This window comes from Citrobacter sp. RHBSTW-00524 (genome assembly GCF_013747755.1).
Lineage (GTDB): Bacteria > Pseudomonadota > Gammaproteobacteria > Enterobacterales > Enterobacteriaceae > Citrobacter > Citrobacter braakii.
Genome location: NZ_CP056421.1, coordinates 2359674 through 2475016, shown reverse-complemented (window position 1 = coordinate 2475016; position 115343 = coordinate 2359674). Strand labels below are relative to the sequence as shown.

Genomic DNA, 115343 nt, shown 5'->3' with positions numbered 1-115343 from the left:
GTACTGCATCAGTAGCCGATCCTGCTGGATTTCCGCCAGCAGGATACCGTCCGTCATCAGCTTAACCATGGTGTTGTCGCTGACATGATCGCTAAAACGGACTTTATAACCGATACAACCGCCCGGCTCGGTTTGCAGCTCTTCTGCAATACGGTTCGCCACGGTACGCGCCGCCAGACGACGCGGCTGGGTATGGCCGATCAGCCCTTTTACCCCGCGCCCGAGCTCCATACAGATTTTGGGTAACTGAGTGGTTTTCCCTGACCCCGTTTCCCCGGCGACAATAACCACCTGGTTATCGCGGATCGCTTCCAGAATATCCTGTTTTTTCTGACTGACGGGCAGGTTTTCCGGGTAGCTGATGACCGGACGCGCGGCTTCACGCAGCACAACTTTACCTGCAGCCTGATCAATCTCTTTTGCCATCTCCTGGTAAATGGTCTGTTGTGCATCAGGATTTTTAACCTTCTTCACGCCCTGCAGGCGGCGGGCAAAACGCTGTCTGTCACGCAGCATCAGTGAATCCAGCTGTTGCTGCAACATGTTGAAGGTTAATTTATGTTGTTCTGTCATAGCGTTAAAAGGCAGTGCTCTGCCGGGTTAAATCTCTTTTAGATGATAGGTATAGAGTACCACATCAGCGCTTTTCATGTGTTGTTCAATAATTTCGAACATAGGATTCGATATATTGCGCTATCACTGCGACAGGATTGTGAATAAAGTGTCAACAAGCAACGGGGCACACCCCCTTCAAACACATAAAAGGAAACACCCATGAGCAAGGTATTAGTTCTTAAATCCAGTATTCTGGCAGGGTACTCTCAGTCTGGTCAGTTGTCTGATTATTTTGTTGAACAGTGGCGTGAAAAGCACTCCGCTGATGAAATCACCGTCCGTGACCTGGCTGCAAATCCTGTTCCGGTACTGGATGGCGAACTGGTGGGTGCGCTGCGCCCGAGCGATGCACCGCTGACACCGCGTCAGCAGGAAGCGCTGGCGTTGTCCGATGAGCTGATTGCTGAGCTGAAAGCGCATGATGTGATTGTTATCGCCGCGCCGATGTATAACTTCAACATCCCAACCCAGCTGAAAAACTATTTCGATCTGATTGCCCGTGCAGGTGTGACTTTCCGTTATACCGAGAAAGGTCCGGAAGGTCTGGTGACGGGTAAACGCGCAGTCGTGTTGACCAGCCGTGGTGGTATCCATAAAGATACGCCGACCGACCTGATCACGCCGTATCTGAACGTATTCCTGGGCTTTATCGGCATCACCGACGTGAACGTCGTCTTTGCTGAAGGCATTGCGTACGGCCCGGAAGTGGCGTCCAAAGCGCAGTCCGATGCGAAAGCCGCTATCGACAGCGTCGTCGCTGCCTGATAATTCACCCTCTCACCATCCGGTGGGAGGGTTTCTCCAGCATTTACTTCTTTACCTGCACCTGTTTGCCGTGAATGCGGTTAATATCACGCCAGATGGTTGCATAATCTCTGCACTTCGCCAGATTCTCTTCCCAGCAATGCAGCAAAAATTGTTCTGGCTCGGCAACATCCCGGCTTAACAGCTTGAATATCCAACGATTCCAGACATACCACTTGAAAAGCCACATGATTTCACTCCGCAACGCGACCGGTGTTGAACTATATCAGCCTCAGTTTGATGCCGTGTGGCAACTATTGCGATGTCGATGAATAAGTCAGCGTCGTGCCTCTCTGGTTGTGTGCAGAGAAAATTTATTATTTTCTCAACCACTTACCATTGATGCCCTGGACGTACTCCCCTGGTTTAGCCCGAGCGACCAGCTTTTGTCCGGCCATTTTCGCCACTTCATCTGGAGGAATGTTATTGCTCTCAGCCAGTTGTTGATAGCTGGCGCTGCGTGCTTTATTAATCTCACTCACTAGCGCCTGCGTTTCGGCGTCGGTTTGCAATGCCACCAGATAACCATTAAGCGTTTCGCCCACCCGCCCCTGGGTTCTGGCTTCATTCAAGGTCAATGCCCACCCATTGCCACTGAATAAACTCAATGCCACCAGGATCACTGCAAGCTGTTTTTTCATCGTGACCTCAGAACAAATCGCTGCGCGATTTTAATAAGCTCTCAACGTCTTTATCGACTTTGATATGGATCTCATGCTCGATTTTGACGTTCATATTAATAGTGATCGGCTCTTTAGGCGCAGCCACTTCGATTCTGGGTGTGCAGCCGATCAGCAGAGATGAAGCCAGCAGACCCAGCATGGCAGCTATCGTTTTCATTGTTGTTCCTCACATTCCTTGCCTTCCAGGCAATGGGATTCCGGCAGCGCTGCATTTTGTTCAAGCCATGCCTGTAAATTGTCGCCAAAACGCAAACTACGCCATAGCGTAAAGACGTTTTCCTCATGGGTGTAATTCAAATTAACCGTCCCCACTTTGCCATCCACCCGGCTATTGCCAGTTACGGTTGCCTGCATGGTTAAGACACCGAGATTATCCAAATTTATTTTCGTCCAGGAATGGCTTATTTCCATATAACGCAGCCAGTTAATGGCCGCACCAGCTGCCATATTATCTTTGACGACGGCATCCGCCGTGTCTTTATCAATACGCAGCGTCATAGGCCCCGGGTTGGTCAGCCAACCGTCTTTAATGATCCACTTTTCGTTATCCAGCCATAACGGCAACGCACCGCTGACCGGGCCAGACATGGCGAATTGCTTGGGATTAACCGCGCTGATAAGCTCGCTGGAAGAGATATTTTGCACCCGTAATAATGCCGGATCGTGCTGCGGCATCCGCAGTTGTTGCATGATGACTTTGCCCCCCAGCAGTTCGGCGCTGACATCGCTTAACAGTAACGGATTGTCTTCACTCCAGGGATACGCCCCCTGTAGATCGGCGGCGATATTTTTCACCGTCACCTGATTCACCACTTCCGCAATACGCAGTGAAATAGGTCCACGCGTACCCAGTTGCCATGCGCCTTCACTAAACCGGAAAGGCAACACAAAATCGACGCCATTAATTTGGTTATCGGGCATCCAGGCGCTACCGCCTTTTAATACCCCATGGCCGCCCGCTTCAAAGCCCTGTTCCGGGGCAGCCGAAAACGCAACCTGCGCATACAGTTCACCTTCACGTAGCTTCATTTTCCAGTCTGGTGGGATGAGCGGTTGGAATACGGTGAGCGATTGTTTTGGCCACCAGGCCTGTCCGCGCAGGCGGATCCCGTCCCAACGGCCATTTACCTGTACTGGACCTATCGCGCCCGCGTGAAGCTGGCCTTTAAACTGGAAAATCGTCGGGTCGGTGCCTTCCACGCTGAACTTCAGGGTTGACGGCGGTAACACGCTCCCCCCGGTAAAAGTGGTGTTCCCTGCGTCCAGCGACAGCGCGCCGCTAAAAGTCGGTTTGTTGGCATCCCGTACCCAGATGATCGGCTCGTCCATCACCAGGCGTGGGGTTTCTACCTTCATGGTGCCGTATTGCAGGTGGTCAAATCCGGTGGAGAGATCAAAAAGCTTCAGGGTGTTGTCATGCCATTCGCCCTTACCCGCCACGTCCCAACGCGCATGCATTGGCGTAAAGCTGCCTTTGCCCCAGTACCGCCACTGCCAGCGACCCGCGTCAGGGAGAAAATCATTTGCCAGACCATCCAGATGCAATTCAAAACCGCCCATCTGGTTTTCATGCGCGCGCAATATAGCCTGCAGACGGCCATCTACGCCGCGCTGCGTTACTTTTACGCCCGCCAGCGGCCAGCGAATTTCGTCAATATCCAGCGAGTCAATCACCCGTCCACGCGAACGCAGCAGCGCTCCTGGCTCGAAAGCCAGCTGCGGGTCGTTCAGGCTTCCGGTGAGTCTGGCGGGTAATTTGGCGTAAAAGATCAGGTCACCCTGTTTCGCCTCGCCTATCAACTGTAACGGCATGTCGCTACTATCCACACCCAGCTTACCCGGCCCCAGCGTTAATACGGCGTTTCCTTTACCTGCATCGCCTTGGGTCAGTATGTTCAGACGCCCGCTCACCACCGCATTTTCCAGCCCAGCCTGCCAGTTTTCAACTTTCATGCCCAACCGCCCGCTGAGCGGGAATCCCTGATAAGGCCAGTTCCAGCGACCGTCGCTGATGGTTAATTGCTGACGGGTTATTTCCCACGGAAGATCGAGCAACGGATCGGCATTATCCCGCGCCATGACGATCAGTTGTCCGCTGTTTTCTTGCCACTCCAGTTCGGCGTCCACCAGTGAGGGCTCCTGCGGCAAGCTCAGAGTAGCAACCGCATGACCGCTCACCGGTAGTCCATCAGGAACCAGCGGCATAGTAAATTCACCAACCAGTTTTACCGGCGGTTGCCCTTCAAACGCGGCTATATCCAGCTCATTTACCGTGAGATTTTGCCCGTGCAGACGCCCCTGGAATTTCACTTTTTCACCCTGGTAGCGCAGTTGCTGGGTCGATGGCGTTAGCGAAAGAGACAGTTTTCCCTGCCACTCCTGCCAGGGGGAGAGAATAACTTTGTCGATGTTAATCCAAGTATTGGGCAGCATCGATTGCCATTCAGCCAGCGTTTTGGGCGCTGCCGGAGACGCTTCTGTCTGCGGTAATTTAGCCAGGCAAGCGGAATCCAGCTCAATAGTCCCGACATTGAGCAACCAGCGGCTGGGATGGGAAAGATCGGCCTGAGTAATGCGCGCTAGCGGGCAATCATCGACCAGATAACGGAGTTCCGGAATATGCAGCCCATGCCGTGTCAGCCGTGGGCTCTCATCCAGCGCGATGCGCGTGCCAACAGGTAACCAAACGCCCACCAGCGTAGGAACCCACAGGCCAAGCGTCATGACCAACGTCAGCGGCACGAGAATCAATAATAAGAGAAGTGCCAGAGCGGCTTTATATTTACCCTTCATGGGTAGTTAATATCCTGATTTAGCGAAAATTTAAGCCGGTTTAGGCCAGTATTGTGGCATGTTTAACAGGATATGCCCACATTAAGAATAAATTCCCATGAAGTATATGCACTATTTATTAATCAACGGGAATCAATAAAATAATAATTATTTCAATAAGATAATGCATAATTTTATATGGCACGCTGTTACACGTGCCGTCGGGAATATAAAGAACTCAGACTCAATGAGGCCTCAGTTCTCCATCGCTATGTTTAGGTCCTAAACGACCAGCTTCTATCAGAATTTCCTCAATGAGCTCTTCGAGGCACTCCCTACCATGATGATCGCAGACCAGATGTACCTGCCGGGAAATCTCCTCAGGTTTCATACCATCACATAATGCCGCCTTAAGCATTAAGGTGGCCCATCGCTTTGCTTCAGAGTGAGTTAACATGACCCCTCCCGATATTTGCTACCTGTATAAGCGTAGCTGTCTGGATGTGATTCGGCTGGCTTTTTACCTGCATCGATTACGGGTATTGAGTTGGACGGAAAAATATCCAGTTGTTGAAATTGAGTAACCTGCCCACACTAACAACAGATGCGCTGAAATTATTCATTACGCCTATGACTATCAATAACTTTTTAGATTTTGTAAAATAATTTGAATTGGATTAATGTGACGTCAAAATCACTGGAGAAAGTCTTATGAAACTCGCCATCTATAGTACAAAACAGTACGACAAGAAGTATCTGCAGCAGGTTAACGAGGCTTTTGGTTTTGAACTTGAATTCTTTGACTTTCTGCTGACGGAGAAAACAGCCAAAACAGCCCATGGCTGTGAAGCCGTCTGTATCTTCGTCAACGACGATGGCAGCCGCCCGGTTCTGGAAGAGCTGAAAAAACATGGCGTGAAATATATTGCGCTGCGTTGCGCCGGCTTCAATAACGTCGATCTCGACGCGGCAAAAGAGCTCGGCCTGCAGGTCGTCCGTGTGCCAGCCTATTCACCGGAAGCCGTCGCTGAACATGCGATTGGCATGATGATGACGTTGAATCGCCGTATTCACCGCGCCTATCAGCGTACTCGTGATGCCAACTTCTCTCTTGAGGGGCTGACCGGCTTTACCATGTATGGCAAAACAGCTGGGGTGATCGGTACCGGTAAGATTGGGATTGCGGCACTGCGGATCCTGAAAGGTTTTGGGATGCGCCTGCTGGCGTTTGATCCTTACCCAAGCGCTGCCGCACTGGAGTTAGGCGTTGAATATGTCGATCTTAAAACGCTGTTCGCGGAGTCCGATGTCATCTCCCTGCACTGTCCGTTAACGCCGGAGAATTATCACCTGCTCAATCACGAAGCCTTTGAGCAAATGAAAAATGGCGTGATGGTTATTAACACCAGCCGCGGGGCATTGATCGATTCACAAGCCGCTATCGATGCGCTGAAAAACCAGAAAATTGGTTCTCTGGGTATGGACGTGTATGAAAACGAACGCGACCTATTCTTTGAAGATAAATCCAATGACGTGATTCAGGATGATGTGTTCCGCCGCCTGTCGGCCTGTCATAACGTGCTGTTCACCGGTCACCAGGCGTTCCTGACTGCCGAAGCATTGACCAGCATTTCTGAGACCACGCTGCAAAATCTGGCACAGATCTCTCAAGGCGAAACCTGTCCAAACGCCCTCTTCTAATCCCTGTGCTCCCCTGGATTCAGGGGGGCATTTTCAGATAATCACCGATGCTAAAATCTTCAGTATCATTATTATATTGAATGTATTCCCGTCACAAACGTAGAGAAATTGAATGAAAAAAGTTGTCACGTTGGTTGCGCTCAGCATGCTGATGGCTGGCTGTGTGAGCAATGGAAAAGTTTCCGTCAATCGCGAACAGTTGCAGCATCACCGCTTCGTTTTGCAGAGCGTGAATGGTAAAGCCGTCACCGTCGCTAATAACCCACCCGAATTGAGTTTTGGCGAAAACATGACGGTATCGGGAAAGATGTGTAATCAATTCCACGGTCAGGGCAAACTGTCCGACGGCGAGTTGAAGGTTAAAGATATGGCGATGACCCGCATGATGTGCGCCGATCCACAGCTTAACGCGCTCGACGGGATCGTCAGCGACATGTTTAAGCAAGGCGCACAGGTCGATCTGACTGCTAACCAGTTAACACTGGCGACAGCAGAACAAACGCTGACGTATAAACTCGCGGATTTAATGTAGGAAACGCGGTGGCTTAATAGTTGCCACAGCTTCCGGCGGCAAGCGACTGCTCACTACAGCGTTTGCCGTTGGGTAACGCACACATTCCGATAGCTGAACCATCAAGCTGACGGGCAACGGAGAGCGAACCACCAATCATGGCGCAATTAGCTTCTCCAGAACTGGACATTGCGGCCTTCATCCCCGGTGCGACATGCGCGGCGGTTGCCTGCTGAACAGGTTCACTACTACAAGCCGATAATAATAACGCGGCACACCCTACCCAAAACGCTGCGCGCATCTTACTCCCCTCTGAATATTAACCAAACGACACAGCCATAAATAATAGGCAGCGGAAACACCGCCGTCGAGAGGCAATATGCGCATTTATGCGCACTGTTTACATTTTCTGGCAATTTTTTGGCTGCTCCTTTGATCAAACCATTCATTCTGTTTATTCGAGGGACACAAAAGCGAAAATCTGTCTTTAGCGCTTTTGCTAAACTAAAAGGATAACTACAGGATTCGCCGCTGTTACGCGTGTCCCTTTTTTTGCGCAATGTAAGGGTGTCAGTATGATCACAATTGACGGTAATGGTGCGGTTGCTTCGGTCGCATTTCGTACCAGCGAGGTTATCGCCATCTACCCGATTACGCCCAGTTCGACGATGGCTGAACAGGCGGATGCCTGGGCCGGGAACGGGCTTAAAAACGTGTGGGGGGATACCCCTCGTGTCGTAGAAATGCAGTCGGAAGGCGGTGCGATAGCGACCGTTCACGGCGCGTTGCAGACCGGTGCGCTCTCTACGTCGTTTACTTCATCGCAGGGCCTGTTGCTGATGATCCCGACGCTGTACAAACTGGCCGGTCAGTTGACTCCGTTTGTGCTGCACGTTGCGGCGCGTACGATTGCCACTCACGCATTATCCATCTTTGGCGATCATTCCGACGTGATGGCGGTGCGCCAGACGGGATGCGCACTGCTATGCGCCAGCAGCGTTCAGGAAGCACAAGACTTTGCGCTAATTTCGCAAATGGCCACCCTGAAAAGCCGGGTCCCGTTTATTCATTTCTTTGATGGTTTTCGCACATCGCATGAAATTAATAAAATAGTGCCGCTGGCCGATGACACAATCCTCGGGCTGATGCCGCAGGCGGAAATCGATGCTCATCGCGCGCGCGCGCTCAACCCGGAGCATCCGGTTATTCGCGGTACGTCTGCGAACCCGGACACCTACTTCCAGTCACGCGAAGCAACAAACCCGTGGTACAACGCGGTTTACGATCACGTAGAACAGGCGATGAACGATTTCGCTGCTGCGACGGGCCGTCAGTACCAGCCATTTGAATACTACGGTCATCCGCAGGCAGAACGCGTCATTATTTTGATGGGCTCGGCGATTGGAACCAGTGAAGAAGTCGTCGAAGAGCTGCTGGCACGCGGCGAGAAAGTTGGCGTTCTGAAAGTGCGCCTGTTCCGCCCATTCTCTGCCAAACATTTACTGCGCGCCCTGCCGGAAACGGTACGGAGCATCGCCGTCCTGGATCGCACCAAAGAGCCCGGCGCGCAAGCTGAACCGTTGTATCTGGATGTAATGACCGCGCTGGCGGAAGCCTTTAACTGCGGCGAACGAGAAACGCTGCCGCGCGTGATTGGCGGGCGTTATGGACTTTGTTCTAAAGAGTTTGGCCCGGACTGCGTCATGGCGGTCTTTAATGAGCTGAGTAGCGCGAAGCCGAAATCTCGCTTTACGGTCGGTATCTATGATGATGTCACCAACCTGTCGCTACCGTTACCGGAAAACACCCTGCCCGGTACCGCGAAGCTCGAGGCACTGTTTTACGGGCTGGGCAGTGACGGTAGCGTGTCGGCCACCAAAAACAACATCAAGATTATCGGTAACTCTACGCCGTGGTATGCGCAGGGTTATTTCGTCTATGACTCGAAAAAAGCAGGCGGTCTGACGGTTTCTCACCTGCGCGTTAGTGAACAACCTATTCGCTCAGCGTATCTGGTGTCGCAAGCCGATTTTGTTGGTTGTCACCAGTTGCAATTTATCGATAAGTATCAGATGGCTGAGCGCCTGAAACCTGGCGGTATATTCCTGCTTAATACCCCGTACAGTGTGGATGAAGTCTGGACACGTCTGCCGCAGGAAGTTCAGGCTGTTCTGAATCAGAAGAAAGCGCGTTTCTACGTGATTAATGCGGCCAAAATCGCCCGCGAGTGCGGTCTGGCTGCACGTATTAACACCGTTATGCAGATGGCGTTCTTCCATCTGACGCAAATCTTACCAGGCGACAGCGCTCTGGCTGAATTGCAGGGTGCGATTGCGAAAAGCTATAGCAGTAAAGGACAGGATCTGGTTGAACGTAACTGGCAGGCGCTGGCCCTGGCGCGTGAATCCGTCGCCGAAGTGGCGCTTCAGCCGGTTGACTCACATAGCGCTAATCGCCCACCGGTGGTTTCTGATGCCGCACCTGATTTCGTGAAAACCGTCACCGCGGCAATGCTCGCCGGTCTGGGCGATGCTCTCCCCGTTTCAGCGCTGCCGCCAGACGGCACCTGGCCGATGGGCACCACGCGTTGGGAAAAACGCAATATCGCTGAAGAGATCCCCATCTGGAAAGAAGAGCTGTGTACCCAGTGTAACCACTGCGTAGCTGCCTGCCCGCACTCGGCTATCCGCGCCAAAGTGGTTTCACCAGAAGCGATGGAAAATGCCCCTGCCAGTCTGCATTCTCTGGATGTGAAATCACGCGATATGCGCGGTCAGAAATATGTCCTGCAGGTTGCGCCAGAGGATTGCACCGGGTGTAATCTGTGCGTCGAAGTATGCCCGGCGAAAGATCGCCAGAACCCGGAGATCAAGGCCATCAATATGATGTCGCGCCTTGAGCACGTGGAAGAAGAAAAAGTTAACTATGACTACTTCCTCAATCTGCCGGAAATCGATCGCACTAAACTGGAACGCATTGATATTCGTACCTCGCAGTTGATAACACCGCTGTTTGAGTACTCTGGGGCCTGCTCTGGCTGTGGTGAAACGCCGTATATCAAATTGCTTACGCAGTTGTACGGCGACCGCATGCTGATCGCCAATGCGACCGGCTGTTCATCAATTTATGGCGGTAACCTGCCCTCAACGCCTTATACCACCGACGCCAATGGTCGCGGGCCTGCGTGGGCAAACTCCCTGTTTGAGGATAACGCCGAGTTTGGGCTGGGCTTCCGCCTGACGGTGGATCAGCACCGTGTACGCGTCATGCGTTTAGTGGAACAGTTTGCTGATAACATTCCGGCTGAACTGAATGACGCCCTGCACGCTGAAGCTACGCCAGAGGTGCGCCGTGAGCAAGTTGCAGCACTGCGCCAGCACCTGAAAGATGTCGACGGCGCACAGCAGTTGTTAACCGATGCCGATGCGCTGGTCGAGAAATCTATCTGGCTGATTGGCGGTGATGGCTGGGCTTACGATATTGGTTTTGGGGGACTGGATCACGTCCTGAGCCTGACCGAGAACGTCAATATTCTGGTACTGGATACCCAGTGTTACTCCAATACAGGCGGACAAGCGTCGAAAGCTACGCCGCTCGGGGCCGTCACTAAATTTGGTGAGCATGGCAAACGCAAAGCTCGCAAAGATCTTGGCGTCAGTATGATGATGTACGGGCACGTATATGTTGCACAAATCTCTCTGGGCGCGCAGTTGAACCAGACGGTGAAAGCTATCCAGGAAGCGGAGGCCTATCCAGGTCCGTCGCTGATTATCGCGTATAGCCCATGTGAAGAGCATGGTTACGATCTCGCACTAAGCCATGATCAGATGCGTCAGCTCACGGCAACCGGGTTCTGGCCGCTGTACCGCTTTGATCCACGTCGAGCAGATGAAGGTAAGCTGCCGCTGGCGCTGGACTCTCGCCCACCGTCTGACGCCCTGGCCGAAACATTGCTTAACGAGCAGCGCTTCCGTCGCCTGAACGCCCAACAGCCGGAAGTCGCAGAACAGCTCTGGAAAGACGCCGCAGCCGATCTGCAAAAACGCTACGACTTCCTTGCGCAGTTAGCTGGAAAAGCGGAAAAGAGCGGTACCGAGTAATGCGTTTATCTCAGTATTAACCTGGAACCCAAAAAAAAGCCCGAACAGTTGTTCGGGCTTGTCAATTTATTCGCTGGCTAATTAATAATAGCTATCAATGTGTCAACGAAAAAATAAAACGTGACAATAAAGGCATATAACACGCGCAGAATAGCCCAACACAATTCACTTGTATAATTTTTATTTTATATATTTACCACCAATACATTCACCATAATTATCATCATTTCCGTAGAATTATTTCTTTAAGGTTTTACTTAAGGCGTAACAATTCATATTTATCCCTTTACGGAACTTCTCCTTTAGCATGCTTTTACTCCCTACATGGGTAGTCACAGGTTAATAAAAAAACTAAAGGATTATTTCAATGAAAAGAAAAGTACTGGCTCTCGTAATTCCTGCCCTGCTGGCTGCAGGCGCTGCTCACGCGGCTGAAGTTTATAATAAAGACGGCAACAAATTAGATCTCTATGGCAAAGTAGACGGCCTGCATTATTTCTCTGATGACGCTAACAGTGATGGCGATCAGACTTATATGCGTATGGGCTTCAAAGGCGAAACTCAGGTTAACGATATGATCACCGGTTATGGCCAGTGGGAATATCAGGTTCAGGCTAACGGCACCGAAGGTGATAAAGGCGACTCCTGGACTCGTCTGGCATTCGCAGGTATTAAAGTCGGCGACTACGGCTCATTCGACTACGGCCGTAACTACGGCGTAATGTACGACGTTGAAGGCTGGACCGATATGCTGCCGGAATTCGGTGGCGACTCTTACACCAAAGCAGACAACTTCATGACCGGTCGTGCGAACGGCGTGGCGACCTACCGTAATACCGACTTCTTTGGTCTGGTTGACGGTCTGAACGTGGCGTTGCAGTATCAGGGCGCGAACGAAAATCAGTCACCAGAGCAGGAAGGCACCAATAACGGTGGCGACGATCGTAACATGAAGAACTCCAACGGTGACGGCTTCGGTATCTCCTCGACCTACGATTTGGGTATGGGTGTAAGCTTCGGTGCAGCATATACCTCTTCTGACCGTACTAACGAGCAGGTTAACGATTCTACCGCGGGCGGTGATAAAGCTGACGCGTGGACAGTCGGTCTGAAATACGACGCGAACAACATCTACCTGGCAACCATGTACTCCGAAACCCGCAACATGACCCCTTATGGTGGCTCAAACGGTAGTGATAATACGATTGCCAACAAAACTCAGAACTTTGAAGTGACTGCACAATACCAGTTCGACTTCGGTCTGCGTCCGGAAGTTTCTTTCCTGATGTCTAAAGGCAAGGATCTGGGTGTAAACGGATCTGATGGCGACCAGGATCTGGTGAAATACGCATCCGTTGGCGCTACTTACTACTTCAACAAAAACTTCTCCACCTACGTTGATTACAAAATCAACCTGCTGGATGAAGATAAAAACTTCTACAGCCAAAACGACATCTCTACCGATGACGTAGTAGCACTGGGTATGGTTTACCAGTTCTAATCCGTCAGCCCGCTGGCAACAGCGGGCTCTCTTTATGTTCTAACAATTCTGTTTTATCCAGATCAAAACATTATATCTGTTGCGCTAAAACACATCTCTGATAGATGATATCTTGCATTAAGACCTGTAGTAGAGGATACCTGCAATGAATCATCATCCTGTAAAATCATCCCGTATTGCATCCGTCGGCTATGACGAATCCTCCCGCACGCTAGAAATTCGCTTTCACCAGTTGGCTACTCTGCAATATCAGCATGTCCCTGCTCGTATTTTTCGTGATTTCCTGAGCGTCGTTTCTAAAGGTCGATTTTACGATGGAGTAATAAAAGGGAAGTTTCCTGAAATAAAAATAAAGTGATGCCAAAATGTGATCTTTGTCATTGTACATAAAGTGCCATTACGCGGTAAGCTTTGGGTGGATACTTAAACAGGAGGTTTTATGAACAGAACGATTCTTGTACCCATCGATATTTCAGACTCAGAATTAACTCAACGTGTTATAGCCCATGTTGAAGCAGAGGCAAAAATTGACGATGCACAGGTTCATTTTTTGACCGTAATTCCGTCACTGCCCTATTATGCTTCCCTGGGATTGGCCTACTCGGCAGAGTTACCGGCCATGGAAGATCTGAAAGCCGAAGCAAAATCTCAACTGGAAGAGATTATCAAGAAGTTCAATATCCCAACGGACAGAGTGCACGTTCATGTCACAGAAGGTGCGCCAAAAGATAAGATTCTGGAGATGGCCAAAAAATTACCGGCTGATATGGTCATTATTGCCTCACATCGACCTGACATCACCACCTACCTGCTGGGGTCTAACGCCGCAGCCGTGGTGCGTCATGCGGAGTGTTCGGTACTGGTCGTCCGCTAAGCTGTCTGGCCCGCACATCGCTGCGGGCTTTTTGTTTCTACCTCTTATACCCCACGATTCCTGTCCTAAATGTGCTGACATTTTTCCCGCTTATCCGTACCATACACGCCACAGTTTTTATATCAGACTTCTTTTGCCGGACTATCCGGCGTGATGCATACTCTTCTGATGCCACACTATGAATTGAGCCTCTATTAAATGTCGCAAAATCAAGATATTAGTTGGGATAAACCGCCACTCATTAATACTCTCGTTTAGACTGCAGCCACCAGCAAAATGTTTAAACCACTCACCCAGCTAGTCCAGCCAATATGACGCAGCATTACATGCCTAATCTTAAGTATTCTTTTCCATCAACTAACCTCACCATTCTGTATGATTCTTAGCCCCCTCCTTTGCTTTTGCCGTCTGTTTTCAAAAGGACTTAAAAATACTCATCTACACATTTTTATTGCCGATAACTTTAGTATCAAACTCACGTCATAAAATACTGATGGCCGGCAGGCAAGGAATAACATGAAACTGATCAATTACGATAAAAATGCACTTCAGCAAATCCACGACTGGAAAAACCCACAACGCGGTTTTCTGGCTAAATCATTTGATTTAATCAGTAAACCTCTTAACAGCGCCGGAGAGTTGATGCTTTCTACACCCGTCGTCGGCGAAGCCATTCAATCTTCTGTGCAGGGTCTGGTGGGAGTCTGTAACGATGCCGCACTGTGGTCAGTGCGACCAGAGGCGATTTTCGAAGAGTTCCGTAATGACGGGCATGTCCACATCAATCGACATGAAGATATTGAAACGTTGCGTCTTGAGGACATCGATAAAACCGTTGGCTGGCTGGCAGCTAAGTATAAGGGCATCGCACTGGCGGAAGGTGCAGGCACGGGCATGATGGGGATTGCAGGGATGGCTATCGATATACCTACTCTCATTACATTGAATCTACGAGCCATTGGCGAATATGCGACGTATTACGGTTTTGATATCACCCGTCAAGAAGAACGACTTTTTGCCTTTAATATTTTGGGGCTATCTTCTGCTTCATCGACTATGGCGAAAAATGTCGCCATGGCACAACTGGTAAAAATATCGCAACAGGTCGCCAAGAAAGTGGTCTGGGAAGAGTTGGAAAAACAAGTGTTTGTGAAGATTATTAAGCAGATTGCCAACAGTCTTGGGATTCGACTCACCAAAGCAAAACTAGCTCAAACGATTCCCGTCGCAGGCGCGGCCGTTGGTGGAGGTTATAACGCCCATTTCACCAGTAACGTCTGCGAAGCGTCCTACCATCTATATCGTGAGCGCTTCCTGGCGATGAAATACGATCCGTCTGTGATTGATCTCACGGTAAAGCCTGCGGATGATTTTTTCCCCGGCGACGGCGATCCGGTTTTCGAATGAGCAGAATATCCTCCGGCATAGCCGGAGGTTTTTCTGATACGCCTATCAGGCTCTCTTACCAGCCGCGTCCTAACAGGCGCATACGATCTGACATTTGCATCAAACTTAGTTAATTACGGCCCGTAAACGGGCTATCCGGATACGAGAATTATAACTGCTCATACAACATCAGACTGCTTTCCCCTTTCAGATCTCCCATAAAGCCGGATACGCTCATCTTCGGTAGGATTTCCAGAAGTATATGGATGTGATCCGCACACATTCTGCTTCTAGAACATTCACACTTCTCTATTCGCACAGCTTTCTTAAGATGCTGCCAATCGCTTTACGGAACCTCCAGCCTAGCTGGAGGTTTTCTGTGCACAATGAAAAAGGCCGCCATGTGGCAGCCATTATTTATCTATTTTCAACTATCAGACAAAAATCACATCAGATGATTGCCTGGAAGTGTGATGCTTAAGCAAAACTACAGTGCGATTAAACAAAAAAAAACCGCTGCTATCACGGTACACAGCGGTAAATAAACTAATTTATTATGGTAATTATAACTACAAGTTAACTATTGCATATATGAATAACCACTTCAAACATAGGAATTAATCACTTTTGGACATTGTGTTGTTCTCTCACTCTTATGCCCCGTAGTGAGGATTGGTTGCGGTGGCCCTGCGTATAGACTAAGGGGGATAAAATATGTACTATTGCCTTCCTTCAGAAAAATAGAATACTCACCCGTTGTTATTATGAAAATCATCCTCGTTACGATGTTATCATCACTAATTCTCATAGCTGGGTGTGATGAAAAAAAAGAAGTTAAAGTAGATGCTGAATGCTACTTTTCATCCACGAAATCAAGTGCTCGCCATTTCACGGATGGTAGCGCTACTGAGCTTGAGCTGGATTACGAGGGTAATAAAATGAGTGGTTGGGCCTGGGTGAAGAGAGTGACTGATTCCATATCAGATGCTACATGCCATGAAGTAAATCCAGATTAAAACTAAGTTAAACATGCCGCATTAAGCGGCATGTTTAACTGTTCAGGGCACGACTGGTTTCGACGGCATAATCCGGGTTGATTGGCACTCACTAATGCCTCAACGAACGGCGCTAGTGCCGAGTTAACTCTCGCTATCTCTTTTATGCAACAGAGGAGCTTTATTCATAACATCAGGAACACACCCTGTTTTAACAATAATTCCTGGGTTACCAACGACAACTGAATAGGGAGGGATATTGCCTGTCACAAATGATCCCGCAGCAATTTTACTCCCGCGACCTATAATAACCCCACCTACAATGACAGCATTTGGACCAATCCAGACATCATCCTCAATAACTGGGTAGCCTGTTACGCGGCTTCCATTTTCTAAAACTTTATCGCGTTGGCCGATAGTTACACCGTGAAACAAAGTAACGTTCTCTCCAATTTTGGCTTCCGGTGATATTACTATCCCCCACCCATGAGTAATCGCCAGCCCTGCACCAACCCGTGTTCTTGATGGAAAGTCCATTGACCCCATATGAGCAGACCATCGGTGTAATACTTTAAATGGGTATAACATTAGGCGGAATGGTGTTCTAGAAACGGCGCAAAATTGGCATAACCGCATGAATACGATGATGCGGAAGGTTCTGCGGGTTAATGTGCCAACAAAGAGTTTTCTCCATGAAAAATAACCAAATTCGCGGTGAGTATCGGCTTTAATTTTGTCGAATGCCATCATGTTATCTCGTTGTAGAACGAATCAAATCTGATTTGTGATTGTTGATATTAAAATTCCCCACACCCACTATAGCCATTAAATTCAAATAGATAAGGCACATCCACAACTAAAAGCAGTAGGTATTGAAGCGATTATTACTACTACCACCTAAGCAAAATTCACAGCGCCTACTATTAATATCTGTTTTTTGACTACACACTATTGAGCAACGCCGCTATTTTTTGTCGTTCCGCGTGACCATATCCTGATAACGCGGATCGGATGCTTTTGGCAGTGCCAGACATCGAATCAACTGTCAGCAACCCTCCCTTTAGATGATCGACATCCGACTCGGCATCGTTTAAAATTTAATATTATTCTGAAGTATGTTTATCAGCAATTGCCTTCATGAATGCGGTTGAACAAACATTCCCTAGCTGCTCTACCACAAATAGGTTACCTGTTTTTTTAGCGGCCATAGTTACCCTCGAATGTTCATAGGAGAATGAGTCATTCTTCGCTGCAACAGTACATGCGTCCCAAACATCACCAGCAGTTTTCTCGATGTTGGACATAAATTCCAAATCCGTTTCCTCGCTTACTTTTGGGCTGGATGACGCTATCATCAATACTGCCAAGTCTATAGCCTGTTGCCTGGTTGGCAGTGGGGACATGCCGGGTAGGTAGCCTCCCTCTGCGTAAGAAGTAAATGATATAAAAAATGTTAAGAGGAGTAGTCTCTTAAAGAGCAGCATTAAATTACCTCGTAAAATACACCATGAATCTTCTCGGCTACCTTAGCTAAATAATAAAGCTCAGGCTGCAACGCGAGTCTGACACAATTCCGGAAAATTTACTCTCACCAGCGCTTCCGCAAACGGCGGGGGAACAACGTTACCACATAGCGCAACCTGCTTGTCCTCCGCGTACTTCTTACCCCGATAGTCCTTGTCGGTGATGTACCACTCCGGGAAGCCCTGCCTCTTGGGCTGGAGTTTCAACAATCTGCAAGCGGTCACTAAGAAAAAGGTGTTCATTGAGCGACTTCATTCATTATAGTGGGCTGTTTTCATCCAGCTTCGTAATCTTCCAGATGTCGCCACTCGTATCATCTATACGCCAGAAAGATTTGTTACCGGCAGTCCCCCCCAAGGCATATTCAACTAACACAAGGATGTTCAACTTCTTGTTGTCCTTAGCAACAAAAGAATAATAGTTATCGATAAAGTAGCCGGTAGACTGCGTGGTTGACAACGCCCTACCTCCAGTAACTTTTAAATCAGGAGTGTAATCCTGAATGCTTTTGTCCGCATATTCTGTTTGTACCTTCTGCGCGAGTTCGTCACTAATCGTATAGGCGGCTTTTGCTGGGAAATGTTTCAATACGGAAACCAAATCAGGTTTTTTGCTATCACTCTTCAATAGTCCATTTTTTATCACTGTTGCAGAAAGCCAACAACCGAACAATGCATCTTTAGCATATCTATAATCTGGGTCAGATAGGTCGGGTAACTCCTTGACACTCTCACCAGAATTATGCAAAGCGACAAAATCTGAACAGGATGATAATTTCGCCTGGTTTCCATCACTCAAAAAAACTGTTAATGGTGAATTATCGATAATGAGTTCATTAGCAGCAGAACTGTTAAAACTAAAAAGTAACGTCGAGATGACTACAGCAATATATTTCATATAATCTCCATACGTGAGATACGACCATTTTCATCCTTCGATATCATAAAGATAATAGCGAAGAAAGAATAGTTTTTATTTTCACCCTGTACATAGATTTATCAGCACACCCAGCACTACGTTTTTTGGAGGCCACAATAAAAGTTAACTTATCAACATTAAGCTCATTCAACACTTATTTCAAAATTCTAAAAAATTGTAGCCTGATCACTTACTAAGCAATAATACACAATTCTCTTGATTGTAGGCTGCCCCCCGTTTTTAGGTATTGTAGGTTCGTTTGGGGCGTAAATATTGCCTGCGCGCTGAGTTTCAACCATAGTTATCCATTGAAGGATACTTCCGACAAGAATCCGTTTATCTGTTCAGATTCTTTCCGTCATGAAATACCACGTCATAGGGATTATACTTCCCATAAGTTTGGGTCTATATTCCTCGTTCGGAATATTATGATATATGCACCAATACTATAAGCGTATACAGTCGCTAGTTTTGAGTGCGCATCCTGATCATCGGAAATTTCGGATCACCAAAGACAGATGCCGGGATTAGAACGATAAAACTACTGGAGTCTGCACTGGATGCGAAAAGGAGAGCAAAAAACTTACTACTCTATGAGTAACATAGGTGCCAGATGGAACGCTGCTGTAAAACGTGCTGGTATTCGTCGCCGTAATCCGTACCATACGCGGCATACTTTTGCTTGCTGGCTGTTATCGGCTGGAGCGAACCCATCATTTATAGCTAATCAGATGGGGCATGAAAACGCGCAGATGGTATACGAAATTTACAGTGCATGGATTGAAGAACTGAACGGCGAACAGGTGAAAATGCTCAACGCCAAACTTGCCCTGTAAAAAAATTTTGCCCCTTATATGCCCCTTTTGGAGTCAGAGACAGTAAATAATGCAAGAAAATCAACAAGTTACAAAGAAAGAACAATACAACCTGAACAAATTGCAAAAACGTCTGCGCCGTAACGTGGGCGAAGCGATTGCCGACTTCAATATGATCGAAGACGGCGATCGCATTATGGTGTGCCTTTCCGGGGGGAAAGACAGCTATACCATGCTGGAGATCCTGCGTAATTTGCAGCAAAGCGCCCCGATCAGTTTTTCCTTAGTTGCGGTTAACCTCGATCAGAAACAACCTGGCTTCCCGGAGCACATTCTGCCGGAGTATCTGGAGCAACTGGGCGTGGAGTATAAGATTGTCGAAGAAAACACCTACGGGATCGTCAAAGATAAAATTCCTGAAGGCAAAACGACCTGCTCGCTCTGCTCTCGCCTGCGTCGCGGCATTCTGTACCGCACGGCAACTGAGTTAGGCGCCACCAAGATTGCGCTCGGTCACCATCGCGACGACATCCTGCAAACGCTGTTTTTAAACATGTTCTACGGCGGGAAGATGAAAGGTATGCCGCCGAAGCTGATGAGCGATGACGGTAAACATATCGTTATCCGTCCGCTGGCTTACTGCCGTGAGAAAGATATCGAGCGTTTCTCCGAAGCGAAAGGTTTCCCGATTATTCCATGTAATCTGTGCGGCTCACAGCCTAACCTACAGCGCCAGGTCATTGCCGATATGCTGCGCGACTGGGACAAACGCTATCCAGGGCGTATTGAAACCATGTTCAGCGCAATGCAGAACGTTGTACCTTCACATCTTAGCGATATCAATCTGTTCGATTTCAAAGGTATCAGGCACGGTTCAGAGGTTGTGGACGGCGGTGATTTAGCGTTCGATCGTGAAGAGATCCCGTTGCAGCCTGCGGGCTGGCAGCCAGAAGAAGATGATGCTCAACTGGATGAGCTGCGCCTGAACGTCGTGGAAGTGAAGTAAGTCGATAGTTCCGGATAAGCGGAGCGCCATCAGGCGCTCCGACGAGTGGTTATTTCAATAACCGAACCCGGCAAGTCTTGCCTTTTATCTTACCGTTTTGCAATTGCTTCCATGCCTTATGCGCTACAGTCTGGCGAACAGCGACATAGACATGCGCCGGATGAACGGCAATTTTGCCGATATCGGCGCCTTCCAGACCCATATCCCCGGTCAGCGCGCCGAGAACATCGCCGGGACGCATTTTAGCCTTTTTACCGCCATCAATGCATAACGTCGCCATCTCAGCTTCCAGCGGCAGGATTGGGCCGTTAGCTGGGGCTGGCAGCCAGTTCAGCTTCAGTTGCAGCATTTCAGAAAGAATATTGGCCCGCTGCGCTTCTTCCGGTGCACAGAAGCTAATCGCCAGACCACTGTTGCCGGCACGCGCGGTACGTCCGATACGATGGACGTGGACTTCCGGATCCCACGCCAGTTCGAAGTTAACCACCAGCTCAAGTGATTTAATATCCAGACCACGCGCGGCCACATCGGTAGCAACCAGAACGCGCGCGCTGCCGTTGGCAAAACGGACCAGCGTTTGATCGCGATCGCGCTGCTCAAGATCGCCATGCAGTGAGAGAGCGCTTTGCCCCGCCGCATTCAGTGCGTCACACACGGCCTGACAATCTTTTTTGGTATTACAAAAAACTACGCATGATGCAGGTTGATGCTGACTGAGCAATTTTTGCAGCAGCGGAATTTTGCCGTGGCTGGAAGTTTCGAAAAACTGCTGCTCAATCGCCGGCAGCGCGTCAACGGTATCAATTTCGATCGTTAATGGATTTTGTTGCACCCGGCCACTAATCGCGGCAATGGCTTCCGGCCAGGTCGCAGAAAACAGTAAGGTTTGACGCGAAGCTGGCGCAAAGCGAATGACATCATCAATCGCATCGCTAAAGCCCATATCCAGCATGCGATCGGCTTCATCCATCACCAGCGTATTCAGAGCATCCAGAGAAACGGTGCCTTTTTGCAGATGGTCGAGTAAACGACCCGGCGTGGCGACAATAATATGTGGCGCATGCTGCAGGGAGTCACGTTGTGCGCCAAAGGGCTGCCCACCGCACAACGTTAAGATCTTGGTGTTAGGCAGAAAGCGCGCTAAGCGACGCAGCTCACCCGCCACCTGGTCAGCAAGCTCGCGCGTTGGGCACAGCACCAGGGACTGCGTCTGAAACAGCGCGACATCAACATGCTGTAATAATCCAAGACCAAAAGCCGCCGTTTTGCCACTGCCGGTTTTAGCCTGCACGCGAACATCTTTCCCCGCCAGAATTGCCGGTAACGCAGCAGCCTGAACAGGCGTCATTTCAAGATAACCCAGCTCGTTAAGATTCTCGAGTTGGGCAGCAGGTAAAACATTCAGGGTTGAAAAAGCGGTCACAATTTAATCTCGCGGTAAAAACTCACAATCAGCAGGCGCGTATCCTCGCAGATCTGCGCCCACGATGCGACAATTTAATCGGCTCTTCATCCGGTGGCGGATCCGGCATTGGCTGCGGACGAGGTATGGGATCGGGAATGGGAACCGGGTCGGTCGGTAGCGAATCAGTGTGCGGCGTTGCAATCAGACAGTTCATATACCCCTCCAGTTATTCAGGTTGGCTCTTTTAGGGTAGACGCTGATTTCTTGCAGGCAAAAAAAAGCCGACTAATCTAAGTCGGCGTCGTACGAATCAATTGTGCTATGCAGTAATTCAAAAAAGGAAGTAAGACAATATGGAGCGCAACGCCCATCGCTTGACGTTGCATTCACCTGCGAGAGAGATATTGCCCCGAATAGGTAGATGGTTTATTGACTTCGCTCAAAAACCAGGACGTTTTCATGCGCAAAAGTCACTAAAAAATGTTGTTGTTACAACCATTTACTACGATGCAACCATAAAGTAACACCACCAATCAGGACCACTAACAGAATACAAAAAAGTGAGAAGCCAAACTGCCAGCCACCGCCAGGGATACCGCCGAGGTTAACGCCAAACAGCCCGGTTAAAAATGTGCTGGGAAGAAAAACCATTGCCATCAATGACATTGTATACGTTCGGCGAGCCAGAGACTCCTGCATAACCTGCGCAATTTCATCCGCCATAATACCGGTCCTGGCAATACAGGCATCTATTTCATCCAGCCCTCTCCCTAGCCTGTCAGCGATATCCTGCATCCGCCGCCGATGGTCGTCGGTCATCCAGGAGAAACGTTCGCTCGCCAGCCGGGAATAGACATCGCGTTGAGGCGCCATATAGCGGCGCATCACAATTAACTGCTTACGCAGCAATGCCAGGAAACCACGCGGCGGAATTTGCTGATCGAGCAGGTTATCTTCCAGATCGATAATCTTATCGTGCAGTTGTTCGATAAACTCACTGGCATGATCGGTTAGTGCATCGCAAACATCCACCAGCCAACTACCACAATCAGCCGCTCCCGTGCCTTCCTGGAGATCGCTGACCACATCATCCAGCGCCAAGACTTTACGCTGACGCGTTGAGACAATCAGACGTTCATCCATATATAAGCGCATCGCAACCAGTTGGTCAGGTCGCTCGTCGGTGCTGCCGTTAATACAGCGCAGCGTAATCAACGTACCTTCCCCTACCCGGCTTACGCGTGGGCGCGTGCTTTCACCCGCCAGCGCATCACGCACGTTATTGGGAAGTAAAGGCGTTGTCGCCAGCCATTGCGCGCTTTCAGGATGGGTATAATTAAGATGCAGCCAGCAGGGATGTTGACTGTCGATAACATCATTATCTTCCAGTGGCTTCACCCCACCACGGCCATCCAACAGCCAGGCAAACACGGCATCCGGCACATTAACATCCGTTCCCTTAATGGCTTCCACAGCGCCTCCACAAACATTCAGCTTTTTTCGTTAGTCTAGCTGTCAGAATATGTTAAGCAATATCTCATTGTCCCATTGTGCTGAAATGATTCATAAAAAGTATCTGATAATAAGAAAAGCGCCGACGAATGCGGCGCTGGTTAAGAGATGCCCCTCTCAGGCCCGCTGGCGTTTCTCTGATTCAAGCGTATGACTTAAGCGAAATTTATGCGTTCGCGATTGAAGGTCAATCACCTGATTTTTCAGGATACCTGAGGAGTCAGAAAGCTCATCAACCATAATGGCATTACTTTGGGTGACGTTCTCCAGTTCGGCCAGAGCATGGGTAATTCTGATAATTCCTTTCTCCTGCTCCTGCGTAGTGGTTAATATCTCGCCCATCAGTTGGTTTAATTGCCCGGCCCCCCCGACAATATCATGCATGTTTTTTTCAGCTTCACGCACAATAGCAGCGCCTTGCTGAACATTTTGATGGGTTTGGGCAATCAGTTGCTTAATATTCTTAGCTGCATCTGCACTGCGGTGTGCAAGCATTCTTACCTCACCGGCCACCACAGAAAAACCTTTGCCATGTTCACCGGCCCTTGCAGCTTCCACAGCAGCATTCAATGCCAGAATATTGGTCTGGAATGCAATACCATCTATCAGCGTAATAATTTCTGTCATTTGCTGTGCGCATTCGGTGATTGAACGCATATTTGTCGCAACCTGCACCATTAATTCGCCACCCTGACGGGCGCATTGCGTGGCAATTGTTGCCTGGGCGCTGGCTATTTGCGTGTTATCAGCATTATTTCGCGTATTAACCGCTATTTCATCCATATTGGCAGCCGTCTGCATTAATGCTCCGGATTGCTGTTCTGTTTTCACTGAAAGCTCGGCGCTGCGTTCCGCCAGCTGTTCAGAAAGCGTCATCGCCGTTTGCGAGGATGTTCTGATCTCATTAACGAGTGCTGAAATATTACTTGATAAGCTATTGATGCCAGGAATTAGTCTACCCGCACAGTTATTACCAAATTCGGGAATACTGATTGCCAGATTCCCAGATGTTACTTCTTCAATGCTTCTTTTAACCGTATTAATCGGCATGACCAGATATTTCGTCATGTACCACCACAAACATAATATAGAAATAATGCTTACCGCATTAGTGCCAATAATAACTTCTGGGGTAGCCGAAAAAATCATTTCAACAACATTGAGCGCAACCGCTGTAATGAGCAGAAATAAAACAATAAAGGTTCTGACGCTAATATCATTTAACATTTTAACCCTGTGCACCAAGAAATAACGTGGATGTTATTTTTATAGCATCTGCAATACAGATTTCCATTGCTCTGTGACGAAAGCTGAACTTTCAATGAGAGCCAGCAGACCTTTTACTTAAGTCAATAAATTACACTAGCCATTCATAATAGTTCAGCACTTTATCCCGCCAATGGCGGTAATGTTCCCCACCATCAGATTATTGTGATGGCGAGCACGTGGCGAGCATAAAACACACAGAAACATAATTTTTATGAATGTTTATATAAGTAATGGCTTGTCATTTTCAATATCTTGCTCTTCGCTCTAATACTCATTGTAAAAACACAAGAACATTCCTGGTTTTATCAGGTTAACTGGACAAAACCTGCTAGATTTATCATCACGGCTTTTTTTCGATAGGTAGCAAGATGTTGCACGTGTCGTGGGACCCTGTATTGATTGGGATTTCCTTTGTTGTCGCGTTTATTGCCTCCTTTATTGCCCTCGACAGTGCGGGTAAGGTAGCAATCTCCAGCAAACGTGAATCTACCTTCTGGCGGCTATCTGGCGGCGCTACGCTGGGTATGGGGATCTGGTCGATGCATTTTATCGGTATGCTGGCCATGAAAATGACTATGCCGATCAATTATCACCTATCACTCACCGCGTTTTCGTTCTTTATTGCGCTCATTTCTGCAACCCTCGCCATCAATATCGCTATTTCCGGTAATACGTTATCAACAAAACGACTGGTCATTGCCACCAGCATATTGAGTGCCGGCGTTGTCACGATGCACTACGTTGGCATGTATGCCATTATCGAACATGTGGCCATCTCATGGGATCGCTCGCTGATTTTGCTCTCTGTGATTATTGCCGTCGTTGCGTCTGGCGTAGGTTTATGGCTCGCCTTCCATTTACGCCAAAACACTCGTCGCGTACTGATTAACCGACTTATTGCTGCCCTTATTATGGCGCTGGCAATTGCTTCTATGCATTACACCGGTATGGGAGCGGCAACGTTCACCCATTTTGGACACACTGCGCACGATGGGCTCAGTACGCTGGAACTCTCTGTCTGGGTCTGTGCCGTCACGCTAATTATTTTGGGTATCATGCTGGTCGTCTCGATGGTGGATTCACAACTGCGCACTTCCCGACTGGCTGACAACCTGCATCAGTTGAACTGCCAGCTTGAACATCAGGTCCACTTCGACGCACTGACCGGACTTGCTAATCGAACGCAAATAGATACCCGCTTACAGGCCTGCCTGCGGCATTCCAAATTGCATCAACAGCATTTCGCGTTGGTATTTATCGACCTCGATCGTTTTAAAGTCGTTAACGATACCTGGGGGCATCACATCGGCGATCAACTGCTGATTGCCAGTACACAGCGTATCTACAGTTGCCTTGATGATTCAATGACGCTGGCAAGACTGGGGGGAGATGAATTTATCTTGCTGGTTCCAGACTGCAACCAGCAGGCTATCTCCGCCTTACTTGCGCGAATTTCAGATGCGATCGGTGACCCCTTTACCTTATTCGGTCATACCATTCGGGTTTCGTTAAGTGCGGGGAGCAGTATTTATCCCGAACATGGCTCGACACTGCATGAGCTAAAAGTGAAGGCCGATATGGCGATGTATCATGTCAAACAGGCGGGCAGAAACGGCTGGGCTATTTATAGTCCCCAGATGGAAGCTATCGCTGATACGCCGCCGACATTTCTACAGGAACTTTCACAAGCGCTTGAACGCAACCAGTTTGAGCTATGGTATCAGCCTAAATATACCGCCGGAGATCATTCCCTGACTGGTTTTGAAGCGTTATTACGCTGGCATCATCCGGAGCGCGGCATGCTGCTACCGGCTGAATTTCTGCCTGCGCTGGAAGAAACGGGCCTGATTATTCCCGTCGGCAAATGGGTTATCCAACAGGCATGTTTGCAGTTGCATCAGTGGACATTACAAGGGAATACAGAATGGACGCTCGCCGTTAACCTCTCCCCCGCCCAGTTTGAACAGCATGATATTATTGATGTTGTTTGCAACGCCCTGGCGCAATACCAACTTTCACCTGCCTATCTCACGCTGGAGCTCACGGAGAGCACTGCACTTAAAAATTTAAAACGCAGTATTGAAATCCTGAATGCTTTCTCTGCTTTGGGGATCACCATTTCTATTGATGATTTCGGTACTGGTTATTCAAATATATTGATGTTGAAGTCACTTCCGGCACGGGAATTAAAAATCGACAGGATATTTGTCAAAGATATTAGCGAGAACAGTAAAAATACAAAAATTGTGTCTACCATTATTGACATAGCTCACTCCATGAATATGCGCGTGGTGGCTGAAGGAATAGAAACCCAGGAGCAGGAATTACTTCTTACCCAGATGGGATGTAGCATGCTGCAAGGTTTCCTGTTTGCAAAACCGCTGCCAGCGCATAAGATTCATGAACTGATCCAATCAGAAAACAGCATCAAACAAAAGCCAGTCGTACAACCCTTGTCTCACCGACAATCAATAACTTTGTGAGACTGTAATATCTAAAATATTCGCCATTAAACGGGCAACACAGCAGATAAAGATAACGGGATTATCGATGAGCACAACCGAGCTGCATTCACTGGATTTGTTAACCTTTCCGGTGTGGATTGTTTCGCCACAAACCGAAGAACTGGTGTTCGCTAATATCGTTGCACGTGAGTTAATGCGGGATCTCTGTTTTTCCCCACTGCGCAAGGGCATATTCTCAACGCATTCTCAAAATGATTTAACCATGTATCTCAGTGACTTGAGCAATCATCATCACGTTGTTGAGATCCTCACGGTTTACCGCGATGGTGAGGAAATCGCGTTGGCCAGCCGCCTGTCCATTAAATCTCTGCCAGGCGTGGGGGATGTTATCCTTTTCGAAGGCATTGAAACGCCTACTGCGCAAGGTCTGAAAGCCAGCCGTTCAGCAACTTATCAACGAAAAAAACAGGGCTTTTATGCGCGTTTTTTCCAGACAAACTCCGCGCCAATGTTACTGATTGATCCGTCCCGCGATGGCCTGATCGTTGATGCAAACCTCAGTGCCCTGAATTTTTATGGTTACAACCTTGATGTGATGTGCCAGAAACATACCTGGGAGATCAACATGCTGGGCCGCCATATATTGCCGGTGATGCATGAAATCGCCCATCTGCCCGGCGGCCATAAGCCTTTGCACTTTGTCCATAAACTGGCAGACGGCACCTCACGTCATGTGCAAACCTACGCCGGACCGATTGAAATTTACGGTAATAAACTCATGTTGTGCATTATTCATGACATCACCGAACAAAAACGGCTGGAACAGGAGCTTGAGCATGCCGCTCTGCGTGACCCTTTAACGGGATTACTTAATCGCCGACATTTTTATCAGGTAACCGAGCCGGAGCAGACGCATGCGGTATCATTGACGCAGGACTACAGTCTGTTGTTGATCGACATCGATCGTTTTAAAAGCATTAACGATCTCTTCGGTCATTTAAAAGGCGATGAAGTGCTTTGTGCTCTGGCCCGCACACTGGAATCCTGTGCACGAAAAGACGATCTTATTTTTCGCTGGGGTGGTGAAGAATTTGTGCTGCTGCTGCCGCGAACCTCGCTGGATGTCGCCCTCAATCTTGCAGAAGTGATCCGCGCGACGGTAGCCAAGGTTACTCTTCCTGGTCTTCCCCGCTTTACCGTTAGCATTGGCGTTGCGCGGCACGAAACGAACGAAAGTATTGATGAATTATTCAAACGCGTGGACGACGCGTTGTACAAAGCCAAGCACGAAGGCAGGAACAGAGTATTGGCCGCCTGATGAATACGTTGATCAGCGGCTGCGCTTAGCGTGACGCTCCCAGTTTTCCTGTTTTGCCTGCGCGGTTTTACGTAATGCCACATAGCATGCCCCGCTGCCGCCGTGATGCGGCAAAGCGGCGCAGTAGGCCTGGACGTCATCAAATTCTGTCAGCCAGCGCGCCACATAGCTGCGAACAATATTGGCATGAGCATTATCGTCACGCCCCTTACCGTGTATCACCAGCACGTTACGTAATCCATCTTGCTGTGCCTGCAGAATAAAACTGAATAGCATCTGGCGGCATGTTTCTACGGGCTGGCGGATGAGATTAAGGCTCGCCTGCTGCGGATATTTTCCGGTTCGCAGTTTGTCAGTCACGCCGTGCTGCAAACCTTCGCGACGAAACTCCAGCGGCTCGTTCAACGGGATAATATCGAGAAACCCCGTCGTGAGAAAGTTATCCAGTTGAAGCGTATCGATACGCGCTGGAGTGCGGATATTACGCGTTGGCTGCCAGTGTACATCGGCGCAGCCCTTCAGCGGTTGGACATCCCCCATAGCATCCAGAAACAGCGAAGCATCATCAAGGTTCATGTTTCTTCCTCCAGCGAATTACGACGAGCATTATCATAACCGCGCACTATTATACCGACAACGGTTTACGATAATTTCCAATAATTCACCCGGCTCGCTCCGCTGAAAAGATCTACTCACGACATACAGATATCCGTTTTTAGGGGTATAGCTGCAACTGTTGCTGGCGTGATAATGTGTAACCTCGCCTGAACGCTGTAATGAGAGAAACGGATGCTGAACTTACTGGAAGACACCATCGACACGCCGCTGGGCCCACTGTGGGTTATTTGTGATGAGCAATTTCGCCTGCGCGCGGTGGAATGGGATCAGCACCGAGATCGCATGGAACAATTGCTGGATATTCATTACCGCACAGAAGGTTATCAGCGCATTACAGCCAAAAACCCTGGCGGATTAAGCGATAAACTGTCGGAGTATTTTGCCGGGAATCTCAGCATTATTGACACGCTGGAAACGGCAACGGCTGGCACGCCTTTCCAACGTGAAGTCTGGCAAGCATTACGCACTATCCCGTGTGGGCAGGTCATGCACTATGGTCAACTGGCCGAACAGTTAGGGCGCCCCGGTGCTGCAAGAGCCGTCGGTGCGGCCAATGGCGCCAACCCGGTAAGCATTGTGGTCCCCTGCCATCGCGTCATTGGGCGTAACGGCACCATGACTGGATATGCTGGCGGCGTGCAGCGAAAAGAGTGGTTATTGCGTCACGAAGGCTATTTGCTACTCTAGATTCCAGGCAATTAATGCCTTATTCGTCACACTTTCGCATAATGTGACCACAAATTAAATGCGGTTAATCAAGGAGATACAAACATTCATTCCGGTTATACCTGAATTATTCTCTATTGGGAGTAGCTCAGACTTACGTGCTCACCAAAAAGATGTTAAAATTGACAAATATCAATTACGGCTTGAGCAGACCTATGATCCCGGAAAAGCGAATTATACGGCGCATTCAGTCTGGCGGTTGTGCTATCCATTGCCAGGATTGCAGCATCAGCCAGCTTTGCATCCCGTTCACACTTAACGAGCATGAGCTTGACCAGCTCGATAACATCATCGAGCGCAAAAAGCCTATCCAAAAGGGGCAAACGCTCTTTAAAGCAGGTGATGAACTTAAATCACTCTACGCTATCCGCTCCGGAACGATTAAAAGCTATACCATTACCGAACAAGGCGATGAGCAAATTACCGGCTTCCATCTGGCGGGTGATCTGGTCGGTTTTGACGCGATTGGCAGCGGACATCACCCGAGCTTTGCCCAGGCGCTGGAAACCTCAATGGTTTGCGAAATTCCTTTCGAAACCCTTGATGACCTGTCCGGAAAAATGCCGAATCTGCGTCAGCAGATGATGCGTCTGATGAGTGGCGAAATCAAAGGCGACCAGGATATGATCCTGCTGTTGTCGAAGAAAAATGCAGAAGAGCGTCTGGCGGCCTTTATCTACAACTTGTCTCGCCGCTTTGCCCAGCGCGGATTCTCGCCTCGTGAGTTCCGCCTGACCATGACCCGCGGCGACATCGGTAACTACCTGGGTCTGACGGTTGAAACCATCAGCCGCCTGTTGGGTCGTTTCCAGAAAAGCGGTATGCTGGCAGTGAAAGGAAAATACATAACTATTGAGAATAGCGACGCGCTGGCAGTTCTTGCTGGCCACACGCGTAACGTTGCGTAATCTTTCCGCAAGCATTTCTGTTATCCTTCTGTCAAATCGCTAAATTTCCCGATTTATTGATCTGGCAGGAGGTTCTCCCCTGTTTCAATGAGTTACCTATAAATCTGCCCCTACGTCCCAAATGTCCCCATAATCACGCCCTAAAGTGCGCTAAAACTGCGACATAATCGCGCAGTTCAATCAGCCTATCCCATGTACATATCCCTGCAGCTCATTTCTAGCCATCGTACTACCATTAATCCGACGCAGGTCAGGCTTTCTAGTAAAATGAATGCGATTCAGGTAAGCATTCTGAACCGTTGAATACCGACCAAAATACCCCATGATATCTCCAGCATACTGTCTGAATAAAAAACCACAAAATCAACACAATATAAGCAATATGACTAATACTGACAACTGCTACTAGTAGAAGCAGGAAAGGGTAATGACTCCAACTTAATGATAGTGTTTTATGTTCAGATAATGCCCGATGACCTTGTCATGCAGCTCCACCGATTTTGAGAACGACAGTGACTTCCGTCCCAGCCTTGCCAGATGTTGTCTCAGATTCAGGTTATGTCGCTCAATGCGCTGAGTGTAACGCTTGCTGATAACGTGCAGCTTTCCCTTCAGGCGGGATTCATACAGCGGCCAGCCATCCGTCATCCATACCACGACCTCAAAGGCCGACAGCAGGCTCAGAAGACGCTCCAGTGTGGCCAGAGTGCGTTCACCGAATACGTGCGCCACAACCGTCTTCCGGAGCCTGTCATACGCGTAAAACAGCCAGCGCTGGCGCGATTTAGCCCCGACGTATCCCCACTGTTCGTCCATTTCCGCGCAGACGATGACGTCACTGCCCGGCTGTATGCGCGAGGTTACCGACTGCGGCCTGAGTTTTTTAAATGGCGGAAAATCGTGTTGAGGCCAACGCCCATAATGCGGGCGGTTGCCCGGCATCCAACGCCATTCATGGCCATATCAATGATTTTCTGGTGCGTACCGGGTTGAGAAGCGGTGTAAGTGAACTGCAGTTGCCATGTTTTACGGCAGTGAGAGCAGAGATAGCGCTGATGTCCGGCGGTGCTTTTGCCGTTACGCACCACCCCGTCAGTAGCTGAACAGGAGGGACAGCTGATAGAAACAGAAGCCACTGGAGCACCTCAAAAACACCATCATACACTAAATCAGTAAGTTGGCAGCATCACCATTTGCATCAACGGATTGGTGGCAAAATTAAAGCCTTTTTGCCAATCTATGACTTTTCCTACGAAATGACTACCCTGCTGTCGCCCGATGAGCGTACGGCAATGCGTCAGGGGGTCATCAGCCAGCGAACAGCATGGATCCGTGAACAAGCAAAATACTACATCGAAGCAGGGATCCCTCTTGAAATAAAAGTGGTATGGCACAACCGTCCCTTTGAAGCCATCATCCAGGAAGTCATTAGCGCTCAGCATGACCTGGTCCTCAAAATGGCACACCAACACGACCGCCTCGAAGCCGTAATTTTTACGCCTACCGACTGGCATTTATTGCGCAAATGTCCAAGCCCGGTATGGATGGTTAAAGACCAGCCATGGCCTGAAGAGGGTAAAGCGCTGGTTGCGGTGAACCTCGCCAGTGAAGAGCCTTATCACAACGCGCTCAATGAAAAACTGGTCAAAGAGACGCTGCAACTAGCAGAACAGGTTAACCATACTGAAGTGCATCTGGTTGGCGCCTACCCTGTTACGCCAATCAATATCGCAATTGAACTACCTGAGTTTGACCCCAGCGTTTATAACGACGCGATCCGTGGACAGCATCTGCTGGCCATGAAGGCGTTGCGCCAGAAATTCAGTATCGATGAGAAAGTGACGCACGTTGAAAAAGGATTGCCTGAAGAGGTCATTCCTGATTTAGCCGAGCACTTGCAGGCGGGTATTGTAGTACTGGGTACCGTCGGTCGTACCGGTATTTCTGCCGCGTTCCTTGGTAACACCGCTGAACAGGTTATCGATCACCTACGCTGCGACCTGCTGGTCATCAAGCCGGATGAATATCAGACGCCAGTTGAACTGGATGATGAAGAAGACGATTAACCACACAACTCAATGCCGGATGGCGATCTCATCCGGCATAACAAACGCTTAGTGTTGCTCTTCGCCGCCGAGGAAATAGATTCCCAGCGGGATAGCCAACAGAATCGTAAACACCATGCTGTAGACACAAATCATTGCCGATTGAATGGCGTACATTGAAGCGGTCCAGTCGGATAGCGGAATGTCATACTGTTCAATCACACCACCGATCGTCGCTCGCGTCACGACCGACGCTGCGATAATAAACACCCCAAGCAGGCACAACAGAAACTTCCGTCCCTTCGCTGTCTTCAGCTTAGCCATGATCATAGTACTGTCCTTTTGCAGATGAAAACCTTGTTACTTTGCGCTAACAATACCATGACATCAACTGACTGTCTGCTACATAAACCGCTTTCAGGGTGGATACCAGCGCTATTTCGCCGAAAATAGCGCTAATTGCATTATATATCTCCCCTATGGATTAATGATCTGACCGCCAGAACTGAGTAAAATATTCGAGGATTAGGATATCAGAAGATATTTCACTACCACGGAGCTGTTGGAAGAATCATGATCGCTGAACTGTTTATAAATAATGCGTTTAATTTGACGGTAATTCTCAGCTGCTGTGCCGCGCTGGTTCTGATGAGCGTCTGGTATCATCGTGGAGAGCGTCGCTGCAAAGGATTCATATTTCATGCCGCGCAATTTCTTGTCTATGCCATTATCATCGGGACGTTAGGCAGTATTGCTAATAACGTTATCGAAAATTACAGCCTGAAATTTATCTCCTCCAGCGTGGTCGACTTTATCTGCACCTCGTTGATTGCGCTGATCCTTACTATCAAACTTTTTCTGGTAATTAATCAGTTTGAAAAGACGCAGATTAATAAAGGCAGAGATATCACCAGCGCGAGGATCCTGTCGCGAATCATCAAGATTACCATCGTGGTTGCCATCATTTTGCTGTATGGCGAACATTTCGGTATGAGCTTATCCGGCCTGTTAACCTTCGGCGGCATCGGCGGTATCGCTGTAGGTATGGCAGGCAAAGACATTCTGAGCAACTTTTTCTCAGGGATTATGCTCTACTTCGACAGACCCTTTAGCATCGGCGACTGGATCCGCTCCCCGGACCGCAATATTGAAGGTACAGTTACGGAAATCGGCTGGCGAATGACCAAAATAAACACCTTCGATCATCGTCCGTTATATGTCCCGAACTCGATTTTCTCCTCTATCAGCGTAGAAAACCCAGGAAGGATGACGAATCGCCGCATCAAAACGGTGATCGGGTTACGATATGAAGATGCTGATAAAGTCAGTGCCGTTGTCGAGTCGGTCAGAGAAATGCTGCAAAACCATCCGGGAATAGACCAGAAACAAACCCTGCTGGTTTATTTTAATGAATTCGCCGATTCATCGCTGAATATCATGGTGTATTGCTTCACGAAAACCACCGTGTGGCAGGAATGGCTTGCGGTACAGCAGGACGTTTATTTAAAGATTATTTCGATAGTCAAGGCACACGACGCCGACTTTGCGTTCCCCAGCCAGACGCTGTATATGGATAATCCTGAAGTATCGCCATCGACACACTAACAAAAGAAAAGGCGCGGAAATCCGCGTCTTTTTTCTGCACTAATTTCAATGAGGCAATATCAATGACAAAGCAGTACCAGCGCCAGCGTTGGAATATACGGATTCAGGTCATGTAGATACAGGACTGTATCAATAATCAGCTCAAACTGATTCACTTCGGGCATCGGATTCTTTACCTGCAGAACGCGTGCCCCGCACAGCTCAGGGGAGCAGGTTGTACTCAGTGTCGCTTACCGGTTCAAGCCACTCGTTCGATGCGCCAGCTGCCGGGATTTCCACAGCGATATGGGCAAACCAGCTATCACGCGCAGCACCGTGCCAGTGTTTCATTCCCGCCGGGATGTGTACGACATCACCAGTTTTCAGTTCGCGCGCCGGTTGATTCCACGCCTGATACCAGCCTCTGCCGCCGGTCACCAGCAAGATTTGTCCCCCTTGATGATGGATATGCCAGAAGTTACGACAGCCCGGCTCAAATGCTACGTTACCAATGACCACGCCTTCCATGGAGAGCATGGTCAGATAGCTGTCGCCAGTGAAATATTTCGCATACGCTTCATTTTTCTCTCCGCGAGGAAAGACGCTGTTACCATCAAATTGTTGATTCATAATCTCCGCGCCGGCGCTGGAGACGGTATTCCGTTGATTTTGCATTTCGACTCTCCAAAACGGTGGCAGCACGCGCCACCGGATGCTGAAAACTATAAAAATTATAGAGACTCGACAGGCGGGTGATTAGAGGTGAAAAGAAGGACAACCTTATGAATCATGCTCATCAATAGTCGGTAACAGGTACAACATTTCTACTGGAGATGGCGTGAAGCCTTAGGCCACAATTTCAATCAAGTTGCCGTCAGGATCGCGTATCACCGCTTCGTAATAGCCATCACCGGTGGTGCGCGGGCCAGAAACTAATATCCCCTGTTCTTTTGCACGCATCGCCATGGCATCAACGTTTTCACTGCCGCCAACTGAAATGGCGAGATGCACCCAGCCTGAGGTGTTATTGTCGGGAGCATGTTTTGTCAGTCCAGGCTTAGTCATTAACTCAATCGCGATATCCTCACCAATTTTGACAAAATAGGATTCAAATCCAGGATTGGTTTTACTGCAGTATTTTTCGTTGATCTTTGCGTCAAAAAACGTGACCCAGAATTGAGCTTGTTGCTCAAGATCCCGTGTCCATAACGCCACATGCGCAACCTTCATAGCTAACCTCTTCTTGTTGTATCCAAACAATAGGTTCCCTAAAGGGATGTTGACATCGTGAACCATAATGCACAATTATGCTTGTTATTGCTCGATGTTTATTTCACTGGAGTATTGATGCTCGATTACGCAGCATTCCCTGAACAGCGCCAGGCGCTTATCTATCAGATCCTGCAGGAAAACGGCAGAGTCATCTGTTCCGAACTCGCCAGCAGGTTAGGCGTTTCGGAACATACAATCCGCCGCGACCTGCATGAACTGAGTAAAGATGGCGTGTGTAAAAAAGTCTATGGCGGCGCGGTCATTGCACTCCCTGAATCCGAAGACATCACCGTGCGCAAGAGTATTAATGTGGCGAAAAAGAGCAATATCGCGCAGAGATGCGCCCGGATGGTCAAATCCGGAAGCTGCATTTTTATCGACACAGGCAGTACTAATCTGGCGATGGCTGAAGCCCTACCCGCCGAGCTGGCGTTAACCGTGGTAACAAATTCCCCGGAGATTGCCGCCGTTTTACTAAAAAAACCACTGTTTGACGTCATTATGCTGGGCGGCGCGGTGCAACGATCTTCTGGAGGGTGCGTGGGTGCCACCGCTATCTCGCAGGTGCAGGGCATTTTATTCGATCAGGGATTTATTGGCGGCTGCGCAATGTCGCCAGAATCCGGCTTAACCGGATTTGATTACGCGGATTGTGAGTTCAAAAAAGCGGTGATCAAACAGTGTAATGAAACTATTGTCGCGCTGACGGCTGAAAAGATCCCGGCCGTCGCCCGTTATGTTGTTACCGAAAGCAGCAATATCGATGTAATTGTCGTCGAGGAAAATATCAGCAAAGAGTATGCCACGGCGTTTCAGGCGCACGACATTCGTATTTATACAGTGTAACCCATTCTATTGGGTGATACTTTTCCATTGCTTTTATGAGCCACCTTCTCCACAGCCTTGTCTGTTCGGGAAATCGCCAATGCAACGTCCCGAACATGCCAGCGATATCAGTGCTTCACAATATACATTGTGCGGCTATAAGCCACATCTTCAGGGTTAGTAATCGGATACCCTTTCAGCCACGGTTTAATTAAACGCCCGTTGGTGTACTGATAAATCGGCGCAATGGGAGCCTGTTCCATCAGAATGTTCTCCGCGGCGTTATAATCAGCATTGCGCGCTTTCTGCGTATTCTCCAGAGTTGCCTGGGTCAACACTTTATCGTACGCCGGATTATTAAAGCGGGAGATATTGCCCGTATGGGTTGATGTTAATAGCGACAGGAACGTAGATGGCTCATTGTAATCGCCCACCCACGAGGCGCGGATCACATCAAAATTACCGGTATTGCGGCTATCGATATAGGTTTTCCACTCCTGGTTTTGCAGTTTCACGTCAACGCCGAGATTTTTCTTCCACATAGACGCAACAGCAATAGCGATCTTCTGATGATTTTCAGAGGTGTTATACAGCAACGTCAGTTTAAGTGGTTTCTGTGGACCATAGCCCGCCGCACGCAGCAGCGTTTTCGCCTGCGCGTTCAGCTCTTCCTGACTCATTTGCTCAAACGGTGAAGGTTCCGGCACAAACCCTGCCGTTACATCCGGCGTAAAATGCCATGCGGGCTTTTCGCCGGTTCCCAGAACCTTCTCCGCCATCAGGCGGCGATCGATAGTCATGCTGAGCGCCAGGCGCACGCGTGAGTCGGCAGTCGGTCCCTTCTGGGTATTAAAGGCATAGTAGTAAGTGCCAAGCTGCGGCGGGGTGTAAACCTGGCCCGGGATGTCCTTCAACAGTTTCTGATACATGTTTTTCGGGAACGACTCGGTAATATCGATATCACCAGCAAGATAGCGCTTGGTCGCTGCCGATTCCTGGTTAATAGGCAGGAAGGTGACTTTTTGCAGCACCGTTTTGGCGTTGTCCCAATAATGTGTGTTCGGCACAACATCCAGTTTTTCGTTCACCACACGATCTTTGAGCACATAGGCGCCGTTACCAATTAGATTACCCGGTTTGGTCCAATCTTTACCGCTCTCAACATTAGCTTTTTGTACCGGATAGAAAGCAAAACTCGCCGTCAGATTGGCAAACCAGGGCAGCGGTTTATCCAGTTGGACCTTCAATGTACGCGCATCGATCGCGCTAACGCCGAGCTTATCTGGCGAGGCTTTTCCATCGATTATCGCCTGTGCGTTGTTAATACCCGCCAGCGCAGCAAACCAGGCAAACGGCGACAGCGTTTTCGGGTCAACCAGACGCTGCCAGCTATAGACAAAATCCTGCGCCGTTACCGGCGTACCATCTGCCCATTGCGCATTGTCGCGCAGCGTAAACGTCCAGATACGGTTATCGTTGCTTTTCCACTGAGTGGCAACACCGGGCACAATCTCGCCCTTCTCATTCTGGTTGACCAGCCCTTCAAATAAATCACGAATAACCTGAATTTCAGGAAGCCCGACGGCCTTTGCCGGATCCAATGACGCCGGTTCGTCTTTGATATGACGCACCAGTTCTTGTTTTTCTGCCAGTACCGTTCCGCTGGGAACATCAGCAGCCCAGGATAATGAAATGCTGCTTACCAATAGCGCACAACAGGTTACTGAAACAGAATGCTGCATAAAATACCCTCAATTCCGGCTACTAAGTGAATGTGTAATTATTTGTATCGCCAGCAGGAAATGCAATTAACTTTCGACAAGGAAATGATATTACATCTGAAAAGATAAGTGTGTGAAAACGATTTGATTATCCATACATTTTGCACAACACTGCGAGTAACAATCCACGCATTCAGAGATGACTATGACCGTTACCCGACCCCGTGCCGAGCGCGGCGCATTCCCACCTGGAACCGAACATTACGGACGTTCATTATTAGGCGCGCCGCTAATCTGGTTTCCCGCAATGGCGGCCGATCGTGAAAGCGGTCTGATACTGGCAGGAACGCACGGCGACGAAAACGCATCGGTTGTCACCCTTTCCTGCGCATTGCGTACGCTTAATCCTTCCTTACGTCGTCACCATGTGGTGCTGGCGGTTAACCCTGACGGTTGCCAGCTCGGGCTGCGCGCAAATGCGAACGGAGTGGATCTAAACCGTAACTTTCCCGCTGCCAACTGGAAAGCGGGTGAAACGGTGTATCGCTGGAACAGCAGCGCAGAAGAACGCGATGTGGTGTTGTTGACCGGCGAAAATCCGGGCTCAGAACCAGAAACCCAGGCGCTGTGCCAGCTTATTCACCGAATTCATCCTGCGTGGGTGGTCTCTTTTCACGATCCGCTGGCCTGTATTGAAGATCCCAGACGCAGCGAATTAGGCGCGTGGCTGGCGCAGTCGTTTGAATTACCCCTCGTCACCAGCGTAGGTTATGAAACGCCCGGCTCATTTGGAAGCTGGTGCGCAGACCTGAACTTACACTGTATAACCGCCGAATTTCCGCCCATCTCTTCAGATGAAGCGAGCGAGAAATACCTGCTGGCCATGTCCAATCTCCTGCGCTGGCACCCTAGAGATGAAGTTGTCCGGTCGTAAAATGCAGGGCCGGCTCCGCGTCGCTGGCAAGCCAGGTCGGGCCATCAAGATCGGCAAAGTTAACCTGCGGCGTAAGCGGTAACGCCGCCCCAATCGCCCGGGAAGTACATAACATGCAGCCCAGCATTAGCGCAAATCCCTGCTCGCGGGCTTCGGTTGCCAGCGCCAGCGCCTCCGTCAGGCCGCCTGTTTTATCCAGTTTGATATTGACCATTTCATAGCGCCCGTGCAGCGCTTTCAGGCTGCTGCGGGTGTGGCAGCTTTCATCTGCGCAGATCGGCAGCGGATGCACAAAATTTTCCAATGCGGCATCGTCTTGCGCTGGCAGCGGCTGCTCCAGCATCGCCACCCCTAAATCAGCCAGAAGCTGGCAGCGCGCCGCCAGACCTTCTGCCCGCCAGGATTCATTGGCGTCGACAATAATCGTGGCATCAGGGACTGCTGCACGAATAGCAACCATCCGCTCGCTAATCAAGCGCGCATCCAGCTTAACTTTTAGCAGTTTCGCGCCATTTTCCCACAGTGCAGCCGCACTCACCGCCATTTGTTCAGGCGTGCCAATTACCACGGTTTGCGCCGTCGTCACCACTTCCGCCAGTTCACTTCCCACCAACTCTGCCAGTGACAGTTGCTGTTGACGCGCACTCAGATCCCATAACGCGCAGTCCACAGCATTACGCGCGGCTCCCGCTGGCAGCAGCTTTTGCAGCTCTTCACGCGTCAGTCCATTTTCCAGTTGTGGGGCAATGCTCATAATTTGCGCCAGCACTGAGGCATCGCTTTCACCATAGCGCGGGTACGGTGTGCACTCGCCGATACCCGTGACGCCGTTTTCTGCCACTTCAACCACCACCACATGCGCTTCGGTTCTGCTCCCACGGGCAATAACAAAGGGAGTGTGCAGCGGCCAGGCTTCCTCATACACCTTAACTGTTCTCATTTGCTTTCCTTAATGCAGTCCCTGAAGCGGATATCCGCAAATAGCGTTTGCCGTGTTAACTGCTGATGGCATAAACTAGCCTCGACGTTAACTATATGTAAACAGGAAGATAACCATGTCACAAACCGTTCATTTCCAGGGCAACCCGGTTACAGTTGCCGGCTCAATTCCTCAGGCTGGAAGCAAAGCTCAGGCTTTTACCCTTGTGGCTAAAGACCTGTCTGACGTTACGCTGGGCCAGTTCGCAGGCAAGCGCAAAGTGCTGAATATTTTCCCAAGCATCGATACCGGCGTTTGTGCGGCATCGGTACGTAAGTTTAACCAACTGGCGACAGAAATCGACAATACCGTCGTACTGTGCATTTCGGCCGACCTGCCATTCGCCCATTCACGTTTTTGCGGCGCGGAAGGTCTGAGCAACGTTATCACGCTGTCCACCCTGCGCAACGCAGAATTTCTGAAAAACTACGGCGTAGAAATCGCTGAAGGCCCACTGAAAGGTCTGGCCGCACGTGCCGTGGTCGTTATTGATGAAAATGACAACGTCGTTTTCAGCCAACTGGTCAATGAAATCACCAACGAGCCAGACTACACTGCTGCGCTGGACGTACTGAAAGCTTAAGCCACGTCTGCATACAAAAATGCCTCCGCAGGGAGGCATTTTCATTTACCGCGTTACTCTTCGCTTTTTTTCTGCTGGCTCAGGCCGTATTCACGCAATTTGTTGGCAATCGCGGTGTGCGAAACGCCGAGGCGCTTGGCCAGTTTGCGTGTGCTGGGATAATTCATATAAAGCTGCGTCAGCACAGAGCGTTCAAAGCGGCTGGTAATTTCATCCAGCGATCCTTCCATCACCTCTTCTCCGACCGCAACCGTTGCCGCATCGTAATCCGGCAGTAAAATATCCTGCGGCCGCAGCTCATAGCCTTCAAGCTGGGTCAGCGCCCGGTAGATGGCATTTTTAAGCTGACGCACGTTGCCTGGCCAACCGTAGCGGGTTAACACCGTGCTGAGATCGGCAGACAACTTCGGACGCGGCACGCCCTGCTCGTCGGCGAAGCGCGCCACAAACAGTTCGGTAAGCGGCATAATATCCTGCGGGCAATCGCGTAGCGGCGGCAGATTTAGCGTCAGTACATTCAGTCGATAATAGAGATCTTCACGGAAAAGCCCTTTCTGCACCATTTCCACAAGGTTCTTTTGCGTCGCGCAAATCACGCGGACATCAACATGAACTTCGTGATCTTCTCCCACGCGGCGGAACGTGCCGTCATTGAGAAAACGCAGCAATTTGGTCTGCATACGCGGCGACATTTCACCAATTTCATCTAACAGAACCGAGCCGCCATTCGCCTGCTCAAAGAAGCCTTTTTTGCCTTCCGGGGCATGGCCAAACAGCTCACTTTCGACCGCATCTTCAGGAATTGACGCGCAGTTCAGCGCCAGATACGGCTTCGACGCACGCGGGCTTGCCAGGTGGCAGGCATGGGCAAAGAGATCTTTGCCGGTGCCGGTATTACCGGTAATCAGCAGCGGCGCACTCAGTGTCGCCAGCTTACGCGCCTGTTCCACTACGTGTTTCATTTTGGCGCTGACGGCAATAATCTGGCTAAACGCGCTCAGATCCTGCGTAGTCATATTTTGCAGCTGACGCCCCATCCGGATGGTGGAGCGCAGCATGACAACAGCACCGGTCAGCATCTGCTCCTGATTTTCACCCTGCAAATGGACAGGCGTAATCTCCATCAGGAAGTTCTGTCCGTTAATTACGACATGCTCGCTATGAGAATCCTGCGGATTGCTTTCGAGCCAGCGCTGGAAGTTAAACCCATTGATTAACTGGGCGGCGGTATGATTGCGCATCCGATCCTGAGTGTGCGCGAAAAGCTGACAGCTCGCAGGGTTCGCCATCTCGATTTTGCTTTTCATATCCAGAGAAAGGACCGGTTCTGGTAACGCCTCAAGCAGCGCACTCAGCGCAAGATGTTCTCGTTCGGAAGGCATCCAGGGCACGGTACGCACATCCGTAACCCCTGAAATACGGCGGATTTCAGCCATCAGACTACTGAAGTTGGTGAACTCCAGTTCCGCAAAATTGAGGTAAATCCGCCCGATGGGGTCAATCTCGATACCGCGTAAATCAATGCTTCTCAGCACCAGTAAATCGAGCAATTCGCGGGTCAGACCAAGTCGGTCTTCACAAAAGACTTCCAAACGCATAGGAACCTTCACCTGGACAAGGGATTATGTATTAAATGATAAGACAGTATTGGGTTTGCAGGAAGAACTCTGTCAACAAATATTGACAGCTCGCTGGAAAATCAGGCGCCGGGACGTAAAGTTAAACGACTGGCGCCCAATTTTTAGCTAACTTTCGCGCGGAGATTTGTTCTTTTGTAAGGTTTCTTTCACCTGACCAATCAGTTGACGGCGAAAATCGCCCAGTCGTGGCTTATCGTCATCGATCCACGGCAGTGGTCGGCAAAGTTCCATGGCTTTAATACCCAGACGCGCCGTTAATAATCCCGCGCCAATACCCTGCGCGGCACGCGTCGATAAGCGAGCGGCTAAATCCTGCGACATCCAGTCCATTCCCACTTCCCGCACCAGCTCACTGGCCCCGGCAAAAGCGATATTTAGCAGCACCAGGCGGAACAAACGCAGGCGGCTGTAATAACCGAGTTCAATGCCATACAGCGATGCGATGCGATTAATCAGCCGCAGGTTTCGCCAGGCAATAAACGCCATATCCACCAATGCCAGCGGACTGACGGCAATCATCAACGTGGACTCCGCCGCTGAACGGCTAATCTCACGTCGGGCCTGCGCGTCCAGCACCGGCTGCACAAGATGGGCATACAGGCTGACGACTTCGCGATCGTTCTGCGTTTCATGAATTGAGGCATACCAGCGTTGTAGCGCCGGATGGGACTGATCGATACCCGCCTGCTGCGCCAGCTTTTCACAAAATGCACGACCTTTTCCGGTTCCATGGCTGTGGAGCAGATCTCGCGCTTCATCGCGCTCGTGCGCACGCTGGCGCAAACGCCATAGCCGACGCCACTCGGTCGCAACCGATCCGATACCTGCGCCGATAATCAATGCGCCAGCGGCACATCCTCCCAGCGCGACCCAGTCCTGAGTCTGCCAGGCGTTCATAGTCCATTGTATGCCCTGAGCGACAACGCTCGCGCCAAACAGCGCCAACCCGCCCATTACCATTTTGCGCCACAAACTGCGTTTGGGGCGTAGGGCCGCATCAATGACGGCCTCAGCCTGACCTTCGTCTTGCAGAGGTTCATCCACTGTCGCCGGAGAAAAAGTCTGCGCCTCTGTTTCATTGAACATCTGCTGCGCTTTAAACGCCGCGTTTTGTTCCACGTCCAGCGGACCTGAGAAATCGATACGCGGTTTTAACGGCTCGCTCATCGCAATTTATCTCCTATTAAAAACTCCATCGCGGCATCAAGACGAATATGCGGTAAGGGTTTATCAACATCCATAACCTGCGGGCGAAACGCCTCAAACTGAAAGCCCTGGCTGTCCCAGAATGCTTGTCCAGGTAAACGCGCGGGCACTTCCCCCGGATAAACGGTTAGCGGTTCACCATCGCTCAGACGATGACCACGCAGCGCCGGGATCTTTTCGCCTTTCACATCGATCAGGCCGCTGGTGGTTGCCTGTACTGATGCCAGTCCCAGACAATCCATGCTGATACCTTCGAACGCAGCGTTTTGCCAGGCGTCCTGGATCAACTGCTGCAATAACGACACCATATTGGCGTGCTGATCGACCGTGACGTGGTCGGCTTTGGTGGCGGCAAACAGCAGTTTGTCGATAACCGGAGAAAACAGCCGACGAAACAGCGTACGCTGTCCGTAATGGAAGCTTTGCATCAGTTGGGTGAGCGCCAGACGCATGTCGTTAAACGCCTGTGGCCCGCTGTTGAGCGGTTGCAGACAATCGACCAGCACAATCTGACGGTCAAAGCGCAGGAAGTGATTCTTATAAAATCCCTTCACGACTTTTTCACAGTAATAATTAAACCTGTCGCGTAGCATGCCCGCATTGGTGTGTTTGTCTGCCTGCGTCAGCTTCGATTCCCCCCAGGCATCAACGTCCGGCCACGGGAAGAACTGCAGCGCAGGCGCGCCCGCCATATCTCCGGGCAGAACAAAACGGCCCGGCTGAATAAAATGCAGTCCCTGCTGCTTGCACTGGTGCAGATACTCCGTCCAGGCGGCAGCGATTTCCGCCAGACGGTTTTCATCAGCAGGCGCCAGCGGATCCAACCCATGGCATAACTGCCGCCATCTTGCCGACCATTCGCCCCGCTGTCCCTGTAATAATCCGGTCATTTGCCGCGACCAGCTGAGATAATCCTGGGCCAGCATCGGTAAATCGAGCAGCCACTCCCCCGGATAATCGACGATTTCCAGGTACAGCGTGGAGGTGTCTTTAAAGTGGCGCAGTAAAGAATCATTGGATTTGTAGCGCAGCGCGAGGCGTATTTCACTCACACCGCGCGTAGGTGTCGGCCAGGTCGGCGGAGAGCCATACAGCTGCGCCAGTCCCTCATCATAGGTAAAGCGCGGAATACCAAAATCGCGTTGTGGAACCCGTTTAACGCCGAGCAGACGCTCTTCGCGCACGCAACTGAGCAACGGCAGACGCGCACCGGCATGAATATTGAGTAACTGGTTTACCATCGCGGTGATAAACGCCGTCTTACCGCTACGGCTAAGTCCGGTGACAGCCAGGCGCAAATGCCGGTCTACGCCGCGATTAACCAGCGAATTGAGTTCATTTTTAAGTCGCTTCATCGCCATCCCGTTTTGCTGAAGGAACCGAATAAATTATAACAAACAGGAAGTAAAGATAGGGGTCAATTCTTACTTATCAACTACCTGAGCTGTAACAGGCGGCATTATTCTTACCGCCTGGAGCAGAAGGAATGCGGGCGGTTTATTGATTCTCTACTTTAGGAAGCGCTATCTGATTGATGCCACCTTCGTTAGTCACCTGCGTGTAGCCCATTTCCGTCAACATATCCTTCGCCTGCCCCGATTGACGCCCGGAGTTGCAGTACAGCTTCACAGTGTCGGTCTTATCAGGAACTTCAGCAGCAATACGCGCCTTCATCTCTTTTAATGGAATGTTGACCGCTCCCTGAATATGCTGCTGTTGATACTGTTCAGGAACGCGAACATCAATCCAGTGCTCGGCTGCAAAAACCGGCATGCCGATGACCAGTGCCAACGCTAATACGCCTTTTTTCAACATAATATCTTCCTGACTGATAGTTGGATTTAACCAACACACTATACGCCAGTTCTTAAGAAAATATTGCGACCGCATTATCACCCTCTGCACCCGTGGACGAGACTTCCTCTGGTTGCGCATACTGCGGTTAGTTTTTGGATTTTTCTGCCCGCATTCCGATATTGTTGTCATTCGCCAATTAACTCCATAATATGTTCGCCATTGACTCTCGGACGGAGCTTGGGATCTATGTCTCCTACCATTTATGATATTGCACGAGCCGCTGGCGTATCAAAATCCACGGTATCGCGCGTGCTTAATAAGCAAACCAATATCTCGCCGGAAGCGCTTGAAAAAGTGCTGCGTGCTATTGATGAGTTACAGTACCAGCCCAATAAACTTGCTCGCGCACTCACCTCTTCCGGGTTTGATGCAATAATGGTGATATCTACCCGTTCAGCAAAAACAACTGCCGGTAATCCGTTTTTCTCTGAAGTGCTGCATGCTATTACTGCCAAGGCTGAAGAGGTCGGTTTTGATGTCATATTACAGACGTCGCGAAGCACTGAAGATGATTTACAAAAATGTGAGAGCAAAATTAAGCAGAAATTGATCAAAGGTATCATTATGCTGAGCTCTCCCGCCGATGAATCTTTTTTTGCAAGGCTGGATAAATACAACGTACCGGTCGTGGTTATTGGAAAGGTTGAAGGCGATTACGCCAATGTCTATTCTGTAGACACAGATAATTATCGCGACAGCATTACACTAACTGATGCGCTGATTGAGAGTGGACACCGTAATATAGCCTGTTTGCACGCGCCGCTTGATGTTCATGTTTCTATCGATCGCGTTAACGGATATAAAGCCAGCCTTCAGGCGCATAATATTAAAATGCGCGATGAATGGATTGTTGACGGGGGCTATACCCATGAAACAGCCCTGCTCGCTTCACGAAAATTACTGAGTCAGCAGCCGTTACCCGACGCCGTATTTGCCACCGACAGCTTGAAATTAATGAGCTTATATCGCGTGGCGGCTGAGAAAAATATAACCATCCCACAACAACTTGCCGTTGTGGGCTACAGTAATGAGCTGTTGTCTTTTATGCTCACGCCCGTTCCTGGGGGAATTGATGTTCCTACCCAGCAGTTGGGTGAACAAAGCTGTAATTTATTATTTAACCTGATTGCGGGCGAGAAAGGATTACAAAATATCACGGTGAGCACGCAAATATCGCTGGTCGACTCACTGGTGTAAAAACTGGGGCATAAATGCCCCAGTATATTTTAGAATGCGTAGTTCACGCCTATACCAGCATAATGGAATCTGTCGCTTTCGCCTTCGTCGTGATCTTCCCACTCATAGGCATACTCCAGTGACATTGATAAACCATTCTGGAAATCATATGCATACAGTAAACCGAGACGATTGAAATTATGGCCTTCACGTTCCGGATCATCTCGCCAGTCCCAGTTTGACCAGCGATCAAGCCCCAGACGGGTATACGGCGTCAGGGTGGTATTGCCTAAAGACAACGGTAAATATGCACGAATTTCCTGGGTTGAGAACTGACCATTATTGCGCGAATCAGCCAGATTAAAGCCGCGCTCAAGGTAATAGTTGACCGTTAAGCCCACCGTTTCGTTAAACCTGTAATTCAGACCGGTCTCGCTTTCGACACGACTATCGGAGTAGCCAGTAGTATTCAAATCATTAACGAATTGATACATCGACAGCCAACCGCTAAAGCGCAGGTCGTCGGTCAGTTTAACATCCCAGTCCGGCTGAACTTTCCAGCGCTGCATATTAGCGGTGTCGTTCCCTGGTTCATTGACATAGTGATAACCGTAATTACGGAAGCCACCGGTCAAACCGAAATTAACATCCTCACTTTCCAGAAATTGATAGTGGATTTCCAGTTCCGGACGATCAAACCAGGTACCACGCTTACCTTCGCTGTAATCAACCGGTCCTTCCTGATAATAGGCCAGCGATATTTTCCACGGCCCATTAGAGGCATTGAAATAGACGGACGGCTCAGCCAGTCCATCCATATCTTCGCCCTGACCTTCAACGTTTTCTATTTCGTACATAGCACCAATATTAAAGTGCCAGTCATTATTTTCAGCAGCCTGCGCGCAGGCCATTCCTGCGCTCATAATCAGCGCAGTAGCGGACAGTAGGGTTTTCATTATTATTCCTTGTTAAAATACTCGCAAAAATGCCCCAAGGCTTGGGGGGATTTATCCCCCCGGAATTTTATTGAATAGCCACTTCAGTTTCAGCATCAAAGAAATGGCATTTCGCCATATCAAAATGAATAGTGATATTTTCTCCTGCATGATAATCATTCACTGCCCCAGCACGGACCACCAACTCATGCCCCCCAACAATGGTATAAAGCATAAATTCAGCGCCGGTTAATTCTGCAACGCTAATTTTTGCCGATATACTATTTTCATTATTAAGCTGCGGGTGTATATCTTCAGGACGAATTCCCAGAGTGACCGCCTGATGTTCATAACCCTGCGCTTTTAATTGTGCTAATTTATTTTGTGGAATCGTTAATTTCAGTGTTTCAGTAACAAACTTATCACCATCAATCGCGCCACGAATAAAGTTCATGGCCGGTGAGCCAATAAATCCGGCGACAAACATATTAGCCGGGTGGTTATAAACCGTTTTCGGCGCACCAACCTGCTGAACAATGCCATCCTTCATAATCACAATACGCGTCGCCATAGTCATGGCTTCGGTTTGATCGTGGGTAACATAGATCATGGTGGTATTGAGTTTCTGATGCAGTTTGCTAATTTCAGCCCGCATCTGAACGCGAAGTTTGGCATCGAGATTCGATAAGGGTTCATCCATCAGGAAGACCCCCGCTTCACGTACAATCGCACGCCCCAGCGCCACACGCTGACGCTGACCACCGGATAACGCGCCGGGTTTACGCTGCAGATAATCGCGCAGACCAAGGATCTGCGCCGCCCAGTTGACGCGCTCCTCAATCACAGCAGGCGCAATTTTCTGCATTTTCAGGCCAAACGCCATGTTGTCATAGACGGTCATGTGTGGGTACAACGCGTAGTTCTGAAAAACCATCGCAATGTTGCGTGATTTCGCCGGCACATCGTTCATCCGTTTACCGTCAATCAGCAAATCGCCGCCGCTGATCTCCTCCAGACCGGCGATCATGCGTAACGTAGTTGACTTCCCGCAGCCGGAAGGTCCAACAAAAACAATAAACTCTTTATCTTCAATTTCCAGATTGAAGTCTTTAACGACGTGTACCTGGTTGTCGTAAATTTTTTGAATGTGTTGCAACGAAAGCTGTGCCATGTTGAATCCTTTACTTGTCGTGTTGCCAGAAAGCCGATAAGCACGGCCACGTCAGAAATTCGGTTGCCGGAAGCAGCAAGTCTGCCCCATTCAGCCCTTTACCGATGCCGACAGAAAGCATGCCGCAGGCGTTGATTGCATCAATTCCCGCTTGTGCATCTTCTATGCCAATACATTGTTGCGGGTCAACGCCAAGACCCGCGCAGGCTGCCAGGAAAATTTCCGGATCCGGTTTCGAGCGGGTGAGCAATGCCGCATCCGCACAAAAATCAAAGCAAGAGCTAAGATTAAGCGCCTGTAAAATAGCCGGGGCATTGCGCGACACAGAGGCCAACCCCACCGGAATCCGTTCTTCCCGCAACGTCATCAACAGCTCACGTATTCCCGGTAATACCGAGTTAACCGTCAGCTGGCGCAAAGAATGGACATACAGTCTGTTTTTTCTCTCTGCCAATTGTGCGCAGGCCTCGGGAGAAAACACCCCCGCCTTCCCACCATGGTGCAAAATACGCTGTAGTGATTCGCCGCGACTAATCCCTTTCAGGCTGTCATTAAATACTTCGTCGATCACAATCCCTATTTCATCGGCTACCTGCCGCCAGGCCAGAAAATGCAGATGCGCGGTATCGGTAATCACGCCATCCAAATCAAAAATGATGGCCTGTGGTTTGAGTGTCATTCATCGCCCCTTTCTGTGGTAGCGGTCCCATAAATGAGCGAAATAATGGCGTCATTGCGGATTACGGTTTCCCCCTGCACGGAGACCTTTTCACCATTGACCCAAAGGACAATCTGCTCAGTGCTGTTAATACGGATTTCAGCCGCATTAATGATTACCTGCATATCGATGCCCTGCCAGCGCAGCGGGAAACACAGCGTTTGCCAATGAGTCGGTAAGGCAGGAGCAAGGTGTAACTCCCCGTGGCGAATATTCACGCCAGCAAATCCCTGGATTGCGCCCAGCCAGATGGCGCCCGTTGCCGCAGCATGAATGCCGTCATCGCAGCTATGTGGGTCCTCCCCGAGATCGATAAGCGATCCTTCACGCCAGAACCGATAGCCCTGTGCCGGATCACCGCAACGCGCTGCCACAATCCCGTGGATCGCTTTACTCAACGAGGAGTCATGAATTGTGCGCGGCTCGTAAAAGCGCAGGTTTGCCAGACAGGTTTGCGGGCAAAATTGCTCCGGTAACATGTAGGTCAGCATCACCACATCGGCCTGTTTGAGAATTTGCATCTCATTGACTTCTGCACGGGAGTAATCGAGCAAAATCGTCTGCTTGCCCGCTTTGGCTTTGTACTGTGACAGATCGATAGCCGGTTTGCTCAGGAAGGTATCGTCCTGAGGTAGCACGCCATCGGGCTGAACTTCTGGTCGCCAGAGATGCTGTAAAAAATACTCTGCGCGGTGAATAAACGTCTCATCACCGCAGCCCAACCGACGGGCAAAACCCAGCGCCTGTTCCACGTTGTACCAGGCCATGTAGTTGGTGAACGCGTTGTTGTTCACATGCTCAGTGTATTCATCCGGGCCAATCACATCGTGGATCTCTAAACGATCATTAACCATGACCGCCCTGCTGATCCAGAACTTCGCCGTTTCCAGCAGCAACGTCATTCCCTCACGGGACATGAAGTTTAGATCCCCTGAGGCATGCCAGTAATTGATTACCGCCCAGGCAATGTCCGCCACGAGGTGATGTTCAGCCTGCGCGGAGGCCACTTTCTGACGCAGTCCGGTACGGATGTTGATCGCCGCAAATTCAGGCGTTTCCTCATCACCGCTGCGAGCGCTTTCCCAAGGGAAAAGCGCTCCCTGCCAACCGTTACGGCGGGCTTTCTCACGCGCCCCCGACAGATTATGCCAGCGGTAACGCAACAAACTTCTCGCGGTTTTCGGCTCGGTAAAGAGATGAAACGGTAACAGAAAGACCTCGGTATCCCAGAATATGTGGCCTTTATACCCTTCCCCCGTCAGACCTTTGGCCGCAATACTGCTGCGCTCATCGTGGTCAGGAGTCATCACACGCAGATGATAGAGCGCATAGTCCAGCGCTCGCTGATCGCTGGCATCAGTGCTGGTGACCTGAACGCGACGATTTTGCCACCAGGCATGCCAGTTAGCAGCCGACTCAGCAAGCAGAACGTCATAGCCTTGCTGCGCGCATACTTCCAGGTTGCGCAGCGACTGGCGTCCCCAGGTCTCAAGCGACAGGCTGCGTTCGCTCGCCCAGTCTACCCAGCTAATTTTTGTCAGTGTGACGCGCTGTCCGGCTTTCGCCTGCACGCTGTTGTGTTGTAACAGCCGACGTTCTTTCGCCGTGAAGCAGCGCTGCGCTGCACCGTCTACATCGCAATACGTGGTGATAGCGATATCATTGCGGTTGTCCTGGGTGGTGTAAATCCCTTGCATAAGATGCTGGCCAAAGACCCGGACCTGCGTTTCATCCAAATGCTGACGACCATGATTGGTCATCGTGGCGTCAATTCCGGTCGAGATACCAATGCTGGCATCGCCATCCAGTGGCGTGACGACAACTTCCATAGCAAACAGCGGCAGTTTTTGTGCCGAGACAAATCGCCGGCTCTCAATGGCAAAACGCGCCCCGCCAGACGCACGCCAGGTAAGCGCACGGCGTAATTCCCCACTGGCAAAATCCAGTTCACGTTGCCAGCTTTCGATAACGCCGCTGGTGAGCGAGAAAATCTCACCATTGAGTGAAATCTCCACCCCCACCACATCAGGCAGATTAACCAGTTCATTAATCTCGCCTTTCCCTGCCCGGTGATACAGTCCAGCAAGGTACATGCCGCGAGTTTGTAAGGTGTAGGCTTCCTCGTGGCTGGCGCGAATCCCCATATAACCGTTACCGGTCGTCATGAGTGACGCATATTTATTCAGGTTGTGTGGGCAAAAAGCCGGTTCAGTTAGCATTACTGGCCTCGTCATAAGTCTACGTAGGTCCCTGTTTCAGCCGATTGATACAGTGCGGCAACCAGTTGTTGAATAACGACGCCTTGCTCTGCGTCGGCAATAGTGACAGGCTCGCCCTGGACATGATTCACAAAAGCTTCCATGCTGCGATAATGACGATTGTCATCGGCCATTTCGCGCTGAAGCAGTACGTCAAGCGTCCCCTCACGATCGGTATAAACCTGGGCCGGGAATAACGTCGCCCCTGCCAGATCGCCGCAGAAATTAACGTTCATAATCGATTGTTCCGGGATATTCAGCGCGAAAGAGGTTTCCAGTCGCAGGATACCGCCGTTATGAAATTCAATCGTCCCGAACAGAGAATCCTCCACGGTATACGTCTCGGGATCCCATTTCCCAAACTGGCCGCTGTTTTTACGCGTGCCAATGCGTTGATAGCTGTGTGCGTTAACGCGCTTTACTGCCGGAAACCCCAGCACATACATGGCGGCATCAAGCATATGGATGCCGAGATCAATCAGCGGCCCGCCGCCCTGCAATTCTTTGTTGGTAAATACCCCCCAGCCGGGCACGCCGCAGCGGCGCAAAGCGCGGACATTGGTGACATAGATTTCACCCAGCACGCCGGCCATCACCTGCTCACGAAGCAGCTGCGTATCCAGTGCGAAACGATGATGAAAATCATAAGCCAGAACTTTCCCCATTCGACGCGCCGTGTTACACATTTCCAGCGCCTCGGCTGGCGTCATCGCCGGAGGTTTCTCACACATCACATGGCATCCGGCGTTCAGCGCCAACATGGTGTGTTCATAATGAAAACGATTGGGTGAACAGATGCTGACGATATCTGGCTTAGCCTCGCGTAGCATCGTCTGAGGATCGTCCCAAACCTGCGGATTGCCGTATTTCTCTGCCAACGCCTGCGCCTGTGACAGGCGGCTGTCACAGACAGCCACCAGTTCCAGATCGTTGCGGGTGCAGTAGTACGAAGCATGAACTTTATCCGCCACCTGCCCGGCGCCGATAATGGCGATGCGTAGCGGAGAGCTTGTCAGTGCACTTTTCACAGAAATCCTCTTAGCAGGTACGCAGCCAGGCCAGTGACTGACGGTACGCTTCCGGCAGGTTCTCTGCCCGTACACGCCCTTCGTACACGACGTAACCCTGATAATTATCTTCACGCAACTGATCAAACAGCGCAGTGAAATCCAGCGTACCGCTCCCCGGCTGATAACGATGGTTATCCGCAATATGGACGTGTCCCAGCAGATCGCGATTGCCATGCAGCGCCTGAGCCATATCGTCTTCTTCGATATTCATATGGTAAAAATCACCAATGATTTGCACATGCTTCAGGTTGTTTTCCACGATATAGCGACGGGCATCCGCCAGGGTGTTGATCATATGATCCTGATAGCGATTAAGCGGCTCCAGATACACCACCGTCCCCGTACGCTCGGCAACTTTATCGAGATAAATCAATGAATCACTTACTGCTTTACGATCACCCGCCAGGCTGCGCGGAGAGGTCATCGGCGGTAAGCGGAAGGTAAACATGCCCCATGCAGCGGGTACAATAATGCCCTGCCCACCGACTTCGGCCAGCGCTTCGAGAATGCGGGTAATCTGCTGTAAGCCATTCAAACGACGCTCTTCGATAAAATCACCGATCCAACCGTCATATCCTCCACAGGCGGTGGTGACGGGCAGGCCTGTTTCTTTGATTGCTGCTTTCACTTCTGCCAGGTTGTTAACCAGCAGCTTGCCGTCAATTTCAAAACCGTCAAACCCCATCTCTTTGATGTAACGGAATTTCTCGAGAATATTTTCCGGAAAAAAAGCCTGGTTCTGTGTTCCAATTTTCATCTTCTGCATTCCTTAATTAAAACGTCACGCCCATTTTGATGCTCTTTTCCGGATGGCGATCGACATACTGCATATAGCTTTCCGGGCTGCTGGCAAATGTCACTACCGGGTCAATAAGTTCTTCACAGTTCAGGTAACCGTTCATCAACAGTTCCCAACAGGTCTCCTCAATACGCTTGCGGCTCCAGCGCGGATAATCCGGATTTGGCTCACTGCAGGCACGGGAGAAGACAATTTTGGCGTTGTTGAAGTGCGCTTCACGCCCCAGGTTGAAGCCTTCAGCAAAAGGTTTCGCGAAAGCGACATAGGAGATGGTTCCACCATAGGCCAGACCGCGTAACGCCGATTGCAACGCATCCGCATAGCCGCTGGTTTCGATAATCACATCCGCGCCCTGCTTGCCGGTCAGCTTCTTAATTTCCATGCCGACATCGGTGCCAATAGGATTCAGACAGAAATCCGCGCCATGACGACGCGCGATATCGCAACGATGGGCAATCGGATCCACGCCAATGACCACCGAGGCTCCCGCTTTCTTAGCCAGTTGGACGGCAATCTGGCCAATCGCCCCTAAGCCGACGATGACAACAAAGTCGCCGACACGCACATTGGCGTCGCGCACGCCACTCATGGCGAACTGTGCCGGGTCATAGCACACGGCATTTTTCCACGAACTACCTTCCGGCATTTTGCGCAGTTTGTAGTTGTTTACCGCATTAAAGAAAACCGTTTCTGCCAGTGGGCCGTAGCCGCAAACTGAATCGCCAACGGCGTATTCGGTCACATCGCTGCCACACTCAATAACATCGCCCACCACCATGTTGCCAAGCTGGAACTTGCCGAATTCAATCCCGCGCGGCGCCCCTTCCGGACGCGGCATGAACATTTGCCATTCGCCGTTGAAATCTTCGTCAATAAACGGACTGGCAGCGCGAAAATCGACCACTTCCGTGCCATGTTTTGGCGCACCAAAGCGAACGCGAACTTTCACTTCATTGGCGGATACCGCTCTGTCTTCATATTCCACCAACGCCGCAACACGCGGTTCTGTGGCAACTAACTTCTTCATTTACAACTCCTTAATTAAACTGGCCGCTTAGCCTTTCACGCCGCCTGCGGTCAAACCACTTTTAATAAAACGTTCGGAAAGCGCATACATAATGACGACCGGCAATGCGGTAACTAACGATGCCGCCATCATGCGTCCCCAGATATAGTCAGGCGTACTGAACAGCGCGTTCAGACCTACCGGTAAGGTAAAATTGCTGGCGCTGGAGAGGAAAATCGAGGCAAACAAATAGTCATTCCACGCCACCATAAAGCAGTACACAAAGACTGAAACCAGACCGGACATCGCCAACGGCACGGTAATGCGAAAGATGATCTGCAGACGGTTCAATCCATCCATCATCGCGGCTTCTTCTATTTCATCCGGAATGGTGTCGAAGTAGCTTTTCAGCATGAACACCGCGGTCGGCAGCGTCTGGGTGACCATGGTGATAATCAACGCCATTTCGGTGTCATAGATGCCAAGTGCCGTAATGATTTTGAATAGCGGCACCACCAGCAGGATCCCCGAAAACATGTACACCGTGTAAAAGCTGGCATTGATGGTCATTCGCCCCTTAAAACGCAGGCGGGAAAGCGCATACGCTCCGAGTACGCCGAGAAATACCGCCACCACCGAAGAAGTGACCGATACCACCAGGCTATTACGGAAGTAGTCAACAAACGGGAAAATCATCGGGTTGAAGATGTCGATGTAATGTTCCAGCGTCCATTGCTGCGGTAACAACGTCGGATGCAGCGAGATCGCCTCTTTGGCGCTTTTAAATGAGGTCATCAGCATCACAAAAAATGGAAATAGCGTGATGCCCAGGAAGACAATTAATCCACAGTAAAAGCCGATGCGGCCAAGTGTGCGCTTATTTGTTGCCATTGAGATTCACCCGTTTTCTGGTCAGCAGGATAACAGCGAAAATAATGACGAAGAGGACGACAGAAATAGCGGCCGCTTTGCCTAAGTCGTTAAATGCAAACGCTGTTTTATAGAGATAGACCCCGAGAATATCGACTTTAGTGGTCAGCAGATAAACATCGGCGAACATGTAAAACATCCAGATCGTGCGCAGTGTGACCACGGTTGCCAGCACCGGCATAATCGCTGGCAGCGTGACGATACGAAACCGTTGCCAGGCATTCGCGCCGTCCATTTCTGCCGCCTCATACAACGATTTATCAATCGTCTGTAAAATCGCCAGAAACGAGATAAAGGCATACGGAAAGTAGCGCCAGATGGCGAACAGCACGACCAGCGCGAAGCTGCTGCCGGGATTGTCGAACCACAGCGGCGCCTGATCGTAGAGATGCAACAGATCCACGCCGAGGTAGTTCACAATGCCGTAGCCGTTGTTGAACATGTATTTCCAGGCAAACACCAGCGAAATTGATGGCGTCACGTAAGAGAGGATGACCAGTGAGCGCGCCGTTTTCCGCAGACGAAACTCACGGTTAAAAAACATCGCCACGCCCAGCCCCAGTACCGTGCTTCCTGCCACAACCAGCGCGGTATACCAGACCGTCATCCACAGCGAATGCCAGAATCCGGGATCGGATAAGATACGGATATAGTTGCTCAACCCGACAAACGTAGACTCAATTTGCGGATTCAGCGGCAGTCGCATAAAGCTGATTTCGATGTTAGATATCATCGGCCACGCCACTAAACCGCCCAGCAACAGCAAGCTGGGCGCCAGCAGCAGCATGGCGAATGGCATATCAGATCGACCTGAAAAGAACTTATTCATCACGGCTTTCCATTTCCCCATTAGCGCTGTTCAACGAGGTCATCCAGTTTTTTCTGGCTCGCTTCAATCGTGGTGACGAGGTCGGCTTTGCCTACCGTCACGTTGTGCACCATTGAGCTCACAACACCGGAGCCTGTGACGTCGCCCATGCGGGTGAAGTTCTTATCGCCGACGGCACCAAACACCTGGATATTCGGCAGTTCGGCAATCAGCTGATCGGGTAATTCACCCAGCGCTTTGATGACAGTGTTATCTTTCCACGTCGGGGTATTCACCACTGCTTTGTTGACCGGCAGCGCCGCCCCTGGCGACATCATGACCCAGTCCGCGATGTTGTCGGCCTGCTCCATAAAGGTGACAAATTTCTCTGCCGCTTCTGTCTCTTCAGACTTTTGACCCGCGGTAATGGTTAACGACGTCAGCATGCCGTAAACAGCGGAGTTTTTTTCCGTCGGCACCATAAAGCCCACATTTTTAGGGTCACCCTCTTTAATCACCGCCGGGAGGATATAGGTGGAATAAATCGCCATCGGCGCCGTGCCGTTCATGAACGCGTCTTTGACTTCCATGATGTCGTTTGAGCCCGGCATGGTGTTCATTGCCAATTGGCGGTAATACTGCAGCGCCTGCGCCATTTCAGGTGTGTTGAGCGTTATCTTTCCTTGCGCATCAAAAACGTTGGCCTGGTTTGAGAGCGCGAACTGGGAAAATGACTGTTCGGTCAAAACGCTTTCCGCCGTGGGCAGCGCAATACCATATTTCTTACTACCAGGATTGTTTAGCTTCTGCGCCACGCTCAGCAGTTGTTGCCAGTCTTTTGGCTCTTCCAGCCCAGCTTTTGCCAGCACATCTTTGCGATACCAGATCCCGCCAATCCAGGCGCTAACCGGAACCCCGGTCCAGGCGGTACCGTCTTCAGTGCGCACAATACGCAGCACGCCATCATAAAAAGTACCTTCACCTACAGCGTTGATGACCTGCGCAACGGCTTTACGATCGATAAGTGATTCTTTATCCATAACTTTCGCGTAGTCATGGCTGGTTTCAATGACTTCAGGCAGTGAACCGCTCCGCGCCAGGGTAATGACCTTGGTGTTGTACGCATCTTCTTCTACAGGAACCTGTTTGACACTGATCCCCGGGTTCTCTTTTTCAAAACGCTCAATCAGTTTTGCAATAACCGCCTGCCGCTCCTGTTCAACAGAAGAGTGCATAAATTCAATCGCAACAGAGGACGTTTTATCATCCTTACACCCGGAAACCAGGGCGCAGGAAACCAGTGCTGAAATCAGCACAATTTTAGTTTTAAGCATGAAATGTTCCTTTTTATTACTTAACCCACATGACCTGCCAGGCGTTCAACGTTAATTCTTTACCTGAAATAGTTTTACCGCTAATCAAATCAAATCCATTTTCAACATCAATACTAATGGTTTGCGTATGACCGCTGACATTAAATAATCCGGTAATTTTTTCGCCTGTTTCCGCCGTACGTTTAATTTGCATTACAGCCGGTGTAACACTGCTAATCTGAAAATCACTATCAGGGTGAAATGCTTTATTACTACGACGTATTACAATTAATCGGGATAATTCATGATAAATAGCGTGGCGCAAACTGGTTTCATCTGCCAGCTCCGTTTCGATTTGGCTTATTTGATATTTTTTGCGGTTGATCGCGCGGTTATAACCTAGCGCCTCGACACCTTTATAATCATTGCGTGACCCAAGAATGCTTTGAATGTAAACCGCAGGTACACCCGGAAAACTCAGCAAAATGGCATGTGCGAGAATAAAGCGGGAAAAACGCTCGGCATCACTACAATTGCCTGGCGTCAGTGCGTCCATATATGTCACGTTAATTTCATACGGACTGCGACTACCATCAGGGTTATTTTTCCAGTTAACCAGCGCGCCTTCCTGTTGTAATTCCGTCACCAGGCGCACGATCTCGTCTTCAGGTAACAAACCACGTAATGGGTTGAGACCAATGCCGTCATGCGATGCGAGGAAATTAAACCAGGTGGTCTCACTGGACGGCAGTTCCAGTGATTGCGCCCACTGGCACAAGGTTGAGGTATCCTGGCGTTGTACCGCATGCAGCACCAGCGGCGGTAACGAGAACTGGTACACCATATGCGCTTCATCACGGCCATTTCCGTAGTAGGACACATTATCCTTATGCGGAACGTTTGTTTCGGTAATAATCGCCGTACCAGGCGCCGCGCAGTCAGCAATAGCGCGAAATAGTTTGATAAGCTGATGCGTTTTTTCCAGGTGAATACAGGTCGTTCCAGGCTCTTTCCACATAAAGCCAACCGCATCCAGGCGGACATAATCGGCGCCCTGCTCAAGATAACTCAATAGCACATCGACCATCGCCAGTAACACTATCGGGTTGGCATAGTTGAGATCAATCTGGTCGTCGCTGAACGTCGTCCATAAATAGCGTACGGTGTTATCTTTCAGCGTAAAAGGCGTCAGTAACGGTAATGCGCGTGGACGCGTTACGTTGCTCAGGTCCGTATCAGGATCCATCGCAATAAAGAAATCTTCATAACCGTCAAGCTGTTGCAAATAGTTATTAAACCATTCGCTTTTCGCTGACATATGGTTACAAACAAAATCAAACATCAGTCGACTGGATTTACCCAATTGCTTAATATCATTCCAGTCACCGGTTTCTTCAGCAACCTGATGGTAATTAATTACGGAAAAACCATCATCCGATGACCACGGATAAAACGGCAACAGATGCACATGAGAAAATGTCGACTTAAGCCATTCATTATAAAACTGATTAAACATCGGCAGTGGTTTTTTGCCTGCCCCGTGGAATTGATCGGCGTAGGTAATAAGAACCACATCGCCCTCGTCCCAATGCGCTTTACGGATTTTTTTAATTAATCCCTGTGATTTCTCTAAACGTGCAATCAGCGCTTCATAGTGGCATGAAGTAAACGTATCACCATAAACTTCTGCCAGGCATTTTTGGATTTTTTGGTTCACCTTCAATTCTCGTGGTAGCGGTCCCATGAATCAAGAGACTACTCTGCGGGAAATAAGCTGTCAATCGGCTGAGGTGGCCAGGAGGGGGATAATAAAAGAATTTTGGCAGCCAAAAAATCGTATTTGTGAGCTGCCGCAAATTAACAGAGGGAATGTTGATTAATTGTTGCTTGCTTTTGCTGATTCGGATATCAGGGTTGATTACCTGAATAGCGTTTCGATAATTTTGCCGCTGCCCGACTCAAAACCGGCTCCAGGACCAACGCCAGCAGCATTTTAAGCGGGCGTCGAGCGACGGACTTCACCGCCCACCCTGCTACCCCCGCCGGGCCGTAACGAAGCGCAGTTAAAAGCACCAGCTTACCTGCTATTTTAAAGCCCGGCTTAGCCCTTTGCCCGGCACGTTGCCAGCGATTGTTCATTTCTATCCTCACAATTGGCGGAAACGGCTGCGCAATGAAAAGGTATCAGAGGTGACATAACGCTCCATTTCACGCAAACGCTTTTCACTTGCCGCCAGCTCGCGATCGACGGCATCCAACAGCTCGCCGCTTGATGGCTGCTGCTCACCGGAAACCACATTGTCCGGCATCGGGTCCAACACAAACGTCAGCACGATGTAAGCGACGAAGGTGAAAAAGGCCAGACCAAAAAAGACGGACAACACCACCAGGATCCGCACCAGCTTCACAGGCACATCGAGGTAATGCGCAATACCTGCGCAAACCCCCTTCACCATGCCCTGTTGCGGAATACGCCACAGTTTTTTGTTCAGATTAACGCCTCCCATTAGCGGTCCCTCCAGTTTGGATGTTCAGCATCAAGGATGTCTTCCAGCGCCTGAATGCGCTCGCGCATCCGCTGTGCGTCATCGTTGAGTTCTACCAGACGTTGCTGTTCACTTTGCGCCAGTTCGCCACGACTGGAACGGTTGCTGTAATGCAGCCAGAGCCAAATCGGTAAAACGAACAGCACAAAGATGGTTAATGGGATAGCCAGAAATAGCGCGCTCATGAGTACTCCTTACAGGTGATGAGCGGCGGCGCGTTCGGGCGCCGCCAGATGTTATTATTGCTTATCTTGCTGCATTTTGGCTTTAAGTTGCGCCAGCTGCTCGCTGATTTCATCATCTGCTTTCAGGTCAGCAAATTGCTGATCCAGAGACTGCTGTTTACCGAAGTTATGGCTTTCGGCCTCAGCTTCCATCTGATCGATACGACGCTCGAAAGATTCAAAGCGTGCCATCGCTTCATCCAGCTTACCGCTGTCCAGTTGACGACGAACATCACGCGAAGAGCTCGCAGCCTGATGGCGCAGCATCAATGCCTGCTGACGAGCACGGGTTTCACTGAGTTTATTTTCCAGCTCACCGATCTCTTTTTTCATTCGCGCCAGCGTATCGTCAACCAGCGTCACCTCATGCTCCAGAGAAGCAATCAGATCAGTCAGTTTCTGTTTTTCGATTAAAGCAGAACGCGCCAAATCTTCTTTCTCTTTACGCAGCGCCAGCTCGGCTTTTTCTTGCCACTCTGCCTGTTGTGCGCTGGCCAGTTCGATACGGCGAGATAATTGTTTCTTTTCTGCCAGAGCGCGTGCGGAGTTTGAGCGCACCTCAACCAGCGTATCTTCCATTTCCTGGATCATTAACCGCACCAGCTTCTGCGGATCTTCAGCCTTTTCCAGCAACGCATTAATGTTGGCGTTCACGATGTCGGCAAAACGAGAAAAAATACCCATAATGTAATCCTCACTTACTGTTCTGATATCGGGCTATGCCCTGCTGTTTTCGTAATGCACTTGGCGTGCCAACTTTTTAACTAATTGATTTTAATGTAAATATCCAATTTTACCTGACGGGAGAATTAGGGTAAATTGGTGAATAACACTAACAAGTGGTGAATTTCATCATGGCAGGATACAAAGACAATATTCTGGGCGAAGCGAACAGCTTTATTGAAGTGCTGGAACAGGTTTCTCATCTGGCGCCGCTGGATAAACCTGTACTGGTTATCGGTGAGCGAGGTACGGGGAAAGAGCTTATTGCCAACCGCCTGCACTACCTCTCCAGCCGTTGGCAGGGCCCATTTATTTCGCTTAACTGCGCGGCCCTCAACGAGAACTTACTTGATTCCGAACTGTTTGGTCACGAAGCCGGTGCGTTTACCGGTGCACAAAAACGCCATCCAGGACGTTTCGAACGCGCCGACGGCGGCACGCTGTTTCTTGATGAACTGGCGACCGCGCCAATGTTGGTACAGGAAAAACTGCTGCGCGTAATTGAGTATGGCGAGCTGGAACGCGTCGGCGGCAGCCAGCCATTGCAGGTTAACGTGCGACTGGTCTGCGCGACCAATGCCGACCTGCCACGTATGGTCAGCGAAGGCACTTTCCGCGCAGACCTGCTGGATCGTCTGGCCTTTGACGTGGTGCAACTTCCCCCACTACGCGAGCGTCAAAGCGACATCATGTTAATGGCCGAACACTTTGCCATTCAGATGTGCCGCGAGATCGGGTTACCGCTTTTTCCGGGATTTAGCGCCGAGGCCAGAGAAACCCTCCTCCATTACCGTTGGCCGGGTAATATTCGTGAACTGAAAAACGTCGTGGAGCGCTCCGTTTACCGGCACGGTACCAGCGATTACCCGCTGGATGAGATCATCATTGACCCCTTCCGCCGCCACGTTGCGCAGCCACAGGCAGCACCACCAAAGCAGACATCTGTAGCATTACCGCTGGATCTGCGTGAATTCCAGCAGCAACAAGAGAAAGACTTTCTACAAACCAGTTTGCAGCAGGCAAAATTTAATCAGAAAAAAGCCGCTGAATTACTGGGTCTGACTTACCATCAGCTACGCGCGTTGCTTAAGAAACACCAGATCTAATACGCATTTGCAAGTGTCATACTGGCGGGTTTGACGCATAACGTCATAAGGTTTACCATGGCGTCACTACTGTATAAAAACACAGGTATAGATATGACTCTGGCATTAGTTGGCGAAAAAATTGACAGAAATCGCTTCACCGGTGAGAAAGTTGAAAATAGTACATTTTTTAACTGCGATTTTTCAGGTGCCGACCTGAGCGGCACTGAATTTATCGGCTGCCAGTTCTATGATCGCGAAAGTCAGAAAGGATGCAATTTTAGTCGCGCAATGCTGAAAGAAGCCATTTTCAAAAGCTGTGATTTATCAATGGCAGATTTCCGCAACGTCAGCGCATTGGGCATTGAAATTCGCCACTGCCGCGCACAAGGCGCAGATTTCCGCGGTGCAAGCTTTATGAATATGATCACCACGCGCACCTGGTTTTGCAGCGCATATATCACTAATACCAATCTAAGCTACGCCAATTTTTCGAAAGTCGTGTTGGAAAAGTGTGAGCTATGGGAAAACCGCTGGATGGGGACTCAGGTACTGGGTGCGACGTTCAGTGGTTCAGATCTCTCCGGCGGCGAGTTTTCGACTTTCGACTGGCGAGCAGCAAACTTCACACATTGCGATCTGACCAATTCGGAGTTAGGTGACTTAGATATTCGGGGTGTTGATTTACAAGGCGTTAAGTTAGACAACTACCAGGCATCGTTGCTCATGGAGCGGCTTGGCATCGCTGTGATTGGTTAGCTCAGCGTTTACACCGGGAGATGCGTTTGACGATTTACTTTTAACCAGTACGACTCCTGGCAAGCATTGTGAAATGTTTTCTCCAGTGGACGAATATCCTGACCTGCCGCATCAACGACATGCCATCTAACGCTGCATTCTGGACAGGAACTTGATGAATTTATAACCAATTCATTTTCGCGAGAACAACGAATAACCACTCCCGAATCATGAAGCCATGTCTTATTTATAATCTCAACTTCAGCCATGTCATCCCGTTTACTGACATCCTCAATACAAATAACATTTTTGCCTATTTTTATAGCATTGACGTAATCCGCTAAGTTGCTCATTTATTAAATATTCCCTTTGATTCGTACACTAACGCATTGTAATCGCTTATGCATTTTGTCACAGCGAGGAAACCGTAACAAATTACGCCAACTGTCCACATCCTGCACCGCGTTTATAGCAAGTCAGATGGGCCATGAAAATGCTAAGATAGTTAACAGAGTAGATTCAAAGTGGATAGCAGGTATGAATTTTGACCATGTCGCGGTGTTGAACTCGCGCTTATCGAGCCTGTTACTCCCAAACACAAACGGTAATGGCAAATGTCATTAAATATTAGTAAGATAGCCTCTTTATTTATAATCCTTTAAAATTATGCGCCTGGTTTTATCATCTCTGATCGTGATGGCTGGATTTCTGAGTGGTCAGGCTGCTGCCGCGCCTGAACAGGCTTCGCATGCTGATATTCGTGACAGCGGCTTTGTCTATTGCGTTAGCGGGCAGGTCAATACGTTCAACCCGCAAAAAGCGAGCAGCGGTCTTATCGTCGACACCCTGGCAGCCCAGCTGTATGACCGACTACTCGATGTCGATCCGTACACCTATCGACTGGTGCCTGAGCTGGCTGAAAGCTGGGAGGTGCTGGATAACGGCGCAACCTACCGCTTCCATCTGCGTCGTGACGTCCAGTTTCAGAAGACGGCCTGGTTCACCCCCACCCGCAAACTGAATGCAGACGACGTGGTGTTTACCTTCGAGCGCATCTTTGATCGCCAGCATCCGTGGCACAATGTAAACGGTAGCAGTTTCCCCTACTTCGACAGCCTACAGTTCGCCGATAACGTCCAAAGCGTACGCAAGCTGGACAACAACACCGTTGAGTTCCGCTTAACTCAGCCCGACGCCTCCTTCATGTGGCACCTCGCCACGCATTATGCCTCCGTGATGTCAGCAGAATATGCGGCTAAATTGGCAAAACAGGATCGCCAGGAACTGCTCGACAGACAACCCGTCGGCACCGGACCGTACCAGCTTTCGGAGAATCGCGCAGGGCAATATGTTCGACTGCAGCGCCATGAAAAATTCTGGCGTGGTACTCCTCTGATGCCGCAGGTGGTTGTGGACCTCGGCTCTGGTGGCACCGGACGTCTATCGAAACTCCTGACCGGTGAGTGTGATGTTCTGGCCTGGCCTGCCGCCAGTCAGCTCAGCATTTTGCGTGATGACCCGCGCCTGCGTCTGACCCTGCGCCCGGGGATGAACATCGCCTATCTGGCATTCAATACCAATAAACCACCGATGGATAATCCCGCCGTGCGGCATGCGCTGGCGCTGGCCATTAATAACCAACGGCTGATGCAGTCCATCTACTACGGGACGGCGGAAACCGCAGCATCTATTTTGCCTCGCGCCTCGTGGGCTTATGACAACGAAGCTAAAATTACAGAGTACAATCCGGCAAAATCGCGCGAGCAGTTAAAAGCACTGGGGCTGGAGAACCTGACATTACAGCTTTGGGTACCCACCAGTTCTCAGGCCTGGAACCCCAGTCCACTGAAAACCGCCGAGCTGATTCAGGCTGACATGGCTCAGGTGGGTGTGAAAGTTAAAATCATTCCGGTAGAAGGTCGTTTTCAGGAGGCGCGATTAATGGATATGAACCATGATCTAACGTTATCCGGTTGGGCGACGGACAGTAACGATCCTGACAGTTTTTTCCGACCGTTGCTAAGCTGCGCCGCCATCAACTCGCAGACTAACTTCGCCCACTGGTGTAATCCGGAATTTGACAGCGTTCTGCGCAAAGCCCTCTCTTCGCAGCAACTCTCATCGCGAATTGATGCCTATGACGAAGCGCAAAATATTCTCGCGAAAGAGTTACCGATCCTGCCGCTGGCCTCTTCACTGCGTCTACAGGCTTATCGTTACGATATCAAAGGACTGGTGCTGAGTCCGTTCGGCAATGCATCTTTTGCCGGGGTTTCCAGGGAAAAGAAAGATGAGGTGAAAAAGCCATGATTATCTTCACCCTGCGTCGTTTTTTATTGCTGCTGGTCACCCTCTTCTTCCTGACCTTTATTGGATTCAGCCTGAGCTACTTCACGCCTCATGCGCCGTTACAGGGTGCATCGCTGTGGAACGCCTGGGTATTCTGGTTCAATGGCCTCATTCACTGGGATTTTGGTGTATCCAGTATTAACGGTCAGTTGATTTCAGAACAGTTGAAGGAGGTGTTCCCGGCGACGATGGAACTGTGCATTCTGGCCTTTGGTTTTGCGCTGATGGTTGGGATCCCCGTTGGTATGCTGGCAGGGATCACGCGGAACAAATGGCAGGACCGCTGCATCAGCGCCTTAGCGTTGATGGGCTTTTCCATTCCGGTTTTTTGGCTGGCGCTGTTGCTGACGTTGCTCTTCTCACTGACTCTCGGCTGGCTTCCCGTTTCGGGACGCTTTGATCTTCTCTATGAAGTGAAGCCCGTTACTGGATTTGCCATTATTGATGCGTGGATCTCCGACTCGCCCTGGCGCGATGAAATGCTGGTCAGCGCAATCCGTCACATGGTGCTTCCGGTGTTGACGCTTTCCGTCGCCCCTACCACGGAAGTTATTCGCCTGATGCGAATCAGCACCATTGAGGTCTTTGATCAAAACTATGTTAAAGCGGCCGCCACGCGCGGTCTGTCACGCTTAACCATCCTGCGCCGTCACGTTCTGCACAACGCCCTTCCGCCGGTGATCCCGCGTCTGGGCTTACAGTTTTCCACCATGCTGACGCTGGCGATGATCACCGAGATGGTCTTTAGCTGGCCAGGTCTTGGCCGTTGGCTGATTAACGCAATTCGCCAGCAGGATTACGCGGCAATTTCGGCGGGCGTCATGGTGATTGGCTCACTGGTTATCATCGTTAACGTCATCTCTGATATTTTGGGTGCTATGGCTAACCCTCTGAAACATAAGGAATGGTATGCCTTACGATAGCGTCTACAGCGAAAAGCGCCCGCCGGGTACGCTGCGCACCGCATGGCACAATTTTTACGGCGATGCGACTGCAATGATCGGCCTGTATGGCTGCGCAGGATTGGCGATTCTGTGTATTTTTGGCGGTTGGTTTGCCCCTTATGGCATCGACCAGCAATTTCTCGGCTATCAGCTTTTACCGCCGTCATGGTCGCGCTATGGCGAAGTCTCATTTTTCCTCGGAACTGACGATCTCGGGCGTGACGTGCTAAGTCGCCTGCTCAGCGGCGCGGCCCCGACCGTTGGCGGCGCGTTTGTCGTCACCCTCGCCGCCACACTATGTGGCCTGTTACTGGGCGTGGTTGCCGGCGCAACGCACGGTTTGCGCTCCGCGGTGCTGAACCACATTCTGGACACCCTGCTCTCGATCCCTTCGCTGCTGTTGGCGATTATTGTGGTGGCCTTTGCCGGACCGCATCTGACACACGCGATGTTTGCCGTCTGGCTGGCGCTGCTGCCGCGCATGGTACGCTCCGTCTACAGCATGGTGCATGACGAGCTGGAAAAAGAGTACGTTATCGCCGCTCGCCTGGACGGCGCAACCACGCTCAATATCCTGTGGTTTGCCGTTCTGCCCAATATTACCGCCGGACTTATCACTGAAATCACCCGTGCGCTGTCGATGGCGATTCTGGACATCGCCGCGCTGGGTTTTCTCGACCTTGGCGCACAGTTGCCGTCACCAGAATGGGGAGCCATGCTTGGCGACGCGCTGGAGCTGATTTATGTCGCACCGTGGACGGTTATGCTGCCAGGTGCGGCGATTATGATAAGCGTGCTGCTGGTTAACCTGCTGGGTGATGGCGTGCGCCGGGCAATTATTGCGGGGGTGGAATAATGCCATTACTGGATATCCGCAACCTGACCATTGAATTCAGAACCGGCGACGACTGGGTGAAGGCGGTTGACCGCGTCAGTATGACCCTCAATGAAGGTGAAATCCGCGGACTGGTTGGCGAGTCTGGATCGGGCAAGAGCCTGATCGCCAAGGCCATTTGCGGCGTCGCTAAAGATAACTGGCGCGTAACCGCAGACCGCATGCGCTTTGATGATATCGATCTGTTGCGCCTTTCCGCGCGTGAACGACGCAAGCTGGTCGGCCATAACGTTTCCATGATCTTTCAGGAACCGCAATCGTGTCTCGATCCGTCTGAGCGCATTGGACGACAACTGATGCAAAATATTCCGGCATGGACTTATAAAGGCCGCTGGTGGCAGCGCATCGGCTGGCGTAAACGCCGCGCGATTGAACTCCTGCACCGCGTCGGGATAAAAGATCATAAAGATGCGATGCGCAGCTTCCCGTATGAACTGACCGACGGCGAATGCCAGAAGGTGATGATCGCAATCGCCCTGGCTAATCAGCCGCGTTTACTGATTGCCGACGAACCAACGAACGCGATGGAGCCAACCACTCAGGCGCAAATTTTCCGCCTGCTGACCCGGCTGAACCAAAACAGCAATACCACCATTTTGTTGATCAGCCATGACCTGCAAATGCTCAGCCAGTGGGCTGACAAAATTAACGTGATGTACTGTGGGCAAACGGTGGAAACTGCGCCCAGTAAAGAGTTGGTGACTATTCCGCATCATCCTTATACCCAAGCGTTGATTCGCGCCATTCCTGATTTTGGTAGCGCAATGCCGCACAAAAGCCGCCTGAATACCATGCCAGGAGCCATTCCATTGCTGGAACAATTACCTATCGGCTGTCGTCTGGGGCCGCGCTGCCCTTATGCTCAGCGCGAATGTATCGAAACCCCAAGACTGACCGGAGCAAAGAATCATCTCTACGCCTGTCATTTCCCGTTGAACATGGAGAGAGAGTGAGATGGTAGAAACCCTGCTCGAAGTTCGTAATCTGAGCAAAACCTTTCGCTACCGGACGGGCTTATTCCGCCGTCAGACAGTTGAGGCCGTTAAGCCGCTGAGCTTTACCCTGCGCGAGCGTCAGACGCTCGCCGTCATAGGTGAAAATGGTTCCGGTAAATCTACGCTGGCGAAGATGCTGGCCGGTATGATTGAGCCCACCAGCGGTGAGCTGCTGATTGACGATCACCCGTTAAAATATGGTGATTATTCATTCCGTAGTCAGCGTATCCGTATGATTTTCCAGGATCCGTCAACGTCGCTTAACCCACGGCAACGTATTTCGCAGATCCTCGATTTCCCGCTACGTCTGAACACCGACCTCGAGCCTGAACAGCGCCGCAAACAGATCATCGAGACCATGCGCATGGTCGGTCTGTTGCCTGACCATGTGAGTTATTACCCGCATATGCTGGCTCCGGGACAAAAACAGCGTCTGGGCCTTGCCCGAGCGCTCATTTTGCGACCCAAAGTCATTATCGCCGACGAAGCCCTGGCCTCTCTGGACATGTCGATGCGTTCGCAGCTCATCAATCTGATGCTGGAATTACAGGAAAAACAGGGGATTTCATATATCTATGTGACTCAGCACATCGGCATGATGAAGCACATCAGCGATCAGGTATTAGTCATGCACCAGGGTGAAGTGGTTGAACGCGGCAGTACAGCAGATGTTCTGGCCTCTCCGTTGCATGAGCTGACCCGTCGCCTGATCGCCGGTCATTTCGGCGAAGCGCTTACCGCTGACGCGTGGCGTAAAGATCGCTAGCAGATGCAGCCCTCCTCAACCGGAGGGCAATTTTGCAATCAGTGACAAACATTTGGTAAGAGCAGTGTATCAACCTCGCTAAACGCGACCGAAGGGAAAAGGGATCCCTGCATCACCCAAACACCAGCCGCGCCTACTTCGTCGATAAGCTGTTTGGTTTCCACACCCTCCACCGCAATGCGGTCGCAATATTCGCGGATGTTTTTAATTAGCACCGGGAACATCGGTTTTTCAGCCTGATCCAGGAAAAAACCACGATCCAACTTCACAACATCAAAACGACCGCAAACCAGCGGACTGGCCCCAATGCTGCCGGAGCCCAGATCGCCCAGCCATAATGCGTTTGGACCGTCGCAAAGTGAATTAATCAGCAGATTATTCAGACATACGGTATTCGTCAGAAAACGCTCTGAAAGTTCTAGTGCGACAAAAGGCATGGCATGTAGCGCCGATTTGACGCTCGGGTCGCCAATTGCCAGCAGCGCCATTTCATCAATGAGGTTCAGAGTACAGAAAAGGTTGTGGCTCTCAAACCAATTACGCTTTTCGGCAATTAATCGAATTTGCTCGAGCATGAAATTACGTTTTTGTTCGCTATTCCACGCTGAAATGATGAACTCTGGATGTATCGGCGAAACCGTATCTGAAACAAACCGGACGCTCATCTCAACACCCAGTAACGTATCAGTTGTGTCTCTCATCGGTTCCGCGATGAAATGATAGTGCATAAGACCACTCCAATTGATCATAACTTCCTGATAATGCACTTTTAATCACAATCAATCAATAATATCGATCAATGAATCAATATCGATCGATAAAAACAATATATCATAACAAACTGAATACGGTCATATTTTTTGTTTTAAGAAAGTTCCTACATTGCTATGTTTTAAAACATAAGCTAGCAGTTAATAATACCATTGAGATGCCTTTAAAGCCTTGTATTTTCTCCATCCCCCCGCGCTTCGCAGAATGAATGAGACTTAACCAGGGAAAGTGTTATAACCCTCATGTGTAATGAAAAGTGATTATCAGTAAGGGATGATAACTATTCTACAAGGCACAAAGAGTGGGATATAATTGCTGCCCCATTTCGAAACACCTTCAAATTGTGATCATAACTCATTGATTGCAAAAAAAATAAGCAATGACCATAAGGATTAAAGCTATGGGTTTTCTTTCCGGTAAGCGCATTCTGGTAACGGGTCTTGCCAGCAAACTGTCCATCGCCTGGGGTATCGCTCAGGCCATGCATCGCGAAGGGGCTGAACTGGCGTTCACCTACCAGAATGACAAACTAAAAGGCCGCGTCGAAGAATTTGCAGCTCAACTGGGTTCCAGCATCGTACTGCAGTGTGATGTGGCGGAAGACGCCAGCATTGATGCACTGTTTACCGAACTGGGCAAAGCCTGGCCGAAATTCGACGGTTTCGTGCACTCCATTGGTTTCGCGCCCGCAGACCAACTGGATGGCGACTATGTGAATGCAGTCACCCGCGAAGGCTTCAAAATTGCTCATGACATCAGTGCTTACAGCTTTGTGGCGATGGCAAAAGCCTGCCGTTCCATGCTGAACCCAGGCTCGGCGCTGCTGACGCTATCCTATCTGGGCGCAGAGCGCGCCATCCCTAACTACAACGTGATGGGCCTGGCAAAAGCCTCACTGGAAGCGAACGTCCGCTATATGGCTAATGCGATGGGTCCTGAAGGCGTGCGTGTGAACGCTATTTCCGCCGGTCCAATCCGTACACTCGCCGCTTCCGGCATTAAAGATTTCCGTAAAATGCTGGCGCATTGTGAAGCGGTTACGCCGATTCGCCGCACTGTAACCATTGAAGATGTGGGCAACTCGGCAGCATTTTTGTGCTCCGATCTCGCTGCCGGCATCTCTGGTGAAGTCGTTCACGTCGATGGTGGCTTCAGTATCGCGGCAATGAACGAACTGGAACTGAAATAATCGTAAGTCTTCTATGGGCGGTCTTGCCCCGCCCATGACTCTCCTCTGCCTGCCGCCATATATGCTTTTCTGATATTTATTATCACGGAACAATCTTTCATCCCCTCTTCTGCTTACGTCAGGATATTGCAGCGCAAACGATCCGGCGTAGTAGTAGACGACGTGTCCGGGTCGCCACTTTTTAGACCAAGGACCGCCCATGGAACAACGCCGAATTGAAGGCAAAAGCCACTGGTATCATGAGACGCAATCCAGCAAGCATCCGCAAGATATTCTGCCGCTGGTGCCGGAAGCCGCTCATGTCGACGACAGCTTTTTACTGGATCTGGCGATACCTGATGACGCCCTTTTGCCTTTTCAATCCTGGTTAACCCCTGCCCGTAACCTTGCCCAGGTTCTCTTCCCGGTTCACGTAAACCTGAATCAGATGCACACATTCAGCGCCTATGAACGGATGAGTACGGCGCTTACCGTCGCTCAGGTGTATGGCGTCCAGCGATTGTGCAATCACTATGCCGCGCGGTTAACACCGCTTCCTGGTCCTGACTCGTCACGGGAAAGTAACCATCGGCTGGCGCAAATCACCCAATATGCTCGCCAACTTGCCAGCTCTCCTGACGTGATAGGCGCACGCGATCGCCAGCATCTGGATGCGGTCGGGCTGACCACCAGCGATAGTATTTTGATGAATCAAATCATCGGCTTCGTCGGTTTTCAGGCCCGGACCGTGGCCCTGTTTCAGGCCTGGTTTGGACATCCGGTACGCCGAATACCGGGGCTGGATATACAGCAATTCGCTCACGCTTCGCCATTTAGTGCAACAAACGCTACCTGGCACGCTGCGCCATTCCCAATCGAAAAATATCCTGCTCAGGACGAGACGACGGCCAGACATTTTCCCGATGAGCTGCAAGCGTTGGTGCCATTACTGATTCATTCACCGGTCATTTTAGATTTATTCACGACACTGATTTCCAGTACCCGGCGCAGCGCTGTACCGGTGCGGGCATTTTCACTGGCGGCGCTAATGACGTCACGGATTAACGGCAGCGTGGCCTGCTTTAATGAACAGGCACATACAGCCAATGAATTAGCCAACGTTATCGCCCTGCTTCGCCAGGAGGAACGTGAATTACAGCGTTGGGAACAGCGACATCCGGTTGAGCGCATCACCCTGCAGGCGGTACAATGGCTAACCCGAGCGCCCGACCGTTTTAGCGCCGCGCTGTTAACCCCTTTGTTCGATCAGGGCATCTCTTCTGAACAAGCGATTAACCTGCTGGCCTGGAGCGGATTGTGCGGATGGTTGAATCGCTTGAAAATCGCGCTGGGCGAGACTTATTAACCGATCCACTTACTGAAAGAGCGCTTGCCGCAACTGAGAGAATCGCGTAAAACTGTCAGCCGCTCTTTTAGCCACGAAAATAGACAATTATGCTTCAGGACAACCCGCTGCTAGCGCAGCTTAAACAGCAACTGCATTCCCAGACGCCACGTGCTGAAGGGGTGGTAAAAGCCACGGAAAAAGGCTTTGGCTTCCTGGAAGTCGATGCACAAAAAAGCTATTTCATTCCACCGCCGCAGATGAAAAAAGTGATGCATGGCGACCGCATTGTTGCGGTTATCCATACAGAAAAAGATCGTGAATCTGCCGAGCCGGAAGAACTGATCGAACCCTTCCTGACGCGCTTCGTGGGTAAAGTTCAGGGCAAAAATGATCGTCTGTCCATTGTGCCGGATCATCCGTTACTGAAAGAAGCGATCCCTTGTCGTGCCGCCCGCGGCGTTGAGCACGATTTTAAAGAAGGTGACTGGGCCGTCGCTGAAATGCGCCGCCACCCGCTGAAAGGCGATCGCACCTTCTATGCCGAATTAACCCAATTTATCACTTTTGCTGATGACCACTTTGTCCCGTGGTGGGTCACGCTGGCACGTCATAATCTCGAAAAAGAAGCGCCGGACGGTGTGGCAACTGAGATGCTGGATGAAGGTCTGGTTCGTCAGGACTTAACCGCCCTCAACTTTGTCACCATCGACAGCGCCAGCACCGAAGATATGGACGATGCGCTGTATGCTGAAGAGCTGGCCGACGGCAAACTGCAATTAACTGTCGCCATTGCTGACCCTACGGCCTGGATTGCAGAAGGCAGCAAGCTGGATAAAACGGCAAAAATTCGCGCGTTTACTAACTATCTGCCGGGGTTCAATATCCCGATGCTACCACGCGAGTTGTCTGACGATCTGTGCTCTTTACGCGCGAACGAAGTGCGTCCGGTTCTGGCTTGTCGTATGACCATCACCGCGGATGGCGCGATTGAAGACAACATCACCTTCTTCGCAGCGACGATTGAGTCGAAAGCGAAGCTGGTCTACGACAACGTCTCCGACTGGCTGGAAGATGCCGGTGACTGGCAGCCTGCAAACGACGCGATTGCTGAACAAATCCGTCTGCTACACCGTATTTGCCTGAGCCGCGGTGAATGGCGTCATAATCATGCTCTGGTATTTAAAGATCGCCCGGATTACCGTTTTGTTCTTGGTGAAAAAGGTGAAGTCCTGGACATCGTCGCTGAGCCACGCCGCATCGCAAACCGTATCGTGGAAGAATCCATGATTGCGGCAAACATTTGCGCCGCCCGCGTGCTTCGCGACAAGCTCGGCTTCGGTATTTATAACGTCCATATGGGATTCGACCCGGCCAACGCCGACGCTCTGGCCGCGCTGCTAAAAACCCATGGTATGCACGTTGATGCCGAGGAAGTCCTGACGCTGGAAGGTTTCTGCAAACTGCGCCGCGAGCTGGATGCGCAGCCTTCTGGTTTCCTCGACAGCCGAATTCGCCGCTTCCAGTCTTACGCTGAAATCAGTATCGAGCCAGGGCCGCACTTTGGGCTGGGTCTGGAGGCTTATGCCACCTGGACCTCTCCTATTCGTAAATATGGCGATATGATTAACCACCGCCTGCTTAAGGCCGTCATCAAAGGTGAAACCATCGCCCGCCCTGGGGATGATACCACGGTGCAAATGGCGGAACGTCGTCGCCTGAACCGGATGGCTGAGCGTGATGTGGGCGACTGGTTATACGCCCGTTTCCTGAGTGACAAAGCCGGGACCGATACCCGCTTTGCGGCCGAGATAATTGACGTCAGCCGTGGCGGTATGCGCGTACGTTTAGTTAATAATGGCGCAGTCGCATTTATTCCTGCCCCATTCCTGCACGCCGTTCGGGACGAGCTGGTATGCAGCCAGGAAAGCGGCACGGTGCAAATTAAAGGTGAAGTGGTTTACAAAGTCACGGATGTGATTGACGTAACCATCGCCGAAGTTCGCATGGAAACCCGCAGCGTTATCGCGCGTCCAGCCGCGTAACACGTATCAATCCAGCGACCTTTCTCATTTTGTGAAAGGTCGTTTCTTTTTCCCGCCCAAATTCCCACCACCGCACTACACTTCTTTCATTCGGTCAATTTTATTTTTTTACTTTTTTCAGTTCCGCTGGCTTTGCTTTTTACGGATTCTGGATTAAACATAAATATATAAAAAAAACAATACGTTCAGCCATAATCACCCCGAATGAATCATGGCTACCCATACTTTTGAGGCTCTATGCGCTTTAAACGGGATAGTACACATGATGAAAGACGTCCGGGAGCTGGTTACGTTGTATAGCTATGTGGGCACTCATAACCCCTACTGGCGTTTGTCAGAGGATTGCAACATCCTGCATTTCTCTATCGACGAAGCGTCAGAAGCTGATCAGACCATCGAATTATTACCTGAACAAGCCGATCGCATTCGCGAAATGACGGTGATCACGTCAAGTCTGTTAATGACGTTGCCCATTGAAGATGACGACATTCCCGTGCATCTGGTCGGTCGAAAAATCAATAAGCGCGAATGGGCCGGTAGCGCATCCGCCTGGGATGACACCCCTTCCGTCGCCCGCGATCTGGCCCACGGCCTCTCTTTTGCCGAACAAGTCGTTTCCGAAGCCAATTCCGTTATTGTCATTCTTGACCGCATGGGCAACATTCAGCGGTTTAATCGCCTGTGCGAAGAGTACACCGGCCTCAAAGAACGTGAAGTCATTGGTCAAAGTGTATTCACATTATTTATGAGCCGTCGTGAAGCGGCGGCTTCACGGCGCAATATTGAGGTCTTTTTTCGCGAAGGTAACTCGTATGAGGTTGAACGCTGGGTCAAGACCTGCAAAGGCCAGCGTCTGTTTCTGTTTCGCAATAAATTTGTGCATAACGGTAGCGGCAAGAACGAAATTTTTCTGATCTGTTCCGGGACCGATATCACTGAAGAACGCCGCGCGCAGGAACGACTGCGGGTGTTGGCGAATACCGACTCCATCACTGGATTACCAAACCGCAACGCAATTCATGAACTGATCAGCAATGCGATTGAGAACGCGGGCGATACGCAGGTCGGTATTGCGTACCTCGATCTGGATAACTTCAAAAAGGTAAACGATGCCTACGGGCATATGTTTGGCGATCAGCTACTACAAAGCGTGTCGCTGGCAATCCTCAGTTGCCTCGAAGACAACCAGATCCTGGCGCGGTTTGGCGGCGATGAATTCATTGTTCTTGCCACCGAAACATCCCAGGGCACACTGGAAGCCACCGCATCACGCATTCTGACGCGCCTGCGCCAGCCCTTCCGCATCGGTCTGATTGAAGTCTATACCGGATGCTCTATTGGTATATCCCTCGCACCTCAGCATGGTCAGGACTGCGAGAGCGTCATTCGTAACGCGGATACAGCCATGTACACCGCGAAAGAAGGTGGCCGTGGGCAGTTTTGTGTTTTTTCTCCGGAAATGAATCAGCGAGTATTTGAATATCTGTGGCTGGATACTAATCTGCGTAAGGCGCTGGATAACGATCAACTGGTTATCCATTATCAGCCAAAGATAACCTGGCGCGGTGAAGTGCGCAGCCTGGAGGCGCTGGTTCGCTGGCAATCTCCGGAACGCGGCCTCATTCCACCGCTGGAGTTTATCTCCTACGCCGAAGAATCGGGGCTCATCGTCCCGCTGGGGCGTTGGGTTATTCTCGACGTTGTGCGCCAGGTCGCGAAATGGCGCGACAAGGGAATAAACCTGCGCGTGGCGGTAAACGTTTCTGCCCGCCAGCTCGCCGACCAGACGCTGTTTACCGCACTTAAGCAGGTACTTCACGAGCTCAACTTTGAGTATTGCCCCATCGATGTTGAATTAACGGAAAGCAGTTTGATAGAAAATGAGCAACTGGCGTTGTCAGTCATTCAGCAGTTTAGCCAGTTAGGAGCGCAAATCCATTTGGATGATTTTGGTACCGGTTATTCGTCGCTGTCTCAACTGGCCCGCTTCCCGCTAGATGCCATTAAACTGGATCAGACCTTTGTCAGAGAGATCCACAAACAATCCATTTCACAATCGCTGGTACGGGCCATAGTTGCGGTAGCACAGGCGCTCAACCTGCAGGTCATCGCCGAAGGCGTGGAAAGCGCGAAAGAGGATGCGTTTCTGACCAAAAATGGCGTCAATGAACGTCAGGGGTTTTTATTCGCCAAACCAATGCCAGCCGCCGCATTTGAACGTTGGTATCGCCGCCATCTGAGTAAAAAAATGCGCTAATGCAGAGAGAATGAAGGTGATAAATAGCCATAAATGGACATTACATGACGACGCTATCCGCATGTAATCACAGAATATATAATATTCTTCAATCGTTCAGGTTAATACTATTTTTCCCTTCTCTTTTGCCATGAAATTCTGCATCATGAAATTCACACTCTATTGCCATTAGGATGACGACCATGTCTGATATCGACGCTCAGCGTCTGGCCGAACGTATTGATACCGTGCTGGATATCCTCGTTGCAGGTGATTACCACTCAGCCATCCACAATCTTGAAATTTTGAAAGCTGAACTGTTAAACACGGTCAAAGAAGATGCCGAATCTTTGGCGAAAAAGCAGAAGGCGCCATGGGAGATCTGATGACAGTGATCTTTTGATGTCGCTGCTATCAGCAAACTGCAGATAATGCAGTTTCCGTTTAATTTCCGATACGATATCGCAATAAAATTAATACTATGAATTCCCGACAACAATCTATTTTGCAGATGGTGACCGATAAAGGTCAGATGAGCGTCGCCGATCTGGCAAAAGTCACCGGTGTCTCCGAAGTGACGATTCGACAGGATCTGAACACGCTGGAAAAACAGAGTTACTTACGCCGAGCCCACGGTTTTGCTGTTTCATTGAACAGCGATGATGTTGAAACGCGCATGATGACCAATTTCACTCTGAAACGTGAACTGGCTGAATTCGCTGCATCTCTGGTCAGTCCAGGCGAATCCGTATTCATTGAGAATGGCAGCAGCAATGCACTTCTGGCCAGAACGCTGGCAGAGCAAAAAGATGTCACCATCATCACCGTGAGCAGCTACATTGCTCATCTGCTCAAAGAAACGCCCTGTGAAGTGATACTTCTCGGTGGAATTTACCAGAAAAAAAGTGAGAGCATGGTCGGCCCTTTAACTCGCCAGTTTATCCAGCAGGTACACTTCAGTAAGGCCTTTATCGGCATTGACGGCTGGCAGGCTGATACCGGTTTTACCGGACGCGATATGATGCGTTCTGACGTGGTTAACGCGGTGCTGGAAAAAGGCGCAGAAGTTATTGTGTTGACCGACAGCTCAAAATTCGACGCCATTCACCCTTACACGCTGGGTCCATTAGAGCGATTCAGCCGCGTAGTAACGGACTCCAGACTCAGCGCCAGCGTACAAATGCAGCTCGAACATTCAGGATTAATCGTCAATATCATTGATGCCCACGCATAAAATCTTCAGTAGATGGTTTGTCAGCAGACAAATCATCTGCTCTCTGAGAGTTATCTGACAATCCAATTAAGACTTTTTACCTGTCGTTAACAGGATAAAGTCGTAAAATTAATGTTAGCGATATAACAGGAACGAACCTCCAACTTCAGGATAGTGTTTGTAATGACTTCGCTAAACGGTTTCACGGAAATATCTTCGATAGTCTTAATTTGACGCTATCCTTAAAGAACACTGGATTCCGTGAATCAATAATTCAGGAGAAAGTATTATGTTAGTAACGAGCAAAAAAATGACCGCTGCCATTCTGGCGATTACTCTGGCAATGTCGCTGAGTGCCTGCTCTAACTGGTCCAAACGAGATCGTAACACCGCAATCGGTGCTGGTGCAGGTGCAATAGGTGGTGCAGTCCTGACTGACGGTAGCACGCTGGGTACGCTGGGTGGTGCTGCAGTAGGTGGTATTATTGGCCACCAGGTGGGTAAATAATCTACGGTTAAACGGCTCGATATAATAATACGTTTACTTTTTCAGGTCTGTATTATTAAAAAGCCACGGAAATTTTCCGTGGCTTTTTTATTAACCGCCAGCTAGTTTAACTTTCATTCCTTTAGCTTCCAGCAGCGATTTAATCAGGTCGCGTTTATCCCCCTGAATTTCAATCACGCCATCTTTCACTGCTCCACCGCAACCACACTTTTTCTTCAGTTCTGCGGCTAATTTGGTCAGTTCGGCATCGTCTTGATCAATACCGGTAATCAGGCACACGCCCTTCCCTTTGCGACCACTGGTCTGGCGCTGGATACGAACAATGCCATCGCCTTTTGGACGCTCAGGCGCTGTTTTCGGTTCATCAATACGCCCGGAGTCGGTAGAGTAGACCAGACGAGAGTTTGAGTCGTTCATTTACGCACCTCGTTTCAGGGAAGCATTGATCATCTTCAGCGTCTGCGCGGGATCGGCCGACTGGGTGACCGGACGACCAATCACCATGTAATCCACACCTGCTGACTGCGCCTGTTCCGGTGTCATAATACGACGCTGATCGCCCGCCTCGCTGCCTTCTGGACGAATCCCCGGCGTCACCAGCTTAAATGACTGGCCCAACGCCTGCTTGAATCGCACCGCTTCCTGAGCTGAGCATACGACACCATCCAGACCACAATTCTGGGTTAAGCGCGCCAGTCTTTCAGCATAATCCGCAGGTGACAACGTCACGCCTAGATCGGCGAGGTCGCTGGCTTCCATACTGGTCAGAACCGTCACGGCAATCAGTAGCGGCGCATCCTGGCCAAAAGGCACTAAGGCTTCACGGGCTGCAGTCATCATACGCGCCCCGCCAGAAGCGTGAACGTTAACCATCCAGACGCCAAGTTCGGCAGCAGCGGCAACTGCATGCGCGGTGGTATTGGGAATATCATGAAATTTCAAATCAAGAAAGATGTCAAAACCACGCTGTTGTAGATCGCGAACCAACTGAGGCCCAAAAAGCGTGAACATCTCTTTGCCCACTTTCAAACGGCAATCACGAGGATCAATTCTGTCAACAAAAGCTAATGCTTTATCACGATTAGAATAATCGAGAGCGACAACGACAGGAGAATCGGTAACAGCACGAGAAGAAGATGAAGCAGTAAACGTCATGACCAGACCTTCTTGAGGATGGGCGCCCACGGCGGCGCGAAATGGGTAAACGGCGTGCATTCTACCTGCGGTAATAGAAAATTAACAGGCGCGATTACATTTCTGCAAGGCGAACCGGCAGCGGAGGTTGAGGATGGATCGATTACACACCAATAGTATGTTGTAACTAAAATGAGGTTTTTTTTAAAAATTACAGCCCATCAAGTCCGCGAATGGGCTTAATGGTTGACCATGAACGGCAGGATGGACAGTGCCAGTACAGCGTATACGCCGTAAAACCGCACTTCTGGCAGCGGTAACGTGGTTTACTACGTACCTGCTCTCCGACCATATCGCGCAGAACCATCAGGCTCTCTTTGGCACGCCCTTCTTCTGCTTCGTGGAGATGATAATCCATCAGCTTGTGGAACACGCGCATCGTAGGATGACGTTGCAACTGACGAGTGATATAGACCTGAGCGGTATCAGCCCCCTCACGCGCCTCAAGAATATCAGCCAGCATCAGTTCGGCGGCGGCACCAGTATTTTCCTCAACGGCCCGACGTAAAAACTCCGCCCACTCATCGTTTTTCCCCAGATGCTGGTAGCAGCTTTGCAGCATTTCCAGCGTTTCGCTGACCAGCTCTTTATCCTGGGAAATGACCCGTTGCAGGCTTTCAACCGCCTTCGCGTAATCACCTTTTTCCATGTACACGCGACCCATCATGATGGATACCCGTGCACTGTTTTTGTCTGCCGCCGCGCCTTTTTTCAACAGCGTCATGGCGCGATCCATATCGTCGCTGCCCATTTGCTGTAAGGCCAGTTCGCAGTAGAAGTGGGCTATCTCATTACGCTGTTTGTCTTTGCCGAGTTTTACCAGACGCTCTGCTACATCAATGGCTTTTTGCCATTCGCTGGTGGCCTGATAAATTTGCAACAGTTGCTGTAATGCGCCAACCCGAAAATCAGTTTCATCGGTAAGCTGATTGAACATGTCTTCCGCGCGGTCGTACAGTCCCGCGGCCATGTAGTCGCGCCCCAGCTGTTGCACGGCCAGCAAACGCTGCTCGTAGGTCAGCGAGGCACTTTCCATTAACGTTTGATGGATGCGGATTGCGCGATCGACTTCACCGCGAGAGCGGAACAGGTTTCCGAGGGTGAGATGAGCCTCAACGGTGCCTGTGTCCTCTTTTAGCATATCAAGGAACAGATCCACCGCTTTATCTTGTTGGTTGCTCAGGAGGAAGTTAACCCCGGCGACATAGTCACGAGAAAGACGGTTAGCTTCATCCTGCTTGGTTTGTTGCGCACTTCTGCGACCCATATACCACCCATAGGCAGCGGCTACAGGTAAAAGCAGAAACAACAACTCCAACATAAATAATTATTCCTTCACAACCGACGAATCGGCAGATACCGCAACGTCGGTCGCAGGCGCAAGCTGGTTTTCCAGTCGTTTGATTTTACGTTCGGCGCGCGCAAGAGACACACGAACCTTCAGCCAGAAAAGGCCGCAAATTAGCCAACCAATCGCAAACCCTGCAGCAAACAATACAGCAAGCAGCGTAGAGATACGATACTCACCCTGAGCCAGCAGGTAATTAAACGTAACCTGTTGATCGTTTTGCGCACCCAATGTCACCGAAATAACAAAAATCGCCAACACCAGTAAGAAAATGAGTAAATATTTCACATTACTTCCCGTTATGTGGTTTGAGCGAATAAATCGTGTCCAACTTACCGCGTTGAGCCCTTTAAATTACCATTTTCACAACGAGTGCGAAACGGAAAAGCGCTTTCCACTTTATGATTTAAGGGCAAAATTTGAAAAATCAATCATCGCTAGCTTTCTTGTTCTCGCTGCGCGATTTCTTTTTTCTCCTGCACTGGTGGGGTTAATGGTCCGCATACCCGCTGTGCAAGCCAGGTTGCCAGCGTCACCAGCAGCCACGAAATCAGCGTTGCCACCACCAAATCACGGGGCCAGTGCATGCCTAACAGCAAGCGGCTGCCCATCACGCCGGTCGCCCAGGTCAGCAAAAACACAATCGTCAGCGTACGTCTGCGCGGCCATAACAGCCCTACGCCCAGTAAAGCCCAACTGGCGGCAAACATCGTATGTCCGGACGGAAAGGCAAACCCCGTTTCTTTTTGCCAGTGCTTGCGTAAAAACGTTGGAATATCCTGCTGTTCAGCCAATTGTTCTTTGACTAAATGCCCACGATCTTTACGTTTTAAAGTGTAGAACTCATCAACCGGAATATGGTGCGTTTTTTCCAGCCACACGACAAAAGGTCGCGGTTCTTGCACCCTGTCTTTTACCCAGGACTTCACGCCCTGTCCCACTAAAATCGCCGCTGCCAGAATAGCAAACAACATTATCGCGGCTTTAAGACGAAAACGCAGGCACCACAGAAACCATGCACAAAGCGCAACGTGAGTGATAATTCCCCACGGCTGCGTCACTGTTTCCGTTACCCAGTACAAGGACTTTAACCACCAGACATTGTGCCCCGGCTGCCAGCTCCAGCCTGATACCCATACGGCAACCGGCATGATAAGTAGCAGTCCGGTCCCCACTGCGGTGCGCTTTGCAATAGACAGCATTGCCTCTCCTTTCGTCGATAAGTATCACAATCATAACTGAAAAATTCACACGTCGGGAAAATTGACAATTTTGTGCCATTCCAAAAGCGAATCCGTGGTCGCGATTAGGTGAACGTCGTTGCCTTATGGCAAAATAGTGTAATACAGAACAGAAGCCGACAGGCGAAGGCACGACGAGTGCCAGCATAATCTGGAGAATTACATGCAGCTTAAACGTGTGGCAGAAGCCAAACTGCCAACCCCCTGGGGTGATTTCCTGATGGTGGGATTTGAAGAACTGGCAACCGGACACGATCATGTCGCACTGGTTTTTGGTGATATAACAGGCCAAACACCTGTCCTGGCGCGCGTCCACTCCGAATGTTTGACTGGTGATGCGCTGTTTAGCCTGCGTTGCGATTGCGGTTTCCAGCTTGAAGCGGCCCTCACCCACATTGCTGAAGAAGGGCGTGGTATTCTGCTTTATCACCGTCAGGAAGGACGCAACATTGGCCTGCTCAACAAAATCCGCGCTTACGCGTTGCAGGACCAGGGTTATGATACCGTTGAAGCGAATCATCAGTTGGGATTTGCGGCAGACGAGCGCGATTTCACGCTGTGTGCCGATATGTTCAAGCTGCTGGGCGTGGATGCGGTACGTTTGCTGACCAATAACCCGAAGAAAGTAGAAATCCTGACCGAAGCGGGAATCAATATTGTTGAACGCGTGCCGCTGATCGTGGGCCGTAATCCAAAAAATGAACATTATCTGGACACCAAAGCCGCCAAGATGGGACATTTGCTGGGCAAATAATCGTTGTCACCGCCTATCAAAAAGCCTGCTCTCGCAGGCTTTTTTGCATTTTAATTCAACATATTACGAATCACGTAGTGCAGAATGCCGTCGTTTTGGTAATACGTTAGCTCCGTCGCGGTATCAATGCGACAGCGGCATAGAATCACCTCTTTACGCCCATCTGCGCATACCATACTCACCGGAACTGTCGCCCCCGGTTTAATGTTTTGTAGGTCCGTAATATCGATCGCCTCCTCACCGGTTAATCCCAGCGTTTTACGCGTGACGCCCTGCGGGAATTCCAGCGGTAAAATGCCCATGCCAATCAGGTTAGAACGGTGAATTCGCTCAAAAGACTCTGCGATAACCACGCGAACGCCCAGCAAACGTGGGCCTTTCGCCGCCCAGTCACGGCTGGAGCCGGATCCATACTCTTTCCCAGCAATCACCGCCAGAGGCACGTTCTCCTGCTGGTATTGCATGGCCGCATCATAAATAGCCACCACTTCGGTTCCCGGCAAATGACGCGTCATGCCACCTTCCACGCCAGGTACCATCTCATTGCGAATACGAATATTGGCAAAGGTACCACGCATCATCACTTCATGATTCCCGCGTCGCGAACCGTAGGAGTTAAAATCTTTACGCTCAACGCCATGGCTTTGCAGATAACGCCCCGCCGGACTGTCTGGTTTAATACTGCCGGCAGGAGAAATATGGTCGGTGGTAACAGAATCTCCGAGCATCGCCAGAATACGCGCACCGTGAATGTCCTGAACCGGATCCGGCGTAGCCTGCATACCATCGAAGAACGGTGACAAACGGATATAGGTCGAGTCAGACTGCCAGCCATAGGTATCAGCGCGATCAACCTGGATTGCTTTCCATTCTGGCGTGCCTTCAAAGACTTCAGCATACTCTTTATGGAACATGGAGGTAGAGACCTGCTCAACGGCGCGGGCAATTTCCTTGGCTGTCGGCCAAATATCTTTCAGATAAACAGGATCGCCTTTTCTGTCATGGCCTAACGGATCTTTCGTGAGGTTGATATTCATATTCCCCGCCAGCGCATAGGCCACCACCAGCGGCGGAGACGCCAGCCAGTTGGTCTTCACGAGCGGATGGATACGACCTTCAAAGTTACGGTTTCCAGAAAGCACTGCCCCAACCGTAAGATCGCCTTTTTTGATGGCTGTTTCGATAGGATCGGGTAAGGGTCCAGAGTTGCCAATACAGGTGGTACAGCCATAACCCACAAGATTAAATCCCAGCTCATCAAGGTACGGAGTGAACCCAGCCTTTGCCAGATAATCGGAAACCACCTTCGATCCTGGCGCCAACGAGGCTTTCACCCATGGCTGACGTTTCAAACCAAGCGTTACGGCTTTTTTCGCCAGCAGCCCCGCCGCCATCAGTACGCTTGGGTTTGAGGTGTTGGTACAAGAGGTGATAGCGGCTATCACCACCGCGCCGTCCGGCAGCTTATACTGCTGACCGCTCATGGTATAGTCCACTGGCTGACGGTCTTTCAGCGAGCTATTCACCTCGAGTTCATTACTCGCCGAAAAGGCTTTCGGCACATCAACCAGCGCCACCCGATCCTGCGGACGCTTCGGTCCAGCAAGGCTTGCCTCTACGCTGCCCATATCCAGCTCCAACGAACTGGTAAACACAGGTTCATCCCCTGGGTTACGCCACATTCCCTGCGCTTTAGCATAGGCATTGACCAACTCAACCTGTTCCTCACTACGCCCGCTCAGACGCATATACTCAAGGGTAATGTCATCGATCGGGAAGAAACCGCAGGTTGCGCCGTATTCCGGTGCCATGTTCGCAATGGTTGCTCGATCGGCCAGAGGTAAGGTGTCCAGCCCATCACCGTAGAATTCAACGAATTTACCGACTACACCGTGCTTACGCAGCATCTGGGTGACGGTCAGAACCAGGTCGGTGGCAGTGATACCTTCCCGCAGTTTACCCACCAGTTTAAAGCCCACAACATCTGGGATCAGCATTGAGACCGGTTGACCCAGCATTGCCGCTTCAGCTTCAATGCCTCCAACGCCCCAGCCCAGCACACCGAGACCATTAATCATCGTGGTATGGGAATCGGTACCGACCAGTGTATCGGGATAAGCCACCCACTCACCGTCCTGTAACTCGCTCCAGACAGCTTTGCCCAGATATTCAAGGTTAACCTGGTGGCAAATCCCCGTACCCGGCGGTACAACGCTGAAGCGACTAAATGCCTGCTGTCCCCATTTCAGGAACACATAACGTTCATGGTTACGTTCCATTTCCAGGCGCACGTTTTCTTCGAAAGCATCATCATCACCGAAACGATCCACCGTTACCGAGTGGTCAATGACAAGATCCACTGGCGAAAGCGGATTCACTTTTGCCGTATCCCCACCCAGACGTTTTACCGCTTCGCGCATGGCGGCGAGATCGACCACCGCCGGCACGCCGGTAAAATCCTGCATCAGAACACGAGCAGGTCGATAGGCAATTTCTCGATCGGCATGGGCGGTCTTCAGCCAATGCGCAAGCGCATGAATATCATCTTCGGTAACGGAATTACCGTCCTGCCAGCGAAGCAGATTTTCCAGCAAAACTTTTAGCGATTTCGGTAAACGGGTGATATCACCCAGTGATTTAGCGGCCAGCGGCAGACTGTAGTAACGGTAGGTTTTATCTTTAACCTGCAATGTGTCCTTACTGGCTTCTCGTAGGGTCGACGACATAGCTCCTCCTTAATGACAGGGTTGGATCCCCTGATTTTCCTCAGGGTTAGTATTAAAGATAACACAAACAAAATGTAACGCTTTGATAACAACTCAAATTGATAAAAGTGGAGGGCTACAAAAGGGGCAACTGAAGTATCTGGCGAGGAGAAAGGTTTAAGCGGTCAAGGTTAATACGGTGATAAGCATGGCTCATCACGATTGCCCGGAATAAAATATTTGCAGTACAAGACAACGAACTAATAATAATTATAAAATTCGTATCAATTATTGTTTCTGTTCATCATCATCCGCAAACAGATCGATAAACGCCCGTTGTTCAGGAGAGAGTTTCCAGGTCGCTGGAATATTCGGCTTATTCTCTGCGCTGCGTTGACTCTCTTGTTCAGGGTCATCCGGATATGGCATCACGGTGGAGCGTTGTTCCAGTGTGGACATGACCTACCCCCACACATTCCAGGCCACGAGCGCGACAATAACCCAGAACACGGCAGAGCCAAGAAACACAGCGAACCAGGCTTTACGTTTCATCACGGGATCCCGGCGTGCTGGCTGGTTTCCTGAAGGCATCGCTAACCTCATACTATCGAAATCACTTATCATTTAAGCACCAAACAATCGGTACAATTAATCATCAGATAGGAGGAATCCTAATAAAAAAGGTCAAAAAAAGCCAGATAATTTTCATACTCGACCTGATAAATAAATTAATTATTTGATCGGTTATAAATATTTGAGAGGGATTTTTGGCGACCTTACTAATTTGAAACTACTTTAGCAAGTGTTTACCATAAACAATATATGGTTAATATATAGAGGAAAAATATTGAATAGATTCAGACTCTGCCGTCGGTATCGCTTTATGTTTGAGGATACCGACGAGGTAACAGCCGTTATTATTTCTCAGGCAATTTAATATCTTTAAACATGGCTTCAATATCGTCGTTGGAACGTAGCGCCACCGCTGTATCCACCACATCACGCGTCAGATGCGGCGCGAAACGTTGAATAAAATCATACATGTAACTGCGTAAAAAAGTGCTGCGACGAAAACCAATCTTGGTGGTGCTATGGCTGAAGATATCATGGGCATCAACGCGCACCAGGTCAGGGTCGGAGACAGGATCAACCGCCATACTGGCAATTACCCCCACGCCGAGGCCCAGGCGTACATAGGTCTTAATGACATCGGCATCGGTCGCGGTAAAAACTATACGCGGCTCCAGACCCGCACGATTGAACGCGGTGTCCAGTTCCGAACGTCCGGTAAATCCGAACGTGTAGGTCACCAGTGGATACTGCGCCAGTTCTTCAATGGATACGGCGGATTTGCCCGCCAACGGATGGTCCGGCGTAACGACAATCGAACGGTTCCAGTGGTAGCAAGGCAGCATCACCAGATCGTCATACAGGTGCAGGGCTTCCGTCGCGATAGCAAAATCTGCATTCCCTTTCGAGACGGCTTCGGCGATTTGCGTCGGCGACCCCTGGTGCATATGCAATGAGACGCGAGGATAACGCTCAATAAAGCCTTTAATGACGTTCGGCAAAGCGTAACGCGCCTGAGTGTGCGTGGTGGCGATATACAGTGAGCCTTTGTCCGGCCAGGTATGTTCGCCAGCAACGGACTTAATGGCGTCCACCTTCGACAAAACTTCTCGCGCGATTCGAATGACTTCCTGCCCCGCTGGCGTAACCTGGGTCAGGTGCTTACCGCTACGGGCAAAAATCTGGATGCCAAGTTCATCTTCCAGCATACGAACTTGCTTACTGATACCTGGCTGCGAGGTATAAAGCCCTTCCGCCGTTGAGGAGACATTAAGGTTGTGGTTCACCACCTCAACAATGTAGCGAAGCTGCTGTAATTTCATGTTAAGCCATCCCGATTTGCGCCATCAAATCATCGTTTCAGAGCAGGCTTGTTGGCGCTGCTAATACGATTTAATAATAAAAAGTGTGTTAACTATAACCACTATATCATTTCTATGTGAGCTGTATAGGGATGACAAAAAATAATACGCCAGAAACAAAAAGGGCCGCTTACGCGACCCTTTGAGGAGAAATTCAGCCGGAATGCTGTTATTTCTTCCCTTCTACCCATTTACCGTCAACGAAGAACGCGGACCAGCCGGTCGCCTTACCGTCTTTCTCCGCAGCAACGTATTGCTGCTTGGTTTTACGGCTGAAACGAACCATCGACTTGTTGCCGTCCGGGTCAGTCTGCGGCGCATCTGCCAGATAGCGCAGTTTTTCCGGCAGACGATCGCGGAAGCGGTACAACTCTTCAACCAGCGGCGCACGTGTCTCACGTGATTTCGGGAACGTATTTGCCGCCAGGAAGATACCTGCAGCACCATCACGTAACACGAAATACGCATCAGATTTTTCACACGGCAGTTCTGGCAACGGAACCGGATCCTCTTTCGGTGGAGCAACTTCACCGTTACGCAGGATCTTACGGGTATTTTTGCACTCGTCGTTGGTACACGCCATGTACTTGCCGAAACGTCCCATTTTCAGGTGCATTTCAGAGCCACATTTCTCGCACTCAACGATAGGACCGTCATAACCCTTGATGCGGAATTCGCCTTCTTCGATCTCATAGCCGTCGCAGGTAGGGTTATTACCACATACGTGCAGTTTGCGCTTAGGATCGATAAGGTAGCTGTCCATCGCCGTGCCGCACTTCTGGCAGCGACGTTTGGCGCGCAGAGCGTTGGTTTCCGCATCGTCGCCTTCCAGCACGTTCAGCACTTCGTTTTCCGGCACCAGGTTAATGGTGGTTTTGCAACGCTCTTTCGGGGAAAGCGCATAGCCAGAACACCCCAGGAAAACACCGGTGCTGGCGGTACGAATACCCATCTTGCGTCCGCAGGTTGGGCAATCAATGCTGGTCAGCACCATCTGGTTCGGACGCATACCGCCCTCTTCAGGATCTTTCTCGGCTTTATCCAGTTGCTGAGTAAAATCAGTGAAGAAGTTGTCGAGTACGCCCTTCCATTCGGCTTCGTGATTTGCCACCTGGTCGAGACTGTCTTCCATCTGCGCGGTAAAGTCGTAGTTCATCAGTTCGCGGAAGTTTTCTTCCAGACGATCGGTGACGATTTCACCCATTTTTTCAGCGTAGAAGCGACGGTTCTCAACGCGAACATAACCGCGATCCTGAATGGTAGAAATGATCGACGCATACGTGGATGGACGACCAATACCACGTTTTTCAAGCTCTTTAACCAGCGAAGCTTCACTGAAGCGCGCAGGCGGTTTGGTAAAGTGCTGCGCAGGTGTTAGTTCGATGAGCGTCAACGTATCGCCTTTATCCACCGCAGGTAAAATGCGGTCTTCATCGCCCTTACGCAGCGCAGGCATCACTTTCGTCCAGCCATCGAAGCGCAGAATACGACCACGCGCCTTCAGACGGAAATCACCCGCGCCCACCGTCAGCGTGGTGGAATCATATTTAGCAGGCGTCATCTGACAGGCAACAAACTGGCGCCAGATCAGCTGATACAGTTTTTGCGCATCGGCTTCCATATCTTTCAGCGATTCCGCCTGAACGGCGACATCGGAAGGACGGATAGCTTCGTGCGCTTCCTGCGAGTTCTCTTTGCTGGCGTACTGGTTCGCGCTCTCCGGCAGATACTTTTTGCCGAAATTATCGCTGATGTAATCGCGAACCATGTTCACCGCATCCTGGCTCAGGTTGGTTGAGTCAGTACGCATATAAGTGATGTAGCCCGCTTCATACAAGCGCTGCGCCATCATCATGGTTTTCTTCACGCCGAAGCCCAGACGCGTGCTGGCGGCCTGCTGTAGCGTGGAGGTGATGAACGGCGCACCCGGCTTGCTGCTGGTCGGCTTATCTTCACGTTCCAGAACGCTGTAGCGCGCTTTTTCCAACAGGCTAACGGCGGCAAGCGTTTGTTCCCGGTTGACCGGACGGAACGGTTTATCATTCTGATGCGTCACCTCAAGCGGTAACGCGTCGCCGCCTGGCGTGGTCGTGTTAGCATCAATTTCCCAGAACTCTTCTGGAACGAATGCTTTGATTTCGCGTTCACGCTCAACCACCAGACGCACGGCAACCGACTGTACGCGGCCTGCTGACAGGCCTCGCGCAATTTTTTTCCACAGCAGCGGCGACACCATATAGCCCACAACACGGTCCATAAAGCGGCGCGCCTGTTGCGCATTGACGCGGTCGATGTTCAGTTCGCCCGGTTTTTCAAACGCCTGACGAATAGCGTTTTTGGTAATTTCGTTAAACACCACGCGACTGTAGCGGGTGTCGTCGCCGCCGATCACTTCCCGCAGGTGCCACGCAATGGCTTCCCCTTCGCGGTCAAGGTCGGTTGCGAGATAGATGTGGTCGGCTTTTTCAGCCAGTTGCTTCAGTTCAGAAACAACTTTTTCTTTACCGGGCAGCACTTCATAGCGCGCATCCCAGTTGTGCCACGGGTCAACACCCATACGATTGACGAGAGCGCCACGTTCATCCTTTTTGGGCTTTTTAGCCGTTTTGGTGGAGGTTGAGTCGGCGCTCTTTTTAGTTGCTGAGCCACTGGTCGGCAAATCACGGATATGACCGACGCTGGATTTCACCACGTAGTCATTACCCAGATACTTGTTGATCGTTTTGGCTTTTGCCGGGGACTCAACGATGACAAGAGCTTTACCCATATTCACCTTTACCTAATTTGATTCTTCCAGAATGCGTCGCACGTTGATTCACCTTCCACTGGCGACGAGACATCGATATGGTCTCTGCGTCGGCGGATATCAACCCTTAAACTGATTCGCGCTTGTAATGTAACTCTCATGTAACTGAGTTAACAGGCTTTTTCGCTCACAAACGCTATAGCACGACGGAGTATTGGTCGAATGTCAAGCAAATCTGTTGCCAGATTGACGAAAGCGTCACACTGTACCTGATAAAATGCGTTACGCAACTTTATTAGCATGCAAAAACAAATCTCGCCACTTGCAACACTGTCGTAAGACCTTCATTTAAGTCAGGGAATATTTGCCCATAAGCCGGGCTCGGCGTAGACTAATGTCCTTGTTTAAGGAGTAAATAATGCATAAAGACACTCAACCCATCGATCGCGAAACACTGCTGATTGAAGCCAACAAAATCATTCGTGAGCATGAGGACACGCTGGCGGGGATTGTCGCCACCGGCGTAACGCAGCGAAATGGCGTGCTGGTTTTCAGCGGAGATTACTTTTTAGACGAACAAGGGCTACCGACGCCCAAAAGTACGGCGGTGTTTAATATGTTTAAACATCTGGCGCACGTACTTTCTGAAAAGTATCACTTGATCGATTAACACGAGAAATGATTTGCCGGATGACGGCTGCGCCTCATCCGGCAATTACAATTTTACATCAACGGTTTTTGCCCCCGCTGCCACCAGCGCATCAGTAAACGATCGGCGCTCTCGGCGGCACTGCCGGTAAAACGGTCCATCAGTTTTTTACGCTGCAGATAACGTACGTTCAATACGTCACGACCGTCCATCAGTCCGAGGATCACCTCATCACTGGTATTGATCTCATCCACCAGCCCGTTGGCCAGCGCCTGTTGACCAAACCAGTGTTCACCCGTGGCAACCTGCTCAATGTCCAGAGCCGGACGCATGCGCTGTACAAAATCTTTAAACAGATGATGGGTTTCGTTCAGGTCTTCGCGGAATTTCTGCCGCCCTTCTTCCGTGTTTTCACCAAGTAAGGTCAGCGTACGCTTGTACTGTCCGGCGGTGTGCAGTTCGATATCAATATCTTTCCCTTTCAGGAAGCGGTGAAAGTTCGGGATCTGTGCCACAACGCCAATAGAGCCGACAATAGCAAACGGCGCCGAGACAATTTTATCCGCCACGCAAGCCATCATATATCCGCCGCTCGCAGCGACTTTATCTACCGTAACGGTCAGCGGGATCTGCTTATCGCGCAGACGTTGTAACTGGGACGCGGCCAGGCCATAGCCGTGTACTACGCCGCCCGGACTTTCCAGACGAACTACAACCTGATCCTGGGGTTTAACGACCGCCAGCACTGCCGTCACCTCTTCGCGTAATGCGCTGACCTCATGGGCATCCATACTGCCTTTAAAATCAAGTACCCATACCCGTGGTTTATCAGATGACGTACTGTCTCCCAGTTTCGCTTTTGCCTTAGCGGCCTTCGCCTCAAGCTTGTGTTTCTTTTTCTGCGCCTTATGCCAGAATTTTTGCTGATGTCCATCCAATAAGGCCAGCGACAGGTCTTCTTTCATCTCTTTATATTGATCGCTGAGATTAATAACCCGCAATTCCCCACGCTGACGTTTGCGTTGTGTCGCGTTTACGATCAGCATAACTACCACCGCAATAGCCACCACGACAGTGACAATTTTTGCCAAAAACAACCCATATTCAGACAACAATTCCACGTGACCCACCTTGGTTAAACAACGCTACTTTCGCTCAGTGTACAACAGCCTTGTTAACCCGTCTTGCTTCATCCATTCAGTAAAAAGCATGACAACGCGTTCATTTTGCGGTGTTATTGCCTTTGGCTGATTGAAAAAGAACAGGGTTTAAGGCATAAAGCCCAAAAGTTATCGCGAACGAGATGGCCAGGACGTCGCCGAGGAGTAGCCGTGCATTATCAACCGAAACAAGATCTTCTACAGGACCGCATTATTCTGGTCACCGGTGCCAGCGATGGTATCGGGCGTGAAGCCGCACAGACCTACGCGCGTTACGGCGCGACCGTTATTCTGTTAGGGCGTAACGAAGAAAAACTGCGTCAGGTTGCCCGCTCCATCGCCGAAGAAAAAGGTACGCAACCACACTGGTTCACGCTGGATCTGCTCACCTGTACGTCTGACGAATGCCACCAGCTCGCACAGCGCATTGCCGCGCATTTCCCGCGTCTGGATGGCGTACTGCATAATGCCGGATTGCTCGGTGACATTTGCCCGATGAGCGAGCAAAACCCGCAGGTATGGCAGGACGTGATGCAGGTAAACGTGAACGCCACCTTTATGCTGACTCAGGCATTGCTGCCGTTGTTGCTCAAATCAGATGCCGGATCGCTGGTCTTTACCTCCTCCAGCGTCGGTCGCCAGGGGCGCGCCAACTGGGGGGCATACGCCACCTCCAAATTTGCTACCGAAGGAATGATGCAGGTTCTGGCTGATGAATATCAGAACCGCCACCTGCGCGTAAACTGTATCAATCCTGGTGGAACGCGTACCGGCATGCGAGCCAGCGCGTTCCCGACGGAAGATCCGCAAAAATTGAAAACCCCCGCCGATATTATGCCGCTCTACCTGTGGCTGATGGGCGATGACAGCCGCCGTAAAACCGGTATGACTTTCGATGCCCAGCCGGGCCGTAAACCAGGAATCGCCCAATGAGTGAAGAACGCTATCAGCAGCGCCAGCAGCGCGTAAAAGACCGGGTTGACGCCCGTGTTGCCGCCGCCATAGACGAGCGAGGGATTATTATTGTGTTCACCGGAAATGGTAAGGGTAAAACCACCGCCGCGTTCGGTACCGCCACGCGCGCAGTAGGCCACGGTAAAAAAGTCGGCGTAGTGCAATTTATTAAGGGGACGTGGCCAAACGGTGAACGTAACTTACTCGAACCCCACGGCGTTGAGTTTCAGGTCATGGCGACAGGATTTACCTGGGAAACGCAGAACCGCGAGTCCGACACCGCAGCCTGCATGGCCGTATGGGAACACGGCAAGCGGATGCTGGCCGACGCAGAGCTGGATATGGTGATACTGGACGAGCTGACCTACATGGTTGCATACGACTATCTGCCGCTCGACGAGGTCATCAATGCCCTAAACGCGCGCCCTGCCCATCAAACGGTCATTATCACCGGTCGTGGATGTCATCGCGATATTCTGGAGTTAGCGGATACGGTCAGCGAGCTGCGACCGGTTAAGCACGCCTTTGAAGCGGGTGTGAAAGCCCAGATGGGGATCGATTACTGACAGTAGGCCGGATAAGGCGCTTACGCCGCATCCGGCTCCACGCTAACGCCTGATGGCGCGTTGCTTATCAGGCCTACTCATGATTAACCGTTGTTGCTGCGACCGCCCGGACGACGGCTGCCGCCAACCTGAGAGTGGCGCTTCACCGCACGGCGGATCTGGTTTGCCTTCATACGGCGACGATCTTTCTCGACGGCAACTTTAGAGGTGGTTTCCGGCTTCAGTTCCACCAGTTCACGCAAATAGTTGGTCTGCGCGAGGTCAAGTTCCGTCCAGCCGCCACGCGGCAGGCCCTTCGGCAGTGGGATATCACCGTAACGTACACGGATAAGACGACTTACCTGCACGCCCACGGCTTCCCACAGGCGACGGACTTCACGGTTACGCCCTTCGGTCAACGTGACGTTATACCACTGGTTGATCCCTTCACCGCCGCTGAACTTGATCGTTTTAAATGCGGCCGGACCATCTTCCAGCTGCACGCCACGACTCAGATCGCGCAGTTTTGCGTCATCAACCTGACCAAACACACGCACCGCATATTCACGTTCAACTTCGCGGCTTGGGTGCATCAGACGGTTCGCCAGTTCGCCATCGGTGGTAAACAGCAGTAAACCACAGGTATTCACGTCCAGACGTCCCACGGCAATCCAGCGCGCATCGCGCAGTTTTGGCAGACGATCAAACACGGTCGGACGACCTTCCGGGTCGTTACGGGTACACAGTTCACCTTCTGGCTTGTAATAAGCCAGAACACGGCAGATTTGCTCCGCAGATTCTTTCACCGAAATCAGATGACCGTCGATACGGATTTTCAGACCCGGCGTAACTTCAACGCGATCGCCGAGCGTGGCAATTTTGCCATCAACGCTCACGCGACCCGCGGCAATTATGGATTCAATTTCACGGCGAGAACCGTGGCCAGCGCGCGCCAGCACTTTTTGTAACTTTTCGCTCATAGAGCTTCCTTTAGATGTCGCCTTCACAGGCGTCGAACAGGAGAATCAACGGCGCCAGTCAGCGCCATTTTAAGGCCGCGTAGTATAGCGGTTCGCGCCCTTATAAGAAAGGTTTAACGTCGCCGACGCCTTCGCGCAATACCACCGGGGAATCATCGGTTAAATCAATGACCGTGGTTGGCTGCTGACCGAGATATCCACCGTGGATAATCAAATCCACCACTTTCTCCAGACGATCTTTGATTTCTTCCGGATCTGACTCGGTAAATTCGCTGCCCGGCAGCATCAGTGATGTAGAGAGCATAGGCTCGCCCAGCGCTTCCAGCAGCGCCAGCGCAATCGGATTCGAGGGTACACGCAAACCAATGGTCTTACGTTTTTCCTGCAACAGTCGACGTGGTACTTCTTTCGTCCCCTTCAGGATGAACGTGTAGTTGCCCGGCGTGTTGTTTTTAATTAAACGGAAGGCCACGTTGTCGACAAACGAATAGGTCGACAGTTCGGACAGGTCACGACACATCAGCGTAAAGTTGTGCCCGTCCGGCAGGTGACGGATGCGACAAATGCGCTCCATTGCGCCTTTATCTTCAATTTTGCAACCCAACGCATAGCCGGAATCAGTTGGATAGACGATCACCCCTCCTTTACGCACGATTTCAACGGCCTGATTGATCAGTCGCTGCTGTGGGTTTTCGGGATGAATATAAAAAAACTGGCTCATACTTTCCTCTCTGTGGTCTCGGGCTGTTCCCAAAGTTGCCAGACGCCTTCTACGCCTGCGGGCAACCAGAGTTTACGACCCAGCTCAATCCATGGGCAGGGTAGATGAAAATCAGACCCTTGCGATGCCCACAGTTGATGCTGACGCGCAAGCGTCGCCAGATGGGTGCGTTCATTGGGAGACTGCTGGCACTGTGCCACTTCCATCGCGTCGCCGTGATGTTCAGCAAAATGCGCAACCAGTCTTTTCAGCCACTTAGCGCTAAGATCGTACCGCCCAGGATGAGCCAGAACTGCCTTACCGCCAGAATGATGAATGACATCAATAGCTTGTTCTATTGTACACCACTGTGGCGGAACGTAACCGGTTTTCCCACGAGCAAGATATTTTTTAAAGACATCCGCCATGGTTGTGGCTTTTCCGCACTCCACCAGGAAACGCGCGAAATGCCCCCGAGTGATCGCCCCGCCATCAGCCAGGCGTAATGCCCCTTCCCACGCGCCGGGAATATGCGCTTTGTCGAGTCGTTCAGCAATCAGGCGCGCGCGCTGCTGACGACGTTCCGTTTGCTGCGCCAGAAATTCGCACATCATTGGATGGGCGATATCAATGTTCAGACCCACGATATGGATCTCATGGTTTTCCCAGACTGTTGATATCTCGACGCCAGGGATCAAATTTAACGCTAAACCCGCACGTGAAATTTCTTCTCTTGCCGCCGCAATACCCGCCGTGGTGTCATGATCGGTGATCGCCAGTGTACCGACTCGCATCTCTACCGCACGGTGTACTAAGGCTTCTGGCGTTAATCGCCCATCGGAGGCTGTAGTATGACTGTGCAGGTCATAAATCACTGCGTAATTCGTGTCGCTCAATGCGGCTCCCGTTTCACTAAATGTCTTAACCCGCCCATCATAGCGGTTTAGACAAATATACTGAAATCAGCTGTTGACTTTATTCCATTGAACTAGTTAACTAGTACGCAAGTTCACATGAAGAAGGTATCTGAGATGAAAGCAACATTGGTTCTGCACGGTTGGTGGCGCACTTCCTGATTTCGGGCAGTGTCTTACGTCTGCAATATGCAACCAGATACCCGGCCCGCCAAATGAGCGGGCTTTTTTTTGAACAAAATTAATGAGAATAACGATGCAAACACAAAAACCGACACTCGAACTGCTTGCCTGCGATGCCGCCTACCGTGAAAATCCGACGGCGCTGTTTCATCAGGTGTGTGGCGCACGTCCGGCAACGCTGCTGCTGGAATCTGCCGATATCGACAGCAAAGACGATCTGAAGAGCTTGCTGCTGGTCGACAGTGCATTACGCATTACCGCCATCGGTGACACTGTCACCATTCAGGCATTATCCGCTAACGGCGCATCGCTGCTGCCGCTGCTGGATGCTGCCCTGCCAGCGGGTGTTGAGAACAAACAACAGCCGAATGGTCGCCATCTGCGATTCCCTGCCGTTAGCCCGCTGCTGGATGAAGACGCCCGCTTATGTTCCCTTTCCGTATTTGATGCCTTCCGTTTATTGCAGGAGCTGGTTAATGTTCCTGCGCAAGAACGTGAAGCGATGTTCTTCGGCGGTCTGTTTTCCTACGACCTGGTTGCCGGTTTTGAAGATTTACCTCAGCTTGAAGCGGGCAACCGTTGCCCTGACTACTGCTTCTATCTGGCAGAAACGCTCATGGTCATCGACCATCAGAAGAAAAGCACCCGCATTCAGGCCAGCATATTTACCCCCAGCGATGCAGAAAAACAGCGTCTTAATGCCCGTCTGGCGCAACTGAGCCAGCAGCTTACCGAACCTGCGCCGCCGCTGCCCGTTACTGAAGTTCCGCACATGCGCTGCGAATGCAATCAGAGCGATGAAGAGTTTGCCGCCGTAGTTCGTGGTATGCAAAAGGCCATTCGCGCTGGCGAAATTTTCCAGGTGGTTCCATCCCGTCGTTTCTCGCTGCCCTGCCCGTCACCGCTGGCGGCCTACTATGTGCTGAAGAAAAGTAACCCCAGCCCGTACATGTTTTTTATGCAGGACAACGATTTCACACTGTTCGGCGCCTCTCCGGAAAGCTCGCTGAAATACGATGCCACCAGCCGGCAGATTGAAATCTATCCGATTGCCGGGACCCGCCCACGCGGTCGTCGTGTGGACGGGTCACTGGACCGCGATCTCGACAGCCGTATTGAGCTGGAGATGCGTACCGATCATAAAGAGCTTTCCGAGCACCTGATGCTGGTAGACCTTGCGCGTAACGACCTGGCGCGCATCTGTACGCCCGGCAGCCGCTACGTTGCTGACCTCACCAAAGTGGATCGTTATTCCTTCGTTATGCACCTGGTTTCCCGCGTAGTCGGCGAGCTGCGTAGCGATCTGGATGTGCTGCATGCTTACCGAGCCTGTATGAACATGGGTACGCTAAGCGGAGCGCCGAAAGTTCGCGCCATGCAGCTTATCGCCGAGGCCGAGGGCCGTCGTCGCGGCAGCTATGGCGGCGCAGTAGGTTACTTCACGGCCCATGGCGATCTGGATACCTGTATTGTGATTCGTTCCGCCCTCGTGGAAGACGGTATTGCCACCGTACAGGCTGGCGCCGGAATTGTTCTGGATTCCGTTGGGCAGTCAGAAGCCGATGAAACCCGTAATAAAGCGCGTGCGGTTCTGCGTGCTATCGCCACCGCACACCACGCACAGGAGACCTTCTAATGGCTGACATTCTGCTGCTCGATAATATCGACTCTTTTACCTATAACCTGGCAGATCAGCTGCGTACTAACGGTCATAACGTGGTGATTTACCGCAACCATATTCCGGCCCAGACATTAATAGACCGCTTAGCGACCATGAAAAATCCGGTGCTGATGCTCTCTCCAGGTCCAGGTGCGCCAAGCGAAGCGGGCTGCATGCCGGAGCTGTTAACCCGCCTGCGCGGCAAGCTGCCGATCATCGGTATTTGTCTGGGGCATCAGGCCATTGTCGAGGCCTATGGTGGATACGTGGGACAGGCGGGGGAAATCCTGCACGGCAAAGCGTCCAGCATTGAACACGACGGTCAGGCAATGTTCGCCGGTCTGGCAAATCCGCTGCCGGTGGCGCGTTATCACTCGCTGGTTGGCAGCAACGTTCCGGCCGGATTGACCATCAACGCCCACTTTAACGGCATGGTGATGGCGGTACGTCACGATACCGATCGCGTATGTGGCTTCCAGTTCCATCCAGAATCCATTCTGACCACCCAGGGCGCACGTCTGCTGGAGCAAACGCTGGCCTGGGCGCAACAGAAACTCGAACAGACTAATACGCTGCAACCTATTCTGGAGAAACTGTATCAGGCCCAGACGCTGTCTCAGCAGGAAAGCCACCAGCTTTTCTCCGCCGTGGTACGCGGTGAACTGAAGCCGGAACAACTGGCTGCGGCGCTGGTGAGCATGAAAATTCGTGGCGAGCACCCGAATGAAATTGCCGGTGCGGCAACCGCGCTGCTGGAAAACGCCGCCCCGTTCCCGCGGCCTGATTATCTGTTTGCCGATATTGTCGGTACCGGCGGTGATGGCAGCAACAGTATCAATATTTCCACCGCCAGCGCCTTTGTGGCGGCCGCTTGCGGACTGAAAGTCGCCAAACACGGCAACCGCAGCGTCTCCAGCAAGTCGGGCTCTTCGGATCTGTTAGCGGCTTTTGGCATCAATCTGGATATGAACGCCGATAAATCCCGTCAGGCACTTGACGACCTCGGTGTGTGTTTCTTGTTTGCGCCGAAATACCACACCGGTTTTCGCCATGCTATGCCAGTACGCCAACAGTTGAAAACCCGTACGCTGTTTAACGTCCTCGGCCCGTTGATTAACCCGGCACATCCGCCGCTGGCGCTGATCGGCGTTTACAGTCCGGAACTGGTGCTGCCAATTGCCGAAACGCTGCGCGTGTTGGGGTATCAGCGGGCAGCCGTGGTGCACAGCGGCGGCATGGATGAAGTTTCGCTGCATGCACCGACCATTGTGGCGGAGCTGCATGATGGCGAAATCAAGAGCTATCAACTGACGGCAGAAGACTTTGGCCTGACGCCTTACCACCAGGAACAGCTGGCTGGCGGCACGCCGGAAGAAAACCGTGACATTCTTAGTCGCTTGTTACAAGGTAAAGGTGAAGCCGCTCATGAAGCTGCTGTTGCCGCGAATGTCGCCATGTTAATGCGCCTGCACGGTGAAGAAGATTTAAAAGCCAATGCGCAAACCGTGATTAATGTACTGCGCAGCGGCGCGGCCTATGACCGTGTCACTGCACTGGCAGCAAGAGGGTAAATGATGCAAACCGTTTTAGCGAAAATTGTCGCAGACAAGGCGATTTGGGTAGAAGCCCGCAAACAGCAACAACCGCTGGCCAGCTTTCAGAATGATGTTCAACCCAGCTCTCGTGATTTCTACGATGCGCTGCAAGGTGCACGCACCGCCTTTATTCTGGAGTGCAAAAAAGCGTCTCCGTCAAAAGGCGTGATCCGTGATGACTTCGACCCGGCACAGATTGCGGGCGTATATAAACAATATGCTTCTGCGATTTCCGTACTGACCGATGAGAAATATTTTCAGGGGAGCTTTGATTTCCTGCCCATCGTCAGCCGCATCGCACCGCAGCCGATTCTGTGTAAGGACTTTATTATCGATCCTTACCAGATTTACCTGGCGCGCTTCTATCAGGCGGACGCCTGTCTGCTGATGCTGTCGGTGCTTGATGATGAGCAATATCGTCAACTCGCCGCCGTCGCCCACAGTTTGAAAATGGGCGTACTGACCGAAGTCAGTAACGATGAAGAGCTGGAGCGAGCTATCGCACTGGGCGCCAAAGTCGTCGGTATCAACAACCGTGATTTACGCGACCTGTCGATTGATCTGAATCGCACCCGCCAACTTGCGCCGCGACTGGGTCATGGCGTAACCGTCATCAGCGAGTCCGGTATCAATACCTATGGTCAAGTGCGAGAACTCAGCCACTTCGCCAACGGTTTTCTGATTGGCTCTGCGTTGATGTCGCATGATGATCTGCATGCTGCCGTGCGTCGCGTTCTGCTCGGCGAAAATAAAGTCTGCGGTTTAACCCGGCCTCAGGATGCAAACGCGGCATACGAAGCGGGTGCCATATACGGCGGGTTGATTTTTGTGTCCACATCGCCACGCGCGGTCAGCGTTGAACACGCGCGCGAGGTCATGACCGGCGCACCGCTGCAATATGTCGGGGTGTTTCGCAACGCAGAGATCACCGACGTGCGCGAAACAGCGGCGGCTCTGGGGCTAACAGCCGTGCAATTGCATGGTAGCGAAGACCAGGCCTATGTTGACGCCCTGCGCGACGCGCTCCCCGAACAGGTGCAAATCTGGAAGGCGTTAAGCGTCAGTGAAACGTTGCCAGCCCGTGATTATCAGCACGTCGATAAATACATATTCGACAATGGCCAGGGAGGCAGCGGTCAACGCTTCGACTGGTCACTTTTAGGCGGACAATCGCTGGATAACGTTTTACTGGCTGGCGGACTCGGCGCTGATAACTGCGTTGACGCGGCAAAAACCGGCTGTGCCGGTCTCGATTTCAATTCTGGCGTAGAGTCACAGCCGGGCATCAAGGATGCACGTCTTTTGGCTTCGGTCTTTCAGACGCTGCGCGCATATTAAGGAAAAGGACATGACAACATTACTCAATCCGTATTTTGGTGAATTTGGCGGTATGTATGTGCCACAGATTCTGATGCCTGCCCTGCGCCAGCTGGAAGAAGCTTTTGTCAGCGCGCAAAAGGATCCTGAATTTCAGGCGCAGTTTACAGACCTGCTGAAAAACTATGCTGGTCGTCCAACTGCCCTGACCAAATGCCAGAACATTACTCAAGGCACCAACACTACGCTGTATCTCAAACGTGAAGATTTGCTGCACGGCGGCGCGCACAAAACCAACCAGGTATTGGGCCAGGCTTTGTTGGCGAAGCGTATGGGGAAAACGGAGATCATCGCCGAAACCGGCGCGGGCCAGCACGGTGTTGCATCAGCTCTCGCCAGCGCACTGCTGGGGCTGAAATGCCGTATTTATATGGGTGCAAAAGACGTTGAACGCCAGTCGCCAAACGTTTTCCGTATGCGTCTGATGGGGGCTGAAGTTATCCCGGTTCACAGCGGTTCTGCAACGCTGAAAGATGCCTGTAACGAAGCGCTGCGCGACTGGTCTGGCAGCTACGATACCGCGCACTATATGCTCGGTACGGCGGCAGGTCCACATCCCTTCCCGACCATTGTTCGTGAATTTCAGCGCATGATCGGCGAGGAAACTAAAGCGCAGATCCTTGAAAAAGAAGGTCGCCTGCCGGACGCGGTTATCGCCTGCGTGGGCGGCGGTTCTAACGCCATCGGTATGTTCGCGGACTTTATTAATGAAACCAGCGTCGGTCTGATTGGCGTCGAGCCTGGCGGCCATGGGATTGAATCAGGGGAACATGGCGCACCGTTGAAGCATGGTCGTGTCGGGATTTACTTCGGCATGAAGTCCCCGATGATGCAGACCGAAGAAGGACAGATTGAAGAGTCTTACTCTATTTCCGCGGGGCTGGATTTCCCGTCTGTCGGGCCGCAGCATGCGTATCTGAACAGCATTGGTCGCGCCGATTATGTTTCGATCACCGACGACGAAGCGCTTGAGGCCTTCAAAACGCTGTGTCTGCACGAGGGGATTATTCCGGCGCTGGAGTCCTCCCATGCCCTGGCACACGCATTGAAAATGATGCGTGAAAACCCGGAAAAAGAGCAGTTACTGGTGGTTAATCTCTCCGGTCGCGGCGACAAAGACATTTTCACCGTACACGATATTCTGAAAGCGCGAGGGGAAATCTGATGGAACGTTACGAAAACCTGTTTGCACAGCTGAAGGACCGCAAAGAAGGTGCTTTTGTCCCCTTCGTAACCCTGGGCGATCCGTCTGTTGAGCAGTCACTGAAAATCATTGATACGCTGATTGAAGCCGGTGCCGATGCCCTTGAGCTCGGTATTCCGTTCTCCGATCCGCTGGCTGACGGTCCAACCATTCAGGAAGCCACCTTGCGTGCGTTTGCCGCCGGCGTCACGCCGTCGCAATGCTTTGAAATGCTGGCGCTGATTCGCCAGAAGCACCCTACGATTCCCATTGGCTTGCTGATGTATGCCAACCTGGTGTTTAGCAAGGGCATTGACGAGTTTTACGCCCAGTGTGAAAAAGTTGGCGTGGATTCCGTGTTAGTAGCCGATGTTCCCGTTGAAGAGTCCGCGCCATTCAGAGCTGCGGCGCTCCGCCACAACATTGCGCCAATTTTTATCTGCCCACCGAACGCTGATGAAGAACTGCTGCGCCAGATAGCCTCTCATGGCCGCGGCTATACCTATTTGCTTTCGCGTGCGGGCGTGACCGGTGCAGAAAATCGAGCGGCATTACCGCTGCATCACCTGGTCGAAAAGTTGAAAGCATATGATGCTCCGCCTTCTTTACAGGGGTTTGGTATCTCTGCACCTGAACAGGTAACCGGCGCGATTGACGCTGGCGCTGCTGGCGCTATTTCCGGCTCGGCAATAGTGAAAATCATTGAGAAAAATGTTGCGGCACCGGAACAGATGCTGGCTGAGCTGAAAGCTTTTGTCAGCGCGATGAAAGCCGCCACCCGGCAGTAAGCTAAACCAACCGCCAGAGACTTCTGGCGGTTTTACGCTTCTTTCGTGTGCTTCATTTTATACATGGCGCTATCTGCATTCTGAATAGCCACATCCAGTTCACCGTTCACCTCTGCAATCCCCCACGATACTGACAATGGCACGGTATGACCGTCCACTACAAACACATGGCTGGTCACCTGCCCGCTGATACGTTGAGCAATTGCGATGGCATCAGTTGCCTGCGAGCGAAACAGCAGGATCATAAATTCATCCCCGCCGGTACGAATCACAATATCGTGGCTGGTGCGGGTGTTTGATAACATCCTGTTGGCGATAATTTGCAGCGCACGATCGCCTGCCGCGTGACCCCAGGTATCATTGACGGCCTTGAACTTATTGCAGTCCAGTAGCACCACCGAACAGTGGGATAAATCACGGCGCTTGATGATGTCGAGTATTCGGCGATTAAAGCAACCGGTCAGGGTGTCTATATAAACCTTCAGGTCGCTTTCGTTTAGCCATGATTTTAGCGAGAAACTAATCATGATGAAAAAGAACGGCGCCAGCAGGATCACGATCCCGGCATGGGTATCGCGCGTCATAAAACGGCCTAATGAAAGCGAATAGTGCAGCGCATATTTCTCCGAAAAATTGCGCACTAAAAAACGGGATTGACCTGTACATTTACCGGATAAACAGAGACTTTCATTGTTGGTCAAATTTACCAATTCCACATTCAGCTCTGGTGGGAGCTGGTAGTCAAATGCTTGAGCCAACGCTTCCTGCAATTCGGGCTTTGAATGGTCATAAACCAGATAGGCCACGATTTGGTCTGATATCTCTTTGCCAGACAGATCGTAGATATAGCTCACCACGCTGTAAGCTTTTTCACCGGTAATTTTATCGGTATAGAAGTTCGTTGAACTAAGGGCTTTGTTTTTGACGTTTTTTTGCAACAGTCGGGTATAGAAATCGACCGGCGGATAGAAAAAGTTGGTGAGATCCCGCGCCATTTCAGAATTTGAGAAACTGAAGTTGCGCGAATCGGAAGCCATAAACCAGTAAAAATAATCTGAATTTTTGGCGATAATATAACGATGTGCATCGAAGCTGCCCGGATTTAGCTCATTAACCATACCGCGAATAAACTCCGCCGCCGTATACATACACAGCGCGTTGTGGCTGGCTTGCTGGGCAATAATTGTCCCCGTTACCGAATGCAGACGCTTTGGGTCGGCGTTAATTCCCCATTCAATCTCATTGCGGGGAACAAATTGTGAAATATCGCCACATTGCTCACCCGATTTAATATGGTGATAGCGCTCACCAATCGCATCGGCGATCAACTCATTATCGTTAAAAATGTCCATCATGCGCGCTTGCATGCGGTTAACACCGTCACTGACTGCAGCCATCCGCTGCTCATAAATTATAAACAGAAACAACGACGTAAATATCAACGTAATGAGCCCTGATACCAGCAGTGCCTGCCTGTTTCTGAGCTTGTCCTGCACAATCTTCACGAGTTCACCCTGATAGTTAACATATTGCCAAACCGGTTACCCGTTTCTGTCGTTGCATAACTGCGCTGTATGTTGATTGAGAATGTTAACCGTCCCTAAGCTGATGCCTTAGAAGCCCGCCGTTGTGTGCGCTAAAGTTACAGATTTATACAATAAAAGCACATTTTTGTTAACATGAATGCAAACTAATCATCACCCTCAATCGGATACCCCGCCCGACGAATGGCCTCACGACAATCGCTCACGCCTGCGGCATAGCCCGCTTCAATCTCACAAACAGGACTGGCGCTGCAATAAGGTAGTTTAACCGGAGTCGCAATGCGTTTCTCCAGCACTTCAATTTTATCCATAAAATTCAATAAGTCACGCGCGGCACTCACGGCGAACTCTGCCGTTTCATCTCCGGTGAATGGTTCCAAAAGTGTGATTTTTTGTTGTAGCAGGTGGCGAGTCAACATCATCGTCAATGCCCTCAAAGCCAGTTTGCTTAAAGAGTAGCATTACATCGACGGGGAGAAAGGCAGGAAGAAATAAACTGGTAATAAAAAAGCTGACCGTGGAACGATCAGCTTTTCCGTATTTTAATCACGGACTTAGAAGCGATAACCCGCGGAGAACATAAACACCCACGGATCGAGGCGTACGCTGTCATGCTGCTGCGCGCCAGCCAGTTTGTAGCTCGCGGTGGTGTCGATATCCATGTACCAGACCGACATGTTAATCAGCCAGTCGCGGTTAATCAGATAGTCCATACCCACTTGCCCTGCTGCGCCCCAGGAGTCTTTCAGGCTCAGGTCAGATAAACCGGTTTCTTTGCCGTTATTGTTAAAGCCTTCGTCAAAGAAGGTGGTGTAGTTCACACCGACACCAACGTACGGACGCAGTTTGCTGCTGGAATCGCCGAAATACCACTGTGCCATTAAGGTTGGTGGTAAATGGTGAACGGTCGCAATATCACCTGTTGTGGCAGTGCCAATTTTATGGCGGAACGGCGTGGCTGCCAGTAATTCAACACCGATATTGTCGGTTGCCATGTAGGTAAATGTCAGACCCAACTGCGTGTTATTGCTGACATCAAAGCCACCCAGGCTCCCCAGCGTACCACCCGCGCCTTCCGTCGGTCTGACGGTGGCAGAACCTGCACGAATAAAGAATTCTCCGGCTTCATGCGCAAATACGTTACCAGAGAGAAGAGTTGTTAAAGCCACTGCTGCAACTGTTAATTTTTTCATGTCCGCTCCATCGTTATGGTTATAAAAGCGGAACGAATATACCCACATTGGAGTAATAAGTGATCTAACCTGGATCACATTGACTTTGATAATTTAACATTTATTGATCCAGATTAAGTTAGAACTTGCATTCAAAATCCTGGTTAACCTAATTCAGATCAATTTTGATATATTTTCGCCACGCAAGTACCTGACCTCCGTTGCAGAATAGCGATGGTTATTTGTTCGTGATGCGCAGAGAACAACCAACGTTCTTGCATGACGCTGAAGTCATAGTCAAAAATTACCGGGGCTTTACAAAGATATGCTTTTCCATACACCGCGCGATGCTGCCACTGTAGAGTTATCCAGGGTACAATTGCCCACAAATGAACACCTGCAAAACTCAAGGAGAGTGCATGTCTATCACGGCGAAATCCGTTTACCGTGACACGGGAAACTTTTTCCGTAATCAATTCATTACCATCTTGCTGGTATCGTTGTTGTGCGCGTTTATCACAGTGGTGTTAGGGCATGCCTTTTCTCCCACCGACGCACAAATTGCACAACTTAGTGAAGGCGATCAGTTAACCAGCAGCGTGGGATTGTTCGATCTGGTGCAAAACATGACCCCGGAGCAACAGCAAATTTTGCTACGCGCTTCCGCGGCGTCGACGTTTTCCGGTCTGATTGGTAATGCCATCCTCGCCGGAGGCATTATCCTGATGATTCAGCTGATTTCAGCCGGTCATCGGGTCAGCGCATTACGCGCCATCGGTGCCAGCGCGCCGGTTTTGCCGAAGCTGTTTATTCTGATTTTTCTGACTACTCTGCTGGTGCAAATCGGTATTATGCTGGTGGTGGTACCCGGTATTCTGCTGGCTATCCTGCTGGCACTTGCACCGGTGATGTTAGTACAGGACAAAATGGGTGTCTTTGCCGCGATGCGCAACAGTATGCGTCTGGCGTGGTCGAATATGCGCCTGGTTGCACCAGCAGTGATCGGTTGGCTGCTGGCAAAAACGTTGTTGTTGCTTTTTGCGCCAAGTTTTGCGGTACTTACGCCAAATGTAGGCGCGGTATTGGCGAATACGCTGAGCAATATGATCTCCGCCGTGTTGCTGATCTATTTGTTCCGCCTGTACATGCTAATTCGCCAATAAACCCTGAACGCATTCCGGGCTTGTACCCGGTGCTTTTGATGACGGAATCGAAGAATGAAGCAGTTTCTTGATTTTTTACCGCTGGTTGTCTTTTTTGCTTTTTATAAGCTCTATGACATCTACGCGGCGACCTCGGCGCTGATTGTTGCGACGGCTGTGGTTTTGATTTACAGCTGGGTCCGCTATCGCAAGGTCGAGAAGATGGCATTGATCACTTTTGTTCTGGTAGCCGTGTTCGGTGGCCTGACCATCTTCTTCCACAATGATGAATTCATTAAGTGGAAAGTAACGGTGATTTACGGGCTGTTTGCCGGTGCGCTGCTGGTTAGCCAATGGGTAATGAAAAAGCCGCTGATTCAGCGCATGTTAGGTAAAGAGCTGAGCTTGCCACAGCCGGTTTGGACAAAACTTAACTTCGCCTGGGCCGTCTTCTTTATCCTGTGCGGTCTGGCGAATATCTATATCGCGTTTTGGCTACCGCAGAATATTTGGGTCAACTTTAAAGTATTCGGCCTGACCGCCCTGACTTTACTATTTACGTTACTGAGCGGAGTCTATATTTACCGCCACCTTCCGCAGGAAGATAAATCGTAATAAATGCTCGCCAGATCTCCGGATCTGGCGAATTTTTATCCCTTCGCGTTCCTTGTTGCCATCAACCTGGCGTACTTCCGCCCCGCAGGCCGCATCCCCTCTGTTCTCAGCGCGTAAATTCTAGTAGCATCGCGCCTGTAATCTTTCTCTATAGTCGGTTCTACAATGACAACAACGAATAACACTCCCCAGGGCGAACTGGTTTTACGCACTCTGGCTATGCCTGCCGATACCAACGCAAACGGTGATATTTTTGGCGGCTGGCTGATGTCACAAATGGATATAGGTGGCGCTATTCAGGCCAAAGAGATCGCACATGGTCGCGTGGTAACGGTGCGGGTTGAAGGAATGAGCTTTTTGCGCCCGGTTGCCGTGGGCGATGTGGTTTGTTGCTATGCACGCTGCGTGAAACGCGGGACGACCTCGATCAGCATTAATATTGAAGTCTGGGTGAAGAAAGTCGCTTCAGAACCTATCGGCCAGCGCTATAAAGCTACCGAAGCCCTGTTTATCTACGTTGCCGTTGATAAAGACGGTAAACCGCGGCCGATTCCCTCCCTGGCCTGATAGCACGCGCAAGCATCGCCATCCGGCAATCATTCTGCCGGATTTGGCGGCGTAACGCCAAATCCGGCCTGATGCTTACTCGATCTGTGTTGTGCCGTTCAGGCGGAAAACAATATTCACCACCAGCCCGGAACCAGGCTTACCGGCTTCATAACGCCATCTGCGCATCGCATTTTTCACTTCACGCTCAAACATATTCGCAGGCTGTGCGGACAGAACTTCCACATTTTCAACCCGGCCATCCGAGGTCACGTCAAATTTGACCTTCACACGGCCTTCAATGCGCAGCGCCTGTGCACGTGCCGGATATTGAGGCTGATTACGACTTAAGGCTCGCGGACCCGATGGTACGCTCACCGCCGGTTTAGTGGTTGCCGGAGCGGTACTGGTTGTTGGACGCGCAGGCGCCGTATTTTCAAACGGGGATGCCGGACGAGGCTCTGCTGGTTTAACATCACGCTTCGGCTGCTCTTCCACCTTTTTCACCGGTTTTGGCTTCGGTTTAGGCTTGGGCTTCGGTTTCTCAATCACTACCGGCGCTTCTTTTGGCGGTTCGGGGATCGGTTCTGGCTCCGGTTCAGGCTCGACGACAGGTTCCGGCGGCGGCTGAACGGCCTGAGGCGGTTCAAGATCGGCAGGCGCAACCATCGTAACGGAGATCGGCTGCGCTGGCGCAGGCAGTTCAATAACCTGATGTACCGAGGTATACAGCAAACCTGCCACTACAGCACCATGAATGCCGACAGAAAGTAACGTAGGCCAGGGAAAGCGACGAGGTAAATCAAGGGTCATTGAAGTCATAATCGTTTCAGTAAAAAAACCAGGCCCTGATTTTAAATGCAAATAGCAATCATATTCAATAAGACCGTGAAGCTAACTGGCATTTAAAACGCGATTTTATGATAAAAAACCATTTTCAAAGTATGGCCTTAACATATTAGTTATCTTTCCGTTGCAGTTACCAGGCCTTTCCAATAACGTAAATATGACCTTTTACCGTTCAAGGAGCTCTACCCGTGCTGTACGTTATTTACGCTCAAGATATCGCAGACTCTCTCGAAAAACGTCTTTCCGTACGCCCTGCTCATCTGGCTCGTCTGCAACTCCTTCATGACGAAGGCCGTTTGCTCACGGCGGGTCCTATGCCAGCGGTTGACAGTAACGATCCGGGCGCCGCAGGCTTTACCGGCTCAACGGTGATTGCAGAATTTGAATCTTTAGAAGCCGCGCAGGCGTGGGCGGAAGCCGATCCCTACGTGGCGGCAGGTGTTTACGCGCAGGTTTCAGTAAAACCGTACAAAAAAGTATTTTAAAAACAAAACGAAAAGCAGACATTGGGCACCGCCAGCGGTGCCCTTTTGAGATCAGATGTTGTGGATCGCAAACAGCAACGAGTTACGTTGATGGTTAAGAATACACTTTCTGATGGTATGGATACGCATATTACGGCGCGATTGTCCTTCAAGCCAACGTGCTTTACGGCGGCTAGCCTGACGCAGCATCCGCCAGCGTCCCACTTCCGTTCTACTACGCTTCATGTTTACTACTCTTTCAGTCACTGAGCGGCCATTATAACGCCACACCGAATGCAGACCAGTGGTTTTCCCGTGTTTTTATTTGCCAGATTAATCCTGATGCGTAAACTCTTAACAATACGCTTTCAAAAGGATTTTTAAATTTATGACAACCTTCTACACCGTGGTGAGTTGGCTGGTCATTCTGGGTTACTGGGTACTCATTGCTGGCGTAACATTACGCATTCTAATGAAACGACGCGCAGTGCCCTCCGCAATGGCCTGGCTTTTGATCATCTATATTCTGCCATTGGTAGGGATCATTGCTTATCTGTCCTTCGGTGAGCTCCACCTGGGTAAACGTCGCGCCGAACGCGCCCGGGCAATGTGGCCGTCAACGGCCAAGTGGCTGAACGATCTTAAAGCCTGTAAGCATATTTTTGCGCAGGAAAACAGCAGCGTCGCGTCATCCTTATTTAAGCTGTGCGAGCGTCGTCAGGGAATCGCTGGCGTTAAAGGGAATCAATTGCAGTTGCTCACCAGTTCAGAGGACGTGATGCAGGCATTGATCCGTGATATTCAACTGGCGCGTCACAACATCGAGATGGTGTTCTACATCTGGCAACCAGGCGGTATGGCCGATCAGGTCGCCGAGTCATTAATGGCTGCCGCAAGGCGTGGAATTCACTGCCGCCTGATGCTGGACTCCGCGGGTAGCGTGGCGTTCTTTCGCAGCCCATGGGCCGCGATGATGCGTAACGCGGGTATCGAGGTTGTTGAAGCGCTGAAAGTAAACCTGATGCGTGTATTTTTACGCCGTATGGACCTGCGTCAGCACCGCAAAATGATCATGATCGATAACTATATTGCTTATACCGGCAGCATGAACATGGTCGATCCGCGTTTCTTCAAACAAGATGCAGGCGTCGGGCAATGGGTGGATTTGATGGCGAGAATGGAAGGCCCGGTAGCCACCGCTATGGGCATCGTCTATTCCTGCGACTGGGAAATTGAGACCGGCAAGCGCATTCTGCCCCCGCCGCCAGACGTCAATATCATGCCGTTTGAGCAGGCCAGCGGCCACACTATTCACACAATCGCTTCGGGACCTGGTTTCCCTGAAGATTTGATTCATCAGGCGCTGTTAACCGCGGCTTATTCGGCGCGTGAATATTTAATTATGACCACGCCCTACTTCGTTCCCAGCGACGATCTGCTGCACGCGATCTGTACAGCGGCGCAGCGCGGAGTCGACGTCAGTATTATTCTTCCACGCAAGAATGATTCCCTGCTGGTTGGCTGGGCAAGCCGGGCCTTTTTCACTGAGCTGCTGGCGGCTGGCGTTAAAATCTATCAGTTCGAAGGTGGCTTACTGCACACCAAGAGCGTACTGGTCGATGGCGAGCTGAGTCTGGTCGGTACCGTTAACCTGGATATGCGAAGTCTGTGGCTCAATTTTGAAATCACGCTGGTCATTGATGATGCCGGATTCGGTGGTGATCTCGCGGCAGTACAGGATGATTATATTTCGCGTTCTCGTCTGCTTGATGCCCGTTTGTGGGTAAAACGACCACTCTGGCAGCGGATCGCTGAGCGACTGTTTTACTTCTTTAGTCCGTTGCTGTAAAACGTGCCCATCAGACAGTAAACAGGTAGTCATTATGGATATGGATTTGAACAATCGCCTGACTGAAGACGAAACGCTTGAGCAGGCTTACGATATTTTTCTTGAACTGGCTGCGGACAACCTGGATCCAGCCGACATCATTCTGTTCAATTTACAGTTTGAAGAGCGCGGTGGTGCCGAGTTATTCGACCCGGCAGAAGACTGGCAGGAGCATGTTGATTTTGACCTGAACCCTGACTTCTTTGCCGAAGTGGTGATTGGTCTGGCAGATACAGAAGACGGCGAGATTAACGATATTTTTGCGCGCGTTTTATTATGTCGCGAAAAAGATCACAAACTCTGCCATATTCTCTGGCGCGAGTAACAAACAAAAAAGCTGCTCTCGCAGCTTTTTTCATTTTTATCCCGGCAGTTTACTTCCGCAGCGGTTACAAAACTGCGCACTATGTTCATGCTGCGCCTGCTGACACTGCGGGCATCTACGCTGATATCCTCGCTGTTGGAACGCACTGCTCATGTGTGTGGTTATCAATCCGGTCGGTATCGCAATCACAGAGTATCCAATCAGGATAAGCACTGACGCCACCATGCGTCCCAACGGCGTGTGCGGTGTAATGTCACCGTAGCCGACGGTGGTGACCGTAACAATTGCCCAATACACAGACGCATTCAGCGTAGTAAAGCCATATTTGGGCCCTTCTATCAGATACATCATCGCGCCGAAAACAACCATCAGAATGGCAATAAAGGAATAGAACAACATCAGTTGATGACGGGCGCTTTTTAACGCATTCCAGAACACTCGCAGAGAAGGCATAAAACGCAGCAGCTTGAGAATACGCAAGACGCGCAGGACACGCATCGCTCGCCAGGCGAAGACATAGCTCAGACTGATTTCAGGCCATAGCCACATCACGTACAGCGGTAAAATGGTGGCCAGATCGATAATCCCCCAGAAGCTAAACACATATTTTGCGGGATTGGCCCAGCTGCATAAGCGAAGAAAATATTCAAGGGTAAAGACCAGAGTAATAAAGATCTCCAGCCAGACAAAAATGCGCCATTCCTCAAAGGTTAAATGGTATTGCGTCCCGACGCCGGACTCAATGAAGATAACAATAACGCTGAGCAAGGCGAACAGCGCGCACATACCTTCAAAGCGACGCCCTGAACGGGTGTTTAAATCGAATAATTTGCGATAGAGCGCGCGGCGGACAGAAGAGACTAAACCTGACACATATACCTCACCAAAAAGAAGGGCTGACCTTTGTCAGCCCTCTGGATTATAGCGGGTCTACTTTCAGGCAGGAAACTGCGTGACGGAAACTTCCTTCGAGAACCGGGCGGGTTTTTGCGCATTCCGGTCCGGCAATCGGGCAGCGCGTACGGAACACGCAGCCGGAAGGAGGATTAATCGGCGACGGCAATTCGCCTTCCAGCAACTGGATAACCTTGTTCCTTTCCTGATCCGGGTCGGGAATCGGCACTGCAGACATCAACGCCTTGGTATAAGGGTGCAGCGGATTATGGTACACCTCATCATAAGTCCCTAATTCCACCGCGTGTCCGAGATACATGACCAGCACGCGATCGGAGATATGTTTCACCACCGCCAGGTCGTGAGCAATGAAGATTAACGATAATCCCATTTCACGCTGGAGCTGTTGTAACAGGTTCACCACCTGGGCCTGAATGGATACGTCCAGCGCCGAAACCGGTTCATCGCAAATAATCAGCTTCGGCTCGAGGATCAGCGCCCGGGCAATACCAATACGCTGACACTGACCGCCGGAAAACTCATGCGGGTAGCGGTTAATCAGATTTGGCAGCAACCCCACCTTCATCATCATCGCCTTCACACGGTCGCGGACTTCCTGACCAGACAGGTTCGGATGATAAGTCCGCAGCGGTTCGGCAATGATTTCACCGATGGTCATGCGCGGATTCAATGATGCCAGCGGATCCTGGAAAATCATCTGAATATCGCTACGCACTTCCCGCCACTCATCGGGTTTCATGCCCAGCAAATCTTTACCCAGCCAGGCGACTTTTCCATCGGTGGCTTTCACCAGGCCAATAATCGCACGGGCAAAAGTCGATTTTCCACAGCCTGATTCGCCGACCACGCCCAGGGTTTCACCTTCATACAGTCGCAGAGTCACGCCATCAACCGCTTTCAGGGTTTTAGACGGCTGCCAGAACCACTGCTTGCCGTCTTTAATGTCGAAATGGACTTTAAGATCGGCAATTTCAAGGAGCACTTTTCGTTGTTCGGTGACCGCATTCATACCAGTTCCTCCACCGGTTTAAAGCAGGCGCGCAGGCGGCCCGGACTAAACTCTTCCAGTGGCGGAGCACTGCTACAGATTTCCATCGCATGCGGGCAACGCGGCTGGAATGGACAGCCTTTTGGTAGACGCAACAGGTTCGGCGGGTTGCCCGGGATAGTCAGCATCTCTTCCCCTTCGGCATCCAGACGAGGTACGGCATTCAGCAAACCAATCGAATACGGATGAACGGGCTTATAAAAGACATCCCGCGCACTGCCATATTCCATGGTACGTCCGGCGTACATCACCAAAACTTTATCGCAAATACCGGCAACTACTCCCAGATCGTGGGTGATCATGATAATCGCAGTGTTGAATTCGCTTTTCAGTTCATTCAGCAGGGTCATGATTTGTGCCTGTACCGTAACATCAAGCGCAGTAGTCGGCTCATCGGCTATCAGTAATTTAGGCCTGCACAACAGCGCCATGGCGATCATCACGCGCTGACGCATCCCGCCGGAGAATTCATGCGGATACATTTTCATACGCTTACGCGCTTCCGGCATTTTCACCGCATCCAGCATTCTGACCGATTCTTCAAAGGCTTCCGCTTTGCTCATGCCTTTATGCAGCATGAGAACTTCCATCAACTGCTCGCCGACTCGCATGTACGGATTGAGAGAGGTCATCGGGTCCTGGAAAATCATCGAGATTTGCTCGGCGCGCAGTTTGTTCAACTCACGTTCCGGTAAATTCAGAATTTCACGTCCGTTGAAGGTTGCGGAACCTCCGATACGGCCATTTGCTGCCAGAAGGCCCATCAGGGCAAAGGCCGTTTGCGATTTCCCTGAACCGGATTCCCCAACAATACCCAGCGTTTCTCCAGCTCGCAGAGAAAAGTTTAAATCGTTTACCGCAGTTACATCGCCGTCGGGGGTGGCAAACGTCACGCGCAGATCTTTAACGTTCAGCAGTGCGTTAGCCTGTTGTTGCGCGAGCGGCGCGGTTGAGGTTTCAATTACGCTCATGGCTGCACTCCTTAACGGTCTTTCGGGTCGAGGGCATCACGCAGGCCATCGCCAATAAAGTTAAAACAGAACAAAGTGACCACCAGGAATCCTGCCGGGAAGAGCAGCAGCCATGGTGAGACTTCCATCGAGTTGGCACCATCACTCAGCAACGCCCCCCAGCTACTTAACGGCTCCTGCGTCCCTAATCCCAAAAAGCTCAGGAAGGATTCAAACAGGATCATGCTGGGCACCAGCAACGAAGCGTACACCACCACCACACCCAGCACGTTCGGCACAATATGACGGATAACGATGCGCACGGTAGATACCCCACCCACTTGCGCTGCTTCAATAAACTCTTTGCGCTTGAGACTCAGCGTTTGTCCACGCACGATACGCGCCATATCCAGCCAGGATACCATCCCAATAGCGACAAAAATCAGCAGGATATTTTGCCCAAAGAAAGTGACCAGCAGAATCACGAAGAACATGAACGGGAAGGAGTTGAGGATTTCCAGCAGACGCATCATCACGGAGTCGATTTTACCGCCGAGGTAGCCCGACAGAGAACCGTATAGCGTGCCGACAACTACCGCGACCAACGCCGCGGCAATGCCGACCATCAACGAGATGCGACCGCCAATCGCCACACGAACCAGCAGGTCTCGACCTGACGAGTCGGTGCCGAAATAGTGTCCGGATTCCGTATCCGGCGCGCTGGACATCATGCCCCAGTCGGTATCGAAGTAGGTAAACTGCGACAGCATCGGCGCCAGCGTCACAAACAGCGCAATAATCACCAGCACTACCAGGCTTGCTACCGCCGCGCGGTTATGCATAAAGCGTCGACGCGCGTCCTGCCACAGACTGCGGCCCTCGACCTCCAGCTTTTCACTGAAATTCTCCAGCGCTTCGCTGTTTTTCTTACTTAACATCATAGCGAGCTCCAGTATCAGTAACGAATTTTCGGGTCGATAACGGCATACAGCACGTCAACAATCGCGTTAAACACGATGGTCAGCGTCCCTACCAGTATGGTGAGGCTCAGGACCAGCGAATAGTCGCGGTTTAACGCGCCATTGACGAACAGCTGGCCAATGCCCGGCAAACCATAGATGGTTTCAATAACCATCGAACCGGTAATAATGCCGACAAATGCTGGTCCCATATAGGACAGCACAGGCAACAGCGCAGGTTTTAACGCATGGCGGAAAATGATCCGCCGCATCGGCAACCCTTTAGCGCGCGCGGTACGAATAAAGTTAGAGTGCAGCACTTCAATCATTGAACCGCGGGTAATACGGGCGATACTGGCGATATAAGCCAGTGACAAGGCCACCATCGGCAGGATCATAAATTTCAACGCCCCGCCGTTCCAGCCGCCTCCGGGCAGCCATTTCAAGGTTATGGCAAATATCATGACCAATAAGGGAGCGACCACGAAACTGGGGATAACCACCCCGGTCAT

The 115343-nt window shown here is 50.7% G+C and carries 112 protein-coding genes, 5 pseudogenes and 1 other annotated feature (2 of these 118 cut by a window edge); of the genes and pseudogenes, 50 read left to right on the top strand and 67 right to left on the bottom strand.

Annotated features, from left to right (window positions below):
• On the bottom strand, positions 1-573 hold the start of the coding sequence (gene hrpA / locus HV229_RS11935; protein ID WP_181547629.1) for an ATP-dependent RNA helicase HrpA. It extends 3330 nt beyond the left edge of the window; 573 of the gene's 3903 nt are visible here — the first part of the coding sequence; the start codon lies at positions 571-573; its stop codon lies beyond the left edge, outside the window.
• Positions 574-774: 201 nt separating this feature from the next.
• On the opposite strand from hrpA, the gene azoR reads away from it, so the two are divergent.
• Complete coding sequence (gene azoR / locus HV229_RS11930) at positions 775-1380, top strand: FMN-dependent NADH-azoreductase (protein WP_006684422.1); 606 nt, start codon at positions 775-777, stop codon at positions 1378-1380.
• Between the two features lie 43 nt (positions 1381-1423).
• Here the strand turns inward: azoR and HV229_RS11925 are convergent, their stop codons facing one another.
• The 4 genes from HV229_RS11925 to HV229_RS11910 form a co-directional block, all read right to left on the bottom strand.
• Positions 1424-1609: a hypothetical protein gene (locus HV229_RS11925; RefSeq protein WP_016153181.1), complete on the bottom strand. Its 186-nt coding sequence runs from the start codon at positions 1607-1609 to the stop codon at positions 1424-1426.
• Positions 1610-1736: 127 nt separating this feature from the next.
• The gene (locus HV229_RS11920) at positions 1737-2060 is read right to left on the bottom strand and encodes a YdbL family protein (RefSeq protein ID WP_019076847.1); all 324 of its coding nucleotides are present in this window, start codon (positions 2058-2060) and stop codon (positions 1737-1739) included.
• 7 nt (positions 2061-2067) lie between these two features.
• The gene (locus HV229_RS11915) at positions 2068-2259 is read right to left on the bottom strand and encodes a YnbE family lipoprotein (protein ID WP_016156612.1); all 192 of its coding nucleotides are present in this window, start codon (positions 2257-2259) and stop codon (positions 2068-2070) included.
• A complete protein-coding gene (locus tag HV229_RS11910) occupies positions 2256-4895 on the bottom strand; it encodes a YdbH family protein (protein WP_181547627.1) in 2640 nt (879 codons plus the stop codon). The genes HV229_RS11915 and HV229_RS11910 overlap by 4 nt, the downstream gene beginning before the upstream one ends.
• Before the next feature lie 690 nt (positions 4896-5585).
• Here HV229_RS11910 and HV229_RS11905 point away from each other — a divergent pair.
• Together HV229_RS11905 and hslJ are read left to right on the top strand one after the other, a co-directional pair.
• Complete coding sequence (locus HV229_RS11905; protein ID WP_181547625.1) at positions 5586-6575, top strand: 2-hydroxyacid dehydrogenase; 990 nt, start codon at positions 5586-5588, stop codon at positions 6573-6575.
• A 112-nt stretch (positions 6576-6687) separates the two neighbouring features.
• A complete protein-coding gene (hslJ, locus tag HV229_RS11900; protein WP_181547623.1) occupies positions 6688-7107 on the top strand; it encodes a heat shock protein HslJ in 420 nt (139 codons plus the stop codon).
• Positions 7108-7120: 13 nt separating this feature from the next.
• Here hslJ and HV229_RS11895 read toward each other — a convergent pair whose 3' ends face one another.
• Complete coding sequence (locus HV229_RS11895; protein WP_003020360.1) at positions 7121-7387, bottom strand: DUF333 domain-containing protein; 267 nt, start codon at positions 7385-7387, stop codon at positions 7121-7123.
• 274 nt (positions 7388-7661) lie between these two features.
• Here HV229_RS11895 and nifJ point away from each other — a divergent pair, with 274 nt between their 5' ends.
• The 5 genes from nifJ to HV229_RS11870 all read left to right on the top strand — a co-directional run bounded on the left by nifJ (position 7662) and on the right by HV229_RS11870 (position 14968).
• Positions 7662-11186, top strand: a complete 3525-nt coding sequence (gene nifJ, locus HV229_RS11890; protein ID WP_181547621.1) for a pyruvate:ferredoxin (flavodoxin) oxidoreductase — start codon at positions 7662-7664, stop codon at positions 11184-11186.
• Positions 11187-11553: 367 nt separating this feature from the next.
• Entirely contained in the window at positions 11554-12687 is a 1134-nt protein-coding gene (gene ompC / locus HV229_RS11885; RefSeq protein WP_181547619.1) for a porin OmpC, read from the top strand.
• 145 nt (positions 12688-12832) lie between these two features.
• On the top strand, positions 12833-13045 hold the full coding sequence (locus HV229_RS11880) for a KTSC domain-containing protein (RefSeq protein ID WP_043016208.1): 213 nt from the start codon (positions 12833-12835) through the stop codon (positions 13043-13045).
• Between the two features lie 81 nt (positions 13046-13126).
• The gene (uspF, locus tag HV229_RS11875) at positions 13127-13561 is read left to right on the top strand and encodes a universal stress protein UspF (RefSeq protein ID WP_016153190.1); all 435 of its coding nucleotides are present in this window, start codon (positions 13127-13129) and stop codon (positions 13559-13561) included.
• 516 nt (positions 13562-14077) lie between these two features.
• Positions 14078-14968, top strand: coding sequence for an EcsC family protein (locus tag HV229_RS11870; RefSeq protein ID WP_181547617.1), 891 nt, complete (start codon positions 14078-14080; stop codon positions 14966-14968).
• A 148-nt stretch (positions 14969-15116) separates the two neighbouring features.
• Here the strand turns inward: HV229_RS11870 and HV229_RS11865 are convergent.
• The 5 genes and pseudogenes from HV229_RS11865 to HV229_RS11850 form a co-directional block, all read right to left on the bottom strand.
• Positions 15117-15298: pseudogene (locus tag HV229_RS11865) on the bottom strand (transposase); the annotation flags it as partial.
• Positions 15299-16086: 788 nt separating this feature from the next.
• The gene (locus tag HV229_RS11860) at positions 16087-16692 is read right to left on the bottom strand and encodes a serine acetyltransferase (RefSeq protein ID WP_181547615.1); all 606 of its coding nucleotides are present in this window, start codon (positions 16690-16692) and stop codon (positions 16087-16089) included.
• 353 nt (positions 16693-17045) lie between these two features.
• Positions 17046-17426, bottom strand: a complete 381-nt coding sequence (locus HV229_RS11855) for a hypothetical protein (RefSeq protein WP_181547613.1) — start codon at positions 17424-17426, stop codon at positions 17046-17048.
• 60 nt (positions 17427-17486) lie between these two features.
• A pseudogene (locus HV229_RS26295) lies at positions 17487-17657 on the bottom strand (cytosine-specific modification methylase); the annotation flags it as partial.
• A 67-nt stretch (positions 17658-17724) separates the two neighbouring features.
• Positions 17725-18363 (bottom strand): hypothetical protein, encoded by a 639-nt coding sequence (locus tag HV229_RS11850; protein WP_181547610.1) that lies wholly within the window; start codon positions 18361-18363, stop codon positions 17725-17727.
• A 502-nt stretch (positions 18364-18865) separates the two neighbouring features.
• Between HV229_RS11850 and HV229_RS11845 the strand changes: the two are divergent.
• Together HV229_RS11845 and ttcA are read left to right on the top strand one after the other, a co-directional pair.
• Positions 18866-19220 (top strand): annotated as a pseudogene (locus HV229_RS11845) (site-specific integrase); the annotation flags it as partial.
• A 49-nt stretch (positions 19221-19269) separates the two neighbouring features.
• Positions 19270-20205, top strand: coding sequence for a tRNA 2-thiocytidine(32) synthetase TtcA (gene ttcA, locus HV229_RS11840; protein WP_016153195.1), 936 nt, complete (start codon positions 19270-19272; stop codon positions 20203-20205).
• Positions 20206-20254: 49 nt separating this feature from the next.
• Here the strand turns inward: ttcA and dbpA are convergent, their stop codons facing one another.
• The 4 genes from dbpA to HV229_RS11820 form a co-directional block, all read right to left on the bottom strand.
• Entirely contained in the window at positions 20255-21628 is a 1374-nt protein-coding gene (gene dbpA, locus HV229_RS11835) for an ATP-dependent RNA helicase DbpA (protein ID WP_181547608.1), read from the bottom strand.
• Between the two features lie 28 nt (positions 21629-21656).
• The gene (locus HV229_RS11830) at positions 21657-21824 is read right to left on the bottom strand and encodes a hypothetical protein (protein WP_016153197.1); all 168 of its coding nucleotides are present in this window, start codon (positions 21822-21824) and stop codon (positions 21657-21659) included.
• A 275-nt stretch (positions 21825-22099) separates the two neighbouring features.
• A complete protein-coding gene (gene zntB / locus HV229_RS11825) occupies positions 22100-23083 on the bottom strand; it encodes a zinc transporter ZntB (RefSeq protein ID WP_016153198.1) in 984 nt (327 codons plus the stop codon).
• 156 nt (positions 23084-23239) lie between these two features.
• Positions 23240-24349: a methyl-accepting chemotaxis protein gene (locus HV229_RS11820; RefSeq protein ID WP_181547606.1), complete on the bottom strand. Its 1110-nt coding sequence runs from the start codon at positions 24347-24349 to the stop codon at positions 23240-23242.
• 410 nt (positions 24350-24759) lie between these two features.
• Here HV229_RS11820 and HV229_RS11815 point away from each other — a divergent pair, with 410 nt between their 5' ends.
• A complete protein-coding gene (locus HV229_RS11815) occupies positions 24760-26874 on the top strand; it encodes an EAL domain-containing protein (protein WP_181547604.1) in 2115 nt (704 codons plus the stop codon).
• Between the two features lie 67 nt (positions 26875-26941).
• Positions 26942-28174, top strand: a complete 1233-nt coding sequence (locus HV229_RS11810; RefSeq protein ID WP_046274553.1) for a sensor domain-containing diguanylate cyclase — start codon at positions 26942-26944, stop codon at positions 28172-28174.
• Positions 28175-28186: 12 nt separating this feature from the next.
• Here the strand turns inward: HV229_RS11810 and smrA are convergent, their stop codons facing one another.
• Complete coding sequence (smrA, locus tag HV229_RS11805) at positions 28187-28750, bottom strand: DNA endonuclease SmrA (protein ID WP_016153202.1); 564 nt, start codon at positions 28748-28750, stop codon at positions 28187-28189.
• A gap of 213 nt (positions 28751-28963) precedes the next feature.
• Here smrA and ogt point away from each other — a divergent pair, with 213 nt between their 5' ends.
• Both ogt and fnr read left to right on the top strand, forming a co-directional pair.
• Complete coding sequence (gene ogt / locus HV229_RS11800; RefSeq protein WP_075848156.1) at positions 28964-29479, top strand: methylated-DNA--[protein]-cysteine S-methyltransferase; 516 nt, start codon at positions 28964-28966, stop codon at positions 29477-29479.
• Between the two features lie 194 nt (positions 29480-29673).
• Entirely contained in the window at positions 29674-30426 is a 753-nt protein-coding gene (gene fnr, locus HV229_RS11795) for a fumarate/nitrate reduction transcriptional regulator Fnr (RefSeq protein ID WP_003020397.1), read from the top strand.
• A gap of 438 nt (positions 30427-30864) precedes the next feature.
• On the opposite strand, the gene HV229_RS11790 is transcribed toward fnr, so the two are convergent.
• A protein-coding gene (locus tag HV229_RS11790; protein ID WP_223335778.1) for an IS1 family transposase occupies positions 30865-31562 on the bottom strand; the annotation gives its coding sequence in 2 pieces (ribosomal slippage) (positions 30865-31313 and positions 31313-31562; 699 coding nt in all).
• A gap of 54 nt (positions 31563-31616) precedes the next feature.
• Between HV229_RS11790 and uspE the strand changes: the two are divergent.
• A pseudogene (uspE, locus tag HV229_RS11785) lies at positions 31617-32492 on the top strand (universal stress protein UspE); the annotation flags it as partial.
• Positions 32493-32540: 48 nt separating this feature from the next.
• Here uspE and HV229_RS11780 read toward each other — a convergent pair.
• The gene (locus HV229_RS11780) at positions 32541-32801 is read right to left on the bottom strand and encodes a DUF2534 family protein (RefSeq protein WP_003020403.1); all 261 of its coding nucleotides are present in this window, start codon (positions 32799-32801) and stop codon (positions 32541-32543) included.
• 243 nt (positions 32802-33044) lie between these two features.
• Here HV229_RS11780 and HV229_RS11775 point away from each other — a divergent pair, with 243 nt between their 5' ends.
• The gene (locus HV229_RS11775; protein ID WP_016153205.1) at positions 33045-34076 is read left to right on the top strand and encodes a mechanosensitive ion channel family protein; all 1032 of its coding nucleotides are present in this window, start codon (positions 33045-33047) and stop codon (positions 34074-34076) included.
• Positions 34077-34277: 201 nt separating this feature from the next.
• On the opposite strand, the gene HV229_RS11765 is transcribed toward HV229_RS11775, so the two are convergent.
• Positions 34278-34685, bottom strand: a complete 408-nt coding sequence (locus HV229_RS11765; RefSeq protein WP_172864449.1) for a cupin domain-containing protein — start codon at positions 34683-34685, stop codon at positions 34278-34280.
• Between the two features lie 216 nt (positions 34686-34901).
• On the bottom strand, positions 34902-35285 hold the full coding sequence (locus HV229_RS11760) for a VOC family protein (RefSeq protein ID WP_047358107.1): 384 nt from the start codon (positions 35283-35285) through the stop codon (positions 34902-34904).
• Positions 35286-35402: 117 nt separating this feature from the next.
• On the opposite strand from HV229_RS11760, the gene HV229_RS11755 reads away from it, so the two are divergent.
• A complete protein-coding gene (locus tag HV229_RS11755; RefSeq protein WP_065554831.1) occupies positions 35403-36173 on the top strand; it encodes a DeoR/GlpR family DNA-binding transcription regulator in 771 nt (256 codons plus the stop codon).
• A 107-nt stretch (positions 36174-36280) separates the two neighbouring features.
• On the opposite strand, the gene mppA is transcribed toward HV229_RS11755, so the two are convergent.
• Positions 36281-37894 carry a murein tripeptide ABC transporter substrate-binding protein MppA gene (mppA, locus tag HV229_RS11750; protein ID WP_016153209.1) on the bottom strand — a complete coding sequence of 538 codons (1614 nt, stop codon included), beginning with the start codon at positions 37892-37894 and terminating at the stop codon, positions 36281-36283.
• A 184-nt stretch (positions 37895-38078) separates the two neighbouring features.
• On the opposite strand from mppA, the gene mpaA reads away from it, so the two are divergent.
• Positions 38079-38807 (top strand): murein tripeptide amidase MpaA, encoded by a 729-nt coding sequence (gene mpaA / locus HV229_RS11745; RefSeq protein WP_016153210.1) that lies wholly within the window; start codon positions 38079-38081, stop codon positions 38805-38807.
• On the opposite strand, the gene ycjG is transcribed toward mpaA, so the two are convergent.
• On the bottom strand, positions 38782-39747 hold the full coding sequence (ycjG, locus tag HV229_RS11740; RefSeq protein ID WP_016153211.1) for an L-Ala-D/L-Glu epimerase: 966 nt from the start codon (positions 39745-39747) through the stop codon (positions 38782-38784). The two genes, mpaA and ycjG, sit on opposite strands and share 26 nt — an antisense overlap.
• A gap of 115 nt (positions 39748-39862) precedes the next feature.
• Here ycjG and tpx point away from each other — a divergent pair, with 115 nt between their 5' ends.
• A complete protein-coding gene (gene tpx, locus HV229_RS11735) occupies positions 39863-40369 on the top strand; it encodes a thiol peroxidase (RefSeq protein ID WP_016153212.1) in 507 nt (168 codons plus the stop codon).
• Positions 40370-40422: 53 nt separating this feature from the next.
• Here tpx and tyrR read toward each other — a convergent pair whose 3' ends face one another.
• The 4 genes from tyrR to pspE all read right to left on the bottom strand — a co-directional run bounded on the left by tyrR (position 40423) and on the right by pspE (position 45030).
• Positions 40423-41967 carry a transcriptional regulator TyrR gene (tyrR, locus tag HV229_RS11730; RefSeq protein WP_016153213.1) on the bottom strand — a complete coding sequence of 515 codons (1545 nt, stop codon included), beginning with the start codon at positions 41965-41967 and terminating at the stop codon, positions 40423-40425.
• A 147-nt stretch (positions 41968-42114) separates the two neighbouring features.
• Positions 42115-43176, bottom strand: a complete 1062-nt coding sequence (locus HV229_RS11725; RefSeq protein ID WP_181547602.1) for a YcjF family protein — start codon at positions 43174-43176, stop codon at positions 42115-42117.
• Complete coding sequence (locus HV229_RS11720) at positions 43173-44570, bottom strand: YcjX family protein (RefSeq protein ID WP_181547600.1); 1398 nt, start codon at positions 44568-44570, stop codon at positions 43173-43175. Before HV229_RS11720 ends, HV229_RS11725 begins: the two co-directional genes overlap by 4 nt.
• 142 nt (positions 44571-44712) lie before the next feature.
• Positions 44713-45030, bottom strand: a complete 318-nt coding sequence (gene pspE, locus HV229_RS11715; protein ID WP_016153216.1) for a thiosulfate sulfurtransferase PspE — start codon at positions 45028-45030, stop codon at positions 44713-44715.
• 228 nt (positions 45031-45258) lie between these two features.
• On the opposite strand from pspE, the gene HV229_RS11710 reads away from it, so the two are divergent.
• Positions 45259-46269, top strand: a complete 1011-nt coding sequence (locus HV229_RS11710) for a LacI family DNA-binding transcriptional regulator (protein WP_049269488.1) — start codon at positions 45259-45261, stop codon at positions 46267-46269.
• A 29-nt stretch (positions 46270-46298) separates the two neighbouring features.
• Here the strand turns inward: HV229_RS11710 and HV229_RS11705 are convergent, their stop codons facing one another.
• The 15 genes from HV229_RS11705 to pspA all read right to left on the bottom strand — a co-directional run bounded on the left by HV229_RS11705 (position 46299) and on the right by pspA (position 60710).
• Positions 46299-47204, bottom strand: a complete 906-nt coding sequence (locus HV229_RS11705) for an OmpG family monomeric porin (RefSeq protein WP_131405017.1) — start codon at positions 47202-47204, stop codon at positions 46299-46301.
• A 67-nt stretch (positions 47205-47271) separates the two neighbouring features.
• Positions 47272-48354 carry an ABC transporter ATP-binding protein gene (locus HV229_RS11700; protein WP_016153219.1) on the bottom strand — a complete coding sequence of 361 codons (1083 nt, stop codon included), beginning with the start codon at positions 48352-48354 and terminating at the stop codon, positions 47272-47274.
• Positions 48355-48364: 10 nt separating this feature from the next.
• On the bottom strand, positions 48365-49033 hold the full coding sequence (gene pgmB, locus HV229_RS11695; protein ID WP_181547598.1) for a beta-phosphoglucomutase: 669 nt from the start codon (positions 49031-49033) through the stop codon (positions 48365-48367).
• Complete coding sequence (locus tag HV229_RS11690) at positions 49030-51306, bottom strand: glycoside hydrolase family 65 protein (RefSeq protein ID WP_181547597.1); 2277 nt, start codon at positions 51304-51306, stop codon at positions 49030-49032. Before HV229_RS11690 ends, pgmB begins: the two co-directional genes overlap by 4 nt.
• On the bottom strand, positions 51303-52358 hold the full coding sequence (locus HV229_RS11685; RefSeq protein WP_016156633.1) for a Gfo/Idh/MocA family oxidoreductase: 1056 nt from the start codon (positions 52356-52358) through the stop codon (positions 51303-51305). The genes HV229_RS11690 and HV229_RS11685 overlap by 4 nt, the downstream gene beginning before the upstream one ends.
• A gap of 10 nt (positions 52359-52368) precedes the next feature.
• Entirely contained in the window at positions 52369-53157 is a 789-nt protein-coding gene (locus HV229_RS11680; RefSeq protein WP_181547595.1) for a sugar phosphate isomerase/epimerase, read from the bottom strand.
• Positions 53158-53173: 16 nt separating this feature from the next.
• On the bottom strand, positions 53174-54226 hold the full coding sequence (locus tag HV229_RS11675) for a zinc-binding alcohol dehydrogenase (RefSeq protein ID WP_016153224.1): 1053 nt from the start codon (positions 54224-54226) through the stop codon (positions 53174-53176).
• Positions 54227-54253: 27 nt separating this feature from the next.
• Positions 54254-55096 (bottom strand): carbohydrate ABC transporter permease, encoded by an 843-nt coding sequence (locus HV229_RS11670; RefSeq protein ID WP_003020474.1) that lies wholly within the window; start codon positions 55094-55096, stop codon positions 54254-54256.
• Positions 55083-55964, bottom strand: a complete 882-nt coding sequence (locus HV229_RS11665) for a sugar ABC transporter permease (RefSeq protein WP_003840754.1) — start codon at positions 55962-55964, stop codon at positions 55083-55085. Before HV229_RS11665 ends, HV229_RS11670 begins: the two co-directional genes overlap by 14 nt.
• A 20-nt stretch (positions 55965-55984) precedes the next feature.
• Complete coding sequence (locus tag HV229_RS11660; protein ID WP_019076863.1) at positions 55985-57277, bottom strand: ABC transporter substrate-binding protein; 1293 nt, start codon at positions 57275-57277, stop codon at positions 55985-55987.
• A gap of 16 nt (positions 57278-57293) precedes the next feature.
• A complete protein-coding gene (locus HV229_RS11655; protein WP_016156637.1) occupies positions 57294-59000 on the bottom strand; it encodes a sugar phosphorylase in 1707 nt (568 codons plus the stop codon).
• 164 nt (positions 59001-59164) lie between these two features.
• Complete coding sequence (gene pspD / locus HV229_RS11650; protein WP_142417362.1) at positions 59165-59395, bottom strand: phage shock protein PspD; 231 nt, start codon at positions 59393-59395, stop codon at positions 59165-59167.
• Between the two features lie 8 nt (positions 59396-59403).
• Complete coding sequence (gene pspC, locus HV229_RS11645) at positions 59404-59763, bottom strand: envelope stress response membrane protein PspC (RefSeq protein WP_003020497.1); 360 nt, start codon at positions 59761-59763, stop codon at positions 59404-59406.
• Positions 59763-59987, bottom strand: coding sequence for an envelope stress response membrane protein PspB (gene pspB, locus HV229_RS11640; RefSeq protein WP_016153227.1), 225 nt, complete (start codon positions 59985-59987; stop codon positions 59763-59765). The genes pspC and pspB overlap by 1 nt, the downstream gene beginning before the upstream one ends.
• Positions 59988-60041: 54 nt before the next feature.
• Positions 60042-60710 carry a phage shock protein PspA gene (gene pspA / locus HV229_RS11635; RefSeq protein WP_016153228.1) on the bottom strand — a complete coding sequence of 223 codons (669 nt, stop codon included), beginning with the start codon at positions 60708-60710 and terminating at the stop codon, positions 60042-60044.
• 155 nt (positions 60711-60865) lie between these two features.
• Between pspA and pspF the strand changes: the two genes are divergently transcribed.
• Both pspF and HV229_RS11625 read left to right on the top strand, forming a co-directional pair.
• Positions 60866-61855 carry a phage shock protein operon transcriptional activator gene (gene pspF / locus HV229_RS11630; RefSeq protein WP_029139556.1) on the top strand — a complete coding sequence of 330 codons (990 nt, stop codon included), beginning with the start codon at positions 60866-60868 and terminating at the stop codon, positions 61853-61855.
• Between the two features lie 93 nt (positions 61856-61948).
• The gene (locus HV229_RS11625; protein WP_131405020.1) at positions 61949-62593 is read left to right on the top strand and encodes a QnrB family quinolone resistance pentapeptide repeat protein; all 645 of its coding nucleotides are present in this window, start codon (positions 61949-61951) and stop codon (positions 62591-62593) included.
• 8 nt (positions 62594-62601) lie between these two features.
• Here HV229_RS11625 and HV229_RS11620 read toward each other — a convergent pair whose 3' ends face one another.
• On the bottom strand, positions 62602-62925 hold the full coding sequence (locus HV229_RS11620; RefSeq protein WP_181547594.1) for a hypothetical protein: 324 nt from the start codon (positions 62923-62925) through the stop codon (positions 62602-62604).
• 313 nt (positions 62926-63238) lie between these two features.
• Between HV229_RS11620 and sapA the strand changes: the two genes are divergently transcribed.
• The 5 genes from sapA to sapF are packed head-to-tail and all read left to right on the top strand — an operon-like array spanning position 63239 to position 68521.
• Positions 63239-64882, top strand: a complete 1644-nt coding sequence (gene sapA, locus HV229_RS11615; protein ID WP_016153232.1) for an ABC transporter substrate-binding protein SapA — start codon at positions 63239-63241, stop codon at positions 64880-64882.
• Complete coding sequence (gene sapB, locus HV229_RS11610; protein ID WP_003020545.1) at positions 64879-65844, top strand: peptide ABC transporter permease SapB; 966 nt, start codon at positions 64879-64881, stop codon at positions 65842-65844. Before sapA ends, sapB begins: the two co-directional genes overlap by 4 nt.
• Entirely contained in the window at positions 65831-66721 is an 891-nt protein-coding gene (gene sapC, locus HV229_RS11605; protein ID WP_053388556.1) for a peptide ABC transporter permease SapC, read from the top strand. Before sapB ends, sapC begins: the two co-directional genes overlap by 14 nt.
• Positions 66721-67713: a peptide ABC transporter ATP-binding protein SapD gene (sapD, locus tag HV229_RS11600; protein WP_016153234.1), complete on the top strand. Its 993-nt coding sequence runs from the start codon at positions 66721-66723 to the stop codon at positions 67711-67713. The genes sapC and sapD overlap by 1 nt, the downstream gene beginning before the upstream one ends.
• Before the next feature lies 1 nt (position 67714).
• Entirely contained in the window at positions 67715-68521 is an 807-nt protein-coding gene (gene sapF, locus HV229_RS11595; protein WP_016153235.1) for a peptide ABC transporter ATP-binding protein SapF, read from the top strand.
• A 38-nt stretch (positions 68522-68559) separates the two neighbouring features.
• Here the strand turns inward: sapF and HV229_RS11590 are convergent, their stop codons facing one another.
• Positions 68560-69249 (bottom strand): EAL domain-containing protein, encoded by a 690-nt coding sequence (locus tag HV229_RS11590; RefSeq protein ID WP_016156641.1) that lies wholly within the window; start codon positions 69247-69249, stop codon positions 68560-68562.
• A 443-nt stretch (positions 69250-69692) separates the two neighbouring features.
• Here HV229_RS11590 and fabI point away from each other — a divergent pair, with 443 nt between their 5' ends.
• The 7 genes from fabI (at position 69693) to osmB (ending at position 77807) form a co-directional block, all read left to right on the top strand.
• Complete coding sequence (gene fabI / locus HV229_RS11585; protein ID WP_016156642.1) at positions 69693-70481, top strand: enoyl-ACP reductase FabI; 789 nt, start codon at positions 69693-69695, stop codon at positions 70479-70481.
• 199 nt (positions 70482-70680) lie between these two features.
• Entirely contained in the window at positions 70681-71826 is a 1146-nt protein-coding gene (locus HV229_RS11580; RefSeq protein WP_181547592.1) for a carboxymuconolactone decarboxylase family protein, read from the top strand.
• 89 nt (positions 71827-71915) lie between these two features.
• Positions 71916-73850, top strand: a complete 1935-nt coding sequence (locus HV229_RS11575; RefSeq protein ID WP_080860075.1) for an exoribonuclease II — start codon at positions 71916-71918, stop codon at positions 73848-73850.
• A gap of 265 nt (positions 73851-74115) precedes the next feature.
• Positions 74116-76107, top strand: coding sequence for a cyclic di-GMP phosphodiesterase (gene pdeR / locus HV229_RS11570; RefSeq protein ID WP_047358151.1), 1992 nt, complete (start codon positions 74116-74118; stop codon positions 76105-76107).
• Positions 76108-76280: 173 nt separating this feature from the next.
• On the top strand, positions 76281-76472 hold the full coding sequence (locus HV229_RS11565) for a hypothetical protein (protein WP_161623181.1): 192 nt from the start codon (positions 76281-76283) through the stop codon (positions 76470-76472).
• 95 nt (positions 76473-76567) lie between these two features.
• Positions 76568-77320: a DNA-binding transcriptional regulator YciT gene (locus HV229_RS11560; RefSeq protein ID WP_016153242.1), complete on the top strand. Its 753-nt coding sequence runs from the start codon at positions 76568-76570 to the stop codon at positions 77318-77320.
• A 268-nt stretch (positions 77321-77588) separates the two neighbouring features.
• Complete coding sequence (gene osmB, locus HV229_RS11555) at positions 77589-77807, top strand: osmotically-inducible lipoprotein OsmB (RefSeq protein WP_003020583.1); 219 nt, start codon at positions 77589-77591, stop codon at positions 77805-77807.
• Positions 77808-77897: 90 nt separating this feature from the next.
• On the opposite strand, the gene yciH is transcribed toward osmB, so the two are convergent.
• The 5 genes from yciH to pgpB all read right to left on the bottom strand — a co-directional run bounded on the left by yciH (position 77898) and on the right by pgpB (position 81551).
• Positions 77898-78224, bottom strand: a complete 327-nt coding sequence (yciH, locus tag HV229_RS11550) for a stress response translation initiation inhibitor YciH (RefSeq protein ID WP_016153243.1) — start codon at positions 78222-78224, stop codon at positions 77898-77900.
• Positions 78225-78962 carry an orotidine-5'-phosphate decarboxylase gene (gene pyrF / locus HV229_RS11545; RefSeq protein WP_137380333.1) on the bottom strand — a complete coding sequence of 246 codons (738 nt, stop codon included), beginning with the start codon at positions 78960-78962 and terminating at the stop codon, positions 78225-78227.
• Positions 78963-79152: 190 nt separating this feature from the next.
• Positions 79153-80322 carry a lipopolysaccharide assembly protein LapB gene (gene lapB / locus HV229_RS11540; protein WP_016153245.1) on the bottom strand — a complete coding sequence of 390 codons (1170 nt, stop codon included), beginning with the start codon at positions 80320-80322 and terminating at the stop codon, positions 79153-79155.
• Between the two features lie 6 nt (positions 80323-80328).
• Positions 80329-80637, bottom strand: coding sequence for a LapA family protein (locus tag HV229_RS11535; protein ID WP_006684318.1), 309 nt, complete (start codon positions 80635-80637; stop codon positions 80329-80331).
• A 149-nt stretch (positions 80638-80786) separates the two neighbouring features.
• Complete coding sequence (gene pgpB, locus HV229_RS11530) at positions 80787-81551, bottom strand: phosphatidylglycerophosphatase B (RefSeq protein WP_049043120.1); 765 nt, start codon at positions 81549-81551, stop codon at positions 80787-80789.
• Positions 81552-81753: 202 nt separating this feature from the next.
• On the opposite strand from pgpB, the gene ribA reads away from it, so the two are divergent.
• Complete coding sequence (gene ribA / locus HV229_RS11525) at positions 81754-82344, top strand: GTP cyclohydrolase II (protein ID WP_016153247.1); 591 nt, start codon at positions 81754-81756, stop codon at positions 82342-82344.
• A 50-nt stretch (positions 82345-82394) separates the two neighbouring features.
• Here ribA and acnA read toward each other — a convergent pair whose 3' ends face one another.
• The 5 genes from acnA to topA form a co-directional block, all read right to left on the bottom strand.
• Positions 82395-85070, bottom strand: coding sequence for an aconitate hydratase AcnA (acnA, locus tag HV229_RS11520; protein WP_181547590.1), 2676 nt, complete (start codon positions 85068-85070; stop codon positions 82395-82397).
• Positions 85071-85337: 267 nt separating this feature from the next.
• Positions 85338-85508: a hypothetical protein gene (locus HV229_RS11515; protein ID WP_176442202.1), complete on the bottom strand. Its 171-nt coding sequence runs from the start codon at positions 85506-85508 to the stop codon at positions 85338-85340.
• Positions 85509-85511: 3 nt separating this feature from the next.
• Positions 85512-85652: a YmiA family putative membrane protein gene (locus HV229_RS11510; RefSeq protein WP_213083732.1), complete on the bottom strand. Its 141-nt coding sequence runs from the start codon at positions 85650-85652 to the stop codon at positions 85512-85514.
• 314 nt (positions 85653-85966) lie between these two features.
• On the bottom strand, positions 85967-86941 hold the full coding sequence (cysB, locus tag HV229_RS11505; protein ID WP_016153251.1) for an HTH-type transcriptional regulator CysB: 975 nt from the start codon (positions 86939-86941) through the stop codon (positions 85967-85969).
• A gap of 208 nt (positions 86942-87149) precedes the next feature.
• Positions 87150-89747, bottom strand: a complete 2598-nt coding sequence (gene topA / locus HV229_RS11500; RefSeq protein ID WP_016153252.1) for a type I DNA topoisomerase — start codon at positions 89745-89747, stop codon at positions 87150-87152.
• 397 nt (positions 89748-90144) lie between these two features.
• Here topA and HV229_RS11495 point away from each other — a divergent pair, with 397 nt between their 5' ends.
• The gene (locus tag HV229_RS11495) at positions 90145-90396 is read left to right on the top strand and encodes a YciN family protein (RefSeq protein ID WP_003020616.1); all 252 of its coding nucleotides are present in this window, start codon (positions 90145-90147) and stop codon (positions 90394-90396) included.
• A 53-nt stretch (positions 90397-90449) separates the two neighbouring features.
• Here HV229_RS11495 and sohB read toward each other — a convergent pair whose 3' ends face one another.
• On the bottom strand, positions 90450-91496 hold the full coding sequence (sohB, locus tag HV229_RS11490; RefSeq protein WP_016153253.1) for a protease SohB: 1047 nt from the start codon (positions 91494-91496) through the stop codon (positions 90450-90452).
• 210 nt (positions 91497-91706) lie between these two features.
• On the opposite strand from sohB, the gene HV229_RS11485 reads away from it, so the two are divergent.
• A complete protein-coding gene (locus HV229_RS11485) occupies positions 91707-92468 on the top strand; it encodes a YciK family oxidoreductase (protein WP_016156651.1) in 762 nt (253 codons plus the stop codon).
• Complete coding sequence (gene cobO, locus HV229_RS11480) at positions 92465-93055, top strand: cob(I)yrinic acid a,c-diamide adenosyltransferase (protein WP_016156652.1); 591 nt, start codon at positions 92465-92467, stop codon at positions 93053-93055. Before HV229_RS11485 ends, cobO begins: the two co-directional genes overlap by 4 nt.
• Positions 93056-93138: 83 nt before the next feature.
• Here cobO and rluB read toward each other — a convergent pair whose 3' ends face one another.
• The 3 genes from rluB to rnm all read right to left on the bottom strand — a co-directional run bounded on the left by rluB (position 93139) and on the right by rnm (position 95610).
• On the bottom strand, positions 93139-94014 hold the full coding sequence (rluB, locus tag HV229_RS11475; RefSeq protein WP_006684306.1) for a 23S rRNA pseudouridine(2605) synthase RluB: 876 nt from the start codon (positions 94012-94014) through the stop codon (positions 93139-93141).
• 100 nt (positions 94015-94114) lie between these two features.
• Positions 94115-94735, bottom strand: a complete 621-nt coding sequence (locus HV229_RS11470; protein WP_016153256.1) for an L-threonylcarbamoyladenylate synthase — start codon at positions 94733-94735, stop codon at positions 94115-94117.
• The gene (rnm, locus tag HV229_RS11465) at positions 94732-95610 is read right to left on the bottom strand and encodes an RNase AM (RefSeq protein WP_029139558.1); all 879 of its coding nucleotides are present in this window, start codon (positions 95608-95610) and stop codon (positions 94732-94734) included. Before rnm ends, HV229_RS11470 begins: the two co-directional genes overlap by 4 nt.
• A 156-nt stretch (positions 95611-95766) precedes the next feature.
• Positions 95767-95861, top strand: a sequence feature (Trp leader region).
• Between the two features lie 23 nt (positions 95862-95884).
• Here rnm and HV229_RS11455 point away from each other — a divergent pair.
• Genes HV229_RS11455 through trpA form a run of 5 tightly spaced genes read left to right on the top strand, consistent with a single transcriptional unit; the run spans position 95885 to position 102414 of the window.
• Positions 95885-97447, top strand: a complete 1563-nt coding sequence (locus HV229_RS11455) for an anthranilate synthase component 1 (protein ID WP_181547588.1) — start codon at positions 95885-95887, stop codon at positions 97445-97447.
• A complete protein-coding gene (gene trpD, locus HV229_RS11450; RefSeq protein ID WP_003020639.1) occupies positions 97447-99042 on the top strand; it encodes a bifunctional anthranilate synthase glutamate amidotransferase component TrpG/anthranilate phosphoribosyltransferase TrpD in 1596 nt (531 codons plus the stop codon). The genes HV229_RS11455 and trpD overlap by 1 nt, the downstream gene beginning before the upstream one ends.
• Positions 99043-99045: 3 nt before the next feature.
• Positions 99046-100404 carry a bifunctional indole-3-glycerol-phosphate synthase TrpC/phosphoribosylanthranilate isomerase TrpF gene (gene trpCF / locus HV229_RS11445; protein WP_053388610.1) on the top strand — a complete coding sequence of 453 codons (1359 nt, stop codon included), beginning with the start codon at positions 99046-99048 and terminating at the stop codon, positions 100402-100404.
• 10 nt (positions 100405-100414) lie between these two features.
• Positions 100415-101608: a tryptophan synthase subunit beta gene (trpB, locus tag HV229_RS11440; RefSeq protein WP_003020645.1), complete on the top strand. Its 1194-nt coding sequence runs from the start codon at positions 100415-100417 to the stop codon at positions 101606-101608.
• Positions 101608-102414: a tryptophan synthase subunit alpha gene (trpA, locus tag HV229_RS11435; protein WP_016156657.1), complete on the top strand. Its 807-nt coding sequence runs from the start codon at positions 101608-101610 to the stop codon at positions 102412-102414. The genes trpB and trpA overlap by 1 nt, the downstream gene beginning before the upstream one ends.
• 32 nt (positions 102415-102446) lie before the next feature.
• Here trpA and HV229_RS11430 read toward each other — a convergent pair whose 3' ends face one another.
• The 3 genes from HV229_RS11430 to ompW all read right to left on the bottom strand — a co-directional run bounded on the left by HV229_RS11430 (position 102447) and on the right by ompW (position 105151).
• Positions 102447-103919: a GGDEF domain-containing protein gene (locus HV229_RS11430; RefSeq protein ID WP_016153261.1), complete on the bottom strand. Its 1473-nt coding sequence runs from the start codon at positions 103917-103919 to the stop codon at positions 102447-102449.
• Positions 103920-104104: 185 nt separating this feature from the next.
• The gene (locus HV229_RS11425; RefSeq protein WP_016153262.1) at positions 104105-104380 is read right to left on the bottom strand and encodes a hypothetical protein; all 276 of its coding nucleotides are present in this window, start codon (positions 104378-104380) and stop codon (positions 104105-104107) included.
• Between the two features lie 132 nt (positions 104381-104512).
• A complete protein-coding gene (gene ompW, locus HV229_RS11420; RefSeq protein WP_016153263.1) occupies positions 104513-105151 on the bottom strand; it encodes an outer membrane protein OmpW in 639 nt (212 codons plus the stop codon).
• A 283-nt stretch (positions 105152-105434) separates the two neighbouring features.
• Between ompW and HV229_RS26290 the strand changes: the two are divergent.
• The 4 genes and pseudogenes from HV229_RS26290 to yciA form a co-directional block, all read left to right on the top strand.
• Positions 105435-105521: pseudogene (locus tag HV229_RS26290) on the top strand (YkgJ family cysteine cluster protein); the annotation flags it as partial.
• Positions 105522-105549: 28 nt separating this feature from the next.
• Positions 105550-106293: a YciC family protein gene (locus HV229_RS11415; protein WP_016153264.1), complete on the top strand. Its 744-nt coding sequence runs from the start codon at positions 105550-105552 to the stop codon at positions 106291-106293.
• Between the two features lie 54 nt (positions 106294-106347).
• A complete protein-coding gene (locus tag HV229_RS11410) occupies positions 106348-106887 on the top strand; it encodes a septation protein A (RefSeq protein ID WP_016153265.1) in 540 nt (179 codons plus the stop codon).
• 165 nt (positions 106888-107052) lie between these two features.
• Positions 107053-107454 carry an acyl-CoA thioester hydrolase YciA gene (yciA, locus tag HV229_RS11405; RefSeq protein ID WP_016153266.1) on the top strand — a complete coding sequence of 134 codons (402 nt, stop codon included), beginning with the start codon at positions 107053-107055 and terminating at the stop codon, positions 107452-107454.
• Positions 107455-107529: 75 nt separating this feature from the next.
• Here yciA and tonB read toward each other — a convergent pair whose 3' ends face one another.
• A complete protein-coding gene (gene tonB / locus HV229_RS11400) occupies positions 107530-108246 on the bottom strand; it encodes a TonB system transport protein TonB (RefSeq protein WP_094762092.1) in 717 nt (238 codons plus the stop codon).
• A gap of 224 nt (positions 108247-108470) precedes the next feature.
• On the opposite strand from tonB, the gene HV229_RS11395 reads away from it, so the two are divergent.
• Positions 108471-108767: a YciI family protein gene (locus tag HV229_RS11395; protein WP_003020675.1), complete on the top strand. Its 297-nt coding sequence runs from the start codon at positions 108471-108473 to the stop codon at positions 108765-108767.
• A 51-nt stretch (positions 108768-108818) separates the two neighbouring features.
• On the opposite strand, the gene HV229_RS11390 is transcribed toward HV229_RS11395, so the two are convergent.
• Positions 108819-108992 (bottom strand): YciY family protein, encoded by a 174-nt coding sequence (locus HV229_RS11390; RefSeq protein WP_016153268.1) that lies wholly within the window; start codon positions 108990-108992, stop codon positions 108819-108821.
• A gap of 142 nt (positions 108993-109134) precedes the next feature.
• Between HV229_RS11390 and cls the strand changes: the two genes are divergently transcribed.
• On the top strand, positions 109135-110595 hold the full coding sequence (cls, locus tag HV229_RS11385; protein WP_016156727.1) for a cardiolipin synthase: 1461 nt from the start codon (positions 109135-109137) through the stop codon (positions 110593-110595).
• Between the two features lie 34 nt (positions 110596-110629).
• Positions 110630-110959: an HI1450 family dsDNA-mimic protein gene (locus HV229_RS11380; protein WP_003020691.1), complete on the top strand. Its 330-nt coding sequence runs from the start codon at positions 110630-110632 to the stop codon at positions 110957-110959.
• Between the two features lie 36 nt (positions 110960-110995).
• On the opposite strand, the gene HV229_RS11375 is transcribed toward HV229_RS11380, so the two are convergent.
• The 5 genes in view from HV229_RS11375 to oppB are tightly spaced (at most 46 nt apart) and all read right to left on the bottom strand, a layout consistent with a single transcriptional unit that may run on beyond the window.
• Positions 110996-111832: an ion transporter gene (locus tag HV229_RS11375; protein ID WP_049269434.1), complete on the bottom strand. Its 837-nt coding sequence runs from the start codon at positions 111830-111832 to the stop codon at positions 110996-110998.
• 46 nt (positions 111833-111878) lie between these two features.
• Positions 111879-112883 carry a murein tripeptide/oligopeptide ABC transporter ATP-binding protein OppF gene (gene oppF, locus HV229_RS11370; protein ID WP_016156729.1) on the bottom strand — a complete coding sequence of 335 codons (1005 nt, stop codon included), beginning with the start codon at positions 112881-112883 and terminating at the stop codon, positions 111879-111881.
• A complete protein-coding gene (gene oppD / locus HV229_RS11365; protein ID WP_003833364.1) occupies positions 112880-113893 on the bottom strand; it encodes a murein tripeptide/oligopeptide ABC transporter ATP-binding protein OppD in 1014 nt (337 codons plus the stop codon). The genes oppF and oppD overlap by 4 nt, the downstream gene beginning before the upstream one ends.
• Before the next feature lie 11 nt (positions 113894-113904).
• A complete protein-coding gene (gene oppC, locus HV229_RS11360) occupies positions 113905-114813 on the bottom strand; it encodes an oligopeptide ABC transporter permease OppC (protein WP_003020701.1) in 909 nt (302 codons plus the stop codon).
• A gap of 14 nt (positions 114814-114827) precedes the next feature.
• Positions 114828-115343 carry the 3' portion of an oligopeptide ABC transporter permease OppB gene (oppB, locus tag HV229_RS11355; protein ID WP_003020708.1) on the bottom strand. 405 nt of this gene lie beyond the right edge of the window, so only the last 516 of its 921 coding nucleotides appear in the window; its start codon lies off the right edge, out of view; it ends in the stop codon at positions 114828-114830.

Excerpts from the sequence above, each read along its gene's own strand:
- HV229_RS11775 (WP_016153205.1), top strand. The coding sequence starts at position 33,045 with ATGATCGCTGAACTGTTTATAAATAATGCGTTTAATTTGACGGTAATT.
- acnA (WP_181547590.1), bottom strand. The coding sequence starts at position 85,070 with ATGTCGTCGACCCTACGAGAAGCCAGTAAGGACACATTGCAGGTTAAA.
- HV229_RS11925 (WP_016153181.1), bottom strand. The coding sequence starts at position 1,609 with ATGTGGCTTTTCAAGTGGTATGTCTGGAATCGTTGGATATTCAAGCTG.
- sapB (WP_003020545.1), top strand. The coding sequence starts at position 64,879 with ATGATTATCTTCACCCTGCGTCGTTTTTTATTGCTGCTGGTCACCCTC.
- osmB (WP_003020583.1), top strand. The coding sequence starts at position 77,589 with ATGTTAGTAACGAGCAAAAAAATGACCGCTGCCATTCTGGCGATTACT.
- sapD (WP_016153234.1), top strand. The coding sequence starts at position 66,721 with ATGCCATTACTGGATATCCGCAACCTGACCATTGAATTCAGAACCGGC.
- cls (WP_016156727.1), top strand. The coding sequence starts at position 109,135 with ATGACAACCTTCTACACCGTGGTGAGTTGGCTGGTCATTCTGGGTTAC.
- rluB (WP_006684306.1), bottom strand. The coding sequence starts at position 94,014 with ATGAGCGAAAAGTTACAAAAAGTGCTGGCGCGCGCTGGCCACGGTTCT.
- HV229_RS11855 (WP_181547613.1), bottom strand. The coding sequence starts at position 17,426 with ATGCTGCTCTTTAAGAGACTACTCCTCTTAACATTTTTTATATCATTT.
- pgpB (WP_049043120.1), bottom strand. The coding sequence starts at position 81,551 with ATGCTGTCTATTGCAAAGCGCACCGCAGTGGGGACCGGACTGCTACTT.
- HV229_RS11870 (WP_181547617.1), top strand. The coding sequence starts at position 14,078 with ATGAAACTGATCAATTACGATAAAAATGCACTTCAGCAAATCCACGAC.
- pspA (WP_016153228.1), bottom strand. The coding sequence starts at position 60,710 with ATGGGTATTTTTTCTCGTTTTGCCGACATCGTGAACGCCAACATTAAT.
- hslJ (WP_181547623.1), top strand. The coding sequence starts at position 6,688 with ATGAAAAAAGTTGTCACGTTGGTTGCGCTCAGCATGCTGATGGCTGGC.
- fnr (WP_003020397.1), top strand. The coding sequence starts at position 29,674 with ATGATCCCGGAAAAGCGAATTATACGGCGCATTCAGTCTGGCGGTTGT.
- fabI (WP_016156642.1), top strand. The coding sequence starts at position 69,693 with ATGGGTTTTCTTTCCGGTAAGCGCATTCTGGTAACGGGTCTTGCCAGC.
- tonB (WP_094762092.1), bottom strand. The coding sequence starts at position 108,246 with ATGACCCTTGATTTACCTCGTCGCTTTCCCTGGCCTACGTTACTTTCT.
- HV229_RS11580 (WP_181547592.1), top strand. The coding sequence starts at position 70,681 with ATGGAACAACGCCGAATTGAAGGCAAAAGCCACTGGTATCATGAGACG.
- HV229_RS11665 (WP_003840754.1), bottom strand. The coding sequence starts at position 55,964 with ATGAATAAGTTCTTTTCAGGTCGATCTGATATGCCATTCGCCATGCTG.
- HV229_RS11815 (WP_181547604.1), top strand. The coding sequence starts at position 24,760 with ATGTTGCACGTGTCGTGGGACCCTGTATTGATTGGGATTTCCTTTGTT.
- HV229_RS11810 (WP_046274553.1), top strand. The coding sequence starts at position 26,942 with ATGAGCACAACCGAGCTGCATTCACTGGATTTGTTAACCTTTCCGGTG.
- HV229_RS11625 (WP_131405020.1), top strand. The coding sequence starts at position 61,949 with ATGACTCTGGCATTAGTTGGCGAAAAAATTGACAGAAATCGCTTCACC.
- HV229_RS11755 (WP_065554831.1), top strand. The coding sequence starts at position 35,403 with ATGCTCGATTACGCAGCATTCCCTGAACAGCGCCAGGCGCTTATCTAT.
- mpaA (WP_016153210.1), top strand. The coding sequence starts at position 38,079 with ATGACCGTTACCCGACCCCGTGCCGAGCGCGGCGCATTCCCACCTGGA.
- nifJ (WP_181547621.1), top strand. The coding sequence starts at position 7,662 with ATGATCACAATTGACGGTAATGGTGCGGTTGCTTCGGTCGCATTTCGT.
- cysB (WP_016153251.1), bottom strand. The coding sequence starts at position 86,941 with ATGAAATTACAGCAGCTTCGCTACATTGTTGAGGTGGTGAACCACAAC.
- HV229_RS11915 (WP_016156612.1), bottom strand. The coding sequence starts at position 2,259 with ATGAAAACGATAGCTGCCATGCTGGGTCTGCTGGCTTCATCTCTGCTG.
- sapA (WP_016153232.1), top strand. The coding sequence starts at position 63,239 with ATGCGCCTGGTTTTATCATCTCTGATCGTGATGGCTGGATTTCTGAGT.
- HV229_RS11720 (WP_181547600.1), bottom strand. The coding sequence starts at position 44,570 with ATGAAGCGACTTAAAAATGAACTCAATTCGCTGGTTAATCGCGGCGTA.
- mppA (WP_016153209.1), bottom strand. The coding sequence starts at position 37,894 with ATGCAGCATTCTGTTTCAGTAACCTGTTGTGCGCTATTGGTAAGCAGC.
- oppD (WP_003833364.1), bottom strand. The coding sequence starts at position 113,893 with ATGAGCGTAATTGAAACCTCAACCGCGCCGCTCGCGCAACAACAGGCT.
- HV229_RS11880 (WP_043016208.1), top strand. The coding sequence starts at position 12,833 with ATGAATCATCATCCTGTAAAATCATCCCGTATTGCATCCGTCGGCTAT.
- ogt (WP_075848156.1), top strand. The coding sequence starts at position 28,964 with ATGCTGAACTTACTGGAAGACACCATCGACACGCCGCTGGGCCCACTG.
- uspF (WP_016153190.1), top strand. The coding sequence starts at position 13,127 with ATGAACAGAACGATTCTTGTACCCATCGATATTTCAGACTCAGAATTA.
- sapF (WP_016153235.1), top strand. The coding sequence starts at position 67,715 with ATGGTAGAAACCCTGCTCGAAGTTCGTAATCTGAGCAAAACCTTTCGC.
- ompC (WP_181547619.1), top strand. The coding sequence starts at position 11,554 with ATGAAAAGAAAAGTACTGGCTCTCGTAATTCCTGCCCTGCTGGCTGCA.
- azoR (WP_006684422.1), top strand. The coding sequence starts at position 775 with ATGAGCAAGGTATTAGTTCTTAAATCCAGTATTCTGGCAGGGTACTCT.
- lapB (WP_016153245.1), bottom strand. The coding sequence starts at position 80,322 with ATGTTGGAGTTGTTGTTTCTGCTTTTACCTGTAGCCGCTGCCTATGGG.
- HV229_RS11725 (WP_181547602.1), bottom strand. The coding sequence starts at position 43,176 with ATGAGCGAGCCGTTAAAACCGCGTATCGATTTCTCAGGTCCGCTGGAC.
- HV229_RS11510 (WP_213083732.1), bottom strand. The coding sequence starts at position 85,652 with ATGAGGTTAGCGATGCCTTCAGGAAACCAGCCAGCACGCCGGGATCCC.
- HV229_RS11575 (WP_080860075.1), top strand. The coding sequence starts at position 71,916 with ATGCTTCAGGACAACCCGCTGCTAGCGCAGCTTAAACAGCAACTGCAT.
- HV229_RS11850 (WP_181547610.1), bottom strand. The coding sequence starts at position 18,363 with ATGAAATATATTGCTGTAGTCATCTCGACGTTACTTTTTAGTTTTAAC.
- pspB (WP_016153227.1), bottom strand. The coding sequence starts at position 59,987 with ATGAGCGCGCTATTTCTGGCTATCCCATTAACCATCTTTGTGCTGTTC.
- HV229_RS11760 (WP_047358107.1), bottom strand. The coding sequence starts at position 35,285 with ATGAAGGTTGCGCATGTGGCGTTATGGACACGGGATCTTGAGCAACAA.
- HV229_RS11830 (WP_016153197.1), bottom strand. The coding sequence starts at position 21,824 with ATGAACTGTCTGATTGCAACGCCGCACACTGATTCGCTACCGACCGAC.
- yciA (WP_016153266.1), top strand. The coding sequence starts at position 107,053 with ATGACAACAACGAATAACACTCCCCAGGGCGAACTGGTTTTACGCACT.
- HV229_RS11655 (WP_016156637.1), bottom strand. The coding sequence starts at position 59,000 with ATGGGACCGCTACCACGAGAATTGAAGGTGAACCAAAAAATCCAAAAA.
- HV229_RS11895 (WP_003020360.1), bottom strand. The coding sequence starts at position 7,387 with ATGCGCGCAGCGTTTTGGGTAGGGTGTGCCGCGTTATTATTATCGGCT.
- HV229_RS11705 (WP_131405017.1), bottom strand. The coding sequence starts at position 47,204 with ATGAAAACCCTACTGTCCGCTACTGCGCTGATTATGAGCGCAGGAATG.
- cobO (WP_016156652.1), top strand. The coding sequence starts at position 92,465 with ATGAGTGAAGAACGCTATCAGCAGCGCCAGCAGCGCGTAAAAGACCGG.
- HV229_RS11920 (WP_019076847.1), bottom strand. The coding sequence starts at position 2,060 with ATGAAAAAACAGCTTGCAGTGATCCTGGTGGCATTGAGTTTATTCAGT.
- HV229_RS11680 (WP_181547595.1), bottom strand. The coding sequence starts at position 53,157 with ATGAAAATTGGAACACAGAACCAGGCTTTTTTTCCGGAAAATATTCTC.
- HV229_RS11660 (WP_019076863.1), bottom strand. The coding sequence starts at position 57,277 with ATGCTTAAAACTAAAATTGTGCTGATTTCAGCACTGGTTTCCTGCGCC.
- HV229_RS11410 (WP_016153265.1), top strand. The coding sequence starts at position 106,348 with ATGAAGCAGTTTCTTGATTTTTTACCGCTGGTTGTCTTTTTTGCTTTT.
- HV229_RS11560 (WP_016153242.1), top strand. The coding sequence starts at position 76,568 with ATGAATTCCCGACAACAATCTATTTTGCAGATGGTGACCGATAAAGGT.
- HV229_RS11670 (WP_003020474.1), bottom strand. The coding sequence starts at position 55,096 with ATGGCAACAAATAAGCGCACACTTGGCCGCATCGGCTTTTACTGTGGA.
- sapC (WP_053388556.1), top strand. The coding sequence starts at position 65,831 with ATGCCTTACGATAGCGTCTACAGCGAAAAGCGCCCGCCGGGTACGCTG.
- ycjG (WP_016153211.1), bottom strand. The coding sequence starts at position 39,747 with ATGAGAACAGTTAAGGTGTATGAGGAAGCCTGGCCGCTGCACACTCCC.
- HV229_RS11765 (WP_172864449.1), bottom strand. The coding sequence starts at position 34,685 with ATGAATCAACAATTTGATGGTAACAGCGTCTTTCCTCGCGGAGAGAAA.
- pspD (WP_142417362.1), bottom strand. The coding sequence starts at position 59,395 with ATGAACAATCGCTGGCAACGTGCCGGGCAAAGGGCTAAGCCGGGCTTT.
- ttcA (WP_016153195.1), top strand. The coding sequence starts at position 19,270 with ATGCAAGAAAATCAACAAGTTACAAAGAAAGAACAATACAACCTGAAC.
- HV229_RS11860 (WP_181547615.1), bottom strand. The coding sequence starts at position 16,692 with ATGATGGCATTCGACAAAATTAAAGCCGATACTCACCGCGAATTTGGT.
- tyrR (WP_016153213.1), bottom strand. The coding sequence starts at position 41,967 with ATGCGTTTGGAAGTCTTTTGTGAAGACCGACTTGGTCTGACCCGCGAA.
- trpD (WP_003020639.1), top strand. The coding sequence starts at position 97,447 with ATGGCTGACATTCTGCTGCTCGATAATATCGACTCTTTTACCTATAAC.
- HV229_RS11620 (WP_181547594.1), bottom strand. The coding sequence starts at position 62,925 with ATGAGCAACTTAGCGGATTACGTCAATGCTATAAAAATAGGCAAAAAT.
- trpA (WP_016156657.1), top strand. The coding sequence starts at position 101,608 with ATGGAACGTTACGAAAACCTGTTTGCACAGCTGAAGGACCGCAAAGAA.
- HV229_RS11700 (WP_016153219.1), bottom strand. The coding sequence starts at position 48,354 with ATGGCACAGCTTTCGTTGCAACACATTCAAAAAATTTACGACAACCAG.
- HV229_RS11470 (WP_016153256.1), bottom strand. The coding sequence starts at position 94,735 with ATGAGCCAGTTTTTTTATATTCATCCCGAAAACCCACAGCAGCGACTG.
- HV229_RS11380 (WP_003020691.1), top strand. The coding sequence starts at position 110,630 with ATGGATATGGATTTGAACAATCGCCTGACTGAAGACGAAACGCTTGAG.
- pgmB (WP_181547598.1), bottom strand. The coding sequence starts at position 49,033 with ATGACACTCAAACCACAGGCCATCATTTTTGATTTGGATGGCGTGATT.
- pspE (WP_016153216.1), bottom strand. The coding sequence starts at position 45,030 with ATGTTGAAAAAAGGCGTATTAGCGTTGGCACTGGTCATCGGCATGCCG.
- topA (WP_016153252.1), bottom strand. The coding sequence starts at position 89,747 with ATGGGTAAAGCTCTTGTCATCGTTGAGTCCCCGGCAAAAGCCAAAACG.
- HV229_RS11910 (WP_181547627.1), bottom strand. The coding sequence starts at position 4,895 with ATGAAGGGTAAATATAAAGCCGCTCTGGCACTTCTCTTATTATTGATT.
- HV229_RS11905 (WP_181547625.1), top strand. The coding sequence starts at position 5,586 with ATGAAACTCGCCATCTATAGTACAAAACAGTACGACAAGAAGTATCTG.
- tpx (WP_016153212.1), top strand. The coding sequence starts at position 39,863 with ATGTCACAAACCGTTCATTTCCAGGGCAACCCGGTTACAGTTGCCGGC.
- pspC (WP_003020497.1), bottom strand. The coding sequence starts at position 59,763 with ATGGGAGGCGTTAATCTGAACAAAAAACTGTGGCGTATTCCGCAACAG.
- HV229_RS11590 (WP_016156641.1), bottom strand. The coding sequence starts at position 69,249 with ATGCACTATCATTTCATCGCGGAACCGATGAGAGACACAACTGATACG.
- HV229_RS11515 (WP_176442202.1), bottom strand. The coding sequence starts at position 85,508 with ATGTCCACACTGGAACAACGCTCCACCGTGATGCCATATCCGGATGAC.
- HV229_RS11820 (WP_181547606.1), bottom strand. The coding sequence starts at position 24,349 with ATGTTAAATGATATTAGCGTCAGAACCTTTATTGTTTTATTTCTGCTC.
- ompW (WP_016153263.1), bottom strand. The coding sequence starts at position 105,151 with ATGAAAAAATTAACAGTTGCAGCAGTGGCTTTAACAACTCTTCTCTCT.
- pyrF (WP_137380333.1), bottom strand. The coding sequence starts at position 78,962 with ATGACGTTTACTGCTTCATCTTCTTCTCGTGCTGTTACCGATTCTCCT.
- oppC (WP_003020701.1), bottom strand. The coding sequence starts at position 114,813 with ATGATGTTAAGTAAGAAAAACAGCGAAGCGCTGGAGAATTTCAGTGAA.
- trpB (WP_003020645.1), top strand. The coding sequence starts at position 100,415 with ATGACAACATTACTCAATCCGTATTTTGGTGAATTTGGCGGTATGTAT.
- HV229_RS11675 (WP_016153224.1), bottom strand. The coding sequence starts at position 54,226 with ATGAAGAAGTTAGTTGCCACAGAACCGCGTGTTGCGGCGTTGGTGGAA.
- trpCF (WP_053388610.1), top strand. The coding sequence starts at position 99,046 with ATGCAAACCGTTTTAGCGAAAATTGTCGCAGACAAGGCGATTTGGGTA.
- yciH (WP_016153243.1), bottom strand. The coding sequence starts at position 78,224 with ATGAACGACTCAAACTCTCGTCTGGTCTACTCTACCGACTCCGGGCGT.
- HV229_RS11780 (WP_003020403.1), bottom strand. The coding sequence starts at position 32,801 with ATGATCATGGCTAAGCTGAAGACAGCGAAGGGACGGAAGTTTCTGTTG.
- HV229_RS11710 (WP_049269488.1), top strand. The coding sequence starts at position 45,259 with ATGTCTCCTACCATTTATGATATTGCACGAGCCGCTGGCGTATCAAAA.
- HV229_RS11455 (WP_181547588.1), top strand. The coding sequence starts at position 95,885 with ATGCAAACACAAAAACCGACACTCGAACTGCTTGCCTGCGATGCCGCC.
- HV229_RS11415 (WP_016153264.1), top strand. The coding sequence starts at position 105,550 with ATGTCTATCACGGCGAAATCCGTTTACCGTGACACGGGAAACTTTTTC.
- ribA (WP_016153247.1), top strand. The coding sequence starts at position 81,754 with ATGCAGCTTAAACGTGTGGCAGAAGCCAAACTGCCAACCCCCTGGGGT.
- pdeR (WP_047358151.1), top strand. The coding sequence starts at position 74,116 with ATGAAAGACGTCCGGGAGCTGGTTACGTTGTATAGCTATGTGGGCACT.
- HV229_RS11425 (WP_016153262.1), bottom strand. The coding sequence starts at position 104,380 with ATGATGTTGACTCGCCACCTGCTACAACAAAAAATCACACTTTTGGAA.
- HV229_RS11390 (WP_016153268.1), bottom strand. The coding sequence starts at position 108,992 with ATGAAGCGTAGTAGAACGGAAGTGGGACGCTGGCGGATGCTGCGTCAG.
- oppF (WP_016156729.1), bottom strand. The coding sequence starts at position 112,883 with ATGAATGCGGTCACCGAACAACGAAAAGTGCTCCTTGAAATTGCCGAT.
- HV229_RS11565 (WP_161623181.1), top strand. The coding sequence starts at position 76,281 with ATGACGACCATGTCTGATATCGACGCTCAGCGTCTGGCCGAACGTATT.
- HV229_RS11690 (WP_181547597.1), bottom strand. The coding sequence starts at position 51,306 with ATGACGAGGCCAGTAATGCTAACTGAACCGGCTTTTTGCCCACACAAC.
- HV229_RS11495 (WP_003020616.1), top strand. The coding sequence starts at position 90,145 with ATGCATAAAGACACTCAACCCATCGATCGCGAAACACTGCTGATTGAA.
- smrA (WP_016153202.1), bottom strand. The coding sequence starts at position 28,750 with ATGAACCTTGATGATGCTTCGCTGTTTCTGGATGCTATGGGGGATGTC.